This is a genomic window from Clostridium tunisiense TJ (genome assembly GCF_000300195.1).
Classification (GTDB): Bacteria; Bacillota; Clostridia; order Clostridiales; family Clostridiaceae; genus Clostridium_J; species Clostridium_J tunisiense.
Genome location: NZ_AMQH01000015.1, coordinates 57,672 through 173,014 on the forward strand (window position 1 = coordinate 57,672; position 115,343 = coordinate 173,014).

Sequence of the window (115,343 nt, forward strand, 5' to 3'; positions counted from 1 at the left end):
CAAAAATAGATATGTTGTAAGCCTGATAGTGTAGAATTTGCTCTCTTATAAATATAATTATGTGATAAAAATTAATATAAAAAGTGATGATTGAATATTAATTTTACATATATTATGGCAGAAGTGAGCCTCTAAGTATTCTACTTAGGGGTATTTTTATACCCTTTTACAAACTGTAAGGATTTCAACAAATGAATTTTATTATATAACTTAAGATTATTGAGAAAAACTTATCATGTTTTTCATAGGTAAAAATTTTGAGTTATATGAAATTTTGGAGCGCATCAGGTAGGGTGGGCACAAAGAATCTTTACACAAATTTGAAAGGGGATTTTATTATGAATGAAAAATTACAACTTAGAAAAAATGTTTATAAAAATTATATCTATACTTTGTTACAAAATATAGATTTAACTCGAGGAATATGGATGATTTATCTAGCAAGCAAAGGAATGAGCCTAACTCAACTTGGCTTATTAGAAACCATATTTCATATTACATCTTTTACTATGGAAGTTCCAACTGGTGCAGTTGCAGATATCTTTGGAAGGAAGACCAGTAGAATAGTAGGCAGGATTATGTCCTTGATTAGTGTGATAATCTTACTACTTGCTAACAGTTTTCTTTGGTTTTCCATATCCTTTATCTTTACAGCCCTATCCTACAATTTAGAATCAGGTGCTGGAGATGCCTTAATTTATGACTCCCTAAAGGAAATTGGAGAAGAAGAAACCTATATGAAAGTATCTGGTAGAAAAGAATTATTCTTTCAAGTAGCGGGAGTTGTTTCCTTTTTTCTGGGAGGATATTTAGCAACTAAGAGCTATAATATTGCCTTTCTTCTAACTATAGTAATTGCTATAATAACTATAGCTCAATCCTTTACTTTTAAAGAGCCAAATGTAGGTAGGGTAAAGTCAGTTCATGGTGACGAAAATATATTTATTAATCAGCTAAAAACTAGTTTGAAGATTATTTTAAGTAAACCTAAGATAGGATTTTTAATTATATTTACTCAAATTCTTATGGCTTTCTGCACCTGTATATTTTACTATCTTCAAAACTACCTTAAGGGTGACGGGTATAGTGAGGCTATAATAGGTATCATTTATGCAGTAAGTTCTTTAGGCTCAGCCTTAGTTTCAACCCAGGTTCATGCTATAGAGAAAAAGATTAAAGAGCAAGGAATACTTTTGATAACTCCACTACTAACTGTAGGGTGCATCTGGGGAATAACTCTTAGTGAATTTCACTATGTTTTCTTCGTGTTACTAATGATCACTGAAGGAATAATTTATGTTTCTATTAGCGATTATATAAATAAAATGATTCCTAGTGAGAACAGAGCTACTATTCTTTCCTTTGCTAGTATGGTATTTAGCTTTTTCATGATTACATTATTTCCACTCATAGGAGTTCTAGGAGATAAATACTCTTTAAATACTGCCTTTAAGTCCTTGGGAGCAATAGGAATAGCTTTTGTAGTGGTTAATAGCTATATTCTTTTGAAGAGGGATAAGAAGAAGGGGAATATGATTAGTGATGAGAAAGCTACCAGGGCAGAAGAGTAAATTTGCTTTATTTTACAGTGTAAAACTAGAGCACCAAAATTTATAGCATTAAAGATGAAAATTATTTTACTCATCTTCAATAGCGTTAAAAAAACCAAGATAGGTATAGCGTATAAGTTAAAGGTTAACCTTGACTTACCATAAAATAAATGCTAAAAAATACTAGAAGTCATATTTGAGTTTACGAGAAATTTTTTATATTAACTTAATTTTAAAGAGCTACCATAGCCTGTTGATGGTGGAAGAGTAGCTCTTTTTAGCTTATAATATATAATGAGGTGAGAGCATACATGTTTTATTTAGATGATTGTATTGGAATTATAACAAGTAGAGGAACAAAGCATATAGTTGATGCTTTTAACAATAGATTAGCAGTTTATAATATTACAAGGGTTCAGTGGATAGCTCTTTATTACATAGGAAGAAATGAAGGCATAACTCAAAAGGAGCTATCAGAAGAAATGGATTTAAAGGAATCTACAGTTGCAAGGCTTATTGATAGATTAGAAAAAGAAAACACAGTACAGAGAATAAAAGATGTAAAGGATAGAAGAATATCTAAACTATATTTAACTGAAGAAGGGAAAGAAAAAAGGGAAGCTTTACTTCCAATTGGTGAAAATTTCTCTAATGAAGCAATAAAAGATATTAGCGAGAATGATTTGGAAATCTGTAAAGACGTGTTAAATAAGATTGTAATTAATTTAATGGAAGAGCAAAAATAGTTATCTATAGTAAAATCATATATATCTATAGGTAATCATTTAAAAAAACTATATGATAAATTATTGTCAATACCACAAATTAGTGGTATTATCTATATAGATACTTGCCATAGCAACTATTAGTGTTGCAAGTAAATTAAGGTGAATGGAGAGATATATTATGAGTAACAATCCAAGAGAAATGCTAAATGCCTTTATGGGAGGATTACAAGAAGTAGGAACTACTAATGGAGCTAATGTAGAAGCTTTCATGGGACTTTTAGGGGCAACTTATGCACCAGCAGCTTTAGATGTTAAGACAAAAGAATTAATAAGCGTTGCTATCGGTGCTTTCAGTCGTTGTGAATATTGCATAGTATTCCATGTGTACAAGGCATTAGAAGCAGGAGCTACTAGAGCAGAAATAATGGAAGCAGCTATGGTTGCAGTGGCATTTGGTGGAGGCCCATCAATGGCATATTCAGTAACTCTTTTAAAAGAATCAATTGATGAGTTCGAAAAGGACTTTCAATAACTTTTAAACAAATACCTGTGCGATTATATTGTGCAGGTATATTTAACTTTTTTGAAAATCAAAAAGCTTTGTATACTTGTGATTTTATAAAATTTTAACAAAGCTTAAATATATATAAATATTTTTCAAAATTCATTTCAAAGTAATTTTATTTATGAATATAAGGCAGGGATAAAAATGATTGAATTAAAAATAGAAAAATTAGCTGGTCATAGTAAGACAGGAAAAGTTGGAAAAATAAATGTTAAAGTTGGAGATAAGTTAGCTATTGGAGATATAATTTTTCAAGTTGAGGGAGACAAAGGAAATGCTCCAATAAAAGCAAGTTCCTCAGGGGTGTTAAAGGAATTAAAGGTTGAAGAAGGAGCTACAGTAAATGTTGGAGATGTATTCGGAACTATTGAAGGATCTCCAGAGACAATGGAAAAACCAAAGGCTTTTGACTACTTTAATTCAATGTTAAAACCAGTTAAAAGAGAAGTAAGCTGTGATTTGACAGTAATCGGAGCAGGACCAGGAGGGTATGTAGCTGCAATTTATGCTGCTAAAAAAGGTTTAAAAACAGTAATTATTGAAAAAGAAAGCGTAGGAGGAACTTGCTTAAATGTGGGATGCATACCAACAAAAGCATTAGTTCGATCTTCTGAAGTATTTGATGATATAAAACATGGTGAAGACTTTGGGATAAGCATATCAAATGCAGAAGTTAATATGGATAAAGTTATAAAAAGAAAAGATAAAATAGTTAATAAGTTAACTTCAGGTATAGATTTTCTTTTAGAGAAGAATTCAGTAGAGAAAATCACAGGATTAGGTGAGATATTAGATAAGAATAAGGTTTTTGTAAAAGGAAAAAGAGAAGAAGTTACTATAAATACTAAGAATATAATAATTGCAACAGGTTCAAAAATTGCAAATTTAAATATAGAAGGTTTTAGTGGAGATAAAGTATTGAATAGCACTGAAGCATTAAGTATGAAGGAACTTCCTGAAAAAATGGTGATTATAGGTGGCGGTGTTATTGGTATGGAATTTGCCTTTATCTATGCTAACTTTGGGGTAGAGGTTATGGTTGTTGAGTATATGCCAAAGATTCTTTGCACCATGGATGAAGATGTAATTGAAGAAGTTAAAGCCATAGGGGAAGAAAAAGGAATAAAGTTTTTTACCTCATCTAAAGTTACTTCAATTAAGAATAGTGAAGATGGAAAAGCAATTGTATGCTTTGAGAGCAATGGTGAAGACAAATTTATTACTTGTGATAAAGCATTAGTTGCTATAGGAAGAGAACCAAATTTAGAAGGATTAAATGTAGAGAAAATAGGATTAGAGCTAAATTCTAATGGAAGAGGAATTAAGGCTGATGAAAGCTTAAGAACAAACATAGAAAATATTTATGCAATTGGGGATGTTAATAATAAAATCGGACTTGCTCATGTGGCATCTCATGGAGCTATGGTAGCTGTAGATAATATTCTTGGAGAGAAAAAGGAAATGGATTATTCAGCAGTTCCTAGTGTAGTTTACACTACGCCTGAGGTAGCTACTGTTGGAATAACTGAAAAAACAGCTCTTGAACAGGGAATAGCAGTAAAAATTGGTAAATTCCCTTTTATGGCTAATGGTAAGGCTCTAACTTATGGAGAAGAAAGAGGCTTTGTGAAGATAATCAAAGATACTAATAGCAATAAATTGATTGGAGCTTCAATAGTAGGACCACATGCATCAGATTTAATCGGTACATTAACTTTAGCTATTAAAAATAATCTTTCACAAGAGCAAATTAAAGAAACAATTTTTGCCCACCCAACAACCTCAGAAGCAATTCATGAAGCAGCTCTATCTTTAGAAGGTGGTGCAATTCATTTTGATAACTAAAAGAAGGGTAATTCTTTCTGAAAGCTTCAACCCTTACTTTAACTTAGCCTTAGAGGAGTTTCTTTTCAATAAGGTAGAAGATCAGGAGATAATTCTGTATCTTTGGAGAAATAAAAATACAGTGGTAATTGGTAGAAATCAAAACCCTTGGAAAGAATGTAATTTAGAAGTTTTAGCTAATAATAAAGGAATACTAGCAAGAAGACTATCCGGTGGGGGAGCAGTTTATCACGATTTAGGAAACTTAAACTTTACCTTTTTAATGAGAGAAACTAATGAAGACTTAAATAAACAGTTATCAGTGATAATAAATGCCTTAGAAGACCTAGGTATTAAGGCAAGGTTTTCAGGTAGAAATGATATTTTAGTACAAGATAAAAAAATATCTGGAAATGCCTTTTATAGAGATGAAGATAGATACTATCATCATGGAACTTTATTATTTAATGTAGACATGGACATATTACCTAAAATATTAACTCCATCTATAGAAAAACTAGAGTCAAAGGGAATAGATTCTGTTAAAAGCAGAGTAATGAATTTAAAGGATTGCAAAGAAAATCTAACTATTGAAAGTCTTACAAAGGCATTAATTAAGTCCTTTGAATTTAACTATGGACACATTGATAAGATTGAAAGTTTAGATGAAAAATTAAGCCATATAGAAGAGTTAATTAAGAGCTATTCCAGTGAGCTATGGATATATGGAGATTGTCCTAACTTCCAAGTGTCACTAGAGAAAAACTTTAAAGAAGGAAAAATACAACTTAATATTAAGGCTGAAGATGGAAGAATAGAAAAATGTAAAATATACACTGATTCCTTATTAACCAAAGAGTTTGCTTACATAGAAACCCTATTAAAAGGATGTAATTTTAATAAGGCTTACATTTTAAAAAGCCTTGAAGTTAGTAAGGATAACCATGGAGAAAATCAAATCAACGTGATAAATAGAATAAGAGAAATAATAGAAGAAGCTACTATTTAACTCAGTATAGGCTGATATGTTAACAATTTAATAGCTGAAATCCTTAAAGTTTTTAAAACAAAGAGCTGTAGAAATGAAAATATTAATTATCTACAGCTCTTTTTAATTTAAAATTACTATTGGAAACATGTAAAGCATAATTTAATTCAACAAATGATGAACATTTACATATTGTTATTGAATACTTTATCTTTAGTAAATTCATGAGGTAGGGATTTAATTAAAGCCCATACAATCACGCAAGAACCTATTTTATCTAAAAGATTATTTAGTATTTTAGGGATAAAAGATGAAACAAATACAGTGTTACCAACCTTTTGTAGCCACATAAACAAAAAGTCTGAGCCTGTACCAGTTAGTCCTCCATACATCCAAATTCCTATAGGCGTGCCAATAAGAGGGCAGACTACACTTAGAATTACTCCAGTAATAATGGATGAAAGCAAACTCCATTTGAATTTCTTAGCTACAAATCCAACAATTAGACCTACAGCCACATTAACTAGTAAAAAGGGAATATCCTTTGGATTAAATATAATCCCAGTTAATATGTTTGTTAAAGCACCTACAGTAGCACCATACCAAGGACCAAAATAAACTGCCACAAATATAGTACCTATAGTATCAAGGTATAAGGGAAGCTTTAAACTGCTAGTTACAATTCCAAGAACAATGTTTAGTGCTATTGCTATTGCACAAAAAATCATTAAGGACAATTTTTTATCTCTCATTTTTTTCCTCCAAAAATTAAATTATTTACAAACCCATGTAAATTATATTCATGAAGGCTTTATAAATCCAATACTTAATTTGAATAGATACTTGATGCTTTATAAGAAAACCTAATATTACAAGAATTTATGACTAAATGTGATAAAATGCTGATATATGAAAAGAATTATTTTTTCTGATAGTTAGTTAATAGACTTAGGAAGAGATCAGCAATATATAAATAAAAAATATAGGAATATATAAGTAAAAGAATATAACAAAATAATAATATATAGTATTTTGGGATGTTTAGAGCTTTTGCTGTTTTTTAACATGGGGAGAATGAACTATAAAATTGATTAGGATGTGAAATAGATGAATCGAGGTAAAAATTTAGTATTAGTAAGTCATTGTTTATTGAACCAAAATTCCGTAGTGCCACCACTAGCTAGAGCAAAGGGGGCATTTCCTATAGTGAAAGGATTAATAGAAGAGGGCATTGGCATACTACAACTTCCATGTCCGGAGTTTAAGTTTTTAGGACCAGAGAGAAAGCCAATGAGTAAAGAAGAATATGATAGCAAGGAGTATAGGGAGCTTTGTAGAAACTTATTTAAACCTGTTTTAGAGGATATAAAAATATACTTAAAAAGTGGATATAATCTTCTTGGCATCCTTGGTATAAATGAAAGTCCAACCTGTAGTATTACAAAGGAGAGAGGAATATTCATGGAGGAGATACTTGAAGTTCTTGAAAAAGAGAATATAAAAATTAATCATTTTGAAATTCCTACAACTTACACAGAAGGTGAAGATTACAATGAACTATATTCCTCTTTGAAAAAAGAATTAGGAATTTAATTATGCTGTGAAAAAGTAATTTTCCCATTTTTTTAGGTGGGAGTTAAAGCTTCTTTCGAAGTCAATGAGTATAATGAGTTTGTTCAGTACTTAGATTAGAATGTAAGCTATTTAAAATTAATAGAAGTTATATAAATTTGAATTATAAATATAAAGGATGCCTGCAAAAATAGTTATCAGTCATCCTTTTATATTTATAAATTCATAGGAAAATTTACCCTTTATCAGTATTATCCTTTGACAAACCTGCTATAAGTAAATCCTTACTACCAATTAAGAAGAAACTTTGAAAGAACATTAATAGACCAGTTCCAATAAGAATCCATTCAATTTTAATAACATCAGACATTGGACCAAAAACCAACATTCCAAGTGGCATCATTGAACTAGAAATCATACCTAAAACACCGAATACCCTTCCTAAAAAATCAGGCTCAACCTTCTCTTGCAGTAAAACCGTAGATGGTGTGTTAAAGAAGGGGATAGTAATACCTACTACTATCATGATAAATAAGTAAAACCAGAAGTTAGGTACAATGCCCAGTAAAAAGGTGCACATACCAGTAATGAAACTAGATAAGGCCATTGTATGAATTTTGTTTTTAAAGCCTCCCCAAGAAGCCATGATAATTCCACCTACCATCATTCCAATAGAAAAGGTAATCTCCACAGCTGTTAATCTCCACACATCTTCTCCAAAGGTTCTTGTAACTTGAAGGGGGCTTAAAAAAGCTACTGGAGCTACTAAGAAAAAGAAAAAGGCACAAAATATAAAGAACTTTTTAACATAAGTATGTCCCTTAATGTAGTGGATACCAGCCTGTAAATCTTTAAAATAACTAACCTCTTGTGGACCTTGAGCTTTACTATGAGCTGGTATTTTGAGAAAGAATAATAGTACCAAAACTGCTACTGCAGCTGTAATCACATCAATAAAAAAGATAGATTCTATGGAGGCCATAGAAAGAAGGGCGCCACTAATCATTGGTGAAATCAGCATCACTATGGATTGGATACTACTGTTAATGCCATTCACCTTTGTAAGTTTATCTTCAGGAACTATTTGAGGAAGAAATGCTCCAATAGCTGGGGTTTGAATTCCTGTACCTACGGATCTCAAGGCAGACATAACAAAAAGTAAACCCATAGATTCATAGCCCATTAAGAATAATATGGCAAGCAAAAGTGTACTTAGGGCAATAAAGGAGTCTGATAACATAATTAAATTCTTTCTATTATAACGATCTGCCCACACTCCAGCAAAGGGAGAGAGAAAAAAAGTAGGAAGAAAGCCACAGATTATAGATATTGTCATCATTGCTCCAGACTTAGTGTTAAGGGTAATATACCATAAAATTGCATACTGAACTAAGGAAGAGCCAAAGAGAGAAATAGTTTGGCTAAGCAAAAAAAGTATTACGTTTCTCTTCCAATTTGTTTTCATATTGAACTAATCACTCCAATCTGACTTTATTAACTCTGAAACTTAAAACAATAAGCTTTATATAAAATAGCTTTTACAGTCTGACAAGATCAACTTATTGTAAATATCTTAGGATTAATATCAAGAGGTTACATACTTAAAGATATATTGGGTTTTGATCTTGTTTATTTTATATTTAAGGTGAATCAACAGAGTCATTGAACTATTTTACTATATATGCTAATAGCTTTTCAATAAAATTTGAAATATATAATACAGAGCATTGAAATATTAGCACATTGTTGGAGTTTTATCATAAAATAAATAAAAAGAATTTTGGATATATATGCTTTTTAAGATAATAAATTAATGAAAAAATCTATAAACATTCCGAATATTTAAAAAAATATATTGACAAGAAATATAAGTTGGATTAAAATTACTTTAAATTAAAAGCTATGAAGAGGAAGAGTAAATAGTTAACTGCTTTAAGAGAGAGAAACTCACCGGCTGTAAGGTTTCTTAGGCAAGTATTATTGAAAACCACCTCTGAGTTGATTACTGAAATTAAGTAGGTAAATCCGCATACCAGCGTTAATGGTTTTAAGTGACAAAAGTAGGTTTAAATTGTACTTTTGTAATTTGGGTGGAATCGCGATTAAACTCGTCCCTTATTTGGGTACGGGTTTTTTATTTTATATAAATTTATATTATCAATAAGTAAGAAATTTATCATGATAAAAGTTCTATAGTAGTCCTAGATATGATTTAGTTCATTTATGGACTATAGTTCATAGGTAACCGCTTAGTTTATGGAATGCTTTAAGTTTTACCTTTGGGCCTTTGCAATTGAAAGGTTTAGTTAATAAAAAGTTATAATTGAAAGCTATGAAGAGGAAGAGTAAATAATTTACTGCTTTAAGAGAGAGAAACTCACCGGCTGAAAGGTTTCTTAGGTAAGTATTGTTGAAAACCACCTCTGAGTTGATTGTTGAACTAAAGTAGACAATTCCGTGTGCCAGCGTTAATGGCTTTGAGTGACAGAAGGAAAATAATTTAAGCTTCTGTAATTTGGGTGGAACCGCGAAAATACTCGTCCCTTATTTTAGGGAGGAGTTTTATTTTTTTGAGGGATCTTTACATTGTAAAAAGTAAAATTTAACAACATTTTGGAAGCTTCAAGTCTGCCATCTTCTTTAAGTAGCAATTGCTCTGCCTAGAGAAATTGCTTTGGTGGTAGTCAAAATCTGCTTCTAAAGTTGTTAAACAAAATGAACTTGTTCATTATTTAAAGAATAAGTAGTGAAATCGAAGAAAATTAAAGGAAATTAAAGAAATGTAATAATTATAGAGGAGGTAATAGTATGTTAAAGGTTATTTTAAAGGATGGAAGTATAGTTAATTCTAATGAAGAAGAAGGAAGAGGGGCACTAAGACATACAGCGGCTCATATTCTTGCCCAAGCTGTAAAGAGGTTATATCCAAAGGCTAAACTAGCTATCGGACCTTCTATAGACAATGGATTTTATTATGATTTTGATGTAGAAGAGGCTTTTACAATGGAAGCCTTAGAGAAGATAGAAGAAGAAATGAGAAAAATTATTAAGGAAGATTTAAAGCTGGAAAGGTCAGTTATGTCGAGAGCTGAGGCTCTAGATTTAATGGACGAAATGGAAGAACCTTATAAGAAAGAACTTATTAATGATTTACCTGAGGATGAGGAGTTATCTTTCTTTAAGCAAGGAGAATTTATTGATCTTTGTGCAGGTCCTCACGTGGTATCAACTTCAAAGGTAAAGGCTTTTAAATTATTGTCAGTGGCAGGAGCTTACTGGAGGGGTAGTGAGAAAAATAAAATGCTCCAAAGGATATACGGTACAGCTTTTTCCAAGAAAAGTGAGTTAGAGGAATATTTAAATATCCTTGAAGAGGCTAAAAAAAGGGATCACAGAAAGCTTGGAAAAGAGCTAAAGTTATTTACTATAATGGAAGAAGGGCCAGGATTTCCATTCTTTTTACCTAAGGGTGTAGTTTTAAAAAATAAGCTGATTGAATACTGGCGAGAACTTCACAAGAAATATGGTTATGTAGAAATTGAAACTCCTATGATTTTAAATAGGGAGCTTTGGGAAACATCAGGACACTGGCATCACTATAAGGAAAACATGTACACTGTAAACATTGATGAACAGGAATATGCAATAAAACCAATGAACTGCCCTGGTGGAATGCTGGTATATAAATCCGAAGTTCATTCTTATAGAGATTTACCAATTAGAGCTGGTGAGCTTGGAAGAGTTCATAGACATGAACTGTCAGGAGCGCTTCATGGACTAATGAGAGTTAGAGCCTTTACTCAGGATGATGCTCATATATTTATGTTACCAGAGCAAATTAAGGATGAAATAAAAGGAGTAGTTAAGCTTATTAATGAAGTTTATAAAAGGTTTGGTTTTAAATATAAGGTAGAACTTTCTACAAGACCAGAAAATTCTATGGGAACAGATGAAGAGTGGCAGTTAGCTGAAAGCTCACTTCAAGGGGCTCTAGAAGAAATGAATATGGAATTTAAAATAAATGAGGGTGATGGAGCCTTCTATGGACCTAAAATTGATTTTCATCTGGAAGATAGCTTGGGAAGAACATGGCAATGCGGAACAATACAACTAGATTTTCAGCTTCCTCAAAGATTTGACTTAAATTATATTGGTAGTGATGGAGAAAAGCATAGACCAATTGTTATTCATAGAGTAATCTTTGGAAGCATTGAAAGATTTATAGGAATTTTAATAGAGCATTTTGCTGGTAAGTTTCCAACTTGGTTATCACCAGTTCAAGTTAAGATACTTCCCATAGCAGAGCAATATAATAATTATGCAGATGCTGTAAAAAATAGATTAGAAGATAATAATATAAGAGTTGAGATGGATTTAAGAGCTGAAAAAATAGGGTTTAAAATAAGAGAAGCTAGAAATGAGAGAGTTCCCTATATCATTGTAGTAGGTGAAAAGGAAGAAGCTTCACAAAGTATAGCTCTTAGAAGTAGAAAGGGAGGAGATGAAGGGAATCTACTATTAGAAGAATTTGTTAGAAAAATTTCTCAGGAAATAAATAATAAGGAAATATAAATTCTTTAATATAGAGAACTAAGTATGTTTAAATAGGATAAAGTTTTTTCAATAGAGCTTATGAGTAATAAATACAAAAATATAAGGAATTACAAATAGTGGGTAGAATATAGGGTTCCATGATATAATTTTAACTTATTCATCTTCATAACCCCTTAAGGGAACCAGGGTAGGACTCATGTATAAGTTAAGTTTTAACTCTGGTTCCCTATAGCTGGTATTTTATAAAAGCGCATAAATTCTTAGCATAATTTTACTTGAAGATTAAATTAATTATTAACCCCTAAGCTTTCTAAAGTTTAGGGGTTAAACTTTAAAATAAAAACTTCAAAAAGAATAATGAAAATTTTATAGAGAAAACTATTGATTAGAATCTATAAAGAAAGGATGAAGAATATGGGTTTTGATAGCAGCATTTCTGTTTATAGTGAAATTGGAAAGCTTAAAACTGTTCTTCTTCATTGTCCAGGAGAGGAAGTTGAAAACATAGTTCCAGATTACCTTAGAAGGCTTTTGTTTGATGAAATTGTATTTTTGCATCAGGCACAAAGGGAGCATAATCAATTTGCAGAAATCTTAAGGAATGAAGGGGTAGAGGTACTTTATCTTACGGATTTAATGTCGGAGGTTTTACAGGATACTAAAGTTAGAGAAGAGTTTTTGAAAGAATTCGTGGAGGAAGGAAAGGTTGTAACTCAAGGGCTTCAGGAGGCCATAATGGAAGTTTTAAGTCCACTATCCTCAAAGGAACTTATAGTAAAGTGTATTGCAGGTATTAAAAAGGAAGAGCTTAAGCACATTAAACCTAAGGCTTTGGGTGATATGGTGAAAAAACCTTATCCTTTTTATCTTGATCCAATTCCTAATATGTACTTTCAAAGAGATCCTTTTGCTTCAATAGGAAGTGGAATTTCTTTGAATGTTATGGCTAATGAAACTAGAAATAGAGAAACTATATTTGCAAAGTATATCTTTAATTATCATCCTAGATTTAAAAATGTGCCTAGATGGTATAATAGAGATAAAACTCACCCAATTGAAGGCGGAGACATTTTAGTGTTGTCAAGTAAGGTGGTAGCTATTGGAATTAGTGATAGAACTGACCCAATGGCAGTTGAGAGATTAGCCCACAAGCTTTTATATTCAGAGGATTCCTTTGATACGGTTCTAGCTTTTGATATTCCTAAAACAAGAGCTTATATGCATTTAGATACAGTATTTACTATGGTAGATTATGATAAGTTTACTATATTTCCAGGCATAGAGGCACCTCTTGATGTGTATAGCATTACTAAGGGCAAGGATAATTTACTTAATATTAGATATGAACATGAAGATTTGTCTACCGTATTAAAGGAGCATTTAGGATTGCCGGCAATAGAGTTAATAAGATGTGGTGATGGGGATCCTATTGCTGCTAGTAGAGAACAGTGGAATGATGGAAGTAACACACTTGCTATATCTCCAGGAAAGGTAGTTTGTTATAATCGAAATTATATAACAAATGAAGCCTTGAGAAGAAGCAAAATAGAGGTGTTAGAATTTGATTCTTATGAATTATCAAGAGGGCGTGGAGGTCCAAGATGTATGAGCATGCCTTTAGTTAGGGATAAATTGTAATGAGAAAAACAACCAAGTTAATAATTAGTGGAGTTACTCTATTAATTATAGCAAGTGTTTTCTTCATAATTAAGTATAATGAAAAGCTACAAACCTTAGCGCCAGTAAATGGAAAAGTAGATATTGGGGGCTATGGACTTAATGTGAAAGTTGAAGGCAAGGGAACTCCTACTGTGATTTTTGAGTCAGGACTGGGTGGAGGAATTGGCGTTTGGACAAATGTACAGCCAGAGATTTCAAAGATTACGAGAACTTTCTCCTATGATAGGGCAGGACTTGGTGAAAGTGATAAAAGCACTTTAGAAAGAACTAGCTCAAATCAAGTAAGAGAACTTCATGAGTTGCTTCAAAAAACTAAAGTAAAAGGGCCTTACATTATAGTTGCACACTCTATTGGTGGGTTTAATGCAAGATTATTTGCAGATAGCTATCCCGAGGAAGTTGCAGGAATAATATTTGTGGATGCTGCTCATGAAGAGATGTTTAGCTTATACAAGTTATTAGCACCTAAAGAATATGAAAATACTAGAGGTGAATTTGTAAATCCTGAGGGAACCTTTGATGATTTATTAAACAGTGCTGCTGAAGTTAGAAAAGCAAGAAGAAGTGATGGACTGAGAAATATACCAATCACTGTGCTTTCAGCTGAAAATACGGATTTAAATGTGCCTGGCACCATATTAGTAGGGTGGGCACAACTTCAAAGAGACATTGCTACTTTGTCAGATAATAGTAAGCAAATTACAGTGAAAGGCTCTGGACATATGATTCAAGATGATAACCCACAGGCAATAATTGATGAGATAAAATATATGATCAATAATTTAAGAGAAAAATAAGGTTATATGAAGCAGGTGTTTTAAGATAAATGACAATTTATCAAAGCACCTGCTTATTTCATTGAAGGATACAAGAACTAATTGTCGAATATGTTCAGTATCAATGAGTTGGTTGGTTAGTATTAGGCAAATCTCTTAAATTATAAGTTGAAGAACGCTAATACTTTTAAATATATTTATGGGGATGATAATATTGAAATTTCTTAAAAAGTACATTAAAAAATACTGGAAACCTTTTTGTCTTGCAGTGGCTTGCTTAACTATTGAGGCCACTTGTGACCTATTACAGCCCACTATCATGTCCAAAATAGTGGACATAGGAGTGAAAAATAGAGATTTGGATTTTGTGGTAAAAATGAGTTTTCTAATGCTTGGAGTTACTGCTATGGGCGCTTTAGGAGCAGTGAGCCGTAATATTATAGCAAGTATTGTATCGCAAAAGTTTGGCACAGAGCTAAGAAGTGACCTGTTTAGTAAGGTTCAAAGTCTTTCCTTTGAAAAAATAGATAAATATGATGGAGCCTCCTTAGTTACAAGACTTACTAATGATATAACCCTAGTACAAAATTTTGTGAATGGACTCATGAGGATATTTGTAAAGGCACCCCTTCTCTGTATAGGAAGTCTTATAATGGCAGTAAGATTAAATGCCTATATGTCTGTAATTTTTTTAATTGTAATCCCAGTAATAGTTTTACTCATAGCTATGAATATGAAAATTGGATATCCTTTTTTTAGAAAGATTCAAAAGGCTTTGGATAATGTAAATAGTGTAATGAGAGAGTATTTATCAGGGGTTAGAGTAGTTAAAGCCTTTAATAGGTTTAATTATGAAACTAAGAGATTTAAGAAGACAAATGAAGAATTAACGGATATTTCAACTAGAGGGATGCGTGTTATGGCAATATTTTCTCCAGGAATAACCCTAACAGTAAACTTAGGTATAGTTGCAACTCTTTGGATTGGTGGAATTAGAGTAGATAGGGGAAATATGCAGGTGGGAGAGATAATTGCTTTCACTAATTATATGACTCAAATATTGTTTTCTTTGATGATGATCTCCCATGTATTTAACATGTTTGTTAGAGCAAAGGCTTCAGCAGAGAGAATTGATGAGGTTTTTTCTGAGGGGAATTCTCCTATAGATAATGGTGGTGCAACTGCAAAACCCATGGTAACAAATGGGCTTAATAAAAAGCAGGCAGTTTTAAAGGAACAGTTTAATTCCAAAGATACTACAATGGAAGACTCTTTAGTTAAAGGAAGAATAGACTTTCATAATGTGAGTTTTTCCTATGCTGGAACTTCGGGAGAGCCCGTACTTAAGAATATAAGCTTTTCTTGCCTTCCAGGGGAAACTCTTGGAATTATCGGTTCTACTGGTTCAGGAAAAACCACCCTAGTGAATTTAATTAATGGCTTTTATAATATAAGTTCTGGAAGTATAAAAGTAAATAATGTAGATATAAAAACAATGGATATTAAAACCTTAAGAGAGAGTATTGCACTGGTACCTCAAAAAATTGTTCTTTTCTCAGGAACCATTAGGGACAACATAAAATGGGGAAAGGAAAAGGCTACCTTAGAAGAAGTAGTTCAAGTAGCTCAGGTTGCTCAAGCTCATGACTTTATCAGCACTCAGCCGAAGGGGTATGACACTATTTTAGGACAAGGTGGGGTTAACTTATCAGGGGGGCAAAAACAGCGTATTTCCATTGCTAGAGCTTTAATTAAAAAACCAGAGATACTAATACTTGATGATTGTACAAGTGCTGTAGATGTGACTACTGAAGAAAAGATTAGAGAAGCCTTAAAACAGTATTCCAGCAACTTAACTTCCATTATAATTGCTCAACGTATTACATCAGTTATGAATACGGACAGAATATTAGTTTTAGAAAATGGCGAAGTAGCAGGTCTTGGAAAACACGAGGAGCTTATGAAAACTAGTGAAGTCTATAAAGATATATTCCGCTCTCAAATTGGGAAGGAGGCAATAAATAATGGAAAAGAAGCATAAGGAAGGTGAAGTTATTGTTCCTAGTCCATTAAACAGAGGGGGAGGTTTTGGAGGAAGAAGACCAATGGGACCTGTGGCTAAGCCTAAGAATTTTAAAGGTACTCTCTTAAGGCTTTGGCAATATTTCGGTGAAGAACAAAAACTGTTATTTATAATATTTGTTTTTATACTGTTTAGTTCAGCAATTGGATTGTCTGTACCCTATTTATTAGGTCGAGCTATAGATGCTATGTCTTATAGTAAGGGTGTAGATTTTCATATGCTTAGTATAGTTGTGGGTATTTTAATAATAACCTATATAATTGATGGGGGAATTAACTTTTTTCAAGGCTGGCTTATGGCTGGGGTAGCTCAGAGAATAGTGAAGAAGTTAAGAAATACGCTTTTTGAAAAGCTTCAAAAGCTATCTGTTTCCTTTTTTGATCTCCATACCCATGGAGAAATCATGAGTAGACTTTCTAATGATATTGAAAATGTAAGTACCACAATTTCGCAATCAACTATTCAACTAATGTCGGGAACTATAGTTTTATTAGGAGCTTTTATAATGATGATGTATTTAAGTCCCTTCCTTACCTTAGCTAGCTTGATCACTATACCATTAGTATTTTTACTTACAAGAACGGTAGCTAAGAAAACTAAGGTGTTATTTAAGAACCAACAGGTGGAACTTGGAAAGCTCAATGGACACATTGAAGAAACCATATCAGGAATTCTAGTGGTTAAGGCTTTTAATCATGAGGAAAAGGCTATTGAAGAGTTTAATGAAATCAATAATAGGCTTTGTGAAGTTGGAACAAAAGCACAAATATTATCTGGCTACATCATGCCTCTCATGAATGTAATTAATAATATAGGCTTTACAGTAGTTGCAGGAGTTGGTGGGTTTTTAGCTATTAAGGACATGATTACTATAGGAGTAATAGCTAGCTTTTTAAGCTACTCAAGGCAGTTTTCTAGACCTTTAAATGACTTAGCTAATATTTTTAACACTCTTCAATCTGCAATTGCAGGGGCGGAAAGAGTATTTGAAATATTAGATGAGAAGGAAGAGCCAGAAGATCTACCAGGGGCAAGGGAGTTAGATAAACCTCAAGGTGATGTGGTATTTGAAAATGTTAACTTTGGATATATAGAGGATAAGTTAATACTTAAGGATGTAAGCTTTCACGCAAGGGAAGGAAGTAATATTGCACTAGTGGGACCAACGGGAGCAGGAAAAACTACCATTGTAAATTTACTTGCAAGGTTTTATGATGTAACCCAGGGAAGAATATTAATTGATGGGGTAGATATTAGAGAATATACTAGAGATAGCCTCCGAAAAGCCTTTGGAATTGTGCTTCAAGACACTTATCTTTTTTCAGGAACTATAAGAGAAAACATAAGGTATGGAAGGCTTGAAGCTAGTGACAGAGAAGTTGAAGAAGCTGCAACTATGGCTAATGCAGATGTTTTTATCAGGCGATTACCTAAGGGATACGACACAGTACTAGCTGAAAGTGGAAGCAATTTAAGTCAGGGACAAAAGCAACTTTTAGCCATTGCAAGAGCAATTTTATCAAATCCTTCTATATTAATTTTAGATGAAGCTACCAGTAGTGTTGATACTCGTACTGAACTTAACATACAAGAAGCTATGCTTAAGTTAATGAAGGGAAGAACAAGTTTTATCATTGCCCATAGATTAAGCACTATTCGAGATGCTAATGTAATTATGGTTATTGATAATGGTCAAATAGTGGAAAAGGGTAGCCATGAGGAACTTATAGAGAAAAAAGGTGTTTATTATAATATGTACTCAAAGCAGTTTTCTCAATCCTATGAGGAGTAAGGAGGAATTTTAATGATAGATATTACAATTGAAGAGATACTAAAGAAAAAATGTCCACACATTGCCATAGGATGTATTGAAGCCTATGTTAAGGTGGAAAGTGGAAGCAAGGAATTGTGGGATGTTATAGAAGCAAAGTGTAGGGAAATTGAAAGTAATTATAAGCCAGAAGATGTGTTAAAGATTGAGAATATAGACAGTTCACGAAGAGCATATAAGGTATTAGGAAAAGATCCAAGCAGATACAGGTTGTCTTCAGAGTCTTTAATTAAGAGAATTGTAAAAGGGAATGGTTTATATAGGGTTAACAATGTGGTAGATATTAATAATCTTATATCCCTAAGAAGCGGTTATTCAGTAGGCACTTATGATTTAGATAAGGTAGAGTGCCCTATAGTTTTTACAATAGGAAAAGAAGGAGAAACTTATGAGGGGATAGGAAGAGGGATAATAAACCTTGAAAATCTTCCAGTGTTTAGTGATAAACAAGGACATTTTGGGAGTACAACGTCAGATTCCACTAGAGCTATGATAACTTCAGAAACTACACACATAGTTCTGAACATTATATCTTTTCATGGGGATAAGGAACTAAGTCAGTACATAGATTATGGTATAAATTTATTAGAAAACTATGCCATGGGTAAGATTTTAGAGGTTAAGATAATATCTTAAAACTATATTAAAGAGGTAAAAAAGAGTTATATAAGTGTTTTACCACTTGATATAACTCTTTTATATAGAAAATAATTATGAAAATGCATAAGTTATTGGTTTATTTTGTATAGTTATCAAAATAACCTTGAATGTATATAATTGGAGTCCCTTTATCGCCACTTCCAGAAGTCAAGTCAGCTAGAGAGCCAATGAGATCCGTAAGTCTTCTTGGAGTGGTTCCTTGAGATACCATAGAACCTACTAGGTTAGAATCTTTATTTTTTATATATTCAGAAATAGCTTTTTTAAGTTCGTCTCCTCTTAAATCAGCAAAGTTGTTGTCAGCAAGGTATTTTAATTTAACTTCATTAGGGGTACCCTCAAGACCAGAAGTATAGGCTGGTGATACCACTGGATCAGCTAGTTCCCAAATTTTACCTACTGGATCTTTAAAGGCACCATCACCGTAAATCATAACTTCCACAGTTTTACCAGTAGTTTCTTTAATTTTAGCTTGTATGTTATCAACTATAGGTTGACAATTTCTAGGGAAAAGCTTAACAGTGTTTTCGGTTGACTTATTTGAACCTAAAAGGCCATAAGCTTCATTACAACCACTACCATCAATTGAAGTTGATAAAATCTCATCAAGACTATATACTTTGTTACCACCATTAGCCTTTAAAATCCTTTTAGTTCTAAATCTAGTATGAATATCACAAGTCAGCACATCTTTAGTATAGTTTAGAATAGTTTTTGGATTATTTGAGAAGATAACTTCACATTGGATACCATATTCTTCAACTAAAGACTTATAATATTCTATATAATTAACTCCTGTGAAGGTATGCTCTATCTTACCAAAATAGTCATAGAATTGTTCTTCAGTTAACACATCTGTCCAAGGGTTAATGCCCTTCTCATCTAATAAATCTACATCAACTAAATGATTACCAACCTCATCAGAAGGATAGCTAAGCATCAAAACGATTTTCTTTTTAGCTCCTTTTGCAATACCACGAAGGCAAATAGCAAAACGATTACGACTTAAAATTGGGAATATTACCCCTAGGGTATCCCCTTGAAATTTATCTTCTATATCTTTAGCAATATGGTTAATAGTTGCATAATTTCCTTGAGCACGTGCTACAACAGATTCAGTTACGGCAACAATATCTTTATCACCAATAGAGAATCCTTCTATACTAGAGGCGTTTAAAACGCTGTCTACAACTATTTCACAAATATTATCCCCTTCATTGATAATTGGGCAACGAAGGCCTCTAACTACAGTTCCAACTACTCTTTCCAAATTAACATCTCCTCATTTTTAAATAAAATATATCCCATACTTGTAATATACAGTATGTTTGTGATATAAGTAAAATAAATATATGTAATACTACATATAAGGAGGGCTTATATGATAACTAAATTAGATTTATATAAAGTGTTTAGTGAAGTTTGCAAGTGTAAAAGTTTTTCAAAGGCAGCAAAGGAGCTTTATATGACACAACCAGCTGTGAGTCAATCTATTATGCAACTAGAAGAAGAACTTGACACAAGGCTTTTTACAAGAACACCAAAAGGTGTTGTGGTAACTAATGAAGGACAACTTTTATTTGAATATATAAGTTCTGCTATAAATTTAATCAACGTAGGAGAAACAAAGCTATTAGAATGTAAAAACTTAATGGCAGGGGAACTAAAGCTTGGAGTGGGAGATACAAATTCTAGATATTTTTTGCTATCTTATTTAGAAAAGTTTCACGATAAATACCCTAATATTAAGCTTCAAATTATAAATCGAACAACTCTAGAAATTTGTGATATGTTAAAATCTGGAGAAGTTGATTTAGGGATATGCAATTTTCCTATTAAAGACTCATCTTTGGAAAAAGTACCTTGTAAAGATATTCACGATATCTTTGTTTGTGGCAGTAAATTTAAAGACATAGTTTCTAAACCACTAACCTTTGAGGAAATATCTAAGCTACCATTAATACTGTTGGAGTCTAAGTCTAATTCTAGAAAATATGTAGAAAAATATTTCACCTCTAAAGGTGTTAGAATTACTCCTGAGATTGAATTAGGTGCTCATGATTTATTGTTGGAGTTTGCAAAAATAAACCTTGGAATAGCCTGTGTTATTAGGGAATTTTCTCAAAGGTATTTAGAGGATGAAACTTTATATGAAGTGAAAACAATAGAAAACATACCAAAAAGAAGTATCGGCATTTGCTATCTTAAAAGTGTATCTCCTTCTCAAGCCGCTAAAAAGTTTATTGAAATAATGGATGGAAAATAACAATGTATTAGAGTGGGGGTTATAAAAGTAATAAACCTAATAATTTAAGCTTTAGACCTCATATGATAAAAACACAAATCATATTTTAAAAATAAACTAGAATGAATTTATTATAAGATAATATTTCGGGGAGAAAGACTCTTAGTAAAGTATTTATAGCTATGAGACACAAAAATTATTAGCAATTTTAGTAATAATTTTTCAAAAAGGTTTAGTTAAAGGTTATAATAAAAGAGAAGAGTAAAAAAATGGGGGAATATAAATGGAGTATGGGGAAAATATGTTAAAAGAAAAGTTAATTAAAGTAAGAGAAAATAACTATTTACTAGAAGGTGGAGAAGCTTATTATGAAGTAGCCTTAGAAATGATTGAGAGTATTGGAGTGTTAGATCCAGAACTTAGAGATAAGTTAATTTATACAACCTTTTATCATTGGATTGTAGAGGGAAGATTTACTGCAGAACAACTTGAGAATTTATTAAATATTAGTTTGGAAAATTTAAATCTTCATCATGAGATAAATGACAAAGAAGATCATCAAGTTTTTAAAAGAACTTTTTCCATTTTGATAGTTGCACTTATTTTATATAAGCACAGAAGTGACAAATTCTTATGTGAGGAGACTCTATATAAAGTAAAAAATATGGTTGTAGAATATATGCTTATGGAAAAGGACCTTAGAGGATATGTAAAGGAATATGGGTGGGCACACTCAGCAGCCCATACAGCAGATGCATTAGATGAGTTAATTCAATGCGATTGTTTTAAGGACAGTGATTTCATGGACATATTAAATTCCATAAAGACCAAAGTATGTGTAGGGAATTATGTTTATATAGATGAAGAGGATGAAAGAATGGTTACAGTGGTGGAGAACTGTATTAAGGCTAAGAATTTAAATTCCTCAAAAATCATTTTTTGGTTAAAGGATTTTAAAATTGAAAATCCTAGTAATAGAACTGTTGAATATTATCATTTAAAGGTAAATATAAAGCATTTCTTAAGAAGTTTATATTTTAGATTGCTAAATGTAGAAGGTGCAGAGGCTATAATTGAAGAAATAAAGGGCCTGTTAAATAATTTATAGAAATAACTTATATATAATAAGCTTAAAACTACTACTCAGGATATGGGGGTAGTTTTTTATTATATAGTTAATTCAACTTTTTTTTGCGTTAAAAAAGCGCCTGGAATGCCTTGAAATTGCTGGGTTTCAGAATGTATGTAAAAAGTGTAAGTAATTGCTAACTATTTAAAAGAGGGTGTGAACACACGCATTTGTTCATATATAGTTAATTCAACGACATTTTGGAAGAATAATTTCTCCACTATTATTGTCTTCTAGACAAGTTTGGCGTGGAAATAGTCAACCAATGGTTTATTTTTTTTGTTATAATCTACTTTGGCTCCATTGTAAATAATAGGTGTGAGGGCTAAAATTAAAATATAGGGAGGGATAGTCATGGCAGAAATAAATGTTGGAATTAATATAGCAATTAAAAGAAAAGAAAAAGGAATAACTCAAGAAGAATTAGCGAATTTTATTGGAGTATCAAAGGCTGCAGTATCCAAGTGGGAGTCAAATCAAAGCTATCCTGATATAACGTTACTACCAATAATTGCAACCTATTTTGATGTAAGTGTGGATGAATTACTAGGATATCATCCTCAATTATCAAAAGAAAAAATAAAGGATTTATATGTAAGGTTATCAAATGATTTCGGCAAAAAGCCTTTTCAGGAAGTCTATGAAGAATGCATGGATTATATTAAAAAGTATTATTCCTGTTGGAGACTTCAATTTCATATAGCATTACTCCTAGTTAACCATGGAAATATAGCAGGAGATAAGGAGGAATGTAATGAGATATATAAAGAAGCTGAGAGCATACTGCAAAGAGTAATAAAAAATAGTCAGGATTCTAGCTTAAGTAGGCAGGCGACTTATATAAAGGCAACTTGTCTATTAATGAGAAATGAAGTTGATAGTGCAATAATGGATTTAGAAAGCATTACGGAATTGTATTTAAGCTCTGAGGTTTTACTTGCAAATGCCTATGAAATGAAAGGTGAAGTAAATAAATCCATAAGCATTCTTCAAGAATTTATTTATATATCCCTTTTAGGCATATTAGGATCTGTACCAAGTCTAATAAGGTTATATGGTAATGATAAGCAAAAGGTAAAACTTTGGAGCGAAACTACCACAGAATTGGCTAATATATTCAAGGTTAAAGAGGTAAACCCTTCAACGCTACTATCAATTTATTATATTACAGCTTATATTCATGTTATGCAGGGGGAAAAACAAGAAGCAATAAGCATGTTAGAAGAGTATGTAAAGACGGCAAAGAGGGAGAATTTCTTTCCAATTAAGTTAGGAAGGAATGAACTATTTGACTCTATAGAACATTTATTTGAAAAAATAGATTTAGGTGGGGCGGCGCCAAGAAGTGATAAGGTTATAAAGGAAGATATCAAGTCAAGTGTCATAAACAACCCTATGTTTAATGCTTTAGAAAAAGAAGATAGGTTCATTGAATTAATTAAAAGATTAAAAGAAATATAGGAGTGAAAATGTTATGGAAAGTATTAGAGAATATATACCATTTTTAATACCAATTATTATAATTGAGTTTGCTTTAATGATTTCAGCAGTAGTCCACATTATAAAACATGATAAATTTAAGATTGGAAATAAAGTATTATGGATAATAGTTTCAGTGGTATTTCAAATCATAGGTCCAATTCTTTATTTCACCATTGGCAGGAGTGATGAGTAATGGAAGTTTTAAAGGTAAATAACCTTTTTAAAAGCTTTAAAGGGCTTAATGTTATAGAAGATTTAAGTTTTTCAGTGAAGGAAAATTCAATTTTCGGCTTTATTGGAAAAAATGGAGCAGGCAAAACAACTACAATGAAAATGATTCTTGGATTTCTTGAAGCCACAAAAGGTGAAATATATGTATGTGGTGAAAAAGTTGTCTATGGTAATACAAGCACAAATAAATATATTGGTTATCTTCCTGATGTTCCTGAATACTACGGGTACATGACACCGAAGGAATATTTGAAGCTTTGTGGTGAAGTTACAGGTATGAGGAAAAAGGATATTAAAGTAAAAAGTGAAGAACTACTAACTTTAGTAGGGTTAGAAGGGGTTAATAGAAAAATATCTGGTTTTTCAAGAGGAATGAAGCAAAGGTTAGGTATTGCTCAAGCTCTACTCAATGAACCAAAACTACTGATATGTGATGAGCCAACTTCAGCCTTAGATCCTATTGGAAGAAAAGAAATACTAGATATTTTGTACAAGGTAAAAAATAAAACAACTATAATTTTTTCTACACATATACTTTCAGATGTGGAAAAAATATGTGATACTGTAGGATTGTTAAATGATGGAAAGATAGTAATGTATGGAAACCTACAGGAAATAAAAAGCAAGTTTAAGACTGATAGTATAGTTATTGAGCTACAGGATAAAGATAAAGGATTAATATTAGAAGAAAAGCTAAAGTCCATAAAGGATATTACTGAGGTTGTTGTTGAGGGAAAAGAAGTTAAACTTCAAGTGAAGAATATGGAGGAAGTTAGTAAAGATATAATAAAAGTATTTGCAGAAAATAATATATCAATAAGAAAGTACGAAATTCTAGAACCATCCTTAGAAAAATTATTTTTGGAGGTGGTAAAATGAAGAGCTATATAGCTTTTGCAAAAAAAGAGTTCATGGAGCAAATAAGAACCTATAAATTATTTATACTTTTAGCCTTGTTATTTATTTTAGGAATGATGAGTCCCTTATTTGCAAAAATAATGCCAGATATTATAGGATCTATGGATTTTCAAGGAATGGAAATTAAAATCCCAGAGCCAACTTTTTTAGATGCCTATGTTCAATTTTTTAAAAACATCAGTCAAATGGGATTTATTGCTTTAATCCTTATATTTAGTGGTTTATTATCTGGAGAATTAACAAGGGGAACCCTAGTGAATATGGTGTCTAAGGGGGTATCTCGTAGTGTTATAATACTTTCCAAGTTTACTACAGCTGCTCTTATTTGGACAATAGGATATTTAATTTCCATAGGAACTAACTTTCTATATACCTTCTATTTATTTGGAGAACACTCAGTTAATAATTTAACCTTGTCTCTTTTCTGTTTATGGCTCTTTGGTGTTTTTCTAATTAGTACAATTATTTTTAGTAGTACAATAGCCAAGGGAAACTATGGGGGACTAATAGTGACTTTTATTATCTACGGAGTATTAATGCTAGGAGATTTGTTCCCAAAGGTTACAAAGTTTAATCCCTATACCCTAACTTCAAAGTATATGGATTTGTTAAATAATAAAATTGATATAGGGGACATGAATATCACAATAATAGTTACCATTATAGTAATAGCACTATCTATAATTGGGGCTTTGAAAATATTTAAGAAAAATCCATTATAAAGTAATTGAAATAGTAGTTAACCATTTAGGTTAGTTACTATTTTTTTGCTATATAAGAAATTTTATTTTTTATAAGAAAATAAAATTTTATAGTGGAAATAATATGGAAACAATTTAACCAATGTTGGAAAAATCATCATGTTAGTATTTAGATATACCAAATATAAGGAGCGATAATTTATGAGAGAAACATCAATACTATTAATAATCTTAGCTTTAATAGTTATGTTAAGTTTAGTAGGTTGCAGAAACAAAGAAAAGACAACGGTACTAACAAATGATGTAAAACAAGAAACAACGATGCAAGAAGATGAAATAAAAAAGATAATTATTGATGGAGCAAACTTTTTAAATGAAGGAAAATATGATGATGCTAAAAGTACTTTTGAAAAAGCCATTTCCATGGATAAAGCAAATAAGGGAGCTTATATAGAAATAAAAAATAAGTATCTAGAAAAGGAAAGACTAGATGATGCTTATTATATTATTAAGTTAGCTATAAGTAATAATGTAGACACTGAGAATATGAAAGTGCTTCTTAACGAGTTAAAATTGAAATTCGAAACAACTAAACTAGAGGTAAGTTTATATAAAAACAAAGAATATACCTTACCAACTAAAATTAAAGCAAAAATTAATAATGCTGAAAAGGAAGTTGAGGTTGTTTGGAATAATACCACTGTGGATGCAAGTAAAGTGGGGGAAGTGAAGTATGAAGGGCGAATAGAGCAATATGATAGAGCTGTTGAATTATATCTTGAAATCTTAGAAACTAGAAGGGAGAAGAAAACAGGATATATAACAAAAGTGTACGAAGAAGGTGAAAAAAGATATATAACTATGGATGAAATAGAATTTTATTTTAATGAAAAAGATAATAAGATTGCTGATAGAGAAGCTGCAAAAGATGGTGCTATAGCCTTTGAGGGAGTTTATTATATTAGAAATAATAATAAAACTTTAAAAAGTTTACAGGTAGCACAAGGAGCTAAAATATCTCTCTGTGGGTATAGATATAATCTAGAGACCTTAGTTCAAAAGCCAGTAAATTTTGAAGAGTTAAAGAATCAAAAGGGTGATTTAAGGTTGCTTTGTCATTTTTATTTAGAGAATAATGTAGTAGTTAAAATTGAAGAACAATATGTACCATAGATGTTTAAATAACTCTAAATTTTTTAAGGTAGTTTGAATTGTATCATAAGAATTTATTAGAAAACTATTGATGAGAAAATCCCCAATTCTATTCTAAATGTTATAAACAAAAATATTAATTATATAGGTAATAAAATTTCAGGGTGTTTCAAGTTTAAAATTCATTGAACACCCTTGAAAACTATTAAGGAAAACTTAGTATAAGAGAAACTTTCAAGGTGCTTAATTTAAGGTTTTGAAGAAAAATGTAATAAGTTTCAATCTTTGAAGCCTATATATTAGATTTAGAGTATTAAAACTATGTAAGGGGGTTTTATGATGGAACTTAAAGTTTTAGTAGTTGAGGATGAAGTATCAATAAATGATATTTTAGTTTCTGCTTTAAGAGCAGATGGTTACACAGTTAAAGGAGTTTTCTTAGCTAAAGCTGCAAGAAATGCTTTAGATTTGTTTAAGCCAGACTTAGTATTGCTGGACATTAATTTGCCAGATGATAATGGTTTCGAAGTATGTAGATATATAAATGATAAATACTCTATTCCAGTAATTATGTTAACTGCACGAAATGATATTGTAGATAAAGTTTTAGGCTTAGAACTAGGTGCTGATGATTATATTACTAAGCCATTTCATATAAAAGAGGTATTAACTAGAGTAAAGGTTGCAATAAGGCGAGTTAATAAGTATAAAGAGCATTCAGAACAACTGTTTATAGAAATTAGTAACTTTGTGAAAATTAATCCTGAAGGCAGAATTGTAATTAAAGATGGTGAAGAAGTAAAATTGAAACCAAAGGAGTATGAATTGTTAGAGTTTTTAGTTAACAATAGGAATAAGGTTTTTTCTAGAGAAGACCTTTTAGATAAGGTTTGGGGATATGACTATGATGGAGAGATTAGAACCGTAGATGTTCATGTTAGAAGATTAAGAAGTAAACTTGATAAAGAAGAGGGGGCATCAATTATAGATACTGTTTTTGGAACAGGATATGTGATGAGGTAGTTTTAAATGAAAATAAGAAATAAATTTATAATCGGATTAGTTTTTATACTAATAATTTCCGTGGTAGTAATGAATGTTGCAATAACAAATATATTAAATAAAAATATGGAAAACAGTATAAATAACTCGTTAAAGCAAGTAATGAACAGTACTCATGAATATATAAGGTACAAGCTATTAACCAGCAGCTCAAAAGATAAGGAAGAGGCTTTAATTGAGGAAGGTAGCTATATTGTAAAGTATATCTCCTTAAACTATCAATGTAGTTTGGACATTAAAAATATGAAGGATGAATTTGTGGTAGGAAATTTCAATGAGGAATTTAAAAATGCATTAAAACCTAGTAATGAAATGGCTATGGAAGGCAAAGCCATTATGAATTTAAAGTATAAAGATAGTGGAATAAATGCAATATTAACTTATCCTCTATATATTAATGATAATTATATTGGGATTGTAAATATTGCAAAAAACTATGATTTGGAATATAAAACTTATAAAAATACTATGAACTTTATAAATATTATTGAAGGTGGTATATTTGCAGCAATATTTATGTTTTTATTTTTAATGACAACTAAGATTACTAAACCAATTGCTAAGTTAACAGATGCAATAAAAAAATTGGGAAATGGGGATTATGATATTTCTATTACTGATCAGGGTAAAGATGAGGTAGCAGTACTGGCAAGAGAATTTATAAGCATGAGAGATAAAATTAAAGAACAAATAGAGACTATTGAAAATGAAAAGGATAAGGTTTATAAGCTTGAAAAAGGGAGAAGAGAATTTTTCAATAGTGTAACCCATGAATTAAAAACACCTTTAACTGCAATATCAGGATATGCAGAGTTATTATTAACAGGCATGGTTGAAGATAAAGACTTTGATAAGAGAGCTATTGAAAGAATTTATTCCGAGAGTGACAGACTTCATAATTTAGTCCTTGAATTAATAGAGGTATCTAAGGGTCTGTATGTTGTAAAAGAAGAAGTTAAAGAAGTTAATATGAAAAAACTCATTATGCAAAGCTGTAATGATATGAACATAAAGGCAAGTAAGTATTATTTAAAAATAATACTAAACTTAAGTGAAGGATCTATTAAAGTTCAGGAGGATAGAATAAGACAAGTAATGATTAATATACTTGATAATGCAATTAAGTACACCTATGGGGGAAAAGAAATTTATGTTAATTCCTATGTTTTAGGAAATAAGTATTTTATTGAAATTATAAATAGTAGTAATCCTATCCCAGAGGAAACCTTTAACTATATATTTGAGCCTTTTGTAAAATTTAGTGGAGTAGATAATAAGGATAGTAGAGGACTTGGCTTGTATTTATGCAATGAAATTATTAAGGAACATGGTGGTGAAATAGTTATAGAAAATGGTTATTTAGTAAAAGTAACAATTATGCTAAGGATTTAAAGTAACTTTGAAATAATCAATCAATAATCTTTGATATACACATTGTTATAGGGAAAGTCATGTAATTTATTCATAGATTCCTATGTTATAATAAAGTAGAAATCACATTTTATTTAATGGGGGAAGAGTATGAAAACTGTTGAATTAGCAGTAAAAAATAAAGCTACTAAACTAGCAATAATTCTATCAGTTATTTTGGTATGTTGTGTCATTATGGGGATTGTAGATGCTGTCATAAGGCCAAGCTATGCAGTAAAGTCACTAATTAAAATTTTCTTATTTTTGGCATGTCCAGTAATTTACTCTTATTATGATAAGGAAGTATCTTTAAAGAAGTTGTTTTATATCCAGAAGAAGAGCTTTGTGAAGTCCTTATTATTGGGGATTGGGGTATTCATTATAATACTAGCGGCATACTTCTATTTAAGTAATATTTTAGACTTTTCAAAAGTAACAACTTCATTAGAAAATAATGTAGGTGTAAGCAAAGATAACTTTGTTTTTATTTCTTTATATATATCCTTCATAAATTCCATGTTAGAAGAATTCTTTTTTCGTGGATTTGCCTTTTTATCTTTAAAAAGGTTTACTTCTAGATTTTTTGCCTATAGTATAAGTTCTTTAGCTTTTGCTTTATATCATGTTGCTATGATGATTGGATGGTTTTCTATAGGTACTTTCTTGTTAATAATCATAGGACTTATAGCAGGTGGAGTAATATTTAACTTTTTGAACGAAAGAAATGAAAATGTGTATTCATCCTGGATGGTACATATGTTTGCTAATTTTGCAATTAATGCAGTGGGGTTTATGTTGTTTGGCATACTTTAAAGAAAAGGCTCAACAGTATAATTAACTAATTAGGAGACTAATTATAAATTATACTTAAAAACACAATTTTATAGCAAATGGACAGTTATATAGTGTAGAAAGGTGATAAATAATACGAAAGCCATGTGTAAATTGAGAGTTAGTTTAAAATGTTTCCTATAAAGTAGACATTTTATTCCTCTCTATACACATGGCTTTATTAATATTAATTAATAAATATTCCTGTTGCAATACTTCCTTAAGGGGTTGTACTTTAATTTATAATTTTACTCATTATATTTACAATATTGCTTAGGGGATAGATTAAATTCCTTTTTAAAAGTTCTTACAAAGGTAGAATAGTCTCCAAAGCCACATAGAGAACAAACTTCACCGGCTTGAAGACCGCTTTTAAGAAGTTCAGCTGCACGTATAACTCTTTTCTTTTGTATATAACTATGCAAGGTGTAACCAGTTTCTTGTTTAAATAAATGCATTAAATAATATTTGTTTAGATAAAACTTTTCAGAAATTATATCTATGGATAAATCCTCATGGAGATTTAAATTTATAAAACTTAAAATATCTTCTATTCTAGGATCGTATTTAATATCTTCAATACTTTCACTAAAATTTGTTTCTAGAAACAGTCTGTTTATTTTCACCATTAGCTGAAGAAATAATGCATTTTTCAAAATATAACTACCAAAAGCTTTATCTTGCATTGCTCCTTCTAGGTCAGAAAGATTTTGTTTTAGTGAAGTTATATTCATTCTATTTAATCTAATCAGATTAAGTTTTTTTTCAGTGGCTAATTGAAAGCAATTCAAAAGGTTACAATTATCTTTATTATGTTCTTCTAAAAACAAGGGATTTAACCACAATATTATTCTTTCATAGGGTGTGGTAGAGCTTATTATTGGTAAATGAAGGTCATTTTTTCCAACTAAAAGAATATCCCAAGGCTTAAGAGTATAAGATTTTCCTTCAATTATGTAAGTAACCTGCCCAGAAATAAAAACAATTATTTTATTAAAATCATGGTAGTGAGTTTCAAATTCATTTTTCTTTTGATCTTTTAGGTTGAAAAAGTGAAAATCTTCGTTTAGGTATCCTTTTTTTACCTTTTCAGTAGAAATATTATTATTCATATTATCACCTCAAACTATATATTAATTATAGCACTTTATGCAATAAATTAAACATTACTTACAATAAAAATTGTATTAATAGCTATTATAATAGTTAATATAAATGAATTTTTTAGGAGTTGGATATATATGAATAGGTTATTAAAAAATTATAAGACTTCCATAATGTTACTTTTATCAATACTATTTGGCGGGATAATAGGGATTGTACTCGGTCCTAAAGCCATAGTACTAGAACCCTTCGGACAAATATTTCTAAACCTAATGTTTACCATAATAGTGCCCTTAGTTTTCTTTAGTGTAGCTTCTGCTATAGCTAATATGGGGAATATGAATAGGCTCGGGAAAATAATAGGAAATATTGCAATGGTTTTTATGGTTACAGCTTTAATAGCTGGCATATTAGCTATAATAGGAACATTAATCTTTAATCCAACTGAAGGACTAAAGGGCGAAGTTATAAAAACACTTTTATCTCAATCAGATGCACAAGTTAGTAACAGTACTGAAAAGATAACATTATCACAGCAATTAGTAAAAACAATTACAGTAGGAGATTTTTCAGCATTGCTTTCTAAAAGCAACATGCTTCAACTAATTGTCTTTTCAAGTATATTTGGATTATCAACGGCTTTAGTAGGAGAAAAAGCAGTAGTAGTAAAGAGCTTTTTAAGCTCGTCAACTGTTGTAATGATGAAGATGGTAGATATAATAATGTACTATGCCCCAATAGGTTTAGGCTGCTATTTTGCCTCTGTTGTAGGGCAATTAGGAACACAGATTTTAGAGGGATATTTAAAGGTATTTCTTTTATACGGAGGATTAACTCTTATTTATTATTTTGGAATCTTTAGCTTATATTCTTACTTATCAGCAGGAAAAAGGGGCTTTAAGAGTTTTTGGAAAAATGCTCTTTCGCCAACTTTGACAGCATTAGCAACTTGCTCTAGTGCTGCATCTATTCCAGTTAATCTTGAAGCAACTAAAAAAATAGGAGTACCTCAGGATATTGCAGAAACGGTTATACCTTTAGGGGCAAATACACATAAGGATGGATCTGTTATTGGAGGAGTACTAAAAGTAGTATTTTTGTTTGGTATATTTGGCAAAGACCTTAATAACCTTCCAACTTTACTTTCAATATTAGCAGTAGGATTTTTAGTTGGAGCAGTAATGGGAGCTATACCTGGAGGTGGAATGATTGGAGAGGTGCTTATAATAAGTATTTATGGCTTTCCACCAGAAGCTCTTCCAATCATAGCTGTAATTAGTACAATTATAGATGCTCCGGCCACAGTGCTGAATTCAACAGGAAATACAGTTTGTGCAATGCTTGTTTCCAGATTGGTTGACGGAAGGAATTGGTTAGAGTAAATTGTTTATTATTTAAGCTATGCCTTTTGAGCATAGCTTAAATTTTTTAGGCTTCAGCTTTCCTAGCTAAAAATTTTTTATACAATTTACTAAATACTTTGCTAAAGATGAAAGTATTTATATCTGATTTAAGCAGGAACAAACATAGGATATATACAATTCCACCCGTTGAAATTTGTGTAAAGGTGATTTTTGGAGAGGGCTCAAAAAAATGACCAATAAGTATTACAGGAATAAACATTATTAAACCTGAAATAAAGTATTTACCTATATTTGAATATAACTTTGAAATATTTATATCCTTTCTTAAAAAATACATTTGAGTTCCTGTTACGGCAATTTCGGCCAAAACCGTTGCCAGAGCTGCTCCTAAGGATTGAAAGCTTTTTATTAAAACTAAATTTAAACCTAAGTTTAAAACAGCTCCAATCACTACAGAAATAGTAAACTCTTGTGTTCTTCCTGTGGGGATCATGTATTGCATTCCCATAACGTTACTCCAAGCTATGGATATAATTACTGGACTAAGTACTATTAGTAAAATACTGCACTTTGAAAATTCACTGCCTAAAAACCAAGTTACAAAGCCTCTAGAAATCCCTATTATACCAAACATAAAGGGGATGGCTAAATAGGATACAAAGTTTAATATGGTGTAAATGTAGTAATTTATCTTCTCTTTATCACCTTTTGCAAAGCTATTTGATATCCTAGGAAGCATTACCCCACCAATAGCTGTAATTGATGCAAGGGATATTTTAATAATCTTGTCTGCACTTTCGTAAAAGCCTACCTCTTGGGTGGTAGACATTACACCTAGCATGGTTTTGTTTACAACTAAATATACTTGAATGGCTATTTGAGGTATAAATAGCTGTAAGGAGGGTCTTAAGTGAGAAGCTACATCCTTAAAAGTTATTCTTACTCTGTTTACAATATTTCTCAAATAAGCCCACATTACAATTTGTCCTAGAAATACAGATAAGGTGGATATGATTATATATTTCCATAAGTCTTCAGGGGTTCTAATAAATATAAAAACACAGATTACCCCTAAAGTTCTAAAGAAGATACTTCTAATAATTAGCTTTTTAAAATCCTCAATGCCAACGAATAGCCAGCTTATATCAATAGCAATGGATAATAGATTCAAGGCTTGAATTAATTGTATCAACTTATATTTGTCAACAAAAAATATAGTAAATATAATGTACAAAGCAAAGGAAATACTACATAGCACACATTGGAGAGTAAAAATACTCCAGAAGGCTTTTGATAACTCTTCCTTATCATCCCTTTTATATGCCACAGTTCTCCCTGCATAGAGACCTATGCCTAAGGAACCAAAAAGTGCAAAATATTGGACTATGGAACCAGTATAAGCATTTATTCCGATTCCATCAGCTCCTAATATTCTTGACACATAGGGCACAGTGATAAAGGGTATTATTACAGAGAGTATTTGATAAATTACATTATAAGTGTAGTTTTTTGCTATACTACTCATTAAACCTTCCCCATAAATTCTGAATTAAAGGTATCTAAGGCTCTCTTAATTGTGGCATCCATGTCATAGTATTTGTATTCTGCTAAACGTCCTATAAAGATAACATTTTTTTCTTTGCTACCTTCTTCTTTATATAGGTTATATTGCTCTGCACATTCCTTTGTTGGGTAGGGGTAATAAGGCTCTCCTTCCCAAGTTGGATATTCTTTTAGAATTGTGGTTCTTTTACTTTCTTGATTAGTCATTTTTGTAAACTCTGTAATTCTAGTAAAATCGTAGTCATTAGGATAGTTTACAACTGCTGCTTCTTGATAGCAAGAAGTATCTAAGGTTTCAAAATCGAACCTAATTGACCTATAGGTAAGCTTTCCATGTTTATAATCAAAGAAATAGTCTATTGGCCCTGTGTATACGAGTTTTTCATAGTTAAAGTTATGAATAACCTCCTTATAATCTGTGTTTAATAAGATATGTATTTTAGGGTTCTTTACCATCTGTTGCACCATAGCAGTATACCCATTCTTAGGCATGCCTTGGTACTGATTAGTAAAGTAACGAGTATCCCTATTATATCTAACAGGAATTCTTGAAATAACAGATTTATCTAGAGCATCTGGGTATACATCCCACTGTTTTTTAGTATAGTTTTTAAAGAACTTTTCATATATTTCTTTTCCTGCTTTGCTTAAAACCACATCTTCAGAGTTTTTAATTTCTGCAATTGGTTCAGCTTGGTTCTTTAGAAATTCTTCAACTTCAAAATTTGATAAATTCACATTGTAGAGTTTGTTTACTGTTTCTGTGGTTATAGGCATAGGAATCAATTGTCCATCTATGTAGGATAGTACTCTGTGTTGATAATAATTCCACTTTGTGAAACTACTTAAATAGTCCCACACATCTTTGTGATTTGTGTGAAATATATGAGGACCATAGTTATGTATTAATATGCCATCTTCATTATACGAATCATAGCAATTCCCACCAATATGATTTCTTTTTTCAATTATTAAGACGTCTTCATGAAGGAAGGTTGCAATTCTTTCTGCTATGGTTACACCACTTAACCCTGCCCCAACTACAATATATTTAAACATTTTCATTCTCCTTGCTAAAATCCTCTTCTATTTTTTTTACTATGTTTTGAATATAATGTCCGCTAGTTACCTTTTTATTGAAGTCAGATATATTGGCTTTCATCTCTAGATATTGGTCATTACTAACTTCAGATATGGCATTAGCAATTTCTGTTAAACTATCTACCAAAACACCAATTTTATTTTTTGAAACTAAGTTTGCTATAGCTGCATTTTTCCAAGTAACCACAGGTATTCCAGCTGCCATGTACAAGGATAACTTATGAGGGTTATTAAATCTTAAATACTGACCAAAATGTCCAGAGCAGGTATTAAGCTCCTCACCATCCCATATAAGACCGAAGTTCCCTTCCATTTTTCTTGGCAATTCATCAGGCTGAAAAACACCCTTATAGGAATAATTCTTACAATTCACATTAGCTTCATCAAATTCAATACCATAAAGATTTAAAGTTAAATCCTTAAGAATTTCGTCTGTGAAATTATACAAAAACTTTGATTTGTTCATAGAAAGATTTCCAGCAAAAACTAAGGACCTAATGTTATTATTTGAATTTGTATTAGGATAAACTGCAACCTCTTCTGCAAATTCAGTTGCGAAATTTGGTGCCAGATCATTCATTCTATAATCGAATACTTCAAGATTAAAAACCTTCTTTTTGAGACCTCTATTTGTTAGCCACTCTGTCATCACAGGATTATGGGAAATAACATGATGAAAAGAATTTAACCGATTTATTTCTCTGATAATTTCTTTTTCAGGTCTCTCAAATCGTAAGGTATCAATATCATGAACTAAAGCAACTACCTTAACATTTTTCTTTGAAAGTTTTTTAAAAATTGAGTTTAGAATCATTGCACGATGAGGATAAGGATACTGTACTAAAGCTATGGAGCCTGGCTCAACCTTATTTACTAAAGAATTAGAATTCAAAAAAAACCTCATATAGTTCTTAACCTTTTTTAGAAATTTCTTTGAATCATTTACCTTAAAGGTTAAAACCTCAAAACCATTATTTCCTAAGAAGTAATTAACATCTTCTCTTGCCTTACTACCTGCATGAAACTTATTTGAAATTTGGGGTTCTAAAACATACTTATTCATTAGCTTCCTCCTATTAAATGATTAATTGAAATATATATTTTGTGAAAATACAAAAATTCATGCTCCATTGGTTATTATTAACAATGAGAAATGGGGTTATACCTTTTTATTGAATAAGTACAAAGAAATAGAGGAGAATACAACTTCATATCACATGAAGTTGTTATAGGGTTCTATGATAGAATTTTAACTTATTCATCTTCATAACCCCTTAAGGAAACCAGGGTAGGACTCATGTATAAGTTAAGTTTTAACTCTGGTTCCCTATAGACATAAAAATGTAATAACTGTACAAGGATATACTTTTTCTGATTTTACTATTTAAATTTGCGATTGCTTATGTAGTTTTCAAATAGAAGAAGATATGAATAATTTTATAAAGATAACTAAAGGTATTTAATTATTTTACATGGATGTGTATAAGTGACTGAAGGTTGAGTAAGCAGTTAAGGCTTTCTTTGCAATTATTCGGTTGACCACAATTAAAAGGATAGTGGGTGCTTGCGCTTAGCAAAGAAACTTTTGAGTTAAGCAATATATTCAATTCCAAAATGGATGCACATAAATAGTAAGATAATTCTACAATGATTTTGGGATATAATTACAAAACAGTATTGATTTTCAACAGAGGATGTTATATAATTATAACATAGAGGTTATAATTATATAACATAAGGAGGCTTATTATGGAAAAAAAGGTAATTAAGTTATCCCAACAATACTTTGTAAATATGTTGATTTTTTTATTAATATTACTTTCACTTATTGTAAGTAGATCGAGTTTTATAGCACAAGAGTATAAAAGCATTTTCATGTGGGTTTATAATATAGTGCTCACACTAGGATGTTTTATGGTGATTTTTAAACATGAGACAGTGGATGAGTCTGCGGAAAAGGTTTTAAATAGAGTAAATAATATAATTTGGCTTGTTATTAGAATAGGATTATTAGTATTAGCAGTTGTTGTAGGAGCACCAATGTTTAAAGAGAAAATAGATTTATCCAGGGATGCAATCAGTGTTATTATTCTTTTGTTTTTGTTTCTTCTTACTTTCTTAAAATATATATTATTTGTCTATTATGATAGAAAGGGACTATAAAATGCCGACTTTAAAAACAAAGATAAAATACTACAGGGAAAAGAACAATATGAAGCAAAGTGATTTGGCTGAGTTGGTTGGAGTACGTCGAGAAACAATACTTCATTTAGAAGGTGGAAAATATAATCCATCATTAAAGCTAGCCATAGATATTGCAAAAATATTTGGAGTTACTGTTGAAGAGTTATTTAAATTTGATGAATAGACTTTCATAATGAGTTAAAAATAAATATAAGTTATATCAGCTTATAAGGCAAATCACAGGATAATGAAGTATACTAAATTTTCACACAATATATTGACAGTAAGTTCCAAAGTAGTATAATTAGTATAAAGCAGAGAAGAGGAAAGTAACTTTAAAAATACTTTTACAGAGAGTTTCTAATGGTGAGAGGAAGCGAAGGATATTAAAGTGAAAATGGCCTTGGAGCAGTGCACCGAGATTTTTTAGTTAAGGCTGCAACGGATTCACCCGTTATAGTGATAGAGTATAATCATATATAATTTATATATGACGTACTTGAAGAGGTATATATTGCGAAATATATATGAATTAGGATGGTAACACGAAGGTTAACTCTCGTTCCTAGGATTAATTTCTTAGGACGGGAGTTTTTTATTTTAACTACATTTTCAAGGAATAATTACATTATCCTCATTATTGTAAAACAGACCTCTGTTATTCAGTGATATTAGAATAATTATAGATAAAAGTAAAGCCTTATTTTGTACCTAGGAAATACAGGTTTAGGCAGTAGGAAACTTAACTTTAGGAAATGAATTGAAAATTATAAAGGAGGAATTGAAATGAATATTTTTATAGGAGGAGCTTGGCCTTATGCTAATGGATCATTGCATGTAGGACATATAGCAGCGCTTTTACCAGGAGATGTAATTGCAAGGTATCATAGAGCTAAGGGGAATAAGGTGTTATACCTTTCTGGTAGTGATTGTCATGGAACTCCCATAGCCATAAGAGCAAAAGATGAAGGGGTATCACCAAAGGTTATTGCAGATAAATACCACGGAGAGTTTAAGGAGTGTTTTGATAAACTAAGTTTTTCTTACGATTACTATGGAAGAACTGATGATGAATTTCACAAAAGAGAGGTTCAAGAAGCAATTATAACTTTATATAATAAAGGGTTAATTTATGAAAAACAGGTAGAGCAGATATATTGTGAACACTGCAATGAATTCTTACCTGATAGATATGTAGAAGGGATTTGTCCAAAATGCAATTCTATAGCTAGAGGAGATCAATGTGATAATTGTGGTACTCTTTTAGAACCACTACAGTTATCTGAAAGAGTCTGTAAGTTATGCAATGAAAAGCCTATAGTAAAAGAGACTAAACAGTTATACTTTTCTTTATCAAAGTTTCAACAAATAGTAGAAGAAAATCTGGAAAAGTCAAAGGATAACTGGAGAGTTAACGCAATTAATAATACAGAAAGATATCTTAAGGAAGGGTTATGTGATAGGGCAATTTCAAGGGACTTATCCCTAGGCATAGATATTCCTATAGAAGGATTTAAAGATAAAAAAGTTTATGTGTGGATTGATGCTGTATTAGGTTATTTAACCTTAAGTAAAAAGTGGTCAATAGAGAATAAAGTAACTTATGAAGAGTTTTGGAGAGAAGATGCTGTTTCTTATTATGTCCATGGAAAGGATAATATACCCTTTCACTCTATAATTCTACCAGCATTAATAAATGGAATAGGTTATAAAAAGTTACCAGATAGGATAATATCTAGCGAGTACTTAACCTTAGAAGGTAAAAAAATATCTACAAGTAACAACTGGGCAGTATGGATACCAGATATTATAGAGCGCTACAACACAGATGCTTTAAGGTATTTCTTCTTAATTAACGGGCCAGAAAGAAGAGATACAGACTTTTCTTGGAGAGAATTTATAAATAGCAATAATGGAGAACTACTTGGGGCCTATGGAAATTTAGTTAATAGGACTTTAGTATTTGCTAAAAAATATCTTAATAATGAGATTCCTAAGGGCGAAGTTGAGAGTAAAGTAAGAAAGGAACTTCAAGAGCTATATGTTGAAGTAGGAGCTAATATTGAGAACGGAAATTTAAAGCTTGCTCTTGAAAAAATCTTTGAATTCATAAGAAGTATTAATAAATACTTTGATGAAAATACGCCATGGATTACTATAAACAGTAATATAGACGGGTGCAAAAACACAATTTATAACTGTATTTATGTAATAGGGAACTTATCAAACTTATTAACACCTTTCTTGCCGGAATCTTCTGAGAAGATAAAAACCTGGTTAGGAATTCACGAAAACCAGTGGGAGCTAATTGAACTGGAGAAGGGAAGAGAAATTGGAGAAGTCAGTATATTATTTCAAAGGCTTGATAAAAGCTTAATTGAAGAAGAGAAAAAAAGGTTATTAGCACATTAATGGATTTAGTTTAAACTGAAGAAGAAGTACTCTATTATAAAATATAACCTATAAAATAGAAACAGCTTGAAGAGTTTATTTTATTAGCAGAGAACTTCTTTTTTTATTTATGGATTAGGGCAGGCAAAGGTACAGGGAATTATTAGGTAGTATTTGGATACATATGGTATAATTGTAAGTGGAAAGTACAAACATTTCTTAAATATAAACATAGAAAATATAAAGGAAAGATATAAACAAATATAGGAAATGGGTGAGGAAGAATGTATATCCTTGAGGAGCTAAAAAGTGATATAAGAAGAAGATGTGAAAGTCCAAATAACTTTTTTGGTATTGGAATTTATGAACATATTGAGATTGTAGCTAAACATGCTATTGAACTTGCTAAATTATATGAAGCAGATGTGGAAGTATGTGAAATTGCAGCCTGGCTTCACGATATAGCTTCAATTACTGATTATAAGCTATACGAAAATCATCATATCCACGGAGCAGATATGGCAGAAAAAATCCTAAAGGAATATAACTATCCACCAGATAAAATTCATCTAGTGAAGTTATGTATATTAAATCATAGAGGAAGTGTGGTAAAAGAAAAAACTACCAAAGAAGAAATATGTGTTGCAGATGCAGATGCTATTTCTCATTATGATACACTACCATCACTATTTTATTTAGCCTTTGTTCAAAGAAAGCTAAGCATTGAAGATGGAACAGAGTTTATCAAAAATAAACTTGAAAGAAGCTATAATAAAATGTCTGAGGAAAGTAAAGAGCACTATAAACAAAAAAAAGAAATGATTAAGATTATTTTTAAATAGATAAGGAGGGCATCATGGAATACAGTAAATTAAACGTTAATTCAATTAAATCTTGGTTTATATCTAGAGCCATAACAACCGTTATAGTTTCAGCCATATTGATAGGAGGAAGCTATTTTCTTACTACAAAGCTAGAGTTTTTAAGTGGAACCCCAAGCTTATACATGAATATAGGAGTAAGCATTATTATATTTTTTATGATATTAAATACAATAGTGTATCCTTCAATAGAGTACAAGCAGTGGAAGTATAGGATAACAAAGGACAAAATAGAGTTCTCAGAAGGCATATATTGGATTAAAACTGTTGTAATACCAATAGTTAGGGTTCAACATATAAAAATAAGTGAAGGCCCTATAAATAGAAAATATAATTTAGCTAACCTTCAGATTTATACTGCAGGAGGAAGTTATACCATTCCAAATATTGAACTAAAAACAGCGGAGGAAATAAGTGAGTTCTTAAAAGATAAAGTTAAGGAAAAGGTGGAAGCAAATGACAAGTAAGCCCATTAGAAACCATTGGACTGTTATAATCCAGGATATTTTTAATTCATTAAAGAATTTATTTATCTTCTTTATATTAATGTTTTCCGTTAGAAAAGCAGCTGTTTATATTGGAATGGGAATACTCATAATTGGATCAGTAATTAAAGCAATAAAAAAGTGGAAGAATACTGAGTTTTATATAGAGGAAAATTTGCTAGTTTATAAAACAGGCTTTCTTAGAAGTACTAAGCAAGAGATACCTTTTAGCAAGATTGATACAATAGATGTTGGTAAAAGCTTAGTAGATAGAATTTTTAATATTTGTACAGTGAAAATAAATACTGGAAATGTTACTGAGAAAGAAACAGAATTTAACATGAAGCTTAAATATAGTTTAGCAGAAGAACTTCGAGAAACTATATTATCTAGTAAAACAGGTAATGAAAGTGACCTAGATTTGCTAGATAAAAAAGATGAAAAAAACTTGGAAAAAGTAATTTCAATAAAGGAAATTGTAATGTATGCTGTCACAAAAGGTAAACTAGCTTGGGCCTTTGGAGGATTTTTTGCTGTAATGAATTTTGCAGATGATTTCGAGAAATTTGCCAAAACTTCCATAATTAAAGACTTAGGAGAATCAATTAGTATTGATAGTACAGTTTTACAGAATAGAACTAAGGCTGTATTCATGATAATAGGACTGCTCTTAATCATGTATATTATTATAAATTTGCTATCAATTGTGTTTGAGATAGTTAAGTTCTATGGCTTCACTATAATAGTGAAGAATAATAATTTTAGTATAAGTTATGGATTGATAAATAAAAAGGAGTATTCTATTCCTATAGAAAAAATACATGGATTAAAATATAAGCAAGGCTTGTTACAGCAATGGTTAGGAATATACACCTTAGAGACTGTAACTATAGGTTATGGAGATGAAAAAAATGAGAAAGCCATACTATACCCTATAGCAAATAATAAATTTAAAGAAGAATTCCTAGATAAAATGCTGCCAGAGATGATTTTTTCTAATAAGGTAGAAAAACCACCTAAAAGTAGTATAAAAAGATTTATGTTGATGAGGATCTTAATTCCTCTAATAATTTTAATTCCTTTATATTTTATTATTGAAGTTATACCTAGTGAATTTAAGCTAGTAGTTATAGCAGTAATAGTTTTACTAAGTGCAATAGCAGGATATCTTAATTATAAGAATACATCTTTAGGAGTAACTGATACAATCATTGTTACTAGTGCTGGCGGTTTTAATAAAACTACAAATTACATTAGACAAAGTAGTATTCAATCTATAGAAAAAATTCAAAATCCCCTTCAGAGAAAAGCTATGGTCTGTGATTATAAGTTGGATATTCAATCAAATAATTTAGCTGATTCAGTAAAGGTAAGACACATGGAGGAAGAGCTTATTGACAGCTTGTATGAAAATTTAATTGTTTAGTATGCTGTTCTACATCATTTCCTATAGGAATCATAAGAAAGCTATTTTTAGTAGCTTGGTTTACAATTATTTTAGAGTGAAAAGTTTGGACATACTTATTACCTTCAAGCTATAAAAGTATAATTAACAAAATTATTAAGCCTAGTGAGTAAAACCCTGTCGAAGGCAGTAAATTTCTTTCTTTAATTGATTTTTATAAGTTAGTTCCAAATCCTAATATATGTTCATAGAATAGTTATTGTATAACTATTAAGCAGTAATATTAGGGAGGACAGTAAATGAAAGAAATCGTAGTAATTGGTGGAGGTTGGGCAGGATGTGCTGCAGCCATAGCTGCCAAGAAAGCAGGAGCTAAGGTAACCTTATTAGAGAGGACGGATTTGTTAATAGGACTAGGTAATGTAGGAGGACTCACCAGAAATAATGGTAGATACACTGCAGCAGAGGAGTCCATATTACTTGGAGGAAGGGAATTATTTGAAATTACAGATAGGTGCTCAAGACATAGAAATGTGGATTTCCCAGGACATAAACATGCCAGTATTTATGATGTAAACTTAGTTGAAAGTGAAGTAAGAAAAAAGCTTGAAGAAATGGGCATTGAAGTCTTATTTTACACCACAGCTAAAAATGTGGAGATGGAAAATGGCAGAATCAAAGCTATTCTATTAGAGGAAGGTAAGAAAATTACAGGAGATGCCTTTGTAGAAACAACAGGATCCACAGGGCCAATGAATAATTGCCATAAGTACGGAAATGGCTGCGCTATGTGCATATTAAGATGTCCAACCTTTGGGGGAAGAGTAAGCATCACAGAAAAATGTGGAATTAAAGACCGAATGGGTAGACGTAAAGATGGAAACTATGGCTCCTTTAGTGGTTCTGTAAAGATAAATAAAGAAACTCTAAGTGAAGAAATTCAAGAAAAGCTCAATAAAGAAGGAGTGGCTATAATTCCCTTGTCACCCGAGGAGAGAAATACTGAGAAGCTCAATATTAAAATATGTCAGCATTATGCCTTAGATGCCTTTGCAGAAAATATAGTGCTGTTAGATACAGGTCATGCAAAACTTATGGCACCTTATTATCCAATTGAAAGGTTAAGAAAAATTAAAGGCTTTGAAAGAGCACGATTTGAAGATCCCTATTCAGGGGGAGTAGCTAACTCCATTAGGCATTTATCTATTGCACCAAGAGAAAATACCATGAGAGTACGAGGGGTTGAAAATCTTTTTGTGGCAGGAGAAAAAAGTGGTTTTTACATTGGTCACACAGAAGCTATGGTAACTGGATATTTAGCAGGGCACAATAGTGTAAGATGTGCTTTAAAGCTTCCTCAAGTGGAGCTTCCAACTACTTTAGCTATAGGAGATTTTATAGCCTTCTCTAATGAGAAAATGTATGAGCCAGAGGGAGATAAGCTAAAATTCACTTTTGCAGGATCAGTTTATTTTGAAAGAATGAAAGAAACTAATTTATACTCAATAGATAGGGAAGATCTTTTTAGTAGAGTTGAAAAGACTGGCTTAATTGGTTTGTATGATGAGAAATTATGTTAAATTCATGATGACTATGAAAACTAAGAACTAAGATTCTAGTGAGGGAAAAAAGCTTAATGCGTTAATGCCTGGTCAGTGGTAAGGGTAAGAATAAATTAGAAGGTTATTTTATTGCAATGTTAAGCAATGATAGATTGATACATGATAGAAATATTGACTGATTTAAAATACAATGCTAGTATTATTGGCATAGGTAGTAAAAATTACCAAATCAACTTCGGAGGGATATTTACCGTATACTCTTTACATGAAAGTTATTTATCACTTCAAGAGCTTAGACAAAATTAATTTGTTCGTTGATTAATAATATTAGATTGGGGGAAGTTCAATGAAATATCCAAATTTAAAGGTGTATTTAACTTCATAGCAAAGACTGCTATGAAGAAATTAAATTCGTTTAATATTTAATTATTTTGAAGTAGTCTTTGCTAAGTTATTTAATGAATAAGGAGGCAAAGCTATGGGGTATATTAAGGCGGAAAGTGTTCTGCCAGAAGAAATAATTAGTTTAATACAAGAATATATAGATGGTGAATGTTTGTACATTCCAAGAAAAAGTGGTAAGGAAAAAGCTTGGGGTGAAAGAAATGGCACAAGAAAGGCTATTAAAGAAAGAGATGCAGAAATCTTTCATAAATATGCTAAGGGAGCCACTATTTTAGAGCTATCAAATACTTATTATCTTTCTGATAAAAGTATAAGAAGGATAATATGTAAGGAAAAGAACCTGTAAAAAGTCATTATAAATTTAGTTTGGAGAGACATTTCTTATTTACATATTGTTAATAAGAAATATCTCTTTATTTTTTAGCTACAGAAAATTTAGGTTTATTCTATTTTATCAGAATTACTTCCCTTAAGAGTAGCTTTGTAGTCTCAAATTCGGTTAACAATAGTTTTTGAGTTTCCATTGGAGAAGGATTGACGTTAAAATATAACTATAGTATTAATAGGAGGTATTGGGAATGAATATTGATTTTAGAAAACCAATTGAAGAGGATTCAAGAGATATTTCCACTTGGAAGTATGAAGGGATATATTCGTTTTATGATAATGACAAAACTGAGATGAAGCAGCAATGGGCAAGTAACATACATAAGGAAGATGATATTTTTGCTATGTATAATGAAAATAATGAGTTAATAGGCACTTGCTCCTTTGATTACGATGAAGAGGACAAGAAGTATATGGTTGGAGTTCAAATGAGACCAAGTTTAACAGGAAAAGGAATGGGAACAGAAATAATAGCTACTATACTTGACTTTGGTAAGAAAACTTATAACTTTAATGAATTATACTTATTTGTTGCCAAGTTCAATGAAAGAGCTATAAAAATATATGAAAGACTAGGTTTTGAAGTTACAGAAGAGTTCACTTGGGTTGTAAATGGTGAAGAAAAGGAATTTTATGAAATGAGGAAAATTTGGTAAGAACAAAAGAATGCCTGTGATTAAAGGAATATGTATTAATTTAAATCTGTTTATTAGTTATTGGCTTCTTTAGGATGATATTATTTTGCTCATCTGTGAAAGGTCTTAAGTAAATCAAGGTAAGAGCAAGATATAAATCAAATCATGCTTGTTTCTTATAATAACAAGAAAGTTGTAATTGAATATTAATATAGCCATGGATAATAGGGGGAATTAATTCTTCATTTATCCATGGCTTTTGTGGTTCATAGAATTTAAAGAATAACAAAGGCAACAACATATTCTAAATTTATAAGCAGTATTAGTATTAGTATTAGTATTAGTATTAGTTGGGACTTTTACATTTTTGCAGCTGTCACATGCAGAACTTATTTGGCCATAAAATAAGTTTCAGTTGCTTTATATCCTTGGGAATAGAGAAAGTTGTAGGCTTCGTCCCCAGGAGATACGTTAAAGTTTACAGAGGATATTTCACCAGTATCTATGTCAATTGACCTATCAATGTCTTGTGTATTTTCGTTATAAGAGTCCTGTTGAATTTTTGAAAAACAAAGGAATAGATTTAATATAAAATCTAAAAAGTTATTAACTTCCTTATATTTTGTATGTCCCTTAAACCTTGACCCTAAGGTTTGAGGATTAAATCTATAGATGGTTTTGTCGTTAATGGTAGGGTAGTCAAAAATGTTAATAGGATAATTTCTCATAATACCACCATCAGAGTAAATGTTTTTAACTTTTGCAGAAGCTTCTATAGCAGCATCCACAGTAATGGCTTCGAAAAATAGAGGGATTGACATAGAAATTCTAACTGCTTCTGCCACTTCCATGTTTGGTGTGGTTTTAAAAGAAAATACTTTAGAGGCCTTATAGGAAATATCAGTACCAATAACATATAAGTCAAAGAAAGGTCTGTTATCCTTGTGAATTGCCGTGTTATTAAAATCCGCGAAGGTATAAGGAGGGGCCTTTTTACTTTTATCAAATTGGCCTTCAATCTGAGTTTTTAACCATTGATAGAAGTATTCACTAGAATACCAACCATAGTTTTTTACTAATCTATTAACACAGGCATAATCTCCATAGATTTTGTCTAAGTAAAGTTTAACTTCATGAGGAATTAGATCTATAACTTTACTATCATACTTTTGAGGGACTTTTTTAAAGTCTAAGGAATCAGCAATGTTCTTAACTTCTATAAAAGGAAGATTAAAGCTTGTTATACATGCTGTTATTGCTCCAGCAGAAGTTCCTGCCACCCTTTTAACATAGGACATCATATTGTTTTCATATAAGTATTGCAAAACCCCTAAATATGCAATTCCGTGTATACCGCCACCTTCAAAAACTAAGTTTCTAATTTTATGCATAAAATCACCTAATTAAACTAATTCCCTTTAATATACTCAAGATGAGTTTAAAAGGTTACAGAGGATTAAGGTTTCTTTAACATACACATGTATAGTGAAATTACTCAGGATAGTTTAAAGAGACAATATAGAATTAACACTTAACTTTCTGTGAGATTACGTTGACTTACTAAAACTCTCAAACAAATAGATAAAAATTAAAGTAAGTTACTCCATAAAAGAAATACCTTTAACATAAAGTTTAAATCTTTTATTATATTTAGCAAAATAAGTTTTCGGCAATGAAAAGTATAGGAGGTTTTAGTATTAAAGAATTCCATACTGCATTTAAAATTAATAATTAGATAAAACAATTTAAAGCATGGTCTGAGTATATGAAGCGATTATAATGAGATATAAAACCTGATAATAGTTTGTTTAGAAAATTATTCTATTATATTACAGATTTAAGATAAGTCTACAATATTTGACAAATTTTATGTGATAATATATACTATTATAGGAGTTAAATTTGAAAGGATGGGGAATATGAAAAAATTTAAAAAAATGGCTGTTATATCTCTTGCACTATGCGTATTATTTGTTGTAGGTTGCAGTGGTAAGGAAAAACTTACACCTGATATTACAGCTACCAGTTTGTTTAATCTTTATATCAAGGGAGATAAAGAAGCAGTAGCAAAAATGAAGATATCAAAAGAGGACGTTGATGCTATAGCAAAAATTCAAAAAGATACCGCAATTTCTTTATTAAAAACTAGCTTAACGTCTACTGGAATCCAAGTTACAGATGAAAAGCTAGAAGAGTTTTATAATGCTCGTGAAGAAGTGTTAAAAAAATTAAATTGTACAGCAGAAGTAATTTCACAAACAAAAGAAAGTGCAGAAGTAAAGATAAAGTCCACCTATATAAATGAGGATGCACTAGCTGAGAAAGCAGCAAATGATGCATTAGAAACAATAAAACAAATGGGCCTTACTGATGAAAATGAAGCCGTAAGTAAATTTGGAGATGAATACATTAAAAATTCAATACTGGCTTACCAAAGTGCTGAACCTTCACAAGACACAAAGGAAAAGACGTTTAAGTTTACAAAACAAGATGGAATTTGGTTACCAGAGAGCTCCGTTGAATTTGGAAATAGTATTGGATTGCTAATTGCGGGACAGTAAAAAACTGAAATTTTAAGAAATTTATTTTTATTGGACAAGACCGATTATGGCAATATCATATTAATTTTAAGAAACATAATTTTTAATTTAAAAGTTTATATATAACGATGTACATAATTAGTAAGTAATAAGCTCCTTAAGATTTTTCTTAAGGAGCTTTGTTGTTTATGTAAAACTACATTTGGAAGAATAAATAAGAAAATGGCCATGAATTAATTTGTAGAACAACATTAATTATGCAACTAATTTGTAAATTAGAATAGGCAAGTGTAATAGTTAAGTAAGAGCTATAAATAACATTAAAATGGAACATATTCGATAAAATGTTAATAAATTGTAAATTGTGTATAACAATACATAATGTAACAAAAATCTACAAGTTAAAGTTATATAATAATTAGTACACAGTCTAAAAATGTTAAAAAATGATTTTAAATGGAAAAATTTATAATATTAGATATAATAATGAAGAATTTAAGGACAATTTGTAATAAAGGTTTGTGGTTGGAGAGTCTATGAAAAATTTTGCTACAAAAATCAATGAAATCAGTGAAGAAGATTTACAAAAAGTTATTGGATTATTTCATGAGGAGAAAAAATAAAGATTCAAAAGATATTACTATTATAGATCAAGAAAATTTAGTTTCTAATTTTCTATACACTTAAACTATAGAAGGTATATACTGTGAAAAATATTTAGAATGTTAAGATAAATTTAATGAGGTGGTTAAAATGATACTATTTTGTTTGCCATATGCTGGTGGATCTGAGGCAATATTTTATAAATGGAAGGACTTTCTAGATCCCAAAATTGAATTTTGTCCAATAGAACTAAAGGGAAGAGGAAAAAGGATAGGAGATGGAGCCTATGAAAATATAGAAGAAGCTGTAGAAGATGTTTTCAATAATATGAAAGAAAAAATAACTGACAGTGAATATGCTATATTTGGACATAGTCTAGGCAGTCTTTTAGCATTTGAACTCTATTATAAAATAAGTGAAAAGGGAATGAGAAGACCAAAACATATATTTTTTTCTGGATGTAAAGATCCAAGTTGTGAAAGTGTAGAAGAAAAAGTACATAATTTGCCCAATGAGGTCTTCATTGATAGGATTATTCAATTAGATGGAACACCTGAGGAACTTAAAAGGCATAAAGAGATACTAGCCATGTTTGTTCCCATGTTGAGAAGTGATTTTAAAATTTGTGAAACTTATAAGTATACAGAAAAAAAAGAGAAAATAAAGTGTGATATTTCATTGCTAAATGGAATAAAGGATCCTAATGCGCCTAAGGATGGAAGTTCTTGGGAAAAGTATAGTTGTAGAGAGATTAAGTCATATATTTTTCAGGGAAATCATTTTTTTATAAATAATAGTATGGAAAGAATAACTGAAATAGTTAATGATACTTTAGTTTAAGGGTCCAGATGAAGTATAGTCATAAAGTTCCTTAAGATAGGAGTAAAAATTCCTTTCAAAGTGGTTAAACAAAATAAAACAATCCATTATTTAAAAGAAAAATTTTAGGAGAAGTAAAATATGAACACTAAAAATATGACTTTTTATAATTTAACTCATCCTCAAAAAAGAATTTGGTATACTGGAAAAACAAATAGTAATTCATCCCTTCATAACCTTGGAGGGTGTTTGAAGATAAAAGAGACTATTCAGGTTGAGGATTTAAGAAGGGTTTTAAATAAGATAATAGAGCTTAACGAAGGACTTAGGATAAGAATAACTGAAAAAGATGGACAACCAGTTCAATACATAAGTGCATATGATGAAAAAATAATAGATTTTATAGATTTTAGTAATTGCAAGAATCCAAATAAGCACCATAAGCTTTGGGTACAAAATATAATGAGAAAGGTTTTTCCTTTAGAAAATAATCCACTATATTACTTTGCAGTATATAAAATAAGTGAAAAAGAGTATGGAATACTTTTAAATATCCACCATATTATAGCTGATGGTTGGTCAATAAGTCTTCTTCAAAAACAAATATGTGAGATATACTCAAAGTTAAATACTGAAATTAAAAGTAATATATATGAAGCATACTCTTATGTGGATTACATAAATAAGGAAAGAGAATACTTAAATTCCGAAAGATTCTTAAAAAATAAGAAATTCTGGAATGATAAGTTTAGTGATTTACCTGAAGGGAGTCTATATAAGACTACTGTTAGTTTACAAGGAAAAAGAGAAGTTTTTGAGCTTAACAGCGACTTAACTAATGACATTAAGGAATTTCTACAAGAAAATAAGAGTTCTTTGAATACTTTTTTTATAGCTGTTTTTCTTATTTATGTAAATAAAGTTAGTAATGAAAAGGATATAGCTCTTGGAGTACCAGTTTTTAATAGATCAGGAAGTAAAGAAAAGAATATGATTGGTATGTTTACCAGTACCATGCCCTTTAGGATGAATTTAGATACGGATTTATCTATAAAAGAATTAATTAATGCTGTGAACCATGAATTAAAAACTTCCTTTATTAATCAAAGATATCCATATGATTTACTTATTGGAGATTTGGAGCTAAATAAAAAGGGTTTTGATAGTTTATTTAAGTTTTCAGTGAACTATTATAACTCTAAGTATGAAGATAATCTAGAAGGCATTGATATAGAAGTGGATGAATATTATAATGGCAATCAAAGTTATTCCTTACAGCTAATTGTAAAGGAATGGTTAGAAGGTCAAATTACTTTAAACTTTGATTATAAGATCAATGAATATTCAGAGATGGATATTTCCATAATGAAGGATTATATAATTAAGATAGCTAGGGAAATCATATCCAATGGGGAGTCAAGAATAAAAGATATAAAACTTCTAAGTAAAAAAGAATTAAGCTACAAAACCAACATTATTAATTCCACAGACTACAATTACCCTAAGGAAAAAACTATAATTCAGTTATTTGAAGAACAAGTAAAAAAAACACCAAATACTATTGCAGTATCTTTTGAGAAGGAAAGCTTGACTTATAGACAGTTAAATGAAAAGGCTAATAAATTTGCAAATTACTTAAAGAATGAAGGAATAAAAACACAAGATGTGGTTGCAATTATGGAAACTCATTCTTTGGAGTTAGTCATAAGTATTTTGGGAATTTTAAAGGTTGGGGGGACTTATTTACCAATTGACCCTAGTAATCCTATAGAAAGAATTAAATATATTGTTGAAGATTCTAATAGCTCCATGCTAATAACTAATTTTCAGTTGGAGGAGCACAAGGAGTTTTCTTGCAGATGGATTAATGTGAAAAACTTAGATATGAGGTCCTTTAATGGGCAGAACTTAAAAGAGAAAAGTAATGCTGAAGATTTAGTTTATATTATTTATACTTCTGGGTCTACAGGCAAACCTAAAGGGGTAATGATTGAGAATAGAGGTTTAGTGAATTATATTTGTTGGGCTACTAAAATGTACTTAAAAGATAAAGAGGAAGTAGTTCCCTTGTATTCATCTATTGCCTTTGATTTAACGGTAACTTCTATTTTTGCTCCTCTAGTTTCAGGAAATCAAATTATAATATACGAGAAAAAAGAAAATGAGTTTATATTATTTAAGATTTTAGAGGAAAATAAAGCAACAGTTATAAAGGTTACTCCTGCCCATTTAACTTTGCTTAAAGATTTAGATAATACAAAGTCAAAAGTTAAAAGATTTATAGTAGGAGGAGACGACCTAAAGGTTACCTTAGCAAGAGACATATACAAGAGCTTTGATAAAAAAGTAGAAATTTTTAATGAATATGGTCCTACAGAAACAGTGGTAGGGTGTATGATTCATAAATATGATTTTGAAAAAAATAATGACCTGTCTGTGCCTATTGGGTATCCAGCTGATAATGTTCAAGTTTATATTCTTGATAAAGATTACAATATTGTTCCAGATGGAACTGTTGGGGAATTATTTATATCAGGAGATGGTGTAGCTAGAGGGTACATAAACAATGAGCCTTTAACTAGTAGCAAATTTATAAATAATCCATTTACTAAAGGCAAAAGGATGTACAGAACTGGTGATTTAGCAAGATATTTAAAAAATGGATTAATAGAATACATTGGCAGAGTTGATAATCAAGTGAAACTAAGAGGGTTTAGAATAGAAGTTGGTGAGATTGAAGAATACTTGATGAAAAATGAAAAAGTGAAGGATGCTGTGGTAGTATACAGAGAAAATACATCAGGAAATTATGGGCTTGATGCCTTTATAGTAACTCGAGAAGAAATGGAGCCTTCTGAGGTAAAGCAATGGCTATTAAAGTTTTTACCACAATATATGATTCCAGCTAATTTTATATTTTTAGATAACCTTCCACTAACTACAAATGGTAAAATTGATTATAAAGCTTTACCGCAGAATAATGCAGAAGAAAAGATATTTATACAGTGTAAAAGTGCGGAAGAAAGAGTGCTAATAAGTACCTTAGAACAGGTTTTAGGTGTTAATAAAATCAGCATGAATGATGATTTTTATAGTCTTGGGGGAGATTCAATTAAGGCAATACAAATTGCATCTAAGCTGAAAGACTTAGGAGTCACTGTTGAAGTAAAAGACATATTAACTCTTACTAATATTAAGGAAATAGCCAATACCTTAGTAGTACAAGAAGAAAAAGCAGAGAAAAAGGATGAGTTTTGCCAAGGTGATATTCCTTTGACTCCTATTATGAAGTGGTTTTTTAAAGGGAAATTTTATAATGAAAATTATTATAATCAGTATATTTTAATGGAAAACAGTAAGGCGGTAGAGGGTACTATTCTTAAAACTGCAATTAAAAAGATAGTTGAGCATCATGATATTTTACGAGTAAATTATAACAAAGAGGATAATAACTTATATTACAATAACAACCATCTACATGAAGATGAAAATGTAGAAATAATAGACCTATCAAAGCTTTCTTACAAGGAACAACTTCTTGAAATACAAAGTTTAAGAAGTAAAGTTAAAGATAAGTTTAGTATTGAAAGTACTAATTTGTTTAAACTATTCGTATTTCAATTAGGGGAGAGCGGGCAAGTATTACTATTTACAGCTCACCATTTACTAGTGGATGGTGTTTCTTGGAGAATAATCTTAGAAGATTTTATGACAATAATAAAGCAACTTCAAAATAATCAAGTGGCAGTTTTACCAAGAAAGACAACTTCCTTTAAGCAGTGGGCTGAAAGTCTGTACGAATACAGCGAAAAAGGCTTAGAGGTGGAGACAAATTATTGGAGAATCTTAGAAGAAGAAAGAGTTAACAACACTTCAGCTTCTATAGTGTTTGAAGATACCTTAAAAACCTCAACAACAATATATTGTGATATTGATAGTTTTACAATTGAGGAGTTAATAAAAACATCTAAAGAAATTTATCAAATGAAATTTGATGAGACATTAATAGCTGCTTTAGTGATTGCAGTGAATAAATGGGATAAGGCTGAATTAGTAAAAATAGAACTAGAAAGACATGGTAGGGAAACTATAAGGGAGAATACTGACCTTTCAAGGACTGTTGGTTGGTTTACAAGTATGTACCCTGCATATTTAAAAGTTTCTAATAAAGATATAAGTTCTAACCTTTTGTCTGTTAGAGATCAACTAAGAGATATACCAAGCAAAGGCTTTAATTATAGTGTTATAAAATACTTAAAACAAGAGCTTAAAGATACTGAAGATAATTTAATAAGATTTAATTATCTTGGAGATTTTGATAATATTATAAGAGATAAGTCTTTAGGGACAGTTAATATTCAGTGTGGGCTAGATACTGATGAGAAAAATAGGCTAACTTCATTATTAGATATTACAGCAATGATAGTAAACAAAAAATTAAGGCTAGGTATTACTTATGGAAGTAATAGCTTTAATAGAGTTACCATAGAGAATTTTATTCATATCTATAAGGGAATCCTGGAGGAATATTTGGGTTTTTCCTCTAATAAAAACAATTATGAAGTTAATTATCCAGTGGTTGATATGGTGGCTGTTTCAAGATTAGAAGAATAAGCAGTTAATAAAGGAGGGCTTTGTAGTGGAAAGATTTAAAAAGCTGATTTTTGTAATAATGGGATTCATTGCATTTGCTTGTGCCCTAATAGGAGTAGTACTACCAATTTTACCTACCACTCCCTTTCTTTTATTAGCTTCCTTTTGCTTTGTAAGAGGATCAGAAAAATTTGATAAATGGTTTAAGGAAACTAAGATTTATAAAAAGCACCTTGAGTCCTTTGTTAAGGAGAGAGCCATGACTATTAAGCAAAAGATTGCAATATTGCTATTTGCAGACTTCATGATAGCATTTCCACTGATTATATTAAAAAGTGTAGTAATGAAAATCATACTTATTCTAATTATTTTATGTAAATATTACTATTTTATATTTAAAATCAAGACCATAAAGATGGAAGTTGAGAAGGTATAAAAATTCAAATCACTTTGTTTCTTGACAAATATAAGTTATAGTTATAACATATAAATTAAATAATGCAGAATTTTTAATTTAATATTTTTATATACAAAGGCGTATATAACTAGTGAGCAACGGTGCTCCTTAAGATTTTTCTTAAGGAGCTTTTTTGTTTATATAAAACCACATTTTGGAAGGTGACTAATAATCTCTTGAGATTTCTAAAGATACTCAAGGTTAAAGAGTTTATAAAATTTTGAGTATGTTTGATGAAGAAACTTTAGGAACGTCATTTCTCCTTCCAGTGCTTTGAGTATCATAAATATGGTTATTAATTGAGAGTTCTGTTAGATATAAAACATGAAAGTAGGAAGTGATTAAATGAGTGTTTTTTCTGTTGGTCCTAAGGTTTACTTTGGACAAGGAGAGCTAAAAAAGCTAAGAGAAATAAATTGTAAAAAAGCCTTTATTGTAACAGACCCTTTTATGGTAACCTCAGGTTTTATTAATAAGGTTACAGACCAATTAGAGCAGGGGAATATTGATTATGAAATTTTTTCAGAAATAGTTCCTGACCCACCTATTGAAGTGATTGCAAAGGGTGTTAAAGTTATGGACAAGTTTAATCCAGATGCGGTTATAACCATGGGAGGAGGTTCAGCTATTGATGCAGCTAAAGCTATTAGTTATTTTAGAACTTTAGTAAAAACTGGTTTGGACTCTTCAGCTAAAATTGAGAAACCAAAGTTTATAGCAATTCCAACTACTAGTGGTACTGGTTCTGAGGTAACAGCTTTTTCAGTTATTACGGATAAGAAATTTAATATGAAATATCCCCTAGTAGAAGAAGCTATGATACCTGATATGGCTATTTTGGATGCTGAACTAGTTAAATCTGTACCCAAAGCCATAACTGCTGATACAGGAATAGATGTGTTAACTCACGCTATAGAAGCTTATGTGTCAACGAATGCTACGGATTATACAGATGCCCTTGCAGAAAAGGCAATTAAACTTGTGTTTAAAAATTTGAAAAGAGCTTACGATAAGGGTGATGACATGGAGGCAAGAGAAAAAATGCATAATGCTTCATGTATTGCTGGACTTGCCTTTACAAATGCTTCTTTAGGAATAAATCATAGCATGGCCCATATTTTAGGTGGAAGATTCCATATTCCACATGGAAAGGCTAATGCACTGTTACTACCTTATGTAATAGAATTCAATGCCAATGTTAAAATGACTTCGGCACAGGAGTATACTAGAGCAGCTATAAAATATGCAGAAATTGCTAAGTTTTTAGGGTTAACTACCTCAAACAACGTACGAGAAGGGGTTAAAGCCTTAATTAGTGCGGTGAAGGCTCTAATTAAAAATCTAGGTATTCCAAATAAAATTTTAGACTTGAAAATTAACGAAGTAGATTTTAAGGAAAGCCTAAATGAAATTAGTGACATTGCTTTAATGGATGGGTGTACACCAACAAATCCAAGAGAAGTTACTAGGGAAGAGTTGAATGAACTCTTTAAGAAGGCTTTTTATGGGAGATAATAACAAAAAAAATAATTGATAAAATGTTGACAAATTAAATATAATTTAATATAATTAAGTCATAAATTTTTAATATTTGTTCAATGGCGAACAAATTAAACTATGAGCAACGAGGCTCCTAATTACACCGAGGTGTGTTTTAGGGGCTTTTTATGTTTAAATGGAGTGATTAACTTTGGAAAATAAGCAAAGAGTAATACAAGAGTATGTTCCAGGGAAGCAAATTACCCTAGCTCACTTAATTGCTCATCCAAGTAAAAATGTTTACAAAAAATTAGGATTATCCGATGAGTATAGTGAAGCTATTGGAATTTTAACAATAACTCCTAGTGAAGCAGCTATAATTGCAGCAGATGTTGCTACTAAAGCTGCAGACGTAGAAATTGGTTTTGTAGACAGATTTAGTGGATCCTTAGTAATAGTAGGAGATGTTTCAAGTATAGAAGCTTCCTTGAAAGCTGTATCTGAAATGCTACAAAACGTACTAAATTTCACTACTGCAAACATTACAAGATCTTAGGAGGCTGCCTTTGAAGAAAATAATGTTAATTGGTGAAACAGGTTGTGGTAAGACGACCTTGACACAAATGCTAAATAATGAAACACTAGAGTATAAGAAAACACAAGCTTTGGAGTTCAACAATTTTGTTGTAGATACTCCAGGGGAATATATTGAAAATAGAAATTACTACAATGCAATTATTGCAAGTTCTGTAGAGGTGGATGTAATCGCTTTAATTCAACCTTGTAATAAGGAAATGAGTATTTTTCCACCTGGCTTTGGAAGTATTTTTGCTAAACCTGTTATTGGTATTATTAGCAAAATTGACTTGTGTGAAGAAGAGAAAAGTCTTAAAGACTCCGAGAAGTACTTAAAAGAAGCAGGAGCACAAGAGATTTTTCAGATAAGTACAACTAAAAATTTAGGTATAGACATAATAAAAAAATATTTAAATTGGGAACAATAACTTTGGAACTTAAGGTTTATTACTTCTAGAAGAGGTGGGAACATGAATAAAAAAATTGTAATAGCCGATGATGAACCTATTACAAGGATGGATATTAGAGAAATGTTAGAGGAAGCAGGCTACAACGTGGTAGGAGAAGCTTCCGATGGTTTTGACGCTATAGAAATGTGCAGAAAGTTTTCTCCGAATATTGTAATTATGGATATTAAGATGCCACTATTGGATGGTATAAATGCTTCAAAGATAATTATACAAGAAGGTCTTGCTGATGGCATAATTCTTTTAAGTGCCTATAGTGATACTAACTTTGTGGAAAAAGCAAAAGAGGCAGGGGTAATTGGATATTTAGTAAAGCCACTGGATAACAAGTCGCTAATACCTGCAGTAGAGGTGGCAATTTCTAGAGCTAAAGAAATTAAGGAAATCAAAACTAACATGATAAATGTTCAGAAGAAGCTTGAAGCTAGAAAAGTAATTGAAAAGGCTAAAGGAATTTTAATGGTTGAGCATGGAATCACAGAGCAAGAGGCTTTCTCAATGATTAGGAATTTAAGCATGAAGAAAAGAGTTACCATGGAAGATATTTCAGAAATAATTATTATGAGCAAGGATGGAGCTTAATCTTACTAATATATAAGGCGATGTGATAGGAAATGAATGAAATAAAAGAGTTATGCTTAAAACATACAAATTTAAAAGAAACAGACATAGAAATTATTCAACATATAGCTAGAACAATTCAGTTTATTGCTGATTCAACGGAAAGCGATGTTTTTATTGATTGTCCCACTACACATAATGATGCTGCTATTGTAGTAGCAGAGGCAAAGCCAACTAATAAAACTTCCTTATATAAGGAAAGTGTTGTAGGAAAACTTGCCATAAGACAAAATGAACCTGCAGTTATTAGAGCTATTGAAATTGGAATGCCTGGAAGAAATATAAAAGGTATAACCCAAGAACAAATTAAAGTAAAACAAAGTGTGGAACCCATTAGAAATAAGGAAAATAAAACTATTGGTATTTTAATCATTGAAAAGGATGTAACTGAAGATCTTTGCAATGATAGAAAAATAGAAATATTGGCAGAAGCTAATGAAGAATTAACCACACAAATAGCAGGAAAGTATGAAAAAGAAAGTGACATAACTTATTATGTTAACGAAGCTATTTTAATTTTTGATGAGAATGGTACCTTAAAGTTTAAAAACCCTGGTGCGGATTTGCTTTATAGTAAGCTTGGGTACAATGAAGATATTCTCGGAATGAACTTTTCCAACTTGTCAGTAACAAATAAACCCTTCAAAAATATAATTTCAAGTTGCTGTATTGATACCTTTGAACATGAAGTAGGGGGAATGTGCTTACAGGTGAAATATATAGTTCAAAGTAATAAGGCACTAAAGTTAGTTGTTCTCATTAGAGACATAACTGATATGAAGGAAAAAGAAAAGGAATTAGTTCATAAATCTGTGGTTATAAGGGAAATTCACCATAGAGTTAAGAATAATCTTCAAACAATTGCTAGTCTTTTAAGATTACAATCTAGAAGAATTGACAACGAGGCTTTCTTAAATGCTATGAATGACAGTATAAATAGAATACTAAGCATAGCGGCTACCCACGAGATCCTTGCAAAGCAAGGTATTGATGAGGTAAATATTAAGGAGGTTATCAATAGAATAAAATCTAGCATGGTAACCTTCGAAAAAAGGGATAACATAGATTTAGCAATTAAGATTACTGGCGATGACTTTAGAATAAGTTCTGATAAAGCAACCACCACAGCACTAGTGGTAAATGAGCTTCTCCAAAACTCCATAAAGCATGCCTTTAGAGGAAAGAGTGAAGGAGAAATTATAATTAATATTGAAAAAGGAAATATGTATTCCACTATTTCAATTATAGATAATGGTAATGGTTTTGAAGTAGAGACTGTTCCTAAAAACAGTTTAGGACTTATGATTGTAAGAAGCCTTATTCATGATAAGCTAGAAGGAAATTTAGATATATTTTCTAATTCAGAAGGCACAAAAGTAGTCTTTGATTTTAAAAATTAATATATAAGCACAAGGTCGTGCTTATTAGGTGGCAACGGAGCCCAGGGTATATATTTTAAAATGGTTATATTTTGTATAGCTATTTTAAAATATAAATTCTGGGCTTTTATATTTCTCTAAAAAGGGGTGAGAAAAATACAAGAAAAAATTTTAAGTGTAGGAATTGACATTGGTACTTCTACAACTCAACTTGTGTTCAGTAATATAACCATTGAAAATACAGCAAGTAGCTTTACAGTGCCTAGGATTAAAATTGTGGATAAAGAAATCATATACAGAAGTAATATCCACTTCACACCTTTAATAGATCAAAAGAAAATTGATGGAAATAAGGTAAGAGAAATCATAGCATCAGAATACGAAAGAGCTGGAGTTACTGTAAAAGATGTTAAAACTGGAGCAGTGATAATCACAGGAGATACTGCTAGAAAAGAAAATGCTAATGAAGTATTACAAAATCTTAGTGGTTTTGCAGGAGACTTCGTGGTAGCAACTGCAGGGCCTGATTTAGAGTCTATTATTGCAGGCAGAGGTGCAGGAGCAGATAAAGTCTCAGATGAAGAAAATGCCTATGTTGTAAACATTGACATTGGCGGAGGTACTTCTAACTTAGCCTTGTTTAAAAATGGAGAGTTAGTAGATACAGGCTGCTTAGATATAGGTGGTAGACTGATAAAAATAGATTTACAAAGTAAGAAAATTTATTATATATACCCTAAAATCAAAAAGCTAGCAGAAAGCATTGGTGTATCAATTGATGTAGGACAAGTTGCTGATTTAGACAAAATAAGAAAAATTGCTAAGGCAATGGTAGGAATTTTAGAAGAGTCAGTGTGTTTAAAGACAAGAACTCCAATGTATGAGGAGCTTCTAACTAAGAAGGGCATTAAGGATGGTTATACCATTGAGTACATAACCTTTTCTGGTGGAGTGGCTGATTATATTTATGGAAGTGACTACTCTGACCCCTTTAAATATGGAGACATGGGAGTAGTTTTAGGGGAAGAAATTGCAAAATCAACCTTAGTTAAAAACTTAAAACTACAACCTGCCAAAGAAACTATTAGAGCCACTGTTGTAGGTGCAGGCTCACATACCACTGATATAAGTGGTAGTACCATAACCTACACAGATAATATATTTCCAATAAAGAATTTGCCTATACTAAAGCTTTCCTCAGAGGATGAGGCCAAGGGCTTTAACTCTATAGAAGAAAGTCTTAGGGAAAAACTTAAGTGGTTTAACTTAGAAAATGAAAGCCAACAGGTAGCGGTGGCAATAAAGGGACCCAAGAGTCCAAGTTTTATTGATATTCAAAACCTGTCAAAAGCTTTAATAAATGGAATGACCGAACTTTTACAACGAAACTATCCAGTATTTATTATAGTTGAAAATGATATAGCAAAAGTTTTAGGACAAACTGTTCATAGACAGCTAAATAAAAGCAACAATGTAGTTTGTATTGACAGCATTAAGGTTGAAAATGGTGACTACATTGACATTGGTAGTCCACTTGTAAATGGTAAGGTAGTTCCAGTAGTCATCAAAACATTAGTATTCAATTCATAATTTTAATAGAGGGGTGAACAAAGTGATACTAAAAACACAATTGTTTGGTAAAGTGTATCAATTTAAAGATGTTAAAGAAGTTTTAGCAAAAGCTAATGAGGAAAAGTCAGGAGATAAACTAGCAGGAATAGCAGCAATTACTGCTCAGGAAAGAGTTGCAGCTAAGGTTGTTTTAAGCAACTTAACTGTGGCTGATGTTAGAAATAATCCAGTAGTTCCTTATGAAATGGATGAGGTTACAAGAATTATCCAAGATGCAGTTAATGAAAGAATCTATGGAGAAATCAAAAACTGGACTATATCTGAGCTAAGAGAGTGGATTTTAAATGAAAAAACTACAGGAGCAGATATAAGAAGAATTAGCAGAGGATTAACTAGTGAGGTTATAGCAGCTGTAGCTAAGTTAATGTCAAACCTAGACTTAGTTTATGGAGCTAGCAAAATAAAAGTAACTGCTCATGCTAACACAACTATAGGAGAACCAGGAAGATTATCTGCAAGATTACAGCCAAATCACCCAACAGATGATGTAGATGGAATATTAGCATCATTATTAGAAGGTTTAACTTATGGAATAGGTGATGCTGTTATAGGCTTAAACCCAGTAGATGATACTGTTGGAAGTGTATCAAAGGTACTTAAAAAGTTTGAAGAAATAAAACAAAAATATGAAATACCAACTCAAAACTGTGTACTTGCTCACGTAACTACACAAATGGAAGCAATTAGACAAGGTGCTCCAACAGACTTAATATTCCAAAGTATTGCAGGTTCACAAAAGGGAAACGAAGCCTTCGGAATATCAGGAGATTTAATTGAAGAAGCAAGACAACTTGCCTTAACTCAAGGTACTGCAGCAGGTCCTAATGTTATGTACTTCGAAACTGGACAAGGTTCAGAGTTATCTTCAGATGCTCACTATGGAGCAGACCAAGTAACAATGGAAGCTAGATGCTATGGTTTTGCTAAAAAGTATGAACCTTTCATAGTAAATACCGTTGTTGGATTTATAGGACCAGAATACTTATATGACAATAAACAGGTTATAAGAGCAGGTCTTGAAGATCACTTTATGGGTAAATTAACAGGGCTTCCAATGGGATGTGATGCTTGTTATACAAACCACATGAAAGCTGACCAAAATGATATAGAAAACCTAGCAATACTACTTGGTACTGCAGGATGCACATACTTTATGGGAATTCCTCATGGAGACGATGTAATGCTTAACTATCAATGTACAGGCTTCCACGAAACTGCTGCCTTAAGAGAACTTTTAGGCAAAAGACCAATAGCTGAGTTTGAAGCATGGCTTGAAAAGTGGGGCTTCATGGAAAATGGAAGACTAACAGGAAAAGCAGGCGACGGGTCTATATTTCTTAAGAAATAAGAGGGGGTAAAAAAATGTTTTCAGAAAATGAATTAAAAAGATTAGTTGAGCAAGTGTTAGTAGAAATGACTACAAAGCAAGGAGCAGCTGCTACTGATATGAGCACAACAAAGGAAACTTGTGAAGTCGATTTAAATGGAATGATTCCAGATATAACTGAAGTTGATATAAAAACAACTCTTCTTGTAGAAGATCCTACAGATAGAGAAGGCTATTTAAAAATGAAAAAACACACTCCAGCAAGAATTGGTATCGGTAGAACTGGAGCAAGATATAAAACTGAAACCATGCTAAGATTCAGAGCAGACCACGCATCAGCTCAGGACTCAGTATTTACAGATGTTAATGAGGATATTTTAAAGGAAATGAACTTAATAACTCTACAAACTAATTGTTCTTCTAAAGATGAGTTTATAACAAGACCAGATCTTGGAAGACAATTATCAAAAGAAGAGCTAGCTAAATTAAGTTCCTTCAAGAAAAAACCTCAAGTTCAAATTTATGTATCAGACGGTTTAAGTTCAAAAGCTATTGAAGCTAACGTAAAAGATATACTACCAGCTTTAATTCAAGGTCTTGAAGGTTATGGCATCACTGTTGGAACACCTTTCTTCGTAAAACTTGGAAGAGTTGGAGCAATGGATGTAATTTCTGAAGAAATTGGTGCAGAGGTAACTTGCGTACTAATCGGTGAAAGACCAGGTCTTGTTACAGCAGAAAGTATGAGTGCTTACATTGCCTATAAAGGAACTGTTGGAATGCCAGAATCAAGAAGAACTGTGGTATCTAACATTCACAAGGGTGGTACACCTTCAGTTGAAGCAGGTGCTTATATAGCAGATATTATTAAATTAATGTTAGAGAAAAAAGCCAGTGGATTAGATTTAAAACTATAATTTAGGGGGAAAAAGAAATGAAAAATGATCAACTTCGTCCATCAGTATTAAGCGTTAAAATAATTCCAAATGTAAGTACTGACATGGCAAAGCAATTTGAATTAAAACCAGAACACAAGAGTATAGGAATAATCACAGCTGATTGCGATGATGTTACATATACAGCCTTAGACGAAGCTACAAAAGCAGCAGATGTGGAAGTAGTATATGGTAGATCTCTTTATGGTGGAGCTGCAAATGCTAACACAAAACTTGCTGGAGAAGTAATTGGAATCATTGCAGGTCCAAGTCCAGCAGAAGTTAGAAGTGGACTTAATGCAGCAGTAGATTTTATAGAGAGTGGTGTAGCTACTTTCTATAGTGCAAATGAAGATGATAGCATTGCTTACTATGCACAATGCATCTCAAGAACAGGTTCTTATCTTTCTAAAACAGCTGGAATAGAAGAAGGAGAAGCACTAGCTTACTTAATTGCACCACCACTTGAAGCTATGTATGCTCTAGATGCAGCAATGAAGGCTGCAGCAGTAGATCTTAAAGCTTTCTTTGGACCACCATCAGAAACAAACTTTGGTGGAGCTTTATTAACTGGAAGCCAATCAGCTTGTAAAGCAGCTTGTGATGCATTTGCAGCAGCAGTTAAATTTGTAGCAGATAATCCTACAGATTACTAATCTTAGGTAGAGATTATGATTAATTCCAAATTAACTAGGGCTAATTCCACCTTAGGATTAATTGAAACCAAAGGATTTATTGGAGCTGTCGAAGCTTTAGATGTAGCTACTAAATCAGCAAGTGTTGAACTTGTTAGCTGTGAGTTTGTAAAGGGTGGTATTGTTACCATACTTATTACTGGAGAAGTAGGTTCTGTAAAAGCAGCAGTAGAAGCCGCTGCAATTGCAGTAGACAAGCTAGGAGTTTTAAGAAACACCCACGTTATTGCAAGAGCGGATGAAGGTGTGTGGGATATAATTCAGAGAAGAAGTCCCTCAGAGCTAATTGAAGATAAGAATGAATTAGAAGATAATTTGAAAACAGAAAAAGAAGAAGTTAAAGAAATTACAAATATAGAAGAAGAATCACTAGTTTTAACAACTGATAAAATGTGTATTACTGAAGAAAAAGATACTCTTCTCAGAGAGACTATTGAAGATACAGTAAACACAGGAGAGAAAGAATTTCAAGTTAAAACAGAAGAGAATAGTGATGAGTCAAATAAGGATAATAACAAGGAAAAAGTAGAAGAAAGCCTTAACAAAAGTATAAGCCGTGAAGACTTAGAAACTTTAAAGGTTACAGAACTTAGATCCTTAGCAAGAAAACTTAGAGAAGAACAAAGGATTTCTTTAACAAAGAAACAGATTAAGTTTAGTAAGAAAGAACAACTAATTGAAGCCATACTAAAGGGCTAATAGGAGGTAAGATAAATGATAACCTTAGATAAAGATTTGATGTCTATACAAGAAACTAGAAATCTTATCGCCAAGGCTAAAGAAGCTCAAGAAATATATAAGACTTTTACTCAAGAAAAAGTTAATAATATCGTTGAAGAAGTAGCAAAGGCAGTAGAAAAAGAAGCAGTTAAACTTGCGAAAATGGCATGGGAAGAAACTGGGTTTGGTAAATGGGAAGATAAGGTGGTTAAGAATACCTTTGCAAGTAGAGTAGTGTACGAAAGCATAAAGGATATGAAAACTGTTGGAATAATCAGAGAAGATGAAGAAAAGAAATTCTTTGAGGTAGCAGTTCCAGTTGGAGTAGTGGCTGGTTTAATTCCATCAACAAATCCAACCTCTACTACAATTTACAAAACTTTAATTGCATTAAAATCAGGAAATGGAATAGTAGTTTCTCCTCACCCAAATGCTAAAAACTGTATTATTGAAACAGCAAAAATTCTAAATGAGGCAGCGATTAAAGCAGGAGCACCAGAAGGATTAATTGGATGCATTACCCTACCATCGCTTCAAAGTACAAACCTACTAATGAGTCATAAGGATACAGCATTAATTCTTGCGACAGGTGGAGAGGCAATGGTAAAGGCAGCTTACAGCTCTGGAACGCCAGCAATTGGTGTAGGACCAGGAAATGGACCAGCCTTTATAGACAAGTCTGCAAAGGTGGAACTAGCTGTTAAGAGAATTTTAGACAGTAAGACCTTTGACAATGGAGTAATTTGTGCTTCAGAACAATCAGTAGTAGTTGAGAAATCAATGAAGGAATTGGTGATGAATGAACTTAAAAAGCAAGGTGCTTACTTCTTAAATGAAGAAGAATCTAAAAAACTTGGGAATTTCATTCTAAGAGCCAATGGAACTATGAATCCACAAATAGTTGGAAAAAGTGTTGAAGCTTTAGCTTCAATGGCAAATTTAAAGGTTCCAACAGGTGCAAGGGTTTTAATTTCAGAGCAAACTACAGTAGGAAAAAATAATCCTTACTCAAGAGAAAAGCTTACTCCAATTCTAGCTTTCTACACTGTAGAAAACTTAGAAGAAGGTATTAAACTTTGCACAGAAATATTAATGAATGAAGGAAAGGGACATACTCTAGTACTTCACAGTGAAGATAAAAATGTGATTAAGGAATTTGGACTAAGAATTCCAGTTTCAAGGCTTCTTGTAAACACTCCAGGAGCTCTAGGAGGTATAGGTGGTTCAACAAACTTAGTACCAGCTTTAACTCTAGGTTGTGGAGCTGTTGGTGGAAGTTCAACTTCTGACAACATAGGTCCAATGAATCTATTAAACATAAAAAGAGTGGCTTATGGAGTTAGAGAACTTGAAGATTTAAGAGGAAGTAAGCAGGTAGAGCCTAGTAACACAATTAATGAAGAGTACTTAGAACTAATCATAAGTAAGGTAGTTGAAAAACTATCAGCCCTAAATAAATAACATTTTCCAATAATAAAATTCAAACTTTAATCCACGCAATATAATATAAAAATTTAGGCTTATAAGATAAAAATTACTTTAAAGCCTTAAAGAATCAAGGTGAGTGTATACGAAAGTTTAGCTCAAGCCTTGGTTCACTATAAACAACACAAAAAATAAAATATTAAATGAAATTTTAGGAGGATATTAAAATGGCAAATATGAACGCATTAGGAATGATCGAAACTAAAGGATTAGTAGGAGCAATTGAAGCAGCAGACGCAATGGTTAAAGCTGCAAACGTAACATTAATAGGAAAAGAGCAAGTAGGTGGCGGACTAGTAACTGTATTAGTTAGAGGAGATGTTGGAGCTGTTAAGGCTGCTACAGATGCAGGAGCTGCAGCTGCTGAAAGAGTTGGAGAATTAGTATCAGTACATGTAATTCCAAGACCACACAGTGAAGTAGAAGTTATACTTCCTAAAACTACTATTTAGTTAAACTTAATTAATAGAGGCTTTCAAGATGGGTTTAAATTAATTCATCTTTAAGCAGAGGAGTCAAGGATTAATCTATGTGCAAGTTAAGTTTTACCATGACTCCTCATATATAGAAAAACAACTTCTATAACCAACCCTAACCTTAAACTAACTAATAGCCAAGAAGTTGTTTTTCAAAAGAAGATATACAAGTCCTCAGTGTACTTAAAAAATTTGTCTCTTCCCATTGTAACCTTAGTATATATAAAGAACATACCTACCTAGGACTTGTATATCAATAAAAAAGGGAATAATTACTCGCAAACCTCCCTTAAAGTCTCCCTTATGATAGAAATAAGGTGAGCAGATACATTGTAAGTTTCTTCATAGTTTGTAGCATAGTCAATAAAATGTCTAATACTACATGGAAATTAATCATTACTTAGATTAATTTCAGATATGCAAGCTCTAAATTTACAATGTGAATAGAAAATAGCCATAGAGCTTGCATATCTCTATGAATAACATCTTTAACCACATCTCAAAGAAACAAGTCTTACATCCTTATAAGAACTTAAATAGGTTTAAGGTGGAGCTGAATCTTTTTATAAAGTGGTTGAACAAAATGAACTTGTTCATTATTTAAAGGATGTGATAATGTGAGTGTTTTAACTGAAAGCACCTTAAGAGCAAAACTTAAGAATTTAGAAGTAAAAGAATTTGAAATTGAAAAAGGAGTCATAATTACTCCTTCTGCAAGACAGTATCTACAAGATAAAAATATTAAGTTAATATATAAAGATGAAAAAGCAAAAGAAGTGAATAATCAGAATATTCAAAGCGAAGTTAAGGGTTTTATACCAAAATATGTTCATATAAATGGTGGAGTCTTTGAGAAAAAACCAGAGCATATGACTCAGCTTAATAAAAATAAATTAGTTGCTAAGGATCATAAAAGAATTGTTTTTAGAGGGAACTTAGATAGTCTTCAAGCTAAAATACTAGAAATTCAAATACAATGTAAAAACTTGAATGAAATGAAGGTAGTTAAGGACCTTGAGGAAGTACTTTCTTATGTAAGAAAAGTATTAGAAGCTGAAGTGGTGGAAAGTGAGTTTAGTATTAATTCCTTAATTGGATTAAATTATGATGAATTAAGAGCTTACTCTCATAACCCAAAGAAGCATTTAAATACTGAGCACATAATTTTCCCTAGCTGTGATATGGGACCAGTGGTTGTTGCATTAAATGCCTTGAGAGCACAGAGTAGAGAAGTAGAAATTTCAGCATATAAGGCTTTTAAAAATGATGAAGGGGAACCTACAAGAGCAGATTTAGCCTTAGCGTTAAATAGATTAAGCAGTTGTTTTTATATAATGATGTGCAAGTATATGGCTGGTAAATATAAATAGGAGGTGATACTATGAGCACAATGGAAATGAACCTTAATTATATAGTTGATGAAGTAGTTAAAAGGTTAAAGTGCGACGTAGAAGATGAAGGAATATTAGTTGAGGCTTCAGGTAGACATGTTCACCTTTCAAAGGATGATGTAGAGGTTTTATTCGGAAAAGGATACAAGCTAACTAAAAAAAGAGAATTATCCCAACCTGGTCAGTATCTTTGTGAGGAAAAAGTTACATTAATAGGGCCTAAGGGAACTATACATAATGTTTCAGTTTTAGGGCCTGAAAGAGAAGAAACCCAGGTAGAACTATCAAAAACTGATGCAGTAGCTATAGGAGCAAAAGCTCCAGTTAAAATGTCAGGAGACATTGAAAAAAGCGGTTCTGTGGTTCTTTCTAGTGGCAATGCTGTATTAAAGTTAGATAAGGGTGTAATAGCTGCAAAGAGACATATTCATATTACTCCAGAAGATGCTAAAAGATACAATGTGTCAAATAATGAGGAAGTAAATATAAAAGTAATAGGAGAAAGAGGCGTAATCTTTACAAATGTAGCAGTTAGAGTTAGCGATAAATTTAACACCGTGGTACATTTAGATTATGACGAAGCAAATGCCTGTGGATTTACCAAAGGAATGAAAGCTGTAATAGTAAAATAGTAAAATGTGTTACTAAGTGCAGCTATTTGCTCATCTATTAATAGGGCACTTAAGGAGCGGTTAAGGTATAGGTAATTAACGCTTGAAAACCATAACCAATTAATCTTTCATTAAAGGTTTTAACTTAGCTCCCTATAAAATTAATTTCCTAAGTAAAAGGGGAAGATAAAATGAATAATGAAGAATTAGTGGAACTCATAACCAAAGAAGTTATGACAAGACTAAAAGCAATGTTAAGTAAGGATTATGTTTCTCATAATAAGAAGGTATTAGTCCTTGAAAGATCAGAGGATCTATGTCCAGTGCTTACAGGAGCATTAAGAGAAAATAACTATACTGTAGATTCATTAGATAATATGGGAAGCTTAAACTCCTATGAAGGTATAATTCTTCAGAGCCTATCACCTAAAGAGCTAGCAAATTTAGCTCACGGTATTGGGGGCTGTGCTAAAGAGATAGCTGTTATTGATGCTATCCTTGGTGGAAATAGGATTTACTCAATGAAAAAGGGATTACAACATGAAAATTTTGCTTCAACAGCAAATAAAGAATTTTTCAATTTATATAAGTCCTATGAAAACAAGCTAAGATCTTATGGTGTAGCTTATGTGGGATTAAGAGAACTTTTAGGCTATTTAAGCGAAGGAACTACTGAAATAGAAAAAGATGCTTGTATACTAGAAGAAAGAGATATAGATAAAGCAATTTCACAGCAATGTATGAATGATGAATTTGTAGATTTAACTAAGAAAAAACTCATCTCAGAAGTGGAATTAAGAAATATCTATAAAAATGGAATTAATAAGGTATTAGTTTCAAAGAAATCCATAGTAACACCTTTAGCTATGGATTATGCAAGAGTAACTAAGGTACAAATTATAAAAAAATAAATTCATGAGAGGCAAGGTCTATAATTATGATAGTAGGAGAAGTTGTAGGAAATTTATGGGCTACTAGAAAAGATGAGGGTCTAAATGGGCTGAAGTTTTTAGTAGTAAGAAAGTTGGATTATAGAGGACAAAAAACTGAGGAGGCAATTGTTGCTGCAGACAGTGTTGGAGCTGGAATAGGGGATCAAGTATTAATAGTAGGTGGAAGTTCCGCTAGAGTAAATCTAGGAGATAAAAAGGTTCCAGTTGATGCAACCATTGTTGGAATTGTGGATTCACTAGAACTACAAGGTTAACTGTAAAGTTTTGTGGTTAGTAAGTTAACTGTAGATTTCTTTAGTTAAAAAATTAATAAAGTGCAGGTGATATTTCATGGTTAAATCTTTAGGTGTTGTTGAATTTAGCAGTATAGCTAAAGGCATAGAAACTGGTGATAAAATGGTTAAAGCAGCTACGGTGGATGTATTGATGCTAAGACATATTTGCCCAGGAAAGTTTATGATAATTCTCTCAGGAGATATAGGGGATGTTAATGAAGCTGTTAATTCAATAATAACTAATGACAAAGATAAAGTCATTGAAAGCACTGTGATCTCTAATGCACATGAGGAATTAATCTCATCACTTAGAAAGAGAGCAGCTTTTAAAATCACTGAAGCAATTGGGGTCTTTGAAGCAGCAACAGTTACTTCAGCTTTAATTGCACTAGATTTAGCATTAAAGAAAGCTTCAGTTACTCTATTTAAGGTTGTCCTTGGTAATGGAATAGGAGGCAAATCTTATTTTGTAGTAACTGGAGCAGTTAGTAGTGTTGAAGAGGCTATTAAAACAGCTACAAACTCTATAAACCCAAAGAAGCTTATTTATAAAACTATAATTCCTTCTCCTAGTGAAGATATTATAAATAACTTATAGAAAAATTATAGAAGACATTGCTTATAGAATTTAAAAATAAACTTAGCACAGTGCAAAGGAAAAGTTTAACTTGTACTGTAAATAATAAAGTAATTTGGAAATAGCAAGTAAAATTTAGAAAGAAAAGAGGATAGGATAATGAGTATAAATGAAATTATAATATACATCATGGTAATATTCATGGTAATCGGTGCTGTGGATAAAATACTTGGAAACAAATTTGGATACGGAGAAAAATTTGAAGAAGGTATAATGGCTATGGGTGCGTTAACTATTGCCATGGTAGGAATTATTTCTTTTGCACCAGTTTTAGCAAATGTATTAAAGCCAATAGTTGTTCCATTATATAAAGCTCTTGGTGCAGACCCTTCAATGTTTGCAACAACTTTACTTGCCTGTGATATGGGAGGATACCAGCTTGCTCAGCAATTAGCTGAAAATCAAAGTATAGCTCCATTTGCAGGATTAATCTTAGGTTCAATGATGGGACCTACAATAGTATTTACAATTCCAGTAGCACTAGGAATAATTGATAAAGAAGATCAAAAATTCCTTGCTAAAGGAGTTTTAGCTGGTATGATTACAATTCCACTAGGAAGCTTCGTTGGTGGATTAGTAGCAGGATTACCTGCATTACTAGTATTAAAAAACTTAACTCCAATTATAATTTTTGCAGTACTTATAGCTCTTGGATTAAAGTTTGCCCCAGAAAAGATAATAAAAGGATTCACTTATTTTGGTAAGTTTGTAACAGCTGTAATAACAGTTGGACTTGCAGCTATAATTATTGAAACTCTTACAGGTTTTGTTGTTATTCCAGGAATGGCACCAATCAGTGAAGGTATCAATGTAGTTGGAAGTATTGCAATAGTTCTTGCTGGAGCATACCCATTAGTACACTTTATTACAAAGGTATTCCAAAAACCACTTATGAAACTTGGTTCACTTCTAGGAATAGGTGAAGTGGCAGCAGCAGGAATGATAGCAACTCTAGCAAATAACATTCCAATGTTTGGCATGATGAAAGACATGGATGAAAGAGGAAAAATCATCAACGTGGCTTTTGCAGTTAGTGCAGCTTTTGTATTTGGTGATCACTTAGGTTTTGCAGCAGGAGTAAATAAAGAAATGATAACTGCTATGATAGTTGGTAAATTAGTGGCTGGTGCTACAGCTGTGGCAGTAGCTTGCTTAATTACACCAAAAGCTAAAAAAGCTTAAGTTTTAAAATTTAATTAGTGAATAAATGTAGCACTTAGGTGAAATGAACTAAATTTAAATATAAGTTAGTTCAAATAATCTTAATTTAGGAGATGGCACAATGGAAAATATAAATGAGCAATTAATAGAAGAAATTATACGAAAAATAATAAATGAAAAATTAGGACAAACTACTCCAGAGTTTGAAAAGCAAGTTGACCCAAGTGGGATTATGTCTATTAAAACAAGCACAGTAAAACCTGAAAAGTTTGATACAGGAAAAGAAGGGGACAAGGTTCTATTAAAGGACGTATTAACCCTTGAAGAAAGTCCAAGACTAGGTTGTGGAATAATGGAAATGGAAGAAACAAGCTTTGCATGGACTTTAAAATATGATGAAGTAGACTACATTATAGAGGGAACTTTAGAAATAGATATAGATGGAAGAAAAATTGTTGGTAACAAAGGGGATATAATCCTTATTCCTAAAAACTCATCAATAAACTTCACTGTTCCAAACTATGCTAAATTCATGTATGTAACTTACCCTGCAAACTGGGCTGAGTTAGAGTAATATTAAAGACTTAAATCAAGTAAAGTAAACAGCTATGAAATTTTAGTGTAGCCTTTACATTAGGGGTAGGAGTAAATCTTACCCCTTTTTAGTGTTTAGGCTATTATAAAATGAAATCAAATTGTTTCAATTAAGTGGGGTTTAATTTACAATACAACAATAAATATACATATTAATACAAAATAAGGAATTTATTATTAATTAATAAAATTTATTATTGATGCTAAATTCTAACAAATTAAACACGATTATAAAAGTATAAGTTTTTAAGGTTTACCTATAACTTTATAAAAAGTTATAGCAAAAAAATTAAATATGTACCTACAATCCTGAAAATTTACTGAAAGTACCATGAAGTAAGACTTAATTTTATTCAGTCCAGTTTACATAATTAAATTAATAGGAGGAGAAGAATATGAAATTAAAAAGTATTAAAACGAAAACTTTGGCCTTTATACTTCCAGTAATCTTAGTTGCATTAATAACTTTAACAAGCATAAGCTACTTAAGCTCAAAGGCAATTATTAATGAAGAGATTAAGGGGAAAATGGTTAATCAGCTTAGTACAAACATTGAAGATATAAGGAAAAACTTATTTAGACATGGGCAAATTGCTGAGGTGCTTGCAGAAGTGGTAGAGGCTTCTCAGGGAGCTTTATCAGAGAAAAATTATGAAGATATACTTATTAAAGTACCAGCTACAAATGATGAAACCTTAGGGGCAGGAATTTGGTTTGAACCTTATAAATTTCTTGCAAATTCTCAGTTTAAAGGGCTTTATGCTTATAAGGATAATGGTAGTGTAAAGTACACTGACGAGTATAGCACAGGAAAATATAACTATTTCGAAGAGCCTTGGTACAAAATTGGGGTAGGTAGTAAAAATCAAATTGAATGGTCTAATGCATATGTGGACCAAGTTACTAATATAAGTATGATAACAACAACAAGTCCCATGTATAATACCAGTAATGAATTTCTAGGTGTAGTTACTTCAGATATAAGCCTTTCAACTATTCAAGATATGATAAAAAACATTAAGGTTGGAAATAGTGGAAGAGCATTTTTAATAGATAATACAGGTCTTTATATCGCAGATAAAGATGAAAAGAAAAACATGACAAAGAAGATTACAGAAGAAGAAAATGAAAGTTTAGTAAGCCTAGGTAAAGAAATGTTAGAAAAGAAAAAAGGGGAATATGGTTTTACTGATGATAATGGTAAAAATAATGTGTACTATGTGGATATACCTGAAGTTGGTTGGATCATAGGAATTACTATTCCAGAAAGTGAACTATATGCTCCAGTAACAGCACTATTATCCAAGCTTTTAGTATTAGCTATTGGCACAATTATCTTAGCTGTAGTTGTAGTGTTATTATTCACTAACTATTTGACAAAAAATATTAGCAAGGTAAATAAATTTGCCATGACCATAGCAGAAGGAGACTTAACAGAAAACTTAATTATAAAATCTCAAGATGAGCTAGGACAAATGGCAGGAAACTTAAATAAAATGAGTGATAACCTAAAGAACATGATAAAGTTAATCTCAGAGAACTCTCAAGATATGAGTGCAACCAGTGAAGAACTATCTGCTACTGTGGACGAAATGACGGGAAAAATTAATTCTATCAACAACTCAACAAATGAGATTTTAAATAGTTCTCAAGAAGCCAGTGCTGCAGCAGAAGAAATAACAGCTTCCGTGGAAGAAGTGAATTCAAGTATTCAAGTACTTTCAACTAAAGCTTCTGATGGAAGTTTAGAAGCTAATGAAATTAGTAATAGAGCTACTGAGGTTAGTATAAAAGCACAGGAGTCTAGTGGTAAAACTCAAGCTATTTATAAGGACAAGGAAAAAGGTATAGTTAAAGCTATTGAGGAAGTAAAAGTAGTCAGTGAAATAGTAGAAATGGCAGAAACCATTGCTAACATTTCTAAGCAGACAAATTTACTTGCATTAAACGCAGCCATAGAAGCAGCTAGAGCTGGTGAAAGTGGTAAAGGTTTTGCAGTGGTAGCAGAGGAAGTAAGAAAACTAGCAGAACAATCGGCAAGCGCTGTAGTTAACATAAAAAGTACCATTGAAAAAGTTCAAGTTGCCTTCAATAATTTATCTGAAAACTCTTCCGGAGTTTTAAAGTTTATTGATGAAAATGTAATAAAGGATTATGAACTTTTAGTACAAGTAGGGCAAAGATATAATGAGGATGCGGAATTTGTTAGCAATATGTCAGAAAACATTGCAGCAATGTCTGAGGAAATAACTGCAACAGTGAATCAAATTGGTGAGGCAATTGAAAGTATGGCACAGACCACTCAAGTAGCTTCAGAAAACACTAGTGATATTTTAAGTAGCATCACTGAAACTGCCCATGGTATGGAGCAAATTTCTAAAGCAGCAGAAAACCAAGCAAATCTTGCTCAGAAATTAAATGAAATGATTAATCAGTTCAAGATATAATATTAAATAAAATCTACAAATATATTATAAGTTTCAATTATAGAAAGAGTACTACATGAATAAAATGGAACCTGTGTCAAGGTGATTTTAGGAGATGTAAGGCTCTTTTTTATTATATAGGAAATTCAACTTTTTTCCGTTAAAAAAGCTCCTGGAATGCCTTGTAATTCCAGGGTTTCAGAATGTATATAAAAAAGTGTAAGTAATCGCTAGCTTTTTACAGGGCGTGTGAACACACGCATTTGTTCTATAAGAATCGGTTTTAATTCTGTGACTTTTAATACAAAAATCTATGATTACGTAATAATTTCTTAGTAAAATTACTAAATAACAAAATTGGATTTTTATTTTGCAAACAATTAAAATAGTATATAATTATAAGGTGTTAGTGTATATAGATTATTATTTACTTGAATCCTGAAATGTCCAAATTCTTATCCTTTATTCTTAAAAATTCTCATGAGAAGGCAAGTTTTCAGATTGCTATGTATTTTCATTTTAGGACATTCAGCAAAAGAGTTTCTGTGACATTTAGTATATATAAGTTGCAATATTATTTTTACATTGCAAGATAATTTTAGACAACTTATATAAAAGAGAATGGAAAATTGAATGAGATATATTTATGCAGTATCTTTATTGCATTTTATATAATAAAAAAATAAGACTTTCTTTATAAAAGGAAGATTAGATAAATGGAGCAATAGATTTCATAAGGGGATAGAGAAAATGGTCACCAGTAGAATAATGGTCAACAAGGATAAAAATTTAGAAGAAACTATAAAAGAGTTAATTAAAAAGCAAGAGGAATTAAAAAGAAGCGAAGAGCGATATAAAATACTTGCTGAATCCACTAAGGATATTATTTGGGAAGGAGATCTCGTTAATAAAAAGAGACACTTTTCAGGAAAGTTGTATGAGATTCTTGGATATACTGCAGAAGAGTTAGAGGACTTTCAAAGATGGTTTGACATTGTTCATCCAGAGGATTTAGCAAGAGTAAAAGAAGAAATTAGGCAACAAGTAGAAGGAAAAGTTCAAGTTAAAGTTTTTGAGTATAGGGTAAAGAGTAAGAATGGAATTTACAAATGGATATGTTCTAATACAAAATGTGAGTTTAATGAAAAGGGAGAAGCAATAGCTACCTTTGGTTCCTTTACGGATATTACAAGACTAAAAGAACAGCAGAAAAAAATTCATGATTTAGCTTATTATGATTCTGTAACAAAGCTTCCCAATAGAGTTATGTTCACCAGAGTAATAACAGAAAGAATACAAAGGGCTAAGGAAAATAAAAGTAATTTTGCCATGGTGTTTATGGATTTAGATAATTTTAAGTTTGTTAATGATTCCTATGGACACCCAGTGGGAGATGGACTATTAGTTGAAGTAGGAAAAAGATTAGAAGAGATGAATAATGATAAAATTATGTCCTTTAGGTTAGGTGGAGATGAGTTTATTATTTTAATAGAAGACATTGAAAGTAGGGAGCAAGTAAAGCAGTATTCAGACCAGCTAAATAAAGTTTTAGGGATACCTTATCTTGTTAGTGGGCATATGTTTCACGTTACTCACAGTGGAGGAATAGTAATTTATCCTGAAGATGGAGATACCTTTGATGAGTTACTTAAAAATGCGGATACAGCCATGTATAAATCTAAGGAATCAGGAAAGGGTGTTAGCTCTTTTTATCATGTTAAAATGGGGGAAGCAGCTACAGAAAAGGCCGAAATCCAAAGAGATTTGCATAGAGCTATAGAAGAAAAGGAGTTTGAACTTTACTATCAACCTATAGTAAATGTAAAAAACCAAGAAGTAAAGGGCTGTGAAGCTTTAATTAGATGGAACCATCCAGAAAAAGGGGTGGTTTCTCCAGGAAAGTTTATACCCATAGCTGAAGAAAATGGGACAATAATAGAAATAGGAAAATGGGTATTAAAAAGTGCCTGTAAGTATGCTAGAAAAATACAGTGTAGGGGAAACACTAACTTCTATGTTTCAGTAAACATTTCTCCTTATCAGTTATTACAAAAAGATTTTACGGATTATGTTATGGATACTATAAAAACCCTAGAAGTAAGACCGGAAAACCTTGTACTTGAAATCACTGAATCTGTGTTAATTGAATCCTTGGATTCAGCAATTTATAAGTTAAAAGAACTAAGAGATAATAATATAAGAATAGCCTTAGACGATTTTGGTTGTGGATATTCTTCTCTTACCTATCTTAAAATGTTACCTATTAATATAGTAAAAGTGGATAGATCCTTTATTAAAGATATTGAATCTGAAGAGGACACAAAAAACATGACCAATGTTATTATTCTTATGGCAAAGCAATTGGGTCTAGAGGTGATTGCAGAAGGTGTTGAGGAAAAATATCAAGTAGACTATTTAAAAAAACATGGTTGCCATATGTTTCAAGGATATTTAATTAGCAAGCCCTTACCAGAAAAAGAGTTTAACAACATTTTGGAAGCTTCAAGTCTGCCATCTTCTAAAGTGGCAGTTGCTCAGTCTAGATAAGTTGCTTTGGTAGCAGTGTAAATCTGCTTCCAAAGTTGTTAACAAAATGAACTTGTTCATTATTTAATAATTTAATTAAGCTTTAGAATAATAAAATTTTAGAACGACACACTTATCATTAGAAATCATTGGAGGCTTATGAGTAGTGTAATTATATTTTAAAATCTAATAAGTTTTTAGGAGTTAAGGGAGGAGAAATCATGGGAGAAATTAGTAAGTTACCTAATATAGGGAATAAATTAGAGGCACAGCTTAAAGAAGTGGGAATTGATACTGTAGATCAACTAAAAAAAGTAGGAAGCAAACAGGCCTGGTTAGATATTAGAACTATAGATAGTTCGGCTTGCATAAATAGATTATATGCTCTTGAAGGAGCAATACAAGGAATTAGGTGGCATAGTCTTTCAAGTGAAGTAAAAAGTCAGTTAAAAGACTTTTTCCATGAAGTTAATATGGAAGATTAAAGTTTTATAACTTTAGATATAGGGTTTTATACACAGGATTTTAATTATAGAAAAAGAAAATAAAAATAAATTCTATAAGATTACTTGACAATATTACTAATTAGTAATATATTATATGTATGGATAATAAAAATATAACTTATGGAGAATTAAGCGATTTAAATTTAAAAACTTTAATTGCATTAAGCAGAACTACAAATAATGTGCATAAACGAGAGTATAAGACCATTAAAGAAGGAGGATTAACTGTTTCACAGTTTTCAGTGCTTGAAGTATTATATCATAAGGGCGATTTAAAAGTTGCGGAAATAATAGATAAGACTCTTTCCACAGGTGGTAACATGACAGTGGTTATTGAGAATTTAGTTAAAGATGGCTTAGTCACCAGATATAAAGACCATGAAGATAAACGAATTAATTTTATAAGTATCACAGAAAAGGGAAAAGATATTATTGATGAAATCTTTCCTAAACACATAGAAAATATCAATGAAATTTTTAGTTCATTAACTATTGAAGAAAAGCAAAGCTTAATAGGCTTATTAAAGAAATTATCAGGTGTATAAACAATTACACCGTATTTTTTAAATAAATATTACTAATTAGTAATATTTAAAGGACAAAAGTAGTTTAAATATAGGAGGGATTATTATGTTAAAGAAAATTGAAAGCAAAAATATGGGTTCAAGTGATCTTGGTTGGTTAAAGAGTAAATTTCACTTTTCCTTTGCAGAGTACTATAATCCGAAGAATATGAATTTTGGAGTGCTCAGAGTTATTAATGACGATTTAATTAACCCCCATACAGGTTTTGATACACATCCCCATAAAGACATGGAAATTATATCTTATGTGGTAAAGGGCCAGTTAACTCATGGAGATAGTATGGGGAATAAAAGTACTTTAAGTCGTGGTCAGGTTCAATATATGAGCGCAGGAACAGGAGTTTATCACAGTGAGCATAACTTAGGTGAAGAAGTAACAAGACTTCTTCAAATTTGGATACTTCCTGATAAGGCAGGGTATAAACCTAATTATGGAGAATACAGATTTCCTTGGGAGGAAAGAAAAAATAGGTGGCTTCATATGGTTTCTAACAAGGAAGGAGATGCACCAATTAGAATTAATCAAGATATTAACCTATTAGCTTTAGAATTGGAAGAAGGTAATGAAATAGAGTATGAAGTAAAAGAAGATAGGCAGGCATATTTGGTGCAAATAGAAGGGATATCAAGTATAAATGGTATAGATTTAAATCAAAGAGATGCAATGGAAATTGTAGAAGAGAATATAAGTCTAAAGGCAAAATCCCTTTCTCATTTTTTAATAATTGAAATGGGAAAAAGTGAAGATAACTAGAAAATAAGTATATGTAAGATACTATAAGTATTAAAAATATAATTTTATAAAATAAATATTTAAAATAGAGGAGAGATAATATGAAAAAAGATTTTTATTCTGCAGTGGCAGACAGACGTACATTCTATGGAATAAGTAAAGAAACAGTGGTTTCTAAGGAAAGGATTGAAGAAATCATTAACCACTCTGTAAAGCATGCACCATCAGCCTTTAACTCTCAAAGCACAAGAGTAGTTCTACTACTTGAAGAACATCATGATAAGCTATGGGATATGATAAAAGAGGCTTTAAGAAAATTAGTTCCAGAGGATAAATTTGCTCAAACTGAGGAAAAAATTCATTCCTTCCGTAATGGATATGGAACAGTACTATTCTTTGATGATAGTAGTGTAACAGAAGGGCTTCAAGAGCAATTTCCACTTTACAAAGATAATTTCCCAATTTGGGCTCAACAATCCAATGGTATGAATCAATATATCATATGGACAGCTTTAGAAATGGAAGGCTTTGGAGTATCCTTACAACACTATAATGAGGTCATTGAAGCACAGGTGAAAAATCAGTGGAATATACCAAGTAACTGGAAGCTTATCGCACAAATGCCTTTTGGAAAACCAACAGCGGAGCCAGATGAAAAGCAGTACCAACCAATAGAGCAGCGTGTTAAGGTATTTAAATAATAGAGAGTATAGCTACCTAAAATAATCTTAGTAACTTGTAACTTAGTGTTTCAAATAACAGAAAATAAATTTTTCTAAAAATATACCCAACAAGGATAATATTAAATTTTCCTTGTTGGGTATATTAATTTTTATGCATATAATGGAAATGTTTCTGGTGCAGTTGTGAAAGAAGAAATAGTAGCTGTACCCTTTGTAAAGTATAAAACTGAAATAATTCCATCATCTACACTATAAAGGGTTTTTAACGATGGATGAGCTTCAAGTGAAAATTCTTTTACTTCACGTCTATCATCATTTGCAACTTCACCAGTAACACGAATCCATTGTCCATTCTTATTCATTGCAGAGATTTCTACTTTTGGATTTTCTAGCATTTGTTTAAAGCATTCTTTTGTGTTGTTAGTAAGAATGTATAGTTTTTTCTCATATTCAAAAACAGCGCCAAATGGTCTGACTCTTGGTTGATCCCCTTCGGTAGTAGCTAAATAAAAAGTTCCACTTTCTTGTAAGAATTCTAAAGCCTTTTTCATTATTATAGTTCCTCCCCTAACTATATGTTAAAATTGATTATGCAATAATAATATCATGTACAACTTAAATGACAAGTACAATTTTTTAGTAAGATAAGTATCAAATAGGATACTATAAAGGAGATATAATGAAAAATATTAATAGTCTTTTTGGAAAGTGCCCATATTTTACAGCACAAAAATTGCTTTCAGGAAAATGGTCAATTTTAATTATGTATAAATTAGATAAAGGAACATTACGCTTTGGGGAGCTGCAAAGAACAATGGAGGGGATTACACAGGCTACTTTAACTAAGCAATTGAGAATGTTAGAAGAATTTGGACTGGTTAATCGCTATGTTTATCCAGAAATTCCACCTAAAGTTGAGTATTCACTTACAGAATTAGGGAAAGAATTTCAACCAGTATTAGAGCAGGTTAGAGTTTGGGGAGATAAGTATATAAAGTATCTTAAAAATGAATAAGAGGAGGTTACATCATGGAGTGGGATATGGATTTTAAACCTATAGCAGAAGAATGTGCTTTAGCCCAGGGGGATGGAAGTCAATATGCAGTGCATGTTGCAGAAATTATTCATGAGGTAATTACTAATTTTGTTATGGATTTAAATAGAGTAAAAGAAGAAAATCCTAATAATGAGGAGCTGCTTTACATTGAAGCAGCTATAAGCCTTGATAACTGGTTAAGAATAATGAAAGACAATGTGAACAAAAGAAATCAATCGGTATTTTGGGCAAAGAACCTTTTAGTTCTTTTAGCTAAAACCCTAGATAAAGTTAAAGATTGGCATCCTTATTTAGAGGTCATAGATAAACAGTTAAAATCTATGATGCCAAAACACTATAATATTACTAAAAAAGTATAAAAATATAAGAATTACGCTGTAGGTAAGGATTTCTAACCTAAGCCAAGGAAGGGAAAATTCAAAGGTTTATTTAAAAGAAAATCCTAAAATCCCTAATGAAATAGAAAATTTAATTAGGGAAAAGTATAAATTGCCACTAACAAAAATAGTTATAAGGGAAGAACCCGTAGAAGAGAATATGAATTCTAATAAAGAAAAACAATAGGGACATTAAGGAAAAATATGAAGTAATATCTGTTTGAGTACTTCCCTATTTTATTTCTGAAAATAATAAATCTAGACAGCTAGCTCTAAATAACAGGAATGGAGAGCTGGAAGAGCTAATTGTAAAGTATCTTAAATAGATTTTGGGGGTTATGAGATAAAAGATTAGTAAAATAGTTTTTTAGCGACGTAAAATAATTACGTCGCTTTTTTATTAAAATATTTCTAGAAAAATTAAGTTTTAAGGAACTATTAAATTTAATAAAAATTAATGTTTCACAATTTATTCCAAATCATGTAAAAAGTGTGTACAAAAGTTAAATAATCTATGATATAATTTATATGTAATTAAATGGAAAATATAGGGGTAATATTTATTTTGGGGGAGAAAAAGATGGTTAAAGGTATTCAGTGGTTTGAGGAAGGAACTATTAAGACTTTTGAAGAAAATGTAGTATCACTTGCAAAAGAAATTGGTAAACCATATATGAAACAAATTAATGAAAGTGGTTACAGCTTAAAAGTGGACATCTATTGTCGAAAAAAACATAGTCATTTTGGGGATGAGTATGTATCATATCTTCGCTTTCAAGTATTAAAAGATAACAAGTTAGTTGACTATGAAGAAGGATCTTTGTTGGATGCAATACCATTAACATGTACCTTGGGGTTATTTAAAAAGCATGCTAATTTCGTGGATATAGCATATGTGGACAAGGAAATTCATAGAATTATGGAGCATTATATTAAGTCTTTACAAGAATTAAGCCATGATAACTTAGTTATTTCTTCATAACTTTGCTTTAACTTCAAATTTTTCCTGCTTAATAATATAATCATAAAACTCAATTTCATCTTTTAGCAAGCACATTAAGTTACAGAAATAAAAAACTAATAGTTTATTTAATTACCCTATTATTCAAAAATGGATTGTAGGGTATTTTCATATGCAAAAGTTATAGGGTTGAAGATGTTAAAGATAGTATAAAATGTGTATTTGAAAAGTTTTATTAAGTTACAGTTAACAGGTCATGTTAATTTAGCACCTGTTACTTATTAATCTATGACAACCTGTTGTCATAGTAGGTGTGATATATTTTACATATAAACTTAATAGAAAGTAGGATCATTATGAAATTTGAATGGAAAAAGCAAGAAAGAAATTTATACTTACCGAAAAAGAAGCCTGAGTTAGTAACAGTACCAAAACAGAAGTTTTTTATGATTAGTGGAAAGGGAAATCCAAATGGTGAAGAATTCTCTGAGAAAATAGGCATACTATATTCCTTAGCCTATGCCATTAGAATGATGCCAAGAAAAGGATACACTCCTGAAGGTTATTTTGAGTATACAGTTTATCCACTTGAAGGAGTATGGGATTTAACTGAAGAAGGAAGACAAGCTAATACATTAAACAAGGATGAATTGTTATATACAATAATGATTAGACAACCGGACTTTGTAACTGAAGAAGTTGTTAATAAAGCCTTTGAAATTGTTAGGAAAAAAGGAAACAATCCCTTGTTAAATGAAGTAACTTTTGAAACCATGGAAGATGGGTTAGTTGTTCAGATGATGCATGTAGGTTCTTATGATGAGGAACCACAAAGTTTTCAGCAAATGAAAAACTTCATTAAGGAAAATAATCTTGAAATAGTAACTTTAAAACATAGAGAAATTTACGTTTCAGATTCAAGGAGAACTGAAAAAAGTAAACTAAAGACGGTTTTAAGATATCAGGTTTGCTATAAATAATGAGATAGAAAAGCAAGAAAATACAAAGATATTATTTCTTCTTATTCTTTTTCTTTTTATCAAAGAAACCCATAATTAACAGAGCCATAAATGATGCCGCTAATATATTTAAGGACTGTTCCAACAATTTCACCTCCTATAACAGTAGAATAGTTTAATATTATATGTTTTTTATTATACATGTAAATATAAATTATTCCAATATTTATAATATTGTGAGATAATATGGTATATATGGTATATATACCATATTTTTATTTTAAATTAATATTTAACAATATTATTGTAGCTAAACAGGGGTGTTATGGAATATTTAGGGGGAGTTGTTTTGATTAAAAGCATTATTTGGGATTTTGATGGTACATTATTTGATACATATCCTGCAATGGTTCAAGCTTTTAAAAAAGGGTTAAAGGATAGCGGAGTAGAAGCAGAGGAAGATGAAATACTTAAATATATGAAGATTTCTGTAACGGAAGCTATTAATCACTTTAAAGAAAAATATAAGCTGAATGATGATTTTATCCAGAGGTATGTCTATTATGAGCATAATCTTCAGCCACGTGACATTATGCTATTCCCTTATGCTAAAGAAATATGTGATGAATTTCAAAAAAATGGTGGAAGAAATTTTTTATTAACTCATAGAGGAGACTCAACCTTTAACTATCTAAAATATCATGGAATGAGTGAATATTTTGAGGAAGTGGTTACGAGAAAAAATTGTTTTAAAAGAAAGCCAGATCCAGAAGGATTTACGTATCTCATGGATAAGTATAGTTTAAACTGTGAAGAGGTATTAGTGGTTGGAGATAGGGAATGTGATATATTAGGTGGGAAAAACTCTAAAGCTAAAACCTGTTTGTTTAATACTAATAATATAGACTTTTATTTTGATGCAGATTTTAAAATTAGCTCTTTACTTGATTTAGCTAATATCCTTGGACTAGATAACTTATTAAAAGAGAAAGAATGAGTAGGTGAAAATAAATGATTTTAGACTACATAGAAACAAATAGATTAATAATAAGGGAAGTTAATGAAGGAGACTTTAAATCAATTCACACCTATGCTTCAAAGCCAGAAGTAACAAAATATTTACCTTTTGGCCCAAATAATGAAATAGACACTAAATTTTTTATAGAAAAGGCTATGAATTACAAGGATCAAAACCCAAGGTGCGATTATGAATTTGCTGTAGTATTAAAGGAAAATAATACACTAATAGGTGGCTGCGGAATTCATATTGCAAGTATTAACAACAAGGAAGGGTTTATTGGCTATTGTTTTGATAATGAATTTTGGGGTAAGGGTTATGGCAGTGAAGCTGCTAATGCGGTAATTAATTTTGGATTTAATAAGTTAAACCTACATAGAATTTATGGTACATGCCATCCAGATAATATAGGATCAAGTAAAGTCATGGAGAAAGCAGGAATGATTAAAGAAGGTCGCTTAAGAGAGCATAAGTTACAAAAAGGAAAGTGGAGAGATTCCTTCTTGTATTCCATTCTTGATTATGAATATAAGGCTAAAACTATAGACTACTGTTTGATAACTAAATTGGAAGAAGAATAAGGTTAGTATTTATAAGTAATATATCATTAGCATAAGGATTAAGCTGTTGTAATTGGAAAAGAACATTATAAATGAGCATAACAATAAAGCATCACTAAAGTTTTCTTAATTTATTTTATAGTTCATACATTCTTAGGTTAAATCTCAGTAAGATATTATGAGTTAAAAATGTACACGTTTTTAGTTTGAAGGGGGCGTTAAAATGGAAAATGTTCGTGTTTATGAAATACCTGGTTGTAAAATGGTATCATCACAATGTGGTATGTTTGGGGATGGTAAACTTGAAAAATTTAATGAATGGTTTAGTTCTCTGCCAAGAACAATGTTTCCAAAAGATTTTATGTTTTATGACCATAAGCAGGAGGGATTTATATGGTATTACATATACAATGAGGGGATGAATGTACCTCAGGATTTTAGTATCATTGATTTTCCAGGTGGTTTATACGCTGTTGCTACTGATATAGATGGACAGGATAGTTCGGAGACAATTAGCAACATTAAAAACTTTATTAAAGAAAAAGGGTGCTTTGAGGAAGATGCTTCTCGTGCATACCTAGGGAATATTCCAACTCCACCCTCTGCTTGCAAGGCCATGGGATACGAGCAAATGGATTACTATGTACCAATAAAAATTAAGTAACAGGAACCAAAATAGTATAATTATTATTTTGTCTTATACAGTGAAAAATAGTGAAAGAGGACAATTATACTAATTTAACTGTTAATACACTAACCAGTTCTAACCTTTTAAAATGAAATTAAAACTTATAAAAAAAGCTATTACTGCAATGAGCAGTAGTAGCTTTTTTGTGTAAAGAATAATTCAGAAACATTCTATATATAACCTAGGAAAGCACAAGTATATTATAATAATATTGAGGAAATTTTTGTCATAGAGACCTATAACTGCATTGCAAAATAATTAGGCCGGAATGGAGAGGATAAAATGAAAAAGAAAAAATTCTTCGGCTCATTTTTAATTAAGTACCTAGAAGGGCAAGGAAAAACGCTACTATTACTTGGTGTATTTTTTATTAGTAATATTGTGCTTCAAATTCTATCACCCCAAGTATTAAGCAACTTTATTGATTCGGCTGAAGGGGGAAAGAGCATTAAATATGTGATCTTTCTGGTTTTTGTTTACATGGTGACAATTCTTATAAATATGGTAGGGGATGTATGTGAGTCATATTTTGCTAAGAGCTTTGGTTTAAAGATTACCAATCTATTGAAGAAAGATGTGTTACATCACTTTCTAAAAATTGATATGAAGCACCATGAAAATTGGACTAGCGGTGAAATGATAAGCAGGCTAGATGAGGATGCTGAGGGCCTTTCTTCATATTTTTATATGTTAATTTTTAAGTTGGTGGGGAGTACCTTACTCATGACTGGAGTTCTCATAGTCTTAGCTATGAAAAATCAAATCATTGCATTGTCTATGGTGGTTTTTAGTGTTGTTTCAATTTGGATTTTTAAGACTATACAGGAATATGGTATGAGTTTATATGTGAAACGTTCTGCAGCAATATCAAAGTTCAATGGAATTATGAAGGAGAAAATAGATAATGCTGTTGAAATAAGGACAAACGGTGCTGATAGGTATTCTATTCATAAATTAAACGAAGCAATGAAGAGTCGTTTTAAGGAAAGCTTGCCAGCAGGGATGATGTATTCAAGGCTTTGGAGTGCATCAACCATTTTAGAGGCTGTGGTTACAATATTATCACTGGGCATTGCAGTGGTACTTTGGGATAAGGGCTTTATAACAGTGGGAACTGTATATCTTATTTATACTTATACGGAACTAGTATTTTATAGACTTCAGGATTTTAAAAGATATCTCACAAGTTTACAAACTTCAAAGGCAGGACTAATAAGAGTAAAAGAGCTTTTAGATATGGAAACTTCCATTGAAGAAGGCACCTTGGAAATAAGGACAAGGGACATTACAGTTACAGTAAATAACTTAACCTTTGGATATTATGAGAATAATTCTATACTTAATAATATATGCTTTGAATTGAAGTCTGGAGAACGTCTAGGAATTATGGGTGGCACAGGCTCCGGCAAAACCACCTTAGCTAAGATAGTTGCTAGACTATATGAGTTTAAACATGGAGAAATACTATTAAACGGAATTAGTGTGAAAAAGTTAAAAGGAGAAAGTCTTCGTGGTGCAATTGCCTATTGTACTCAGGAAGTTCAGTTTTTGCATGGAACATTAAGAAATAACATTACCCTATATAATGAAAGGTTTTCAGATAAGGACATACTGCATGCCATAAAACAAATGGGATTAATCCAGTGGTTTGAAAAGTTTCCTAAAGGTCTTGACACTTACTTGGATATGGGAGAAAACAATGTATCCGCAGGGGAAGCTCAACTAATTTCTATAATTCGTCTATTTCTTATGAATCCTGCCATTGTTATTTTAGATGAGATTTCTTCAAGGTTAGATTATGTAACAGAGCAGAGAATATTATCTGCCCTTGATGTGCTTACCCAAAACAGAACAGTAATTACCATTGCCCATAAGGTAACTGCACTTAGATGGACAGATAGCATAATGATTTTAAAGGACGGAACAATAGTTGAATATGGAAGAAAAGAAAACTTAGAAAAAGATAAAACAAGCAGATTTTACAGCCTATGTAGAGCAATGGAATTGGAAAGTGAGGTGGCTGAAAATGAAAAAGAAGGGGTTTCCTAGACTCTTTATTAATTTATTATTATACAAACCATGGATGTACCTTATAAGTGTATTTCTAAATGTGATAATTTTTTCTTATGGTGCAGCCTTAGCTTATTTTATTCGTGAGATTCTAAATTTTGTAGATGGAGATATGGGAGGGCAAAGTGTACTTCCTAAAGTTACTATATTTTTTATAGGAATTCTTGTAGTTGCCTTAATAAGAATTGCTGCTATCACAGCTTGTGCTAGGTTAGATAATGTTCAAGTTTTTCATTATGAAAATCTTTTAAGAAATAATATAATGAAGCGTATATATAAAAAGGACAACATGAAAAATATTGTAGGAAAATCAGAAAGAGTTTTTGAAATCCTTGATGATGATGTGCCTATATGTGCTTTCCCCTCTCAATTATTATCTGAGGTTTCGGGCTTTGTGGTGTATTCTATTATTGCCATAGCATCACTTTTAATAATTAACTGGAGAGTGACTGTTTATATTTTCATTCCACTATCTCTGGTTATATTGATAATTAATATTGCTTCAAAAAAAATCAAAGAAAATCGTAAGGTCAATAGAGAAATTCACTCAAAGGTCAGTGAAATGGTAGGGGACACTACAAAGCTTGTTCAAACCATTAAAGTTTCAGGGGGAGGAACCAGTGTTTTAAGGCATTATGAAAAGCTAAACAATCTGAGGCTTAATGCCATATTAAAGGATATTCTCTTTGACTCAAGTCTACAGGCTATCCTTGGTGGCACAGTATATATAGGTACTGCTGTTATGATGTTGGTTGTGGCAAGGACCATGATGGAGGGAAGGTTTCCAATAGGAGACTTTAGTATGTTTGTTATCTATCTTGAAACTCTTGCTAGCTGCGTTGATAGGATTGTGGAACTAGTGGCACTAATTAAGCAGGCAGAGGTATCTTATGATAGGATTATACAAGTTGTAGGAGAGAATAACGAAAGTAACCTTACTTCATACTGTGAATTAAGTGCTTTTAAACCTTTAGAAAAGTTTCAATCTGACATAGCAAAGGTGACACCTTTAAAGGAGCTTAAAGTAATAAACCTCACCTATGGACATGATGATAAAAGTGGTATAGAAGATGTAAGTTTTACCCTAAGGCCTGGAGAAGTCCTTGCAATAGCTGGGGCAGTGGGTTCAGGAAAGTCTACCTTATTAAACCTTCTTACTGGTGTAGTGCCAAAGGATTCAGGTGAAATTTTGTGGAATGGAGTTGAAATGAAAAATGAAAAAGAGTTTTTACAGCCACCTAATGTGGCCTACACTCCACAGCTTGCAAAAATCTTCAGTGAAACCATAGGTGAAAATTTACTTTTAGGTAAAGAAGCCAGCGATAATCAGATAAGAGAAGCACTTTACTATGCTGTATTTGAAGAGGAGGTTTCCCAAATGGATCAGGGGCTTCTTACTGAGGCAGGTAGTTATGGCAGCAGGCTTTCAGGAGGTCAAAGACAAAGACTTGCCTTGGCAAGAATGTTTATTCACCATGCACAGATTTACGTCATGGATGATAGCTCCAGTGCTCTTGATGGTGAAACTGAAAGGGAGTTTTGGAACCGTTTTGAAGAAAATATTAATAATAAGAACTTTGGCTGTATAATTGCATCTAATAAAAAGCAGATTCTACAAAGGGCAGACAAGGTTATTTTCATGAAGAATGGACATGTAGAAGGCTATGGAAAAGCCGAAGAACTGTTAGAAAGCTGCAAGGAATTTGCTGGCATTTATGGCGCTTAGTAGATAATTAATCCGCAAGTACTTTATGAAAAATTAGATCATCAACGTAGGCACCAGTAACCAGATCCCTATGATGTCTTAAAACAGTTCCACTATGGACAAAACCTAGTTTTTTTACCGCGTTTAGAGAAGCATGATTATTGCTGTAAACATAGATTCTCGCAATGTTTACTCCTTCTTTTTTCATTTGCTCTAAAGCAAAATTAGTTAGTTCTGCAGCAAGACCAGAACCACGTGCATGAGGAGCAGTGGCTGCAGTTAAAAAGGCTGCATGAGATTTTTCATTTGACATATCACGTCTGCCTCTAACAACAGATAAAATACTGCTGGGATCTTTCTTAGTTACAGCAACATAGGTTAGTTGTGCTGGGTTATCTATGAAATTCATTACCTCATCTTTACTTTTAAGCTCAGTAAAGGAGATGTCAGCGCCTTCTTTCTTTAACAATTCAATTAAGGACCATACGTTATTAGTATCTTCAGAATTTATTTTGCGAAAATAATATTTCAAAATAGCACCTCCATAATATGTACTTTGATTAATAAAATTAATAGTGAATTATATAAACCTATAATTATGGGTTTTAATTTTAGTTAACATATAATTCCATTATAGCATAAAAAGAAAAACCGTCATAGAACAGTATATTACTCTCAGGAAAATCAATGCAATAATATGGAAAATATGCTAAACTTTTAGTATGACATTATAGATTATTATGGGTAAAAGTTACCTATTTATAGGTAAGCAATCATGTTGAATTTGTAAACATGCGTAGTATAATATTTTGCGTTTATTAATACTAGGACAACAGTGCTCAGTATATAAATGTAATTAGTTAGGAAGTGAGAATATGGAGCATAAAATACAAAGAATTAACAACTATGACGATGAGAGATTTGATAAAGAAATACTAAGGCAGCATGGTGCCTTTGTAGTTGATGGTAAGTATAACTGCAGCTTTAAAATAGTAAATGACGATTCAGCAATTGTTTTCTTCGGCAAGGAAATTGATGTGCTTCAATTGATAGATGAGTTTAGATTTTATTCTGAGCACATTGTTAATTTCTATAATAAGAATATGGAGCTAATAAAAGTCTTTTCGCCTATTAAAGTATTTAGCATATTAATTAGGGACATTCAGCCTTCACAGTTTTTTGTAGATATGGACAAGGTTAAAGCTATCCAGTCTTTCATAAATAATGAAGAAGATATAATAATTCCTCTAGCAAAGCTAAAGGACTCTTTCATATCTTTAGATGGACATACAAGGCTTTATTATGCAGTAAGTAGGGGATACACTAAAGTTAAAGGGTATTTAACTGAACCAGGAGACTACTTAGAAGGCTTTGTAGAAGAGGCGAGGAAAAGAAAAGTTTACTCACCTTATAACCTAGAATTAATATCCCATGAAGACTATAAAATTAAATGGGATAAGTTTTGTGATGATTTTTTTAAAGCAAGGGAGTAGGAGAAAAATATGATAGAGGTAAAGCTATTGGAATTGCAAGAAATGGAAGATGATAATTTCCTATGCGCAGTTATAGCAGCTCGTTATAAAGATGAATGGATATTTGTTAGAGAAAAAGGAAAAGAAACTTGGGAATTACCCGGCGGAACTCATGAAGCTGGTGAAGCTATAAGTGAAACAGCATCAAGAGAGTTGTTTGAAGAAACAGGAGCTATAAAGTTTAGCATAACACCAGTATGTATATCCTTTGCAAAGGTAGGACAACGCCAATCCTATGCAAAGTTATTTTATGCAGAGGTACTTGAGCTTAGCACTTTGCCAAATTTAGAAATTGAAGAAATAAAGCTCTTTCATTGTCTACCTGAAAATCTTACATATCCAGAAATTCATAGTGTGCTTTTTAAAAGGGCAGTTGAGTTTTCTCAAGAGGTAAGGGATATATAGATTGTTCTTATAACCATAGTGTCAAGTTTATAAATAAAAAATTGGAGTTTATTTATTATGTTCAGTATAAATACAGAGAGATTAAAGATTTTTCCTTTAGATAAAGATAACCTTCAGCTTTCCATTAGGGATTTTTCTAAAATGGAAGGAGCACTAGATTTAACTATAAGTGATAAAAAGTTAAGTAATAGAGAAAAGCAAGTTTACAAAATAAGATTAGAAGCTGTGGAAAGCAACCCAATTAACTATAGGTGGAACACAGCTTGGATCATAGCATTAAAAGATATTAATAGATTTATAGGGACAATCATGATAAAGAACTACCCTAATGAAAAGGGCGAAGTTACCATTGGGTACTCTATTGAGAAAGAGTATAGGGGAAACGGCTTTATGACAGAAGCCTTAAGGGAGTTAATAAAATGGATATTTTTAAATCCTGAGGTTAAAGCTGTAGTTGCCGATACCTTGAAGGACAACATGCCATCACAGAAAGTATTACAGAAAATTGGAATGATAAACTATTTCGAAGATGAGGAATGTTTATGGTGGAGGGTAACAATGAAAAGAAATAGAGCGTTTTCAGCAATTATTCATAATGGAAAAATAGCCATGGTGAAGCATGAAAGAAGTAATAGTAGCTTTTGGACTTTACCTGGTGGTGGAGTAGAAGAAGGAGAAAGACTTGAAGATGCTGCTATAAGAGAAGCAAAGGAAGAAATAAATCTTAAAATTACTATAATTAGATATTTGTTTAGTACTGAATACACTAAAGGAACTGAGTATTGCTTTCTTGCTATTCCTACTGAGGGGTGTGAGTTAAAGCTAGGCTGTGACCCAGAGCTTGAAGATCATGAGCAGATTTTAAAAGAAGATGCATGGATAGATATTAATGATGTTCGTGGGGATAAGCAAGTGTCTAAGGTACTTGAGGCATTAACTGATGAAGAGATGAAAGAGTTTGGTATCATACTTTAGAAATAACAGGGGACATATTCTCCCAATATTTTGATTATGCAATTAAGAGACTAGAAAATGATGAATCAAAGATTATAAGAGAATGTATTAACAGTCTAAGGGACTAAAAATGAACTTTTACATATGAGAAGTAGAATATATTGAAGAAAGAGATATTATAATAAATAAGATTTAAATGTTTTTATATCAATAAAGGGGATAGAGCAATGAAGTTTGTAAATTTTAAAGTAAAGGATAAAGTTCGTTTAGGAATTAAATGTGAAAAAGGCATAATAGACGTAAAGCAAGCAGCCTATGATTATTTTCTTGAAGTACCAACTACTATAGAACAAGTTATCATAAGTGGAGAAAAGGGTAAGTTACAGCTTAAAGAGCTGATGAAAAAAGATGTAGAGATTTTAAGTGAAGAAAATATTAGTTACGCACCTTGTATAACTAATCCAGAAAAAATTCTTTGTGTGGGACTAAATTATTTAAGTCACAGTAAGGAATGTAACTTGGAGATTCCAACCTCACCTGTAATCTTTAGTAAATTTAATAATTCCCTAGCAGCTCATAACCAGACCATTGCCCTACCAAAAGACGCAGAAAAGTTTGATTATGAAGCAGAGCTAGTAATTGTTATTGGAAAAGAAGGAACTAATATTTCTAAAGCAGAAGCACCTTCTTATATTTTTGGATACACCATTGGAAATGACTTAAGTGCTAGGGATTTACAATTCCGAAGTGGTCAGTGGCTCTTAGGTAAAACCTGTGACGGTTTTGCTCCTATTGGTCCATACTTAGTTTCAGCAGATGAAATAAACTGCAATAACTTAGAAGTTAGCTGTAGAGTAAATGGCACTCTTCGCCAGCAGGGTAATACCAGTGATATGATTTTTGATTGCTCCACAATTGTAAGTTATATATCCAAGTACATGACTTTAAAGCCTGGGGATATTATTTTTACTGGAACTCCAAGTGGTGTAATTTTAGGATACAAAGAACAGGAACAGCAGTGGTTAAAAGCTGGAGATGAAATTGTTGTTACCATTGAAAATATAGGTAGTTTAAGGAATGTATTAAAGTAACAAGTAAAAGAGGCAGAGTTTTCTTAAAAGGATTAAAGTAGAGGAGCAAGGTTTTCTAAAAACATAAGATAAAATTTTCTCGTATATATATTAAAAGAAATGAAAAATAGAATAGAAATATTTAGGAAATATTTTGCAATTATGAGTTGTATATAAGTTTTGACCTTGTTTAGCTACATAGGGAACCAGAGTTTAAACCTCACTTATACATGAGTCCTACCTTGGTTCTCTTAAAGCTTTTTGAGTATGAATAAATTAATCTTTCACTAATAGGGCCTTTATTAAACTATTGAATAGATGGCTATGAAGTGTAATAGATTTATAGTAATAGTGTTATGGGAGGATTTTATGACAAAGGAGTTTCAAATCAGAGGTTTTACAAATTGGATAAAATTGTTTACATATATTTCAGCCACAGTTTTATTAATGATCAACAACAATTTAAACAAACTAACCTATATTATACCCATTATTGTACTAATATTTTTTACTAACTACTCAAGAGATTATTTCCTAGTTTCTAAAAATAAACCCATAGGTTATGTGTGGGCAAGCATAGCACTTGAAATGCTTCTTATTATATCCATAGGGGTAATTGACAAAAATGACTTCAATTTACTTTTATTTTTTATTTGCGTATCCTCCACCGTTATTATTCATCCTTTTATATATTCTATATTTCTAGTGAGCAGTTATATAGTGTCCATGTTTTTTATTGATGCTTTAAAAAATGGTTTTGAAACTATGGCACAGTCCTTTTTACCAATGATTTTTAATTATGGAGTTTCTATAGCTTTTGTGGTTGGTATGAGCTACTTGGTAAAGGTCCAAATTAGGGAAAAGGAAAAATTGGCAAAGATGAAGGATGAGCTGGAAGAAGCATATAAAAAGCTTATAGAAAAATCAGCAATAGCAGAAAAGCTTTCAGTAGAACAAGAAAGAACAAGGATGGCTAGAGAAATTCATGATACCCTTGCGCATACGCTAACTACTCTCATTGTTCAATTAGAGGCTTGTAAAAAGTTAACAGCTTTAGACCCCTCTAGGTTGCCAGCAGAACTTGAAAAAGCTCAGAAGCTATCAAGGAGTGGATTTAATGATGTTAAGCGTAGCATAAAAGCCCTAAGACCTCAGGCTATGGAGGAAAAATCTTTTTTTGCCTCTATTAATGTTATTATTAATGAAACTATGGAAAGTACAAAGGTGAAAATCACCTTAAATAATTTACTTCCCAAAGATATAAAATTACCATCCCAAATTGAGATTGCACTGTTTAGAGTGATACAAGAAAGCATTACGAATTCAGTTAGGCATGGACAGGCTAGTGAAATCCAAATTCATATGGAAAAGGAAAATTATACGCTGAAGTTAAGCATATTTGATAATGGTATAGGATGTACAAGTATGAAAAAGGGATATGGAACTCAAGGAATCCAAGAAAGAATTGAAGGGTTAAAGGGAACAGTAGAATTTTCTAGTTCTGTAGGTGAAGGCTTTAAAACAAAGGCATTAATTCCTTGTGAGGTGGTATAAAAAGTGAAAATTAAAGTAATGATTACAGAAGATCAAAGGTTAATGAGAGAAGGACTTAAAACCTTATTAGATTTAGAACAGGACTTAACTGTAGTTGAACTAGCTGAGAATGGTAAGGATGCCTTGGAGAAACTTCCAGGTGCACAACCAGATGTGATACTTATGGATATACGTATGCCAGTGATGGACGGGGTAGAAGCTACAAGAATTATCAAAGAAAAATATCCAAAAGTGAAGGTATTAATTTTAACTACCTTTGACGATGATGAGTTTATTATTGATGCATTAAAAAGTGGAGCTGTGGGTTATATTCTTAAGGATCTTTCCTCTGAAAAGCTGGTGACAGCCATTAGAGATGCCCATAATGGAAACTCTATCATGCAGCCTGAAATTGCAGCTAAGATAATTTCTCATATTACAGGAGCAACAAAGAATATCTTGGCTCAAAACCTAGAGGGGGAGATAAGTCATCAACTGTCTCAAACAGAGGACCATGGTGAGTTAAATTCAAGGAAATCTGTTAGTTTAAAAGAGAAAAATAATAAATCAGAACTTACTGACCGTGAAAAAGATATACTTAATTTAGTTGGTGAAGGTATGTCAAATACTGAAATAGCTAAAAAACTTTATATTTCAGTGGGCACTGTTAAGAATTATATTAGTAGTCTTTATAGCAAACTAGAAGTGGATGATAGAAGTAAGCTCACCTTATATGCTATTAAAGAAGCTTCAAAAAATAGCTAGTAAATATAATTATCAATTTAGTATATATTAAGGCACAGCTTAAAAATCAAATATGACCCAGGTCATAGGTAATTATGACTTAAGTTGTTACCCTGGGCACATGTGTAAAAGCCTCCTAAGATTTACAATTAATATATAAATAGTTGTAAATTTTAGGAGGTTCATTATGTTAACCATTTTAGAAATATTAATAATCCTATTAAATATACCAGTGCTTATATGGCCACTACTACCAATTAAAAAAGTGCCTAGATTTCTTGACTTTATGCCTTTAGCTGCAGTGATTGCTATGGTACTTCATCTTTTCATTGATCAGGAAGCAGTAACAGCAAGATTTGTTCCACTTTATATATTTACCATTACTTTGTTTTTAATTACTATAATAAGAATTTTTAAGCATAATCCTAATCAACCTAAAAGAAGAGTTCTAGCTGTCATAGGGCGCATATTTCAAATAGGTTTACTAGTTATATGTGTGTTAATTCCAACAGTTATTATACCTTTTTACTCACTTCCAGAACCAACAGGGACCTTTGACGTAGGGACTGTGGTCATGGATTTTACAGACAATAACCGTATAGAAACTCTTTCTAAAAAAGAGGGAGAAAATCGTAAAGTTGCAGTACAGTTTTGGTACCCTTCAGATAGACAGGGCGCTGAGGCGAAGTATGATATCAATAATGCAACAATTTCAACAACAAAAGAGGAGTACCCTTTAATTATATTTTCTCATGGAGCCTTTGGTATGCGTATGAGTAATGCTTCAACCTGTAGAGAATTAGCCAGTCATGGCTACATTGTTGCCAGTATAGACCATGCCTATCAAGCTTTTTATACATCCTTTGCAGATGGTAAGGTAGCTATTGTAAATCAAGATTTCCTTAACGAAGCTATAGGAGTTCAAGTGGATGATATAACAGGACAAAAGGCTTTTAATATTACTCATAACTGGTTAAACTTAAGAACGGCGGACATAGACCTTGTTATTAATAGTTTAAAAGCAGGTAATTTGGGTACTTCAGGAGAGGTTTTAAAGGGACACATGGATTTAGAAAACATTGGACTTTTGGGGCATTCTCTTGGCGGAGCTGCATCAGCAGAAGTTGCAAGAGAACGTGAGGATGTAAAGGCTGCTATTGTTATTGATGGAACTATGATAGGTGATATTACTGGATTAAATAGTGAAAATGGTGAAATAATCACAGAAGAGAAGTTCAACAAACCACTTATGTTGATGTATGGCTCCTTATTCCTGGATGAAAAGGCAAAAGAAACAAGCTATCTACCCAATATAAAAGCTTATAATAATGCTAATAGCTCAGCATATTCCTTGTGTATAAAGGATTCTGGACACTTAAACTTTACGGATCTACCAAGAATATCCCCCTTCTTAGCTAAGAAATTAGGCGTTGGAAATATAGATTCCTTTCAGTGTATAAAAATAGTTAATGATTATACACTTGCCTTCTTTGATAAGCATATTAAGGGGGAAGGAAACTCATTACTAGAAGGAAATAAACCTAGTGAACAAGTTGAATTTAGTAAGAGAATAGCAGGAAACTAAAAATTGTGGTTAAGTTTGTAAGAGCTATGAAAAGTTTAGTGGAAAATATAGGGTTATAGCGATGTGACACAAGGCAAAGCTAAGATAAAAACAACCTTAAGCGAATAAAAAATCAAGCATAAATAGTAAAAAGTCATGTAAAAGTACATGACTTTTTCTTTGGTTCCACAGCTTAAATGCAGAAGTGTTCTTCTGCAAGGAGTGAAATTTATAGGTTTAGTTTGTTACTATGTTGAATAAGATGAATAAATAAAAGCTATCTCCGGAGATAAGAGTAACGTATTCAGAGGTAGCTTTTAGGATGTTGACATGAAGAGTTAAAACAATAATAGTATTATTCTAGTTTAGTGCAAAACACAGTATAAATACAAAGTCCAGCACCACCTAGCATAGGCAAAATATAAGAAGGGATATGATTAATTAAGATTCCAGCCAGAATTAGTGCAATAGGTAAAATTACCTTTGCTATACTTATGCCAAGGCTAAGGACTCTTCCTCTTAATTCTTCTGGAATAACTTGCTGTAGTATATAGAAAATAGGAATATCGATGAAAGATATAGCAATACCTGCTAGTATCATAGTTAAAATAAAGTATACTAAATAAAAACCTTCATTATTAACTTTATAGCTTAATATAACTGAAAAACCTATGGCTACCATAGAAAGGGACAGTAATATACCAGTAAATTTTATGATTTTGCCGTAGGGATGGGTGGCCATGACCTTTTTAATCAGAAGGGCACCTAAAATCATTCCTATAGGAAAAGCAGCCTCTATTATACCAAAAGCTTTAGTACTTAACTTCAAAACATTATTTATTATATAGGGCAGTGGTACAGTTATTGAAAGACCAAGAAAAAAGTTTAAGGCGATAAAAACTCCAAACATATTTAAAATATTTTTACTGGTTTTTAAATAATTAACTCCCTCTTGTATATCCTTTTTAAAGTTCATTTTTTCTTTGATTATTTCCTTATCACTATGATTGAATTTAAAATTCATAATTCCGTGAAGCATTGCAGATATGAAAAAAGAAATTCCATTAACTAAGATGAAGTACCTTATATCTATAAAAGCAAAGATTACTCCACCAATCATAGGACCTAAAATAGAAGAGGCAGATTGAATTACTTTACTTATAGAATTTAAAGATATAAGTCTTTTTTCAGACACTAAATTTGGTTTTGATGCTTCAATACTTATGCCATAAACAGTAGTAAATACATTTAGAAGAAAAGTAGTTGTATAAATCATGGGTAAGCTTAAGGTATAGCCTATAGTTAAAAGATATAAACCTATGAGTAAAACTCCATTAAGCATATCAGTAATTATAGCAAGGAGCTTCTTATCAAGCCTATCTGCAAGGACACCTGCAAAGGGATTAACAAGAATAGTAGACAAAATTCCTAGAACAAGGGTGGTTGCAAAGCTTAAGCCTGAACCAGTTACTTTTAACACGTAAAGTCCAAGGGCAAAATTATAAATAGAAGTTCCAAAGAGGGATATACAGCTTGCTATTGAAAATAAAATTATATTTAAAAAGTCCTTAGTTTTAAAAGAATTCTTTAATGAGGTTATTGATATTTCCAATTTAATCACTTTCCTTTCTTTAGGGTTAAGTGCCCTAACTTCTAGTTTCATTATAATTGGTGGTCTCATCACCACATCAATAGATAGAATTAAAAAAAATACCCAAAAAATAAACAAAAGATAGGGTTAACCCTACCTTTTGCCAAGGAGAGAATATGAATAAACCTTTTCACCTTCTCTAAAGTAATTCTCATACTTTCCACCCTTTTCAACAAAATTTGAAGTGTTTTCTTCAAAAATATTGTAGTGAAGGCTAGAAAGTTGATTTTTAATATCATTTGCAATGAAATTCTTTCTGTATTTAGGCTCTATTAAGCTGTTTAGGGCAAAATTCTTGAATAAAATATAAGCTCCAATTAGAGTTGCATTATCTTTCACATAATTATCTACTAGTTTTAAGAGAAAGTCTTCATTATGAAAACTATAATTACTTGTTCCAGAAACGTCCAAAACAGTATCAATAGATTTATCCCTTATTGGGAGCTGGCGAAAATCTGAGCAAATAAAAAGAATATTTTTTTTATAATCTACAGTTTCTAATATATTCTTTAAAAATATATGCCTATTTATATCATGATCCACAGCAATGTATATAGAGTCCTCAGGCAGATTTTCATAAATACTTCTTAAAAAAAAGCCTAGGCCAGAGCCTAATTCTAGAAGAACTTTGTTTTTAAAAGTAGAAAAATCAATTTTTTTATGTAGAAAGTCCATTCCACGATAAAGATGATCAAGATAATCTATGTTAGTATCGCTTATATAGTCAACAATGTGATTAAAGTCGTATTTAACACTAAAATCAAGCTTACTATTAGTAACCATCAATATACCATTTTCAATGTGGTACTCTTCACCACATAAACACCTTAGTTTTCCAGTTATAATTTGATTATTTGTTATGCTTCCTTCACTAAGCTGTAGATTACTTTCACATTTTAAGCATTTTAAAAGGCTAAGTGCATTAAAGTTTATCCCAATAACAGTTTTACTCTTATTTTCACTTTTTGAAAGTTCCATTAATCTTTCTTTCAGCTTCTCTTTCATTTCACTAAGCTCTTTAATTTGATTTTCTAATTTGCTAACTTTATTTTTAAAAAGTGCTTTGAAGCATTCATCTTCCTCATATTGAGTTAGATTACCTAATCTTTTAAACATAAAGATAGTTTTAATTTCCCCTAAGGAAAATCCCATAGCTTTTAGAGATAATAAATCTTCTAAGTCTTTTTCGCATTTACTATCAAAGTTGTATTGTCCACCTTGCTTTTCAGGAATTATTAAATTCATATCCATATAATGACGGACAGTATCTATGGTTAAATTATTTAGTTCAGCAAACTTTCCGATTTTCATATTTACACCTCAATAATTCTTGTTTTAATCTCAATCTATATTTCAGCCTTTATTAAAAAATAATGATACTAGCACTAGTGTTCCTCATTGATAATTGAATTGTAGTAGCAAAATCTAGAGAGTATTTATGCATATTAAATTGTTAAATAACCTAAGAGTCGTACTTAATCCAATAAGAAAATCAATAGAACTATGTATATTGTTTATTCACCATTATTAAATATGATTATACCCTAAATAAATTGAGTATTCCATTATTTGGGCGAGAATTTCTAGATATACATACTAAACTTCTTACCACTTGTTTTAAGGAAAATTTTGAATAACAAATTTTTTTATTATACAGGAAGTTCAACTTTTTTGAATGTAAAAAGTTTCTTTGAGTTCTTGATATTACAAGGTTTCAAACTATATGTAAAAAATTACAAAGATTATAGGAGTTTAAAAGGGCGTGTGCATACACGCTTTTGTTCTAACACTTAGACTAAGGTTCAATGCTTCATTTATAGGGATTAACAGGAAGGATATATTGAGCATTAAAAAAATCTTGAACAAAACAGTAGTAATTAACATAAATTATTTATAAGGGGAGATGTGTACTTAACTTTAATAGCTATCATATTGATTTAGAACACACCACAAGAATTTAAAGGGTGGGATTAGGTTTATGCTAGGCTCTAAGAGCAATTATCAAAATGAATTTTATAGAGAATCTGATAGTATGACCCAAAAAGGAATTCCTGCTGAGGAAGTAAGTAGCTATTATTATAATAGGGAATATGAAACTTATTTAGCGGAATATGTTGGTGATTTTACAGATCACCTCAGTTCTATTGACTATGCAAAATTTCATATTATAAGCCCTTATTTTACACTTTTTTTTGTGAAAGAAGGGATGCTAAGCAAGCTACTTAAAGAGATACCTGAAATAATAAACATAGAAAGAAATTTTCCCTTTACCTTATTTAGTTTAAAGGAAAGTAATGAAGCTCCAAATTTAAAGGCCGTGAGCAAAGGGAGTACTACTTTAGATGGAAAAGGAATGGTAGTAGGGATAATTGGTACAGGAATAGATTATTTAAACTCTAGGTTTATGGACGAAGCTGGTAATACTAGAATTATTGCCATATATGATCAAACTGTAGATACAGGCCCTATGCCTAAATCCTTCTTTCTTGGAACTGAATATACAAGAGAGGATATAAATAAAGCAATTGAGGCTAAGAATAAAGGGAATAATCCCTATGATATTGTAAATCATAGGGATGAAACTGGTTATGGTACTTCAATAGCTACTATAATTGGAGGGAGAAGTTTAGGGGATAAGGATGAAATAGCTAGTTTTGCACCTAGCTGTGAGTTTATTATAGTAAAACTTAAAGAAGCCTGTTGTGAGAATCTAGCACATTGGGGTGTGGAAAACTATAAGGGAAGTGTTTATGATAGTCATTTAGTTGCAACCTCTATAAGGTACTTGTATCAAACACACCAAACGGTAGGTAAACCTTTTGTAATATACCTGTCAGCAGGAACTAATCTAGGTGCCCATGATGGAAGTACCATGGGAGAGAGATACTTAAATTTTTTCACACAAGGAAGAGGATTCTATGGGGTTATGAGCACTGGCGACCAGGGGAGCAGTCCTATATGTCTTAAAAGAAATTTTGAAGATGAAGAAATAGAAAAAACTATTGAAATAAATGTGGATGAGGAGCAACAGAATTTCTTTTTTTCTTTGTATTATGGAGAGCCAGATGTAATCACCGTAGGAATAACAAACCCTATAGGAGAAACTATTGATAAAATCCCAATTAATCAAGTTAATGGAGAAGAGGCAAATTTCACCCTAGGGAAAAGCTCAATTTATTGCCAATACTTCTTAGAAAATAAAGTAACTTTAGGGCAAAGAATTGATATTGTCATAAAAAATGCTATAGGGGGAATCTGGAAAATAAATATTAAAAAAGAGACAATGGTAAGAGGTACAATTAATACTTGGTTTCAACAAAAGGAATTTTCAGTAGGGAAAACAGGATTAGTTAAATCAACACCATATACCACCTTAATGACTCCAGCCACAGCAAACAACGTAATAGTAAACTCTTCTTTTAATGAAATAGAATATATAGTTATGGAAGATTCAGGAAGAGGATTTACAACAGATAACAGAATCAACCCTTCCATAGCAGTTGCCTCTCAAAATATATTAACGGTTGGATTAAATAATAAGCCTATTGTAGTTAGTGGCTCTGCTGTGTCAGGAGCAATTTTAACGGGAGTTACAGCATTACTTGTTCAATGGGGAATAGTAGAACAGAATGATCTCAATATGTATTCATCCAAAATAAAAAACTACCTTATTCAAGCCACAGTAAAGGATGAATCTGGAGTTTATCCTAACCAAGAAACAGGATTCGGTGTATTAAATATTGAAAAAGTATTTAATAATCTAAAAAAGAGACAAAGTGAATATAAGGAAGAGATAATAAATAATTCAACCTCCAACGATAAAGAAAAATATAGTTTATATATTAATATTCCTGAAGAAATCTATAATACGATAACATTGATCTCTTATAAACGTAAAAGAATAGATCAAATGATTAAGGGATAAAAATTTGAAAGATAATAGAAGGAAATAAAAACAGATATAATTAAAGATAAAATAAAAGCGTGTAAAGGCACGCTTTTATTTGTTATGTAGCTTCAATTGAAGTATTTTGAACTTTACTATTCAACTGCTTCATGAAGATGGAAAGTTGCTTTTTGAAATTTAGTTGTTGGCATAAAAAATACCTTCCTTTCCTTTGACTAAAGTATTATTGCTGATTTTAGACAACAAAAAAGACACCTGTTGTGTTTGTGCCGTAATCAGATTTACGAGCAAAGCACCACATGTGTCGTTAACTCAAGCATACTATTTAATTTCTTAGAGATTATACTATAAAATCTTCTAATAAGTAAATGTAAGTACTTCTAAACTTTAATTAGTTAATTAACTAAGAAATTAAAATCTATTGTAGCATTTTGGAAAGGGATGTATATCTTGAATTTCATCAAAGGTATAATGTTTTGTTGCAAATTGTGCATGATATAAGTATTCAAGTAAGTATATTTCTCCATTTTCTACAGAGCAAAGAATCCCTGAAACTCCTTGGCCATTTGCTAGAGAAACCCCTACAGGTTTGTTTAATAAAAACTCTAATTTTATTTGCCAGTTCATATAGCTCACCCCCTGATAAATAGTATATTCACCTTTAAGAGAAGGGGAACCAATCAGGAGACAAAACTAGCAAAAAGAATACTCACATCTATTAGAAAGGAGCATAACCTTGTTGTGACCACCACTGATCAAGCAAATTTTCATATTCTCTAGAGAAGATTTCTAAATGTTGCTTTTCCCAACTTGCTAAAATTTTATAAAGTTCTTTAGCTTGTGTAATAGAAGTATTTTTTGCTGAGTTTTCATAAAACTCCATAGCAGCTTTTTCTGTTTGAATTGCTATGCCGAATACTGAAACTGCAATGGTTGCACTTTCTCTATCAAGGTTATCCCAGCTAAAAATCCTTGGTGATGGAAGTGACTCTATAATTGATAAATTAAAATCATCCTCTTTATCATCCTTTATTTTTTCAAAAAGAGTTTTAAGCCAAGAAATATGTTTTACTTCTTCTTCAGCTAAAGAAAGAAATTCATTTTTAACTTCTTCAGCGATTCCTTCCTTTGCAGCAGCTAATTTATAAAACTCTGCTCCTTCAACCTCGTTAATTATTGCTTGTTTTAATATTTGAAGTTCTTTAATATCCATAGAAAAACACTCCTTAATCATTGTAATAATTATTATTCTTTAATAAAATATATCTCTTAAACTTATTATATCACTATATAATGGATTTACAAGATAATTATCCAAGATAAACCAGTTGACATTAATAAGATATAGTTTCTTTCACCTGTAATTATATTATTTCACCTAGGGCTAAAATCACCCTTTTCATTGAAAAATACTGTATAATAAACATAAAACATGCAGAAAAATGGGGTTGATTATCATAAAGTCTGTCTATGATATTGGTAAAAAGATTATTACGATTTCTGAAATACAAGAGCACTTTAAAATAGAAAACTACTTAAGCTTGGTTGAGCTAATAAAAACTGAAGTGGCTAAGGGAACTTTAAGTGGACATGGTAAAGGGAAGTTTAATGGAATGGAACCACCGCTTTATAATAGGTATAAGATTAAACCAAGGGAAGAAGATTTATCTCACCTTGAAGAGGAAATAAATTATAGTTTCCCATTAAATTTTAATAGGGAGTACTATCTTAAAAATCTTAAGAAATATGAAAATCATAGAAAATATGTAGAAGCCCTTATTGATTATTTTAGAAATAAAAAAAGTGAGCTACAAATTCCTATGTCTATAAATGAGAGAAGCTTTAGAATTTGGGGACTTGAAAAGTTCCTAAAAGAAGGTAGGGGGCAAAGTATATTACATAATGTAGGTTTGACTATAAATGACTTAAATGTTTATGCTACTCCAGAGCCCTTTGTTTATTACTCTTTTAGAAAAAACCAAAATCAAATAGTTTTAATTCTTGAAAATAAGGATACTTGGTACACCATAAGAAAGCTGATGATAGAAGGACAGCATAGGTTTTTGGGGGAAGCTATAGATACAATTATTTATGCCCGCGGTAAAAATATAGAAAAATCCTTTGATGATTATGAAGCTACTGTAGAGGAGTATCTTTTTAATCCTTCAAAACTTTTATATTGGGGAGATATTGATTTTGAGGGTATTGGCATTTATGAGAGATTAAAGCAAAGATACTCTTCTACCTTTAAAATAGAGCTTTTTAGAAATGCTTATATTTCTATGGTCAATCTAGCAGAAGGAAGAGTTTTGCCTCCATGTAGTGAAAATCAAAATAAAAATATAGATGTGGTATTTTTGAAAGAGTTAGAGCCCTATGAACATAGGATTTTAAAGCTGTTAGAAGCAGGGGTTTACATACCACAGGAAATAGTAAATTACAGTGAGCTTAGAGAGGAATGAATTAATGTACGATTTTTTAAATAACTTTCATAAGAGAATGGAAAAGCTTTCTTACTCCTTTTTAATTGATAGTAAGGTTTCCACTTTGACTACCTTTAAGGATAAGTTTACACCCTTAGAACTAATAAACTTAGTTTACAGTTTAATGTGCTTTGTACTGGATAAATCCCTTAAGGATGAGGAGTGTACCCTGAACTCCATGGCAAGTCTTTTGCAGGATTTAGTAATTGGTTATTATGATAAGCCTCTTCAGGAGGAAGAGGCCTACAATATTACTCATTTTATTGTTTACAAGATTTTAAGGAATGATGGAAAACCTTTTATTTTCACTACTTTGGATTACTCTACTGGGGAGAAAAAAACCTTTGATTTTCATCTTCTTCAGCAAAAAACTTCTAAGAAGGATAATAATAAAAGTACTTTTAACTTAACACAAGAGGGGTACAGACTTTTACTTGGGGCCCTAGAGGTAGATGAAAAAACTCAAATTGATATAAATCAAATGGTATTAGAACTCAGCTTGAAGAAAAAGAACTTTGCACAAGGACTTCTAGCCATTGAAAACATAAATAACCTTATAACTGCTCAAATTAATGTGGTAAACAATTTTATATATAGAACCAGAGAAAATATTTTCTCCATTGAACAAAGGAGTTTTGAAGAAAACTATTTAAAGAATATAGAGGTTTTAAAAGAACAGAATAATAAGTTTGATGAACTAAAGGAAATTATTGTCTTAGAGGAAGAAAGGCTCAGTTTAGCTACCAGTGAGCTTCCTAAGGAAACCTATGAATCCTTAAGGCAACTAGGAAAAATAAAAGAACTTTTAACAAATATTTCTTATAAAGCTTCAGAGTTAATCACTGGTCATTTCCAGTTTAAAGAGGAATACAAACGGGCTTTAGAGGAAGCAAGTTTTTATTATAATAATAAGAGAATTAGCATAAAAGAAGATTTAGTAAAGCCACTAGAGAAAAATCCCGCAGCTTTAGGAAGTATTTATAAGCTTTTTAATCCACTTCTTAATGTTAAATTACCTAAAAGCTTTAATATTAACTATATGCTAAAAGAACAAAAACTCCTTACAAAAGAAGAGGAGGAAGAGGAAACTCTTATGGATATAGAGGAAAGTGAAGATAAAGACCTAATTGAGAAGCAGAAAAATAGGGAAGAGTATAAGAGCATTGTAACCACTGTTTTAGAATTTTTAGTTAGTAATAAAGATACTGACTTAAAAGCTTTAGTTCAACTTTTTGAAAACAAAAGCACTGAAGAGTATTTGAAACTTGTTCCTTCAATTAGAAAGTTCTCTGAGGTTTTTATCGAACTTTTAAGAATTGGAACCATAGATGTTCAGGAAATGATAAGGGAACAAGAAAACACTTATGACAATGAAGAAATTGAGTTTGATTTAAGAAAACTATTGGTTGACGATATACAACATAAATATAGCCAAAATACATTTAACACTATGAATTTTTATAAGTGCAGTGATGGAGAAAAAATTACAATAAAAGAAAAAACAAATAACACTTCACAACAGGAGTTTGTAACAATAGAAACTTTAAATTGCCCAAATATTATAATGAAATTGGAGTAAAAAATCATGTATATATTAGAAGATATAAGAAAAGCAATGAGATTATATAATTATCTTTTAACCCATGGAGAGTTATCTGCAAAAGAGGATAAAGAATTATTTCAGTGCTTTAGCCACAGTAAAGTAAGAGAAATCCTAGAAGCTTTTGAAGAAGAAGCTAAAGTAAGGATTAAAAAGTTTGATGACACAATTTATTTTATTCCCGAGGTGGACAATGACTTTTTAGGGTATAAGAGATCAGAATTGAAAAAAGAAATATTTCCAAAGGGTGAGATGAAAAACATTGATTTATTTTTAGCTATGTACATAATGATACAACTTACTTCTGAGTTTTACGGAGGTACAGGGAAAAAAGTAAGTTTAAGAGACATAATTCAATTAGGTGAGTTAGATGAAAAGATAACAGAAAGACTAGAGCTTTTTAAAGATATGGAAGATAAATCAGTGGATGAAAGCACAGAGCTTGCAATGACAGATATAGCAAAATACTGGTTTAACCTAATTAATGAAGATGATGCCACAGCCTTTAGAACAAGAAGATGGTATATAAGTCAAGTGATGAATTTCATGAAAAAAGAGAACTTAATTAATATACAGGATGACACCGTGATTATACCTACCGCTAAGTTTAATAGATTAGCCACTAATTACTTCTTAGATTTTCAAAGACTTGAGGACATCAATAGAATACTAAGGGAAAGCACTATGATGGGGGAGTAGCATGCCAAAGTTAAATAAAACTAGGATAATAAATTTAAATTACAATGATGGTAAAAGAACCATTTATGATGAGATTTTTGATTATGGACAAGGTAGGAATACCTTATTTTCCATGGAAAACGGCATAGGCAAAACTGTGCTTATACAATTCTTCCTTCAGCCTTTTATAAGAAATAAAAGAGAACTGGCAGGAAGAAGCTTCGAGGATTACTTTACAGGTAATGCACCCACTTACATACTCCATGAAATAGCTTTAGAAAATGGAGAAAAACTTCTTGTAGGAATGATAATTAAAAAGGATAACTCCGAAGAAGATAAAAATAAGCTGAGAATTCTTACCTTCTTAAATAGGTATTCCATAACAAGTGATTTTGACTTAATTAATGCACCCTTTGTAGAGGGTAAGAGGATATTAAAGTTTTCAGAAGCTGAAGAGAAAATAAAGAAATACAAAAGTGGGAAGTTGAATTTTAAGTATTTTAACTTCAATGATAGCAGTAAAAAAAGTGAATACTTTGAAGAGCTAAGAACTTATAAACTAAATTATAAGGAATGGGAAGATATTATAAGAAATATAAACAATGATGAATCTGGACTTTCCAATTTATATGATAAGCATAAAACCGATGAAGCTCTTGTAAGAAATGTGATAGTACCTCTTATTGAAAGTAAAATAAATGGAGAAAAAAACATTATAGAAGCCCTTAAAACAAATTTAAGTGCTTACATAGAAAACTATAAACAAAATAAGGAATCCTTTGACCAGGTAGAGGTTTTAAAACAATTTACCTATGAAATAACTCCGGTATTAGAACTTTTAAAACAGGGAGGATTAAAGGAAGAAGAAAAACATAGCTTATATAAAACTCTTTCATATATTAATAATGCTTGTGAAGGGGAGCTTTCAAAAAAATCCAGAGAAAGGCTTCAGTTAGAAGAACTTATTGAGGAATTAAAAGGAGAGCTAAAAAGAGTTTCCTATGAAGAGTATTCCTTAAATTACTATAAACTTCAAGAAGAACAGGAAGTTTTAGAAGTAAACCTAGAGCAGCTCAGGGACAAATTTAATAATAAGGATGGAAAAAGAAAAGAACTTCTTAAAGAGAAATTTGTACAAGAAGGGGCAGAGGTTTACGAGGAGATTTTAGATAAAGAAGCAGAGCTGGCACAGGTTAGAGAAAGAATAGCTAACTATGAAAAAGATGACTCTGAAATTGCTCAAAACATAAGAAACTATAAATTTTCCTTAAAAGGGATCTATGAATTAGAGGTTCAGGAGTTAAAGGAAAGTGAAATTCAGCTTTTAGAGGAGAAAGAAAGGCTGAATAAGAGTCTTAAGGAAAATGAAGAGCAACAAAGTGAAATGTCCTTAAAACAAGAAGAAAACCTAATAGCAATTACAAAGGCCGAGAGTGTTGTAGAAAACTTTGAAACCTATGAATCAGATTTTATAATGAAATATGCGGATTTTGATTTAGTAAGAAATCCTTTGTTAAAGGAATATGAGGATAAGGAACTAGAAGACTTTAATGAAGCCATTGAAAATAATATAGGTGATAATTTAAAGGCTGAAGAAGAGCTGAAAAAAGAGAAGTTAACCTTAGAAGTTGAAAAAGAAAATCTAAGAAAAACTATTGAGGAAATTAGTGAAGATTTAAGCTTAAACAAAGGAAAACTAAGCTCTAAGAAAAATGAATTAAACACTTTTAATAAGGAAAGTAGTAGAATTATTGAGGTTTTAAGGATTAAAAATCTTCCTCTAAATATAGCAGCAGAAAAAGAAAAACTCAAACAGTTAATTATTAATGAAACCCTTAAGCTAGAGGAAACCCTCACTGGTGAGGAAAAGAAATTAAGAAATATAGAAGACACTATACATAGGTATGAAACGGGGCTAATCCAGCTACCTAAGGAGGTTTTAGAAACCTTTGAAAATAAGGGGATTTCCTTTGAGTATGCTTTAAATTGGCTTCAAAATTACAAGGGAAGCAAAGAAGAAAAGGAAGCTTTAATAAAGGAAAATCCCTTCTTTCCCTATGGAATCCTTTTAAGCAACAAGGATATAACCTTATTAAAAGGTGAGAGCCTTGAGGTGTACACCTCTATTCCTATTCCTATAATAAATAAAAGTTATTTAAATAAGAGCATAAAGGTAGAAAAAAATCATGATGTGCTAACCCTTGAAAATGCAGAATTTTTACTAGCTTTTAACAACCTTTTAATAGATGAAGAAAAAAGAATTCAATTAATAAATAGATTAAAAGGGGAGGAAAACCAGCTACAGGAAGAAATCCAAAATATTAAAAAAGCCATAGATAGAAATAAGGGCTATAGCTTAACCTTAAGGGAATACCCATACCTTGGGAATGAAAATGAAATATTAGATGAAGAAATTAAGACCTTAGAGGAAAGAATTTCAAAACTTCAAGAAGAGTCAAGAACAAAGGGTGAAGCCTTAGTAAATAACGAAAATAAAACAAAGGCTGCAGAGAAACAGCACAGTGACCTTGAGAAAAGTTTAGTTTATCTTAAGGAAAAGAAGGATAAATTTAACCACTTTAAAAAAGAATATAGTAACTTTAAAGATAATAAAGTTAAACTTCAAAGTCTTAAGAAACTTCAGGAGAATTTTAAGAAAATAGAAGAAGAATTAAAGGTGGAAAACAAAGACCTATACAATTCACTAACAGAAATGGCAATTAAACTAGACAATTTTAAGAAGACAATTAAAGATGCAGCTTCAAAGTTAGAGCTATACAAAAGTGCTAAAGAAGGCGTAGTTATCAAGGAAGAAAAAAACATCCTAGAGGGAAAACTTTTATCCTGTGAGAAACAACTAGGAGAAGATAAAAAGAGAGATAAAAAGGACGAGGAAACCCTACTTAAGGACTTAGAAAAGCAAAACTCAAGACTTAAGAGAATCATAAGTGATGGTGGTTTAAGTCAGGAGTACAAGAAAATAAGTTTTTCAGAAGAAACTTTAGAAGTAGTAAAAAGCAAAATCAAAGCCTTAGAAGGCGAGCTAAGAACTTTAAACGAAGAAACAACTAAGGTAGATAAGAACATAGGCATAATTGAAAGTAATAAGAGTTTTCAAGCGGAAAATATGGAGAAGTTAGGCTATAAAAATCCTTTACCCAAAGAAGAAATAAGGGATGCTAACTTTAAAGGACGAGAAAAAAAGATTAAAGAAGATTTAGGACAAAATGACTTTATAATAAAAGAATATACTAAAGAAATAGAAAAACTAAGAGTTTTAAAACAAAAGCTTGAAGAGTACAAAGGAAATTATAATGAGGAAGATTATAAGGAGTTTAACTTTGAAAACCTACAAGCAGCAAGCAAAATAGTCTATGAGTATATAGCCTCTTATAACATTCTAAAACAAGAACTTCAAGGCTTAGAAGCTCAAATAGTTAAGGACATAAATAGAATTTATGAAACCTACAGGGATAAGAATAGACTCATTAAGGAGAGGATTTTCAGCTACCTGAACAAAGAAAATAAGCTGGAAAGCTCCAACGAAATAGAGTACTTCCTGGACACTGTTCAAAGGAAAATCAGTACCCTAGAATTAGAACTAAACCATATTAAAGCTGAAGAAGAAGTTGTAATAAATGATATTTTAAGATATGCAAAACATATTTTAGATGAGCTTAAAACCATAGATAAGAAATCTACTATTAAGCATTTAGGAAAAACAGAAAGACTACTGCAAATAATCCTTCCAGAAGAAGTAGAAGAGGAAGGCTTAAGGGAATACATCAAAGATAAGGTTAACTTTTATGGAACTATGGAAGATTACAAAGCTTTACTAGATAGCGACATTGAAAGTTCAGAGCTATTAAGTAAGCTTATAGGAAATCTAAATAGAATCAGAGTAGAAATTAAAAAAATTGAGAAAACAGGTCTTACCAGAAAAAGCTGGAAGGATGTGCTGTCACAAAACTCTGGAGGAGAAAAGTTTGTATCCATGTTTATACTTCTTTCAAGCCTTATGTCCTATATGAGAAAAAGAGAAGGGGACATAGATAACAAGGAAGAAAAGAAAGTAATAATAATGGATAACCCCTTTGCCAAAACCAACGCAGAGCACCTGCTAGAACCCATGTTTCAAATAGCTGAAAAGTATAACATTCAGCTACTTTGTTTCTCAGGAATAGGAGGAAGCTCAGTTTACAATAAGTTCGATAAGATATATGTGGCTAAGGTAATTTCTGATAAATTTAGAAATAAGGAAAATGTATCCTTCAAAGCAGGAAGTGAAGAAACCTTAGAAATGTCGGACTTTACTATAGGTAAAGAGCAGATATCTATGTTTTAGTTAAGGGATATCAGAAAACTTATGGCATGCATCTTTAAAAACTTTTAAGGGAAGTTGAACATATTTATGCATTAGTTAAACTTTAAGTCAGCTTCTTTATAAATCCAGAAGGGGGATATGGGTTAATGAAAAGAAAAAAATTATCAATTATTTTAATTATTGTAATTTTATTAATAACAGTTGGTGTGTTTGGAGTTATGAAGCTTAATAAAACGCTACAAGCTTCTAAGACTGTTAATGGAAAAATTGACATTGGAGGTTATGGGCTAAATGTAAAGGTTGAAGGAAAGGGAAAGCCTATAGTGATTTTTGAATCAGGTTTAGGTGGAGGTTATAGTGATTGGGCAAGGGTGCAACCAGAAATTGCTAAGATTACAAGAACCTTTTCCTATGATAGAGCAGGTCTAGGTGGTAGTGATAAAAGTAAATTGCAAAGAACAGCTTTAAATCAAGTAAAAGAACTTCATGGACTTTTAGAAAATTGTAAAGCTAAGGGCCCTTATATAATAGTGGCACACTCAATTGGAGGGTTAAATGCAAGACTCTTTGCAGATGTTTACCCAAATGAAGTTGCAGGAATTGTTTTTGTTGATTCTTCCCACGAAGAGATGCTTAATATCTTTACAAGTAAAGCACCAGAAGAATATGAAGCTATGAAGGCACAGTTTTCATCTTCAGAAGGGACTTTTGAAGATCTACTAAAAAGCACAGAGCAAGTAAGAGAAGTAAGAAAAAAGGATGCCCTAAGAAACATACCAATTATAGTACTTTCAGCAGATAAAAGTGCTATGGAAATTCAGGATCCTATAATTAATGAGTGGCCTAAGCTTCAAGAAGATTTAGCTACCTTATCTGATAAAAGCAAGCACCTTACTATAAAAAATGCCAGTCACATGATTCAAAATGATAATCCACAAGCTGTAATAGATGCAATTAAAGAAATTATTGAAACAGTAAAAGAGTAATTCTGTGGATAATAAGAGGCTTTTTATTATAATATCCATCAAACTCTGAAGAGGACTAGGGGGATTCTATAATCTAAAGTTTTTACTATCAAAAAAGTTCCTTTAACAACATTTTGGAAGCTTCAAGTCTGCCATCTTCTAAAGTGGCAGTTGCTCAGTCTAGATAAGTTGCTTTGGAAGCAGTCTAAATCTGCTTCCAAAGTTGTTAACAAAATGAACTTGTTCATTATTTAATTTTATGGAGAAGTTCCTTCAGGATAATTGAAGGAACTTTTCTACATTACTTTTTACAACTGTATATCCATAAAGTAAAGTGGTGAAGCTTTTAAAAGTTAGTTTAATTCTTTTAGGTTAACTTTATAAATAGGCACACCATTTAGCTTTCCATTTTCTTCTTTGCTAGCCATTAGGGTTATTGCTTTTACTGGAATAGAAATTCTTTCATACTGGATTAAGTTATTAAGATCTATAGAATCTGGATGTAATTCTATTCTGCGACCCAAAGTAACATGGGGCATAAAAACCTTATCATAAAAGGGTAGCTTAGCTTCTTTTAATAGAGTGGAAAGTTCCCTATAAAGCTGAGAGAGTATAGGGTTTTCTTCTATTCCAATCCATAAAATATTTGTCTTCTTTCTTGTAAAAATACCTAAGTTACTCAACTGTAACTCAAAAGGATTTACCTTTAATACTACCTTATCTAACACTTCCTTTATTTTATCAATTTGAAGATCCTCAGCTTCACCTATAAATCTTATGGTCATATGAAAATTATTTTTTGTTGTAAAACTGCCATGAGTGCAGTGTTTTTTTATAGAGCAGGTTATTTTATCAAAATAATCCTTAACCTTATTTTCAAAATCTATAGCAATATAAACTCTCAAGATTTTAGCTTCCTTTCCTTTAAACCATATATTCTAATCAAGTTTGTGCACTCATAATTAAGGTTTTATTGAGACTATCATTAGTAAGATGAATCTTTATTAATGGAAAATATCTATGATAATTATAATTCATATTTAGGAAAGGATGAAGAGGATTTTATAAGTGAAGTTGTTGATAATGGATATATATAGGATTAAATAAGGTGAAATTAAGTAGTGGAATTTAGAGTGCATTCTTTGTAGCTACCAATTGAACCATCAAAAAAGAAGGAAGTTTTTGCTTTATAGGAAATCAGAATCATATAAGGGGACCCAAAATTAAAATAGATTAGGTTTATCATTTGGTGAATTTGGTATATAACATCTATATAAATAGTTTTTTCAGGAGATATTGTACATGGAAAATAAAGAGATTAACTTATATGATATTTTTCTAAACTATTCCTATAATGATATTATGAAGTTATTTCAAAAATCAAAAACTAAAGAAGAACAAGATTTTTATGTAAATTTAACAAATATGATATTGCAGAGAGAACAGAAGAAAGTTATAGGTAATAAGTAATAAGTAGTAAAATTACAGTAATTTTACTACTTATTTTTATAAATATAATAAAAACTTCAAATGGAAAAAAGTTTCATTGGAGATGTTCTTTGTATCAGGTTGGAGCTATCAAGATTTCCTACATATTCTTCAAAAATTTTATTATATAACTTAAGGTGTAAAATTCTCTATCAACCTTTGTAACAATTAACTTTAGTCCTGTAATTATTGTTTCTTCAGTAAAGTTTTCTAATAGAAGCATAATATTTAAGGTATTTAAGCCCCCGTCTTTTGTATCAAGAACTCGTGATTTCTTTACATATTTGTTTTCCATAGCTGTTAAAATAGCAACTCTTAACTCATCACTGATTTCCAATTTAGGCATTTCTTCAAAAATTCTGATGCCAGGAGTGTTTACGGTTAGTTTTTTAGCTTTACTTATATCAGTTGATAAAAATATTGTATTTATAAAGGTGGCATCCTTGAAATTAGCACCATCCAACTTCACTGAGTCAAATATAGCATTTTCAAATACTGTATTTCGAAAATCACTGTCTTTTAAATTTGTTCCAATAAATTCTGCATATTTAAAGCTACACTTAAAGAATTTAGTTGATTTAAAATGTGCTCCTCTAAAGCTTACAAAATCAAAAATCGAGGCTGTAAAGTCGCAGTTATAGCAGTTGCTTCTCTCAAGATTTTTGTACATGAAATTTTTATCTTTTTTCTCTATATTATTGTAGTTGAAATTTCCAGTAGTGGTTTTAGTTGTAGCCATAGTTCTATTCACCTAATTCCCTTCTTGGTATTTTAAATTTAATAGCCTTTTCAATTTCTTCAAGTCTAAAGCTGTCTTTTGGGTCAATGAATAGGCAGGTGTAGCCTTCCTCTCCAGCTCTTCCCGTTCTTCCAATTCTATGTATATAGCTTTCTACGCTTTCAGGTATGTCATAGTTATATATATGGCTCACACCGCTTATATCAAGGCCTCTAGAAGCCACATCCGTTGCTATTAAGTATTGAAAATCACCTTTTTTAAAGGCTTTCATTATTCTTTCACGTTTTGATTGAAGTATGTCGCTGTGTAGCTTTTCGCAGTTGTAGCCTCGTTTATATAGTGCTACCTCTAAATCATCTGCTCTTCTTTTGGTCCTACAAAAGATTATAGCCATATATGGATTATCTTCATTTAGCACAGTGCATAGAGCGTCTTGTTTTCTTCTATCTGTAGTTTCTACCACCTGCTGTTTAATAGCCTCAAGAGTTACTTCTTCTTTATTTATTGTTACTGTTGAAGGTTCTTTCATATATCTATAAGCCAATCTTTTAACATCTGAATTTAAGGTTGCAGAAAAACAAAGGGTTTGGTGCTTTTTAGAAGTTTGTTTGATTATTGACTCTACCTCATTTTTAAAGCCCATTAAAAGCATCTGGTCTGCTTCATCTAGTACAAATGTTTTTAGTTTACTTAAATCTATGGATTTTCTTTCAAGATGATCAAGAAGTCTTCCAGGGGTTGCAATAATAAGATGGATACCTGTTTTTAGCTTTTTAAGCTGAGACCCTACATCCTTGCCACCATAGGCAGCCAATATGTTAATATCCTTAGCCTGCTTAAGCTTTAGAGCTTCCTCAGTTATCTGAAGGGCAAGCTCTCTTGTAGGAGTTAAAATCAAGGCTTGAACTGCATCCACCTTAGGTGAAATATTTTCAAAAATAGGAAGCAAAAACGCCAGGGTTTTTCCTGTTCCAGTTTGAGACTCCAC

At 31.4% G+C, this 115,343-nt stretch carries 103 protein-coding genes and 3 other annotated features (1 of these 106 only partly in view); of the genes, 86 read left to right on the top strand and 17 right to left on the bottom strand.

The window, feature by feature from the left end:
• Positions 1–338: 338 nt before the first annotated feature.
• From C661_RS0115885 to lplA, 5 genes are all read left to right on the top strand, one after another.
• Entirely contained in the window at positions 339–1,571 is a 1,233-nt protein-coding gene (locus tag C661_RS0115885; RefSeq protein WP_017416334.1) for an MFS transporter, read from the top strand.
• A gap of 290 nt (positions 1,572–1,861) precedes the next feature.
• On the top strand, positions 1,862–2,296 hold the full coding sequence (locus C661_RS0115890) for a MarR family winged helix-turn-helix transcriptional regulator (RefSeq protein WP_017416335.1): 435 nt from the start codon (positions 1,862–1,864) through the stop codon (positions 2,294–2,296).
• A gap of 160 nt (positions 2,297–2,456) precedes the next feature.
• Positions 2,457–2,810 carry a carboxymuconolactone decarboxylase family protein gene (locus C661_RS0115895; protein ID WP_017416336.1) on the top strand — a complete coding sequence of 118 codons (354 nt, stop codon included), beginning with the start codon at positions 2,457–2,459 and terminating at the stop codon, positions 2,808–2,810.
• 177 nt (positions 2,811–2,987) lie between these two features.
• Complete coding sequence (lpdA, locus tag C661_RS0115900; RefSeq protein WP_017416337.1) at positions 2,988–4,688, top strand: dihydrolipoyl dehydrogenase; 1,701 nt, start codon at positions 2,988–2,990, stop codon at positions 4,686–4,688.
• Positions 4,678–5,676 carry a lipoate--protein ligase gene (gene lplA, locus C661_RS0115905; protein WP_017416338.1) on the top strand — a complete coding sequence of 333 codons (999 nt, stop codon included), beginning with the start codon at positions 4,678–4,680 and terminating at the stop codon, positions 5,674–5,676. Before lpdA ends, lplA begins: the two co-directional genes overlap by 11 nt.
• A 164-nt stretch (positions 5,677–5,840) precedes the next feature.
• Here lplA and C661_RS0115910 read toward each other — a convergent pair whose 3' ends face one another.
• Positions 5,841–6,407: a CD3073 family putative ECF transporter S component gene (locus C661_RS0115910; protein WP_017416339.1), complete on the bottom strand. Its 567-nt coding sequence runs from the start codon at positions 6,405–6,407 to the stop codon at positions 5,841–5,843.
• A gap of 355 nt (positions 6,408–6,762) precedes the next feature.
• On the opposite strand from C661_RS0115910, the gene C661_RS0115915 reads away from it, so the two are divergent.
• On the top strand, positions 6,763–7,248 hold the full coding sequence (locus tag C661_RS0115915; protein WP_017416340.1) for a CD3072 family TudS-related putative desulfidase: 486 nt from the start codon (positions 6,763–6,765) through the stop codon (positions 7,246–7,248).
• 214 nt (positions 7,249–7,462) lie between these two features.
• Here the strand turns inward: C661_RS0115915 and C661_RS0115920 are convergent, their stop codons facing one another.
• Positions 7,463–8,692 carry an MFS transporter gene (locus C661_RS0115920; protein WP_017416341.1) on the bottom strand — a complete coding sequence of 410 codons (1,230 nt, stop codon included), beginning with the start codon at positions 8,690–8,692 and terminating at the stop codon, positions 7,463–7,465.
• Between the two features lie 428 nt (positions 8,693–9,120).
• Positions 9,121–9,346 (top strand) — a binding site (T-box leader).
• Positions 9,347–9,550: 204 nt separating this feature from the next.
• Positions 9,551–9,775, top strand: a binding site (T-box leader).
• A gap of 260 nt (positions 9,776–10,035) precedes the next feature.
• Between C661_RS0115920 and thrS the strand changes: the two genes are divergently transcribed.
• The 6 genes from thrS (at position 10,036) to C661_RS0115950 (ending at position 18,787) form a co-directional block, all read left to right on the top strand.
• Positions 10,036–11,799 carry a threonine--tRNA ligase gene (gene thrS / locus C661_RS0115925; protein ID WP_017416342.1) on the top strand — a complete coding sequence of 588 codons (1,764 nt, stop codon included), beginning with the start codon at positions 10,036–10,038 and terminating at the stop codon, positions 11,797–11,799.
• A gap of 396 nt (positions 11,800–12,195) precedes the next feature.
• Complete coding sequence (gene arcA, locus C661_RS0115930) at positions 12,196–13,419, top strand: arginine deiminase (RefSeq protein ID WP_017416343.1); 1,224 nt, start codon at positions 12,196–12,198, stop codon at positions 13,417–13,419.
• Entirely contained in the window at positions 13,419–14,258 is an 840-nt protein-coding gene (locus tag C661_RS0115935) for an alpha/beta fold hydrolase (RefSeq protein WP_017416344.1), read from the top strand. Before arcA ends, C661_RS0115935 begins: the two co-directional genes overlap by 1 nt.
• Positions 14,259–14,442: 184 nt before the next feature.
• A complete protein-coding gene (locus C661_RS0115940) occupies positions 14,443–16,278 on the top strand; it encodes an ABC transporter ATP-binding protein (protein ID WP_242826011.1) in 1,836 nt (611 codons plus the stop codon).
• Complete coding sequence (locus C661_RS0115945; protein ID WP_017416346.1) at positions 16,262–18,112, top strand: ABC transporter ATP-binding protein; 1,851 nt, start codon at positions 16,262–16,264, stop codon at positions 18,110–18,112. Before C661_RS0115940 ends, C661_RS0115945 begins: the two co-directional genes overlap by 17 nt.
• A 12-nt stretch (positions 18,113–18,124) precedes the next feature.
• Entirely contained in the window at positions 18,125–18,787 is a 663-nt protein-coding gene (locus C661_RS0115950) for a B3/B4 domain-containing protein (RefSeq protein WP_017416347.1), read from the top strand.
• A 100-nt stretch (positions 18,788–18,887) separates the two neighbouring features.
• Here the strand turns inward: C661_RS0115950 and C661_RS0115955 are convergent, their stop codons facing one another.
• Positions 18,888–20,081, bottom strand: a complete 1,194-nt coding sequence (locus C661_RS0115955) for a coenzyme F420-0:L-glutamate ligase (RefSeq protein ID WP_017416348.1) — start codon at positions 20,079–20,081, stop codon at positions 18,888–18,890.
• Positions 20,082–20,192: 111 nt separating this feature from the next.
• Between C661_RS0115955 and C661_RS0115960 the strand changes: the two genes are divergently transcribed.
• From C661_RS0115960 to C661_RS0116005, 10 genes are all read left to right on the top strand, one after another.
• On the top strand, positions 20,193–21,077 hold the full coding sequence (locus tag C661_RS0115960; RefSeq protein WP_017416349.1) for a LysR family transcriptional regulator: 885 nt from the start codon (positions 20,193–20,195) through the stop codon (positions 21,075–21,077).
• 262 nt (positions 21,078–21,339) lie between these two features.
• Positions 21,340–22,164, top strand: coding sequence for a DUF2785 domain-containing protein (locus C661_RS0115965; RefSeq protein ID WP_017416350.1), 825 nt, complete (start codon positions 21,340–21,342; stop codon positions 22,162–22,164).
• A gap of 375 nt (positions 22,165–22,539) precedes the next feature.
• On the top strand, positions 22,540–23,646 hold the full coding sequence (locus C661_RS0115970) for a helix-turn-helix domain-containing protein (RefSeq protein ID WP_017416351.1): 1,107 nt from the start codon (positions 22,540–22,542) through the stop codon (positions 23,644–23,646).
• A gap of 13 nt (positions 23,647–23,659) precedes the next feature.
• The gene (locus C661_RS0115975) at positions 23,660–23,860 is read left to right on the top strand and encodes a PLD nuclease N-terminal domain-containing protein (RefSeq protein ID WP_017416352.1); all 201 of its coding nucleotides are present in this window, start codon (positions 23,660–23,662) and stop codon (positions 23,858–23,860) included.
• Positions 23,860–24,777 carry an ABC transporter ATP-binding protein gene (locus tag C661_RS0115980; protein ID WP_017416353.1) on the top strand — a complete coding sequence of 306 codons (918 nt, stop codon included), beginning with the start codon at positions 23,860–23,862 and terminating at the stop codon, positions 24,775–24,777. Before C661_RS0115975 ends, C661_RS0115980 begins: the two co-directional genes overlap by 1 nt.
• Positions 24,774–25,538 (top strand): ABC transporter permease, encoded by a 765-nt coding sequence (locus C661_RS0115985; protein ID WP_017416354.1) that lies wholly within the window; start codon positions 24,774–24,776, stop codon positions 25,536–25,538. Before C661_RS0115980 ends, C661_RS0115985 begins: the two co-directional genes overlap by 4 nt.
• A gap of 180 nt (positions 25,539–25,718) precedes the next feature.
• On the top strand, positions 25,719–26,690 hold the full coding sequence (locus C661_RS0115990) for an Ig-like domain-containing protein (protein ID WP_017416355.1): 972 nt from the start codon (positions 25,719–25,721) through the stop codon (positions 26,688–26,690).
• Between the two features lie 318 nt (positions 26,691–27,008).
• Positions 27,009–27,692, top strand: a complete 684-nt coding sequence (locus C661_RS0115995; protein ID WP_017416356.1) for a response regulator transcription factor — start codon at positions 27,009–27,011, stop codon at positions 27,690–27,692.
• A gap of 6 nt (positions 27,693–27,698) precedes the next feature.
• Positions 27,699–29,123 carry a sensor histidine kinase gene (locus C661_RS0116000; protein ID WP_017416357.1) on the top strand — a complete coding sequence of 475 codons (1,425 nt, stop codon included), beginning with the start codon at positions 27,699–27,701 and terminating at the stop codon, positions 29,121–29,123.
• 129 nt (positions 29,124–29,252) lie between these two features.
• Positions 29,253–29,954 carry a CPBP family intramembrane glutamic endopeptidase gene (locus C661_RS0116005; RefSeq protein ID WP_017416358.1) on the top strand — a complete coding sequence of 234 codons (702 nt, stop codon included), beginning with the start codon at positions 29,253–29,255 and terminating at the stop codon, positions 29,952–29,954.
• A 266-nt stretch (positions 29,955–30,220) separates the two neighbouring features.
• On the opposite strand, the gene C661_RS0116010 is transcribed toward C661_RS0116005, so the two are convergent.
• Positions 30,221–31,084, bottom strand: coding sequence for an AraC family transcriptional regulator (locus C661_RS0116010; RefSeq protein WP_017416359.1), 864 nt, complete (start codon positions 31,082–31,084; stop codon positions 30,221–30,223).
• Positions 31,085–31,213: 129 nt separating this feature from the next.
• Between C661_RS0116010 and C661_RS0116015 the strand changes: the two genes are divergently transcribed.
• Entirely contained in the window at positions 31,214–32,458 is a 1,245-nt protein-coding gene (locus tag C661_RS0116015; protein ID WP_017416360.1) for a dicarboxylate/amino acid:cation symporter, read from the top strand.
• Between the two features lie 46 nt (positions 32,459–32,504).
• Here C661_RS0116015 and C661_RS0116020 read toward each other — a convergent pair whose 3' ends face one another.
• Genes C661_RS0116020 through C661_RS0116030 form a run of 3 tightly spaced genes read right to left on the bottom strand, consistent with a single transcriptional unit; the run spans position 32,505 to position 36,167 of the window.
• Positions 32,505–33,965: a flippase gene (locus C661_RS0116020; RefSeq protein WP_017416361.1), complete on the bottom strand. Its 1,461-nt coding sequence runs from the start codon at positions 33,963–33,965 to the stop codon at positions 32,505–32,507.
• Complete coding sequence (gene glf, locus C661_RS0116025) at positions 33,965–35,062, bottom strand: UDP-galactopyranose mutase (RefSeq protein ID WP_017416362.1); 1,098 nt, start codon at positions 35,060–35,062, stop codon at positions 33,965–33,967. Before glf ends, C661_RS0116020 begins: the two co-directional genes overlap by 1 nt.
• The gene (locus C661_RS0116030) at positions 35,055–36,167 is read right to left on the bottom strand and encodes a glycosyltransferase (protein WP_017416363.1); all 1,113 of its coding nucleotides are present in this window, start codon (positions 36,165–36,167) and stop codon (positions 35,055–35,057) included. The genes glf and C661_RS0116030 overlap by 8 nt, the downstream gene beginning before the upstream one ends.
• Before the next feature lie 686 nt (positions 36,168–36,853).
• On the opposite strand from C661_RS0116030, the gene C661_RS0116035 reads away from it, so the two are divergent.
• The 10 genes from C661_RS0116035 to C661_RS0116075 all read left to right on the top strand — a co-directional run bounded on the left by C661_RS0116035 (position 36,854) and on the right by C661_RS0116075 (position 45,460).
• Entirely contained in the window at positions 36,854–37,267 is a 414-nt protein-coding gene (locus C661_RS0116035; RefSeq protein WP_017416364.1) for a hypothetical protein, read from the top strand.
• Position 37,268: 1 nt separating this feature from the next.
• On the top strand, positions 37,269–37,472 hold the full coding sequence (locus C661_RS0116040) for a helix-turn-helix transcriptional regulator (RefSeq protein ID WP_017416365.1): 204 nt from the start codon (positions 37,269–37,271) through the stop codon (positions 37,470–37,472).
• A gap of 124 nt (positions 37,473–37,596) precedes the next feature.
• Positions 37,597–37,858, top strand: a binding site (T-box leader).
• A gap of 216 nt (positions 37,859–38,074) precedes the next feature.
• Positions 38,075–39,700: a methionine--tRNA ligase gene (gene metG, locus C661_RS0116045; RefSeq protein WP_017416366.1), complete on the top strand. Its 1,626-nt coding sequence runs from the start codon at positions 38,075–38,077 to the stop codon at positions 39,698–39,700.
• A gap of 263 nt (positions 39,701–39,963) precedes the next feature.
• A complete protein-coding gene (locus C661_RS0116050; protein WP_017416367.1) occupies positions 39,964–40,521 on the top strand; it encodes an HD domain-containing protein in 558 nt (185 codons plus the stop codon).
• Between the two features lie 14 nt (positions 40,522–40,535).
• Positions 40,536–41,027: a PH domain-containing protein gene (locus C661_RS0116055; protein WP_017416368.1), complete on the top strand. Its 492-nt coding sequence runs from the start codon at positions 40,536–40,538 to the stop codon at positions 41,025–41,027.
• Positions 41,017–42,471 (top strand): PH domain-containing protein, encoded by a 1,455-nt coding sequence (locus tag C661_RS0116060; RefSeq protein WP_017416369.1) that lies wholly within the window; start codon positions 41,017–41,019, stop codon positions 42,469–42,471. The genes C661_RS0116055 and C661_RS0116060 overlap by 11 nt, the downstream gene beginning before the upstream one ends.
• 278 nt (positions 42,472–42,749) lie before the next feature.
• The gene (locus tag C661_RS0116065; RefSeq protein ID WP_017416370.1) at positions 42,750–44,030 is read left to right on the top strand and encodes an FAD-dependent oxidoreductase; all 1,281 of its coding nucleotides are present in this window, start codon (positions 42,750–42,752) and stop codon (positions 44,028–44,030) included.
• 141 nt (positions 44,031–44,171) lie between these two features.
• Complete coding sequence (locus C661_RS24020) at positions 44,172–44,318, top strand: hypothetical protein (RefSeq protein ID WP_192812672.1); 147 nt, start codon at positions 44,172–44,174, stop codon at positions 44,316–44,318.
• Between the two features lie 172 nt (positions 44,319–44,490).
• The gene (locus tag C661_RS0116070) at positions 44,491–44,763 is read left to right on the top strand and encodes a CD3324 family protein (protein ID WP_017416371.1); all 273 of its coding nucleotides are present in this window, start codon (positions 44,491–44,493) and stop codon (positions 44,761–44,763) included.
• Between the two features lie 232 nt (positions 44,764–44,995).
• Positions 44,996–45,460 carry a GNAT family N-acetyltransferase gene (locus tag C661_RS0116075; RefSeq protein ID WP_017416372.1) on the top strand — a complete coding sequence of 155 codons (465 nt, stop codon included), beginning with the start codon at positions 44,996–44,998 and terminating at the stop codon, positions 45,458–45,460.
• A 368-nt stretch (positions 45,461–45,828) separates the two neighbouring features.
• Here the strand turns inward: C661_RS0116075 and C661_RS0116080 are convergent, their stop codons facing one another.
• On the bottom strand, positions 45,829–46,830 hold the full coding sequence (locus tag C661_RS0116080; RefSeq protein WP_017416373.1) for a patatin-like phospholipase family protein: 1,002 nt from the start codon (positions 46,828–46,830) through the stop codon (positions 45,829–45,831).
• 528 nt (positions 46,831–47,358) lie between these two features.
• On the opposite strand from C661_RS0116080, the gene C661_RS0116085 reads away from it, so the two are divergent.
• The 29 genes from C661_RS0116085 (at position 47,359) to C661_RS0116230 (ending at position 79,341) form a co-directional block, all read left to right on the top strand.
• A complete protein-coding gene (locus C661_RS0116085; RefSeq protein ID WP_017416374.1) occupies positions 47,359–48,000 on the top strand; it encodes a DUF5105 domain-containing protein in 642 nt (213 codons plus the stop codon).
• 732 nt (positions 48,001–48,732) lie between these two features.
• Positions 48,733–49,422 carry a thioesterase II family protein gene (locus C661_RS0116095; RefSeq protein WP_017416375.1) on the top strand — a complete coding sequence of 230 codons (690 nt, stop codon included), beginning with the start codon at positions 48,733–48,735 and terminating at the stop codon, positions 49,420–49,422.
• A gap of 120 nt (positions 49,423–49,542) precedes the next feature.
• Positions 49,543–54,015: a non-ribosomal peptide synthetase gene (locus tag C661_RS22145; RefSeq protein WP_017416376.1), complete on the top strand. Its 4,473-nt coding sequence runs from the start codon at positions 49,543–49,545 to the stop codon at positions 54,013–54,015.
• Positions 54,016–54,040: 25 nt separating this feature from the next.
• Positions 54,041–54,430 (top strand): YbaN family protein, encoded by a 390-nt coding sequence (locus C661_RS0116105; RefSeq protein WP_017416377.1) that lies wholly within the window; start codon positions 54,041–54,043, stop codon positions 54,428–54,430.
• A gap of 366 nt (positions 54,431–54,796) precedes the next feature.
• Positions 54,797–55,966 carry a 1-propanol dehydrogenase PduQ gene (locus tag C661_RS0116110; RefSeq protein WP_017416378.1) on the top strand — a complete coding sequence of 390 codons (1,170 nt, stop codon included), beginning with the start codon at positions 54,797–54,799 and terminating at the stop codon, positions 55,964–55,966.
• A gap of 175 nt (positions 55,967–56,141) precedes the next feature.
• Positions 56,142–56,486 (top strand): ethanolamine utilization microcompartment protein EutS, encoded by a 345-nt coding sequence (gene eutS, locus C661_RS0116115; RefSeq protein WP_017416379.1) that lies wholly within the window; start codon positions 56,142–56,144, stop codon positions 56,484–56,486.
• A 10-nt stretch (positions 56,487–56,496) separates the two neighbouring features.
• Positions 56,497–56,934 carry a EutP/PduV family microcompartment system protein gene (locus tag C661_RS0116120; protein WP_017416380.1) on the top strand — a complete coding sequence of 146 codons (438 nt, stop codon included), beginning with the start codon at positions 56,497–56,499 and terminating at the stop codon, positions 56,932–56,934.
• Positions 56,935–56,976: 42 nt separating this feature from the next.
• On the top strand, positions 56,977–57,555 hold the full coding sequence (locus C661_RS0116125; RefSeq protein WP_017416381.1) for an ANTAR domain-containing response regulator: 579 nt from the start codon (positions 56,977–56,979) through the stop codon (positions 57,553–57,555).
• A gap of 32 nt (positions 57,556–57,587) precedes the next feature.
• The gene (locus C661_RS0116130) at positions 57,588–58,994 is read left to right on the top strand and encodes a GAF domain-containing sensor histidine kinase (protein WP_017416382.1); all 1,407 of its coding nucleotides are present in this window, start codon (positions 57,588–57,590) and stop codon (positions 58,992–58,994) included.
• A gap of 135 nt (positions 58,995–59,129) precedes the next feature.
• Positions 59,130–60,563: an ethanolamine ammonia-lyase reactivating factor EutA gene (eutA, locus tag C661_RS0116135; RefSeq protein ID WP_026051092.1), complete on the top strand. Its 1,434-nt coding sequence runs from the start codon at positions 59,130–59,132 to the stop codon at positions 60,561–60,563.
• Positions 60,564–60,585: 22 nt separating this feature from the next.
• The gene (locus tag C661_RS0116140; protein WP_017416384.1) at positions 60,586–61,953 is read left to right on the top strand and encodes an ethanolamine ammonia-lyase subunit EutB; all 1,368 of its coding nucleotides are present in this window, start codon (positions 60,586–60,588) and stop codon (positions 61,951–61,953) included.
• 14 nt (positions 61,954–61,967) lie between these two features.
• Complete coding sequence (eutC, locus tag C661_RS0116145; protein ID WP_017416385.1) at positions 61,968–62,849, top strand: ethanolamine ammonia-lyase subunit EutC; 882 nt, start codon at positions 61,968–61,970, stop codon at positions 62,847–62,849.
• Between the two features lie 17 nt (positions 62,850–62,866).
• The gene (gene eutL / locus C661_RS0116150) at positions 62,867–63,523 is read left to right on the top strand and encodes an ethanolamine utilization microcompartment protein EutL (protein WP_017416386.1); all 657 of its coding nucleotides are present in this window, start codon (positions 62,867–62,869) and stop codon (positions 63,521–63,523) included.
• Between the two features lie 15 nt (positions 63,524–63,538).
• Positions 63,539–64,261 (top strand): BMC domain-containing protein, encoded by a 723-nt coding sequence (locus C661_RS0116155; RefSeq protein WP_017416387.1) that lies wholly within the window; start codon positions 63,539–63,541, stop codon positions 64,259–64,261.
• Between the two features lie 15 nt (positions 64,262–64,276).
• Positions 64,277–65,743 (top strand): acetaldehyde dehydrogenase (acetylating), encoded by a 1,467-nt coding sequence (locus tag C661_RS22150; protein ID WP_017416388.1) that lies wholly within the window; start codon positions 64,277–64,279, stop codon positions 65,741–65,743.
• A 191-nt stretch (positions 65,744–65,934) separates the two neighbouring features.
• On the top strand, positions 65,935–66,219 hold the full coding sequence (gene eutM / locus C661_RS0116165; protein ID WP_017416389.1) for an ethanolamine utilization microcompartment protein EutM: 285 nt from the start codon (positions 65,935–65,937) through the stop codon (positions 66,217–66,219).
• Positions 66,220–66,860: 641 nt separating this feature from the next.
• Positions 66,861–67,613: a cobalamin adenosyltransferase family protein gene (locus C661_RS0116170; RefSeq protein WP_017416390.1), complete on the top strand. Its 753-nt coding sequence runs from the start codon at positions 66,861–66,863 to the stop codon at positions 67,611–67,613.
• An 11-nt stretch (positions 67,614–67,624) separates the two neighbouring features.
• Positions 67,625–68,266, top strand: coding sequence for an ethanolamine utilization phosphate acetyltransferase EutD (eutD, locus tag C661_RS0116175; RefSeq protein ID WP_017416391.1), 642 nt, complete (start codon positions 67,625–67,627; stop codon positions 68,264–68,266).
• 170 nt (positions 68,267–68,436) lie between these two features.
• Positions 68,437–69,156, top strand: coding sequence for a hypothetical protein (locus tag C661_RS22865; protein ID WP_017416392.1), 720 nt, complete (start codon positions 68,437–68,439; stop codon positions 69,154–69,156).
• A gap of 26 nt (positions 69,157–69,182) precedes the next feature.
• The gene (locus tag C661_RS0116185; protein WP_017416393.1) at positions 69,183–69,452 is read left to right on the top strand and encodes a EutN/CcmL family microcompartment protein; all 270 of its coding nucleotides are present in this window, start codon (positions 69,183–69,185) and stop codon (positions 69,450–69,452) included.
• A 76-nt stretch (positions 69,453–69,528) separates the two neighbouring features.
• Positions 69,529–70,071 (top strand): BMC domain-containing protein, encoded by a 543-nt coding sequence (locus tag C661_RS0116190; RefSeq protein ID WP_017416394.1) that lies wholly within the window; start codon positions 69,529–69,531, stop codon positions 70,069–70,071.
• A 138-nt stretch (positions 70,072–70,209) separates the two neighbouring features.
• Positions 70,210–71,292: an ethanolamine utilization protein EutH gene (eutH, locus tag C661_RS0116195; RefSeq protein ID WP_017416395.1), complete on the top strand. Its 1,083-nt coding sequence runs from the start codon at positions 70,210–70,212 to the stop codon at positions 71,290–71,292.
• A 100-nt stretch (positions 71,293–71,392) separates the two neighbouring features.
• A complete protein-coding gene (locus tag C661_RS0116200) occupies positions 71,393–71,845 on the top strand; it encodes a EutQ-related cupin domain-containing protein (protein WP_017416396.1) in 453 nt (150 codons plus the stop codon).
• 415 nt (positions 71,846–72,260) lie between these two features.
• Positions 72,261–74,312 (top strand): methyl-accepting chemotaxis protein, encoded by a 2,052-nt coding sequence (locus tag C661_RS0116205; RefSeq protein WP_017416397.1) that lies wholly within the window; start codon positions 72,261–72,263, stop codon positions 74,310–74,312.
• Between the two features lie 729 nt (positions 74,313–75,041).
• The gene (locus C661_RS22160) at positions 75,042–76,838 is read left to right on the top strand and encodes a putative bifunctional diguanylate cyclase/phosphodiesterase (RefSeq protein WP_017416398.1); all 1,797 of its coding nucleotides are present in this window, start codon (positions 75,042–75,044) and stop codon (positions 76,836–76,838) included.
• A 200-nt stretch (positions 76,839–77,038) separates the two neighbouring features.
• The gene (locus C661_RS0116215; protein WP_017416399.1) at positions 77,039–77,302 is read left to right on the top strand and encodes a TfoX/Sxy family protein; all 264 of its coding nucleotides are present in this window, start codon (positions 77,039–77,041) and stop codon (positions 77,300–77,302) included.
• Between the two features lie 119 nt (positions 77,303–77,421).
• On the top strand, positions 77,422–77,868 hold the full coding sequence (locus C661_RS0116220; RefSeq protein ID WP_017416400.1) for a MarR family winged helix-turn-helix transcriptional regulator: 447 nt from the start codon (positions 77,422–77,424) through the stop codon (positions 77,866–77,868).
• Positions 77,869–77,953: 85 nt separating this feature from the next.
• Positions 77,954–78,661: a pirin family protein gene (locus tag C661_RS0116225; RefSeq protein ID WP_017416401.1), complete on the top strand. Its 708-nt coding sequence runs from the start codon at positions 77,954–77,956 to the stop codon at positions 78,659–78,661.
• Positions 78,662–78,741: 80 nt separating this feature from the next.
• Positions 78,742–79,341, top strand: a complete 600-nt coding sequence (locus C661_RS0116230) for a nitroreductase family protein (RefSeq protein ID WP_017416402.1) — start codon at positions 78,742–78,744, stop codon at positions 79,339–79,341.
• A gap of 131 nt (positions 79,342–79,472) precedes the next feature.
• On the opposite strand, the gene C661_RS0116235 is transcribed toward C661_RS0116230, so the two are convergent.
• The gene (locus C661_RS0116235; protein WP_017416403.1) at positions 79,473–79,874 is read right to left on the bottom strand and encodes a pyridoxamine 5'-phosphate oxidase family protein; all 402 of its coding nucleotides are present in this window, start codon (positions 79,872–79,874) and stop codon (positions 79,473–79,475) included.
• 128 nt (positions 79,875–80,002) lie between these two features.
• On the opposite strand from C661_RS0116235, the gene C661_RS0116240 reads away from it, so the two are divergent.
• From C661_RS0116240 to C661_RS0116285, 10 genes are all read left to right on the top strand, one after another.
• On the top strand, positions 80,003–80,338 hold the full coding sequence (locus tag C661_RS0116240; protein ID WP_017416404.1) for a winged helix-turn-helix transcriptional regulator: 336 nt from the start codon (positions 80,003–80,005) through the stop codon (positions 80,336–80,338).
• A 14-nt stretch (positions 80,339–80,352) separates the two neighbouring features.
• Positions 80,353–80,739: a hypothetical protein gene (locus tag C661_RS0116245; RefSeq protein ID WP_017416405.1), complete on the top strand. Its 387-nt coding sequence runs from the start codon at positions 80,353–80,355 to the stop codon at positions 80,737–80,739.
• Positions 80,740–80,767: 28 nt separating this feature from the next.
• Positions 80,768–80,944, top strand: coding sequence for a hypothetical protein (locus C661_RS24315; RefSeq protein ID WP_439328878.1), 177 nt, complete (start codon positions 80,768–80,770; stop codon positions 80,942–80,944).
• A 393-nt stretch (positions 80,945–81,337) separates the two neighbouring features.
• On the top strand, positions 81,338–81,739 hold the full coding sequence (locus tag C661_RS0116250) for a hypothetical protein (RefSeq protein WP_017416406.1): 402 nt from the start codon (positions 81,338–81,340) through the stop codon (positions 81,737–81,739).
• Positions 81,740–82,074: 335 nt separating this feature from the next.
• Positions 82,075–82,698 carry a GyrI-like domain-containing protein gene (locus C661_RS0116255; protein WP_017416407.1) on the top strand — a complete coding sequence of 208 codons (624 nt, stop codon included), beginning with the start codon at positions 82,075–82,077 and terminating at the stop codon, positions 82,696–82,698.
• A 328-nt stretch (positions 82,699–83,026) separates the two neighbouring features.
• Positions 83,027–83,674, top strand: coding sequence for an HAD-IA family hydrolase (locus tag C661_RS0116265; protein ID WP_017416409.1), 648 nt, complete (start codon positions 83,027–83,029; stop codon positions 83,672–83,674).
• 14 nt (positions 83,675–83,688) lie between these two features.
• On the top strand, positions 83,689–84,276 hold the full coding sequence (locus tag C661_RS0116270) for a GNAT family N-acetyltransferase (protein WP_017416410.1): 588 nt from the start codon (positions 83,689–83,691) through the stop codon (positions 84,274–84,276).
• Positions 84,277–84,478: 202 nt separating this feature from the next.
• The gene (locus C661_RS0116275) at positions 84,479–84,919 is read left to right on the top strand and encodes a GyrI-like domain-containing protein (RefSeq protein ID WP_017416411.1); all 441 of its coding nucleotides are present in this window, start codon (positions 84,479–84,481) and stop codon (positions 84,917–84,919) included.
• A gap of 306 nt (positions 84,920–85,225) precedes the next feature.
• Entirely contained in the window at positions 85,226–86,992 is a 1,767-nt protein-coding gene (locus C661_RS0116280) for an ABC transporter ATP-binding protein (RefSeq protein WP_017416412.1), read from the top strand.
• The gene (locus C661_RS0116285; RefSeq protein WP_017416413.1) at positions 86,970–88,739 is read left to right on the top strand and encodes an ATP-binding cassette domain-containing protein; all 1,770 of its coding nucleotides are present in this window, start codon (positions 86,970–86,972) and stop codon (positions 88,737–88,739) included. Before C661_RS0116280 ends, C661_RS0116285 begins: the two co-directional genes overlap by 23 nt.
• A 7-nt stretch (positions 88,740–88,746) precedes the next feature.
• Here the strand turns inward: C661_RS0116285 and C661_RS0116290 are convergent, their stop codons facing one another.
• Positions 88,747–89,250 carry a GNAT family N-acetyltransferase gene (locus C661_RS0116290; RefSeq protein ID WP_017416414.1) on the bottom strand — a complete coding sequence of 168 codons (504 nt, stop codon included), beginning with the start codon at positions 89,248–89,250 and terminating at the stop codon, positions 88,747–88,749.
• A 343-nt stretch (positions 89,251–89,593) separates the two neighbouring features.
• On the opposite strand from C661_RS0116290, the gene C661_RS0116295 reads away from it, so the two are divergent.
• The 7 genes from C661_RS0116295 to C661_RS0116325 all read left to right on the top strand — a co-directional run bounded on the left by C661_RS0116295 (position 89,594) and on the right by C661_RS0116325 (position 96,541).
• The gene (locus C661_RS0116295) at positions 89,594–90,211 is read left to right on the top strand and encodes a hypothetical protein (protein ID WP_017416415.1); all 618 of its coding nucleotides are present in this window, start codon (positions 89,594–89,596) and stop codon (positions 90,209–90,211) included.
• 9 nt (positions 90,212–90,220) lie between these two features.
• Positions 90,221–90,655, top strand: a complete 435-nt coding sequence (locus tag C661_RS0116300; RefSeq protein WP_017416416.1) for an NUDIX domain-containing protein — start codon at positions 90,221–90,223, stop codon at positions 90,653–90,655.
• Positions 90,656–90,712: 57 nt separating this feature from the next.
• Positions 90,713–91,630: a GNAT family N-acetyltransferase gene (locus C661_RS22870; protein WP_017416417.1), complete on the top strand. Its 918-nt coding sequence runs from the start codon at positions 90,713–90,715 to the stop codon at positions 91,628–91,630.
• Between the two features lie 206 nt (positions 91,631–91,836).
• On the top strand, positions 91,837–92,700 hold the full coding sequence (locus tag C661_RS0116310) for a fumarylacetoacetate hydrolase family protein (protein ID WP_017416418.1): 864 nt from the start codon (positions 91,837–91,839) through the stop codon (positions 92,698–92,700).
• A 348-nt stretch (positions 92,701–93,048) separates the two neighbouring features.
• On the top strand, positions 93,049–94,233 hold the full coding sequence (locus C661_RS0116315; RefSeq protein WP_017416419.1) for a sensor histidine kinase: 1,185 nt from the start codon (positions 93,049–93,051) through the stop codon (positions 94,231–94,233).
• A 3-nt stretch (positions 94,234–94,236) separates the two neighbouring features.
• Entirely contained in the window at positions 94,237–94,977 is a 741-nt protein-coding gene (locus C661_RS0116320) for a response regulator transcription factor (protein WP_017416420.1), read from the top strand.
• Positions 94,978–95,143: 166 nt separating this feature from the next.
• Positions 95,144–96,541: an alpha/beta hydrolase family protein gene (locus C661_RS0116325; protein WP_017416421.1), complete on the top strand. Its 1,398-nt coding sequence runs from the start codon at positions 95,144–95,146 to the stop codon at positions 96,539–96,541.
• A 334-nt stretch (positions 96,542–96,875) separates the two neighbouring features.
• Here C661_RS0116325 and C661_RS0116330 read toward each other — a convergent pair whose 3' ends face one another.
• Both C661_RS0116330 and C661_RS0116335 read right to left on the bottom strand, forming a co-directional pair.
• Entirely contained in the window at positions 96,876–98,201 is a 1,326-nt protein-coding gene (locus tag C661_RS0116330) for an MFS transporter (protein ID WP_017416422.1), read from the bottom strand.
• Between the two features lie 63 nt (positions 98,202–98,264).
• Positions 98,265–99,482 (bottom strand): MerR family transcriptional regulator, encoded by a 1,218-nt coding sequence (locus C661_RS0116335; RefSeq protein ID WP_017416423.1) that lies wholly within the window; start codon positions 99,480–99,482, stop codon positions 98,265–98,267.
• A 667-nt stretch (positions 99,483–100,149) separates the two neighbouring features.
• Here C661_RS0116335 and C661_RS0116340 point away from each other — a divergent pair.
• Entirely contained in the window at positions 100,150–102,096 is a 1,947-nt protein-coding gene (locus C661_RS0116340) for a S8 family peptidase (RefSeq protein ID WP_017416424.1), read from the top strand.
• A 393-nt stretch (positions 102,097–102,489) separates the two neighbouring features.
• Here the strand turns inward: C661_RS0116340 and C661_RS0116345 are convergent, their stop codons facing one another.
• On the bottom strand, positions 102,490–102,705 hold the full coding sequence (locus C661_RS0116345) for a hypothetical protein (RefSeq protein WP_017416425.1): 216 nt from the start codon (positions 102,703–102,705) through the stop codon (positions 102,490–102,492).
• 91 nt (positions 102,706–102,796) lie between these two features.
• A complete protein-coding gene (locus C661_RS0116350; protein WP_017416426.1) occupies positions 102,797–103,291 on the bottom strand; it encodes a ferritin family protein in 495 nt (164 codons plus the stop codon).
• A 229-nt stretch (positions 103,292–103,520) separates the two neighbouring features.
• On the opposite strand from C661_RS0116350, the gene C661_RS0116355 reads away from it, so the two are divergent.
• The 5 genes from C661_RS0116355 (at position 103,521) to C661_RS0116375 (ending at position 112,149) form a co-directional block, all read left to right on the top strand.
• The gene (locus C661_RS0116355) at positions 103,521–104,540 is read left to right on the top strand and encodes a Wadjet anti-phage system protein JetD domain-containing protein (protein ID WP_017416427.1); all 1,020 of its coding nucleotides are present in this window, start codon (positions 103,521–103,523) and stop codon (positions 104,538–104,540) included.
• 4 nt (positions 104,541–104,544) lie between these two features.
• On the top strand, positions 104,545–106,140 hold the full coding sequence (locus tag C661_RS0116360) for a hypothetical protein (protein WP_017416428.1): 1,596 nt from the start codon (positions 104,545–104,547) through the stop codon (positions 106,138–106,140).
• A 6-nt stretch (positions 106,141–106,146) separates the two neighbouring features.
• Positions 106,147–106,860: a DUF6063 family protein gene (locus C661_RS0116365; RefSeq protein WP_017416429.1), complete on the top strand. Its 714-nt coding sequence runs from the start codon at positions 106,147–106,149 to the stop codon at positions 106,858–106,860.
• Position 106,861: 1 nt separating this feature from the next.
• Entirely contained in the window at positions 106,862–111,184 is a 4,323-nt protein-coding gene (locus C661_RS0116370) for a coiled-coil domain-containing protein (RefSeq protein ID WP_017416430.1), read from the top strand.
• A 125-nt stretch (positions 111,185–111,309) separates the two neighbouring features.
• Positions 111,310–112,149 (top strand): alpha/beta fold hydrolase, encoded by an 840-nt coding sequence (locus tag C661_RS0116375; protein WP_017416431.1) that lies wholly within the window; start codon positions 111,310–111,312, stop codon positions 112,147–112,149.
• 332 nt (positions 112,150–112,481) lie between these two features.
• On the opposite strand, the gene thpR is transcribed toward C661_RS0116375, so the two are convergent.
• The gene (thpR, locus tag C661_RS0116380) at positions 112,482–113,033 is read right to left on the bottom strand and encodes an RNA 2',3'-cyclic phosphodiesterase (protein ID WP_017416432.1); all 552 of its coding nucleotides are present in this window, start codon (positions 113,031–113,033) and stop codon (positions 112,482–112,484) included.
• A 397-nt stretch (positions 113,034–113,430) separates the two neighbouring features.
• Here thpR and C661_RS23390 point away from each other — a divergent pair, with 397 nt between their 5' ends.
• The gene (locus C661_RS23390) at positions 113,431–113,598 is read left to right on the top strand and encodes a hypothetical protein (RefSeq protein WP_017416434.1); all 168 of its coding nucleotides are present in this window, start codon (positions 113,431–113,433) and stop codon (positions 113,596–113,598) included.
• A gap of 118 nt (positions 113,599–113,716) precedes the next feature.
• Here the strand turns inward: C661_RS23390 and C661_RS0116395 are convergent, their stop codons facing one another.
• Both C661_RS0116395 and C661_RS0116400 read right to left on the bottom strand, forming a co-directional pair.
• Positions 113,717–114,355 carry a pentapeptide repeat-containing protein gene (locus tag C661_RS0116395; RefSeq protein ID WP_026051096.1) on the bottom strand — a complete coding sequence of 213 codons (639 nt, stop codon included), beginning with the start codon at positions 114,353–114,355 and terminating at the stop codon, positions 113,717–113,719.
• A gap of 4 nt (positions 114,356–114,359) precedes the next feature.
• Positions 114,360–115,343 carry the 3' portion of a DEAD/DEAH box helicase gene (locus tag C661_RS0116400; protein ID WP_017416436.1) on the bottom strand. It continues 126 nt past the right edge of the window, so only the last 984 of its 1,110 coding nucleotides appear in the window; its start codon lies beyond the right edge, outside the window; the stop codon is at positions 114,360–114,362.

What these genes read in the sequence shown, in the direction of transcription:
- C661_RS0116340 (WP_017416424.1), top strand. Translation starts at nt 100,150, where the DNA reads ATGCTAGGCTCTAAGAGCAATTATCAAAATGAATTTTATAGAGAATCT.
- C661_RS0116235 (WP_017416403.1), bottom strand. Translation starts at nt 79,874, where the DNA reads ATGAAAAAGGCTTTAGAATTCTTACAAGAAAGTGGAACTTTTTATTTA.
- C661_RS0116270 (WP_017416410.1), top strand. Translation starts at nt 83,689, where the DNA reads ATGATTTTAGACTACATAGAAACAAATAGATTAATAATAAGGGAAGTT.
- arcA (WP_017416343.1), top strand. Translation starts at nt 12,196, where the DNA reads ATGGGTTTTGATAGCAGCATTTCTGTTTATAGTGAAATTGGAAAGCTT.
- C661_RS0116015 (WP_017416360.1), top strand. Translation starts at nt 31,214, where the DNA reads ATGAATAGGTTATTAAAAAATTATAAGACTTCCATAATGTTACTTTTA.
- C661_RS0116375 (WP_017416431.1), top strand. Translation starts at nt 111,310, where the DNA reads ATGAAAAGAAAAAAATTATCAATTATTTTAATTATTGTAATTTTATTA.
- C661_RS0116350 (WP_017416426.1), bottom strand. Translation starts at nt 103,291, where the DNA reads ATGGATATTAAAGAACTTCAAATATTAAAACAAGCAATAATTAACGAG.
- C661_RS0116130 (WP_017416382.1), top strand. Translation starts at nt 57,588, where the DNA reads ATGAATGAAATAAAAGAGTTATGCTTAAAACATACAAATTTAAAAGAA.
- C661_RS0116085 (WP_017416374.1), top strand. Translation starts at nt 47,359, where the DNA reads ATGAAAAAATTTAAAAAAATGGCTGTTATATCTCTTGCACTATGCGTA.
- C661_RS0116110 (WP_017416378.1), top strand. Translation starts at nt 54,797, where the DNA reads ATGAGTGTTTTTTCTGTTGGTCCTAAGGTTTACTTTGGACAAGGAGAG.
- C661_RS0116300 (WP_017416416.1), top strand. Translation starts at nt 90,221, where the DNA reads ATGATAGAGGTAAAGCTATTGGAATTGCAAGAAATGGAAGATGATAAT.
- C661_RS0116360 (WP_017416428.1), top strand. Translation starts at nt 104,545, where the DNA reads ATGTACGATTTTTTAAATAACTTTCATAAGAGAATGGAAAAGCTTTCT.
- C661_RS0116005 (WP_017416358.1), top strand. Translation starts at nt 29,253, where the DNA reads ATGAAAACTGTTGAATTAGCAGTAAAAAATAAAGCTACTAAACTAGCA.
- C661_RS0116010 (WP_017416359.1), bottom strand. Translation starts at nt 31,084, where the DNA reads ATGAATAATAATATTTCTACTGAAAAGGTAAAAAAAGGATACCTAAAC.
- C661_RS0115940 (WP_242826011.1), top strand. Translation starts at nt 14,443, where the DNA reads ATGATAATATTGAAATTTCTTAAAAAGTACATTAAAAAATACTGGAAA.
- C661_RS0116060 (WP_017416369.1), top strand. Translation starts at nt 41,017, where the DNA reads ATGACAAGTAAGCCCATTAGAAACCATTGGACTGTTATAATCCAGGAT.
- C661_RS24020 (WP_192812672.1), top strand. Translation starts at nt 44,172, where the DNA reads ATGATAGAAATATTGACTGATTTAAAATACAATGCTAGTATTATTGGC.
- C661_RS0115980 (WP_017416353.1), top strand. Translation starts at nt 23,860, where the DNA reads ATGGAAGTTTTAAAGGTAAATAACCTTTTTAAAAGCTTTAAAGGGCTT.
- C661_RS0116275 (WP_017416411.1), top strand. Translation starts at nt 84,479, where the DNA reads ATGGAAAATGTTCGTGTTTATGAAATACCTGGTTGTAAAATGGTATCA.
- C661_RS0116080 (WP_017416373.1), bottom strand. Translation starts at nt 46,830, where the DNA reads ATGCATAAAATTAGAAACTTAGTTTTTGAAGGTGGCGGTATACACGGA.
- C661_RS0116000 (WP_017416357.1), top strand. Translation starts at nt 27,699, where the DNA reads ATGAAAATAAGAAATAAATTTATAATCGGATTAGTTTTTATACTAATA.
- C661_RS0115950 (WP_017416347.1), top strand. Translation starts at nt 18,125, where the DNA reads ATGATAGATATTACAATTGAAGAGATACTAAAGAAAAAATGTCCACAC.
- C661_RS0116355 (WP_017416427.1), top strand. Translation starts at nt 103,521, where the DNA reads ATGGGGTTGATTATCATAAAGTCTGTCTATGATATTGGTAAAAAGATT.
- C661_RS0116285 (WP_017416413.1), top strand. Translation starts at nt 86,970, where the DNA reads ATGAAAAAGAAGGGGTTTCCTAGACTCTTTATTAATTTATTATTATAC.
- C661_RS0116155 (WP_017416387.1), top strand. Translation starts at nt 63,539, where the DNA reads ATGATTAATTCCAAATTAACTAGGGCTAATTCCACCTTAGGATTAATT.
- C661_RS0116230 (WP_017416402.1), top strand. Translation starts at nt 78,742, where the DNA reads ATGAAAAAAGATTTTTATTCTGCAGTGGCAGACAGACGTACATTCTAT.
- C661_RS0116395 (WP_026051096.1), bottom strand. Translation starts at nt 114,355, where the DNA reads ATGGCTACAACTAAAACCACTACTGGAAATTTCAACTACAATAATATA.
- C661_RS0116190 (WP_017416394.1), top strand. Translation starts at nt 69,529, where the DNA reads ATGGTTAAATCTTTAGGTGTTGTTGAATTTAGCAGTATAGCTAAAGGC.
- thrS (WP_017416342.1), top strand. Translation starts at nt 10,036, where the DNA reads ATGTTAAAGGTTATTTTAAAGGATGGAAGTATAGTTAATTCTAATGAA.
- C661_RS0115970 (WP_017416351.1), top strand. Translation starts at nt 22,540, where the DNA reads ATGGCAGAAATAAATGTTGGAATTAATATAGCAATTAAAAGAAAAGAA.
- glf (WP_017416362.1), bottom strand. Translation starts at nt 35,062, where the DNA reads ATGTTTAAATATATTGTAGTTGGGGCAGGGTTAAGTGGTGTAACCATA.
- C661_RS0116245 (WP_017416405.1), top strand. Translation starts at nt 80,353, where the DNA reads ATGGAGTGGGATATGGATTTTAAACCTATAGCAGAAGAATGTGCTTTA.
- C661_RS0115885 (WP_017416334.1), top strand. Translation starts at nt 339, where the DNA reads ATGAATGAAAAATTACAACTTAGAAAAAATGTTTATAAAAATTATATC.
- C661_RS22145 (WP_017416376.1), top strand. Translation starts at nt 49,543, where the DNA reads ATGAACACTAAAAATATGACTTTTTATAATTTAACTCATCCTCAAAAA.
- C661_RS0115890 (WP_017416335.1), top strand. Translation starts at nt 1,862, where the DNA reads ATGTTTTATTTAGATGATTGTATTGGAATTATAACAAGTAGAGGAACA.
- C661_RS22865 (WP_017416392.1), top strand. Translation starts at nt 68,437, where the DNA reads ATGAATAATGAAGAATTAGTGGAACTCATAACCAAAGAAGTTATGACA.
- eutM (WP_017416389.1), top strand. Translation starts at nt 65,935, where the DNA reads ATGGCAAATATGAACGCATTAGGAATGATCGAAACTAAAGGATTAGTA.
- C661_RS22870 (WP_017416417.1), top strand. Translation starts at nt 90,713, where the DNA reads ATGTTCAGTATAAATACAGAGAGATTAAAGATTTTTCCTTTAGATAAA.
- C661_RS0116070 (WP_017416371.1), top strand. Translation starts at nt 44,491, where the DNA reads ATGGGGTATATTAAGGCGGAAAGTGTTCTGCCAGAAGAAATAATTAGT.
- C661_RS0115995 (WP_017416356.1), top strand. Translation starts at nt 27,009, where the DNA reads ATGGAACTTAAAGTTTTAGTAGTTGAGGATGAAGTATCAATAAATGAT.
- C661_RS0116250 (WP_017416406.1), top strand. Translation starts at nt 81,338, where the DNA reads ATGGTTAAAGGTATTCAGTGGTTTGAGGAAGGAACTATTAAGACTTTT.
- C661_RS0116335 (WP_017416423.1), bottom strand. Translation starts at nt 99,482, where the DNA reads ATGAAAATCGGAAAGTTTGCTGAACTAAATAATTTAACCATAGATACT.
- metG (WP_017416366.1), top strand. Translation starts at nt 38,075, where the DNA reads ATGAATATTTTTATAGGAGGAGCTTGGCCTTATGCTAATGGATCATTG.
- C661_RS0115975 (WP_017416352.1), top strand. Translation starts at nt 23,660, where the DNA reads ATGGAAAGTATTAGAGAATATATACCATTTTTAATACCAATTATTATA.
- C661_RS0116325 (WP_017416421.1), top strand. Translation starts at nt 95,144, where the DNA reads ATGTTAACCATTTTAGAAATATTAATAATCCTATTAAATATACCAGTG.
- C661_RS0116280 (WP_017416412.1), top strand. Translation starts at nt 85,226, where the DNA reads ATGAAAAAGAAAAAATTCTTCGGCTCATTTTTAATTAAGTACCTAGAA.
- C661_RS0115960 (WP_017416349.1), top strand. Translation starts at nt 20,193, where the DNA reads ATGATAACTAAATTAGATTTATATAAAGTGTTTAGTGAAGTTTGCAAG.
- C661_RS0115985 (WP_017416354.1), top strand. Translation starts at nt 24,774, where the DNA reads ATGAAGAGCTATATAGCTTTTGCAAAAAAAGAGTTCATGGAGCAAATA.
- C661_RS0115965 (WP_017416350.1), top strand. Translation starts at nt 21,340, where the DNA reads ATGGAGTATGGGGAAAATATGTTAAAAGAAAAGTTAATTAAAGTAAGA.
- C661_RS0115910 (WP_017416339.1), bottom strand. Translation starts at nt 6,407, where the DNA reads ATGAGAGATAAAAAATTGTCCTTAATGATTTTTTGTGCAATAGCAATA.
- C661_RS22160 (WP_017416398.1), top strand. Translation starts at nt 75,042, where the DNA reads ATGGTCACCAGTAGAATAATGGTCAACAAGGATAAAAATTTAGAAGAA.
- C661_RS0116030 (WP_017416363.1), bottom strand. Translation starts at nt 36,167, where the DNA reads ATGAATAAGTATGTTTTAGAACCCCAAATTTCAAATAAGTTTCATGCA.
- C661_RS0116040 (WP_017416365.1), top strand. Translation starts at nt 37,269, where the DNA reads ATGCCGACTTTAAAAACAAAGATAAAATACTACAGGGAAAAGAACAAT.
- C661_RS0116225 (WP_017416401.1), top strand. Translation starts at nt 77,954, where the DNA reads ATGTTAAAGAAAATTGAAAGCAAAAATATGGGTTCAAGTGATCTTGGT.
- C661_RS0115920 (WP_017416341.1), bottom strand. Translation starts at nt 8,692, where the DNA reads ATGAAAACAAATTGGAAGAGAAACGTAATACTTTTTTTGCTTAGCCAA.
- C661_RS0115935 (WP_017416344.1), top strand. Translation starts at nt 13,419, where the DNA reads ATGAGAAAAACAACCAAGTTAATAATTAGTGGAGTTACTCTATTAATT.
- C661_RS0116255 (WP_017416407.1), top strand. Translation starts at nt 82,075, where the DNA reads ATGAAATTTGAATGGAAAAAGCAAGAAAGAAATTTATACTTACCGAAA.
- C661_RS0116055 (WP_017416368.1), top strand. Translation starts at nt 40,536, where the DNA reads ATGGAATACAGTAAATTAAACGTTAATTCAATTAAATCTTGGTTTATA.
- C661_RS0115895 (WP_017416336.1), top strand. Translation starts at nt 2,457, where the DNA reads ATGAGTAACAATCCAAGAGAAATGCTAAATGCCTTTATGGGAGGATTA.
- C661_RS0116315 (WP_017416419.1), top strand. Translation starts at nt 93,049, where the DNA reads ATGACAAAGGAGTTTCAAATCAGAGGTTTTACAAATTGGATAAAATTG.
- C661_RS0116125 (WP_017416381.1), top strand. Translation starts at nt 56,977, where the DNA reads ATGAATAAAAAAATTGTAATAGCCGATGATGAACCTATTACAAGGATG.
- C661_RS0116365 (WP_017416429.1), top strand. Translation starts at nt 106,147, where the DNA reads ATGTATATATTAGAAGATATAAGAAAAGCAATGAGATTATATAATTAT.
- C661_RS0116095 (WP_017416375.1), top strand. Translation starts at nt 48,733, where the DNA reads ATGATACTATTTTGTTTGCCATATGCTGGTGGATCTGAGGCAATATTT.
- C661_RS0116065 (WP_017416370.1), top strand. Translation starts at nt 42,750, where the DNA reads ATGAAAGAAATCGTAGTAATTGGTGGAGGTTGGGCAGGATGTGCTGCA.
- C661_RS0115945 (WP_017416346.1), top strand. Translation starts at nt 16,262, where the DNA reads ATGGAAAAGAAGCATAAGGAAGGTGAAGTTATTGTTCCTAGTCCATTA.
- lpdA (WP_017416337.1), top strand. Translation starts at nt 2,988, where the DNA reads ATGATTGAATTAAAAATAGAAAAATTAGCTGGTCATAGTAAGACAGGA.
- C661_RS0115915 (WP_017416340.1), top strand. Translation starts at nt 6,763, where the DNA reads ATGAATCGAGGTAAAAATTTAGTATTAGTAAGTCATTGTTTATTGAAC.
- eutL (WP_017416386.1), top strand. Translation starts at nt 62,867, where the DNA reads ATGAAAAATGATCAACTTCGTCCATCAGTATTAAGCGTTAAAATAATT.
- C661_RS0116240 (WP_017416404.1), top strand. Translation starts at nt 80,003, where the DNA reads ATGAAAAATATTAATAGTCTTTTTGGAAAGTGCCCATATTTTACAGCA.
- C661_RS0116215 (WP_017416399.1), top strand. Translation starts at nt 77,039, where the DNA reads ATGGGAGAAATTAGTAAGTTACCTAATATAGGGAATAAATTAGAGGCA.
- C661_RS0116185 (WP_017416393.1), top strand. Translation starts at nt 69,183, where the DNA reads ATGATAGTAGGAGAAGTTGTAGGAAATTTATGGGCTACTAGAAAAGAT.
- C661_RS0116020 (WP_017416361.1), bottom strand. Translation starts at nt 33,965, where the DNA reads ATGAGTAGTATAGCAAAAAACTACACTTATAATGTAATTTATCAAATA.
- C661_RS0116345 (WP_017416425.1), bottom strand. Translation starts at nt 102,705, where the DNA reads ATGAACTGGCAAATAAAATTAGAGTTTTTATTAAACAAACCTGTAGGG.
- C661_RS23390 (WP_017416434.1), top strand. Translation starts at nt 113,431, where the DNA reads ATGGAAAATAAAGAGATTAACTTATATGATATTTTTCTAAACTATTCC.
- C661_RS0116205 (WP_017416397.1), top strand. Translation starts at nt 72,261, where the DNA reads ATGAAATTAAAAAGTATTAAAACGAAAACTTTGGCCTTTATACTTCCA.
- C661_RS0116310 (WP_017416418.1), top strand. Translation starts at nt 91,837, where the DNA reads ATGAAGTTTGTAAATTTTAAAGTAAAGGATAAAGTTCGTTTAGGAATT.
- C661_RS0116075 (WP_017416372.1), top strand. Translation starts at nt 44,996, where the DNA reads ATGAATATTGATTTTAGAAAACCAATTGAAGAGGATTCAAGAGATATT.
- eutC (WP_017416385.1), top strand. Translation starts at nt 61,968, where the DNA reads ATGTTTTCAGAAAATGAATTAAAAAGATTAGTTGAGCAAGTGTTAGTA.
- C661_RS0115990 (WP_017416355.1), top strand. Translation starts at nt 25,719, where the DNA reads ATGAGAGAAACATCAATACTATTAATAATCTTAGCTTTAATAGTTATG.
- C661_RS0116330 (WP_017416422.1), bottom strand. Translation starts at nt 98,201, where the DNA reads ATGAGACCACCAATTATAATGAAACTAGAAGTTAGGGCACTTAACCCT.
- C661_RS0116370 (WP_017416430.1), top strand. Translation starts at nt 106,862, where the DNA reads ATGCCAAAGTTAAATAAAACTAGGATAATAAATTTAAATTACAATGAT.
- eutH (WP_017416395.1), top strand. Translation starts at nt 70,210, where the DNA reads ATGAGTATAAATGAAATTATAATATACATCATGGTAATATTCATGGTA.
- C661_RS0116200 (WP_017416396.1), top strand. Translation starts at nt 71,393, where the DNA reads ATGGAAAATATAAATGAGCAATTAATAGAAGAAATTATACGAAAAATA.
- C661_RS0116050 (WP_017416367.1), top strand. Translation starts at nt 39,964, where the DNA reads ATGTATATCCTTGAGGAGCTAAAAAGTGATATAAGAAGAAGATGTGAA.
- C661_RS22150 (WP_017416388.1), top strand. Translation starts at nt 64,277, where the DNA reads ATGATAACCTTAGATAAAGATTTGATGTCTATACAAGAAACTAGAAAT.
- C661_RS0116295 (WP_017416415.1), top strand. Translation starts at nt 89,594, where the DNA reads ATGGAGCATAAAATACAAAGAATTAACAACTATGACGATGAGAGATTT.
- C661_RS0116035 (WP_017416364.1), top strand. Translation starts at nt 36,854, where the DNA reads ATGGAAAAAAAGGTAATTAAGTTATCCCAACAATACTTTGTAAATATG.
- C661_RS0116220 (WP_017416400.1), top strand. Translation starts at nt 77,422, where the DNA reads ATGGATAATAAAAATATAACTTATGGAGAATTAAGCGATTTAAATTTA.
- eutD (WP_017416391.1), top strand. Translation starts at nt 67,625, where the DNA reads ATGAGCACAATGGAAATGAACCTTAATTATATAGTTGATGAAGTAGTT.